Genomic DNA, 108,865 nt, shown 5'->3' on the forward strand with positions numbered 1-108,865 from the left:
TTTTACAAATAGAATCGACTTTCTTAGTGGTTCACTTTCATCCGGCGAAGGTGGTTCACTTTCACCCGGCGAGGGTGGCTCACTTTAATCCGGCCAGGGTGGTATACTATGACCGTTTTTTGCACTTTAGAGACATACCTAGAATACCGACCTCAGTTGCTGGAGCAATTTCCATCTGCTGTTCCTTTGGAGAAAGGTAATTATTCCGTTACCAGCAACTATGGCATTCGCATCCATCCAATTTCGGAAAAAAAAAGAAAACATTATGGAATCGATCTGGCAGCCCCACGTGGAAAATATGTTTATGCATCGGCATCCGGTACAATCCTGGATATCCTCTATTCACAAAAAGGCTATGGCACACATATTATTATTAAACATCGCTTCGGTTTTGAAACATTATATGGACATCTAAACAAGGTGCTTGTCCAAAAAGGGCAACCTGTAAAACAGCACGATATCATTGGCACGGTGGGTAGCACAGGAAGTTCCACTGGGAACCATCTACACTATGAGATACTGAAAAATATGATCCAAATAGACCCAAAACTTTCACTCAACCTAAAGAAAAATATTTATACCCATTTAATTGAATCAAAAACGAACAAAGATCGAGCAGAGTAAGAGAAAGTGGGGGATTAACTATTCTAAATTTAGTTATGGCTACACTAAATAAACATCAAGGTGTCTGCTCCTATAATCTTATTTTTTTGAATTTAAAATTACAGATGTTACAATCACATTTTACTAAGCGCCCAACCGGGCGTTTTATTATGGATTGGGGAAAAACGACTGGATAACTTCTAGGCGGTTTTCAAAGGAGTGGCAAAGGGATTGGTGTATGCCAAAAGTGATTTTATATATCATGGTTATACCACTATTTATAATTTAATATAGGATATCTATGTTGACTGTTGTCAGCATCAGGAGCTCGATCAAAAAATATAAAATCACAAATTTTGGCAAGGACTTAACCTAAGTATTAGAATTCATCTCTATAATATGTATTTTCATAAATGTCATTCGCATGAACAATAGAGCTGCTTAAATGTTCGAGACGGGAATCCAGATATCTGGATAATCTTTAAACATTATAAAGTGCATCAGCCAATTCGGTCTTTTTGTGTCGGCTCAATGGTACCTGTGTTCCAGCTACTTGAACAATTTTACTGTTAAATTTTTCAATTTTTTCCAAATTCACGATATAGGATTTGTGTATCCTTAGGAATTTATCCCCTGGCAACTGTTTTTCAAAAGATTTCATAGTAGAAAGTATAACGATATTACCTTCATTGGTCACCAATTTAACATAATCACCAAGAGCTTCGATCCATTTAATATCGTTTAGTACTACCTTGCGTTTTTTTAGGTTACTTTTCACGAAGATATATTCTTCTTCCTCGTTTGACTTATGAATCTGCTCATATTTGGCCACAGCTCTTTTTACGGAGGCATCAAAACGGGATAATGATATAGGTTTGTATAGGTAATCAGTTATATCGTAATCAAAAGCCTTAAGGGCATAATCAGGATTGCCTGTAATCAAAATTACCTGTGGAGGGTTGTCCAAGGATTCCAAAAGATCGAAACCACTGATGATCGGCATTTCTACATCTAGGAAAATAAGGTCGATGTCATTATTTTTGATACCGCTTTTTGCTTCAATGGCATTGCTGTACTCGGCTACCATTGTCAGGTTTGGATGATTGTTCACTAATCTTGCTACGGCGATTCGCTGCATAGAGGAATCGTCTACAATTATACATCTTAATTTCATGATAGGTATATTTGGGGTTTAAATCACGGCCAATTTACTTAAATAGCCTTTTCAGCCTGTCAAAATGATGTGAACGGCCCCTAAAATGTTGTGTAGATGCAGGTAGTGATTGTTTAGGAGTTTGGTCAATTCCATTTATGATTAATTGATGCCCTTCATAACCTAAATATGTGACTGTTCTTCAATTGAAATCCAAAACCTCTTATCGGAGAGGTCACTTGTTAAGAACATGTTGATTTCTTTGAGTTTGCTTTTTCTCTGTAGACAATTTTTGTTATTAGTTGTAAAAAGCAATAGAAAGGAACTACAATTTTCAAAAACCGTCGGTGCCAGAAATAACCTATTGTCATTTTCCCACCGTGAATTTGTAACTATCTCAATGGAAATATGTGGACGGGTGGGAAAGGAAATTGTCAAGATTGGTAATTCCTAGATAATTAGGTTCGTTTTGTAACTATGATAAATCAAGTAGCAATTACACCGAACTAGGTATTTAAGGGTTGTTAAAAATGGATGACTAAAACACGGGATAAAGAATAAAAAGAACAAGGTTCTGTTAGACGCACCTCATTTATGAAGCTTTCTTGCTACAGCGAGAATATGGACCTTTTGAACGTTTACCAGTTAGAATATATAATTAAGTGATAATTCTTTCTCATATTTACAACTATTAAATTTCTCAAATATGGAATTGAAAGTTTGCATTATAGATGACGACTTAGTGTCGCAATTCGCGTCAAGATATTGCATAGAACAATCAATTTCTAATTGCAGGACTATAGTTTGTGATACTGCGGAAGAAGTTTTGAACATGTTTGCCCATCCTGTAATTAATGAAGAGGATGTGCCGGATTTAATATTTCTAGATTTGGTCATGAACGGCATGGACGGTTGGGAATTTCTCGATACAATAAAGATTGGTAGCAATGTTTTACAAAAAACGGATATTTATATTCTATCTGCTTTTTCAAATTCGAAAGACCGGACTAGGGCTAAGGAGCATCCCATGATCAAAGGGCATTTTGACAAACCACTTTCCAAAAGCATTATGGAAAAGATTCTTCATTCAAAAAAGTAATAAACGAATCGTTTTTCAAAACTGTACATTTGAGAATTGCAATATAGTTATGCTCTTGCATAGCAGTGTTCTTTCAATTCATTTCATCCAAAGTTTATTGTAATTACATAGGCTTCCCTGAAAATGCATAAAATGTAGATAAGAATTCGTTGAAGTGCCATAATTCTTGATGAATATTTATTTTTTGCATTAAACCGTATTTATTGACATCTTGTAGAAAAAGAAAGTACAAGGTAAATTACTGCGATACCTTTGCATCCAAACCCCTAAACAATTTGGTATGGAAACAATTTTACTTTTTAAAGAAATATATTTAAATGGATTTAAGCAGCTGGGAAGTTGGCTGGTAAAAAGCTATTTCAAAGCTTTTTCATGGTTCAGTTTTGCTATGTTCATAGTAGTCCTATATGCATTTGGGTACAGATTAATTACTGGATTCTCTTTTTGAATGATTTAATAGAATTAAGAATTAGAAGATTTGATCCTTCCGTCGCTTTTCGGAAGGATTTTTTTATAAAAACTAAAAATATATTTTAAAGGTAGTACCTATATTCTCTTTACTTTCAATAGTTATAGTTGCATCTAGAGCCTCTAATTGGGATTTAACTAAAAAAAGACCAATACCTTTACCTGAAATATTTCTATGAAATCTTTTATACAGCTTAAATACATTCTCACCATGTCTATCTAGATTAATTCCAATGCCATTGTCCTTTATCACGAGCACTTTTTTATCGTTTTCAAAAAAAGTTTCAAAATGGATATAGGATGATACTCCATCCCGACGATATTCTATGGCGTTGGATATAAGGTTATTTAGTATGCTCTGTAAGTAAAATCTTGAGAAGTGTACCTGCTGCCAAGCTAATAAATTGAGCGATATTTTAAAATCATTTGAATCTAATAGCGTTTTGGAGAAATCCTTTTTAACGTCATTTATCAAAGTTAAAATATCAACTTCCTCGACCTGAACCTTTCTATCATCTATAATGGATACATACTCACCTATATCATTGGTGAGTTCTGTAATACTTTCGGCAATTTGACTTAGTTTTGGAAGAAGTTCATGTATTTTCTTTTGGGGGTCCTGTTCTTTGTTTATCATTGATACAATCAATGACATGCTTGTTACCGGAGCTTTTAGGTTATGCGAAACCAAATAATTAAATTCACTTAATTGCTTGTTTCTGATCATTAATTGACTATTTATATTGGAAATTTGCTTGTTGTTTTTGTCTAATTGATTTCTTTTTTTGTAGAGCAGTGCATTCTTTGTTTCCAATTCATTGACATAATTTTCTCTTTGTTGTCTGCTATTTACAAAAAAGTAAGCTATAGTCAATAGCATGGTAATAGTTATAAAATTGAAAATACCGATACCAAAATAAAGTAACTTTAAATTGGCGTGTAAAAATTTTGGAGGTAATTCTTGAACAACTTTCCAATTGTAAGGAGCAACTATTTCCAATGGTGTGTCAGAACCAAAATCCAACACCTTATTCAAACTTAACGTCTGAACAGACCATATGTGATCATTGCTCAAAAAGGTGGTATCCTTTTTAAATAACTGGTCGGAAAGACCATATTTTTGGTTCAGAGGAACTACTGAATCCGATATTTCAAATGGAATGTGGTTTATATAGGTATTGGAGGTAATTATATTCAGGTTATCATCCAGTAGATAGAAATTATTATCAACTATGTTGGTTCTTAGTTGGTTAAGAATTCGATCCATTTTATAATTGATGACCACAATACCTATCTTTTCTTTATTGCCATCAAAAATGGGTTGCACTGCCCGGATAACAGGTTTGTATGGTTTTTCAATTTTTCCATTTTCCCTGTTCAAATTAATTTGGGATAGGTATAGTTGCCCAAATTTAAGGCCAATCCCTTCTTTAAAATAAGTACGGTTTCTTTTGTCCTGCAACTCTCCAAATTCTAAAGAATCGATTCCTTTCCGCTGCACACGAAAAAATTCCTTACCATTTAAGTCAAGAAATCGAAACTGATCGTAATGGGTAATTCCCTTAATAATCTCAAGGTATGGTTCCATGAAGGCCCTATGGGTATTCAACGGGTCAAAGTCTTTTGGAAACTTCAGTTTTGACCAATAGTTGGCATTTTGTATGGGTGCCTGAAAAAGATCTATAAAAGATTTGCTCTTCATAATTGTTTCACGCTCTTGTAACAACGAGAAATTTTTTATTTGTACGTTTTTTTGATAGATGAGTAGGACCAAGGAAAATATTAAAAGAGGAAAATAAAGTATTGCGAAAATTTTAAATACCTTTTTCCACATAAAATCAACCTATTAAATTTTTTCGTTTATTGTACAAATAACACATGGGATTGTAGGTTTGTAATTACACTAATATAAGAAATATTCAGATTGTCGGACAGTCCTTCGCTAATAAACTTAATCCAAATAATTTACGGACCGGACCAAAAGTTTTGAATCCACTAAGACTGTATAGTTTGAAATATTGCGTTTAAAGATAAATTCTGAGGTTAATCTTTTGTAAGATAAAATTGCATCATTTAGAATTTAATACATTGATAATTATTGTAATTGATATTGGCTGTCAACAGTTAACTTTTTGCAAATATTCAGTTTTTTACTCGACAAAAGCTATTAAACAAGTAGTTCGGCGATTTTTAAAGACCATTGTGCAATAATCTTATATACTTAAACACTAGTCGCTAGATGGAGTTTCATCCAATCTTGATGTTTGGCCAAAAGCAGATTCAGATTAGACATATATTTCAACTCCTAATGAAGAATGGTTAGATCAATCTAACAATAATTTGGTATTCAATGCTAATCTGGTAGAAAGTCCAAATTTGGATTCGCCCCCACATTTTTGGTAAATGTCACCAATTTCAATCCCGGAATCATTTTGGACGGTGTTCATACTGGGTTGGCTACAGAATAAATACTGCCAATTTTAGTTTTTTCTAATAGTCCATATTTTCTGCGCCCCAGACCAACCAGGGTTATTCCCATTTTGTTTGACATTATGGAATTGCCGGTGAAACTACCCTGGCTCTTTTTGTTGAACCCTCGCCCAATGGATTTTAGTCACAGTATCACAATGATGGGACTGCCAAAGTTACTTTTGCAAATCCCGCAATAGATGATAGCTTACCACATATAGTTGGTTTATGTGACCACTCTTCCCTTGTAAAATGTATAGGTGTCATTAGGCAGGGTTACTTTACTTCCAAATGGATGTCCCGATAGGGGAGGGACGAATAAAGACTAAATTTGCAATAGTGAATAGGGTGAATATTCATTCTATCAAACCAAACACTTCCACCAATCTCCCTACTAGGGGATTTATTTAACCAAGTCGTATCAAATTCTTTCCTTAGGTGTCAGAGGTTTATTGTTTAGAGTGGAGCTGCGCTTAAATTTGAAAAACAAATCCGCTAAGTAACCACTTTCTTCTAGGTCATAGGATTCCGATAACCGGCCTCAGCTTATTTTAAAGGCTTTTGGGGACAGTAAAGTGGTTTTGTTGCCCAGCTATGCTAACTTTCATCCGGCGCAAGTTGTTCACATTCACCAACTCACCCAAGTTGCGTCTACAAACAATTAGGAGAAAAAAAATTCAAAAAAACCTCCAACTTATAACAACTTCAGGGGTATCCATAAATTTGATATAGCTATAATTATTTCAACCAAAACATTATTTGTTTGAGATGGAGACAACAGATTGGGATTTTTGGACTATATCATGGATAATTGCATCCAATTCTATTGCGGACAAGTAAACATTGTCCAGTAATTCGATTTTTTCATTATCATCTATTAAGTTTTCATGAAATAAATCGATAATTCCCATCAATCGAGCTAAGGGAGCCCTAACAATATGTGACTGAGTCCACGCTATTTCCCTTAATTTTTCGTTTTGCTTTTCAATCGCGATTTGGCCCTGACGCTTTTCAGTAATGTCCCTTATGTACAGGGAAAGTGTTTTTTCAGAAGGATAGATACTAACTTCCAGCCATTTGTTTAGTACTGAAAAATATTCCTGAAAATATACTGTTTTTCCCGTTTTTATGGATTTGTAATGTTTTAAAAATGTTTTGGAATCAACACTTTTCCGCAGGACATCCCACATGTTCTTGCCGATAATTTGATCCCGTGCGATCATCAACAATTTCTCCGCCATTTTATTCCAATACGTAACCGTCCAATCATTACCAACGGAAATAAAGGCATCCCCTATACTTTCGAGAATTCTATTCTTTTCTAGATTGGTCATTTCCATTTGTACTTGGGAAGCCTTTAAGTCGTTGATGTCCTGAATACTACCAAATATCCGTACACATTTTCCATTGATAAATTCGGGTTTGCCAATCATTCTCAACCATTGTTCATTGCCCTTTGCCGTGTTTATTCGTAGTTCCAAATCCCAAGCTTCCCCCTTAAGTGCAGCATTATTTATTAGGGTAGAAATTTTCTCCTTGGTTTCTTCATTTTGGTAAAAGCCGAGTACACTTTCTACAGTGGGGGTATAATTACTATCTACTTCGTATATTTTTTTTGTCATATCGGACCAATATATTTGAGCTGTTCTGAAATTTAATTCCCATCCACCAATAACGGCTAGGTCCGTAACTTCGTTTAGTAGATTTTTAAGGTCCTTATTTTCGGTAATATCTTTGGCTACGGCATATATCGCCCCTTCTTCCTCACTGGGTCTGGCGGTCCAACTAAGCCAAATGGTTTCGCCACTTTTACTGATGTAACGGTTCTCAAAATATTTGTACGACTTACCACTATACAAATGTGATTGTTGATTACGGGTTTTTTTTCGATCGTCGGGATGCACAAAATCTATAATTTTTCTAGAAAGCAATTCCTCTTCGGAATACCCTAAAAGTCGAGAGGCGGCAGGGTTTATTTTTTTGAAGAATCCATCATTTCCCGCTTTGCACAAAATATCCGGAGCAAAATTAAAAACATGTTCCAGTTCGGTTTCAACAAGCTTCCTTTTAATTTCTACCGCCAAATGGTCGGCGACTGCCTGAAACATTTCACTTTGAAAAATTTGGGTATCGGTTCCATTTTCCGACCCTAAAATAAGGGCCCCTATGAATTTTTCATTGTGGAACAGCGGAATCCCGATAATCTTGTCCAGTCCTAATAATTTAATAAACCTATTTCTATTGGCATGCTTTAAATCTTTGGTATCCCATATTTCAACAATCTGTTTTTCCCATATGGCTTTGACCAATCCGTTACTGCTTTGGAATGGTTTTTCCCCTTCCGCCTTACTCTGGACTATATTTCCCACATTGGTGTTTTTATAATCTGCAAAAAGTTGTATATCGGAATTTTCTGAGTTCGGCAACCATATTTCGCCAAACGCCAATCCTCCGAAATCCGTCAAATAATTCAAAATACTTACTAAACATGGTTTCAAGTCTTTTTCGTGACCGAACAATAGACTAATATCGATCATTAAGTTTTTTTGAATCTCCTGATTCTTCTTATCACTAACATCCCGTTCTATGGATATCCAATGCGTAAACCAGCCTTTTTCATCAGCAACAGGGCTCAACGACAGGTTGACCCAAAATTCTTCACCATGTTTTTTATAATTGATGGTGGTAATTTCGCAAGGTTCCCAACTTCGCATTGCCTGATTTAATCTTTTTAACTCCTTAGGGTCTGATTTTGGCCCCTGTAGAATTTTGGGAGTTTTTCCGATAATCTCTTCGGCCGTATAACCGGTCATTTTAGTAAATGCCCTATTTACATATAAAATTTTAGAACCTTGTTCATCAAAGGGCTCCGCTTCGGTAATCAGCACGGCATCCTTAGTGTTTGTAACCACGGATTCTAGCAAACGCAACTGTTGTTCCTCAACTTTTTGTTGGGTGATGTCTTGTACGGTTCCCTCCATTCTATTAGGGCTGCCATCTTGAAAAATAGTCCGTCCCAACTGATGTATCCATTTTATTGTGTCCCCAGGCAATATAATTCTATAGACAAAATCATATACTTTATTTTGGGCAACAGTATTTTTATTTTTTAGGATAAAATCATCGCGGTCATCCGCATGGATGGTATTTACAAAAGAATCATAATTAAGGTCAACGGATTCCTGCTTTCTTTCCCAAATTTTATAAACTTCCTCGGAACATGACAAATAAAAATTATTCAAATCAAGACTCCAATGTCCCAGTTTTGCGATAGACGTTGCACTTTTTAGCTTATGTTCCGATTGTTTCAGCTCATTTAAATATTTTTCCCTTTCGGTTACATCGCTACATGTAGCCAGAACACACTTTACTTCATCTATAGTTAAATGTTGTCCAACAACATCCATTTTAACCAATTCTCCATTCTTCTTTTTGTGGGTATATATTCCAGACTTAAGGGTCCCGGATTGAAGCTGAAATTCTTCGAGTCCCTTCAATAATTTACTTATCTCTTCTTTCTGCCTTAACTCCAATGCCGTCATGGTCATAAACTCTTCCCTAGAATACCCATAAAATTGTACCATGGCATCATTGACATCAAGGATTCGGAAGCTATCGATCTCAAGTATATATTTGGGATATGGGCTGGTATTAAAAAGTAGACGGTGCTTTTCCTCAGAAGCTTTTATTTCTTTATTTATCAGTACTCTTTCCGTAATGTCCCTTGCATTGATAACAATGCCCTGGATCATTGGGTCATCAATTAAATTGACGAATAACATTTCTATCCATTTCCATGTCCCATTTTTATGTCGATATCTAAAGGGTTTGGAGACAAAGGGTTCATTTTGAATAAATTTTGAAAAATAATTGGTAACCTTCCCTCTTTCAGCATCATGTATAAAGTGGAAAAAGCTTTTGTCTATCAATTCTTCCGAAGAATATTCTAAAGCTGATTCCAAGGTTGTATTTACGTAGCTATAGTTTCCCTTTATATCAACAATTGCCATCCAGTTATATCCGGCTTGAATTACGGAGGAATACTTCGGATTTATGAGTTCAATTTGTTCCCAAACCTTTTTTTGGGTAGTTATGTCCAGTAAATCCCCTTCCAAAAAGATAAGTTTCCCGGTATCATTAGTTTTCGAATTATTAATTATAATGTTAACAATAACAATGTCACCGGACCTATGAATCATTTTACATTCGAATTCATCATCCGTTAAGTTGTTGTTGCTCCAGTTTCGCCATGTATCCTTAAACTTATCTTGATCAAAAAAATAGACAAAATCACTCCAACTGTCAACGGAATCCAACTCAAGTTCGTCAGTGGCATAACCAATCATATTAAAAAACCTGGGACTAAACCATAAATTACCCGTTGTATTGTCAAACTTCCAACTAGCAGTACCATTTGCCTCCGAATAATTTCCTATGGTAATATTTTTATTGTCTACGAAGGTTTTGGCAGAGGCCATTTTTCCTAGTTCCTGATGAAATGAGAGTAATGAAACTACTTGATTAGCCAAAGACCTGATAGCCTTTGATTGGTGGTCTGTAAAAGTAATTGGTCGGAAATCATAAATACAAATTATGCCGAGAATTGTTCCTGTAGAATCTTGCAACGGAGCTGTAATCAAAAATACTGGCAAGCTGGACGATAGGGTTTCAGAACCGTCAACATAATCTGGATTATTTTGAATATCCGTTATTACAAGTAATTCATTTGGGCAAATGTAAAAATGATTGATAATTTGTTTTTCTATTTTATATCCAGAAAGTTCATGGTTTAGATGGGTTTGCAAACCATTCGGAAACTTTAAAAGTGCAGTTTTGGCCGAATGGGAATCGAGTATAAATGAAGCTAATTGACAAATGTCATTATAGTTCCTTAAAGGAACTTCCAAAAATGAAAGGGATGGGAGGAACTCAACGTTATTTCTATACACTACAATTGTAAATTAAATTAAATGGGCCAACTCGATTTTGTAACCTTGGAGTGATGGATTGGAATATTTCGAATTCACGGAGCCATCAATTGTACCATTATATATTAGACTGTACTAAAAACCCAATCAATGGAAATACTTAGCTTGATTATTTGATTTTTAATAAAAATAATCTTTTATTTTCAAATAGTTGGCTAATTGACCAGGCTCAACCAATGATATTTGATTTGCCGAAATATGCCCAAAAACTCCTTTACCACCAAAGGTTTGCTTATATAGCAAAAATTATTTTTATTAAACTGTGGTTGTATATCAGACCCGGAAGAAGTCAATATTAAGACTGGGATAAAAAAATTATTCAAATTACTTATTTTAGATAAAATATTGACTCCGTTAATCATGATGAGATCCTCATTTGCAATAATTAAATCCGGATTTCCAATATTTTTATTCTTCAATATACTTTGAATATGAACAATGGCTTCTGGGCCTTCTTCCAATAAAATAATATTACAAAGCTCTCCATTTTGTTGAAGGGACTCTTTAACTAATATGGCATCAAGGACACAGTTTTCGATCAATATGATATTTTTTGTATTCATAGAAGTTAAGTTTCCATTAGATTTGGGTATGATTCTTTAACTGCTAATTTGGTGATTTATTTTATTTAAAGTAACATTAATTAGACTAATTACGAACTTCGTGACTACGCTATATGTTGACTATAATTTCAAATGAATCACTATGGACTTAAAGCACGGAGGTTTTCTTTACTAGGTACTGAAAGTCCTTAGCCCTATTCCAATATAAAATTTGAATTATCAGAACCGTCTAGACGATGATACTCTAAATCATCATTGACCATCTTTCCGTTACATTTCGCGTACTCTATACACCATAACCGCTCGCCCAAAAATGTTGTCCCCGTAACATTTTTTTAGCATCGGAAACTTATGATGGCGCTTTCCCGATGTTACTACTTCAATAGTTTTACCATCGAACTTACATTCATCTTGGGGGGTATTCAATGGGCATATGGATATGGTCGGAACTCACTACCCCATTCAAAATCTCTATCCCTTCTGTTTCAATTCTATATCAGCAGCTCCAGAAAACGTTTCTGCACATCCCCGCGTCAAACCTTGGTCTGTACTTAGTAGCCCAATCAAGGTGAGGGGTCAATCTGCTTGCCGTATGTGATCCCTTCCTCAATGTATTGACCATTACACGAAAATATAGATTTTTTCGAATTACTAAAGTGCTGCAATAAATTATAGGGTTTAACACCCTAACCTGTGACCAATTAAGGCTCTTTTTTTATTTAAAAAAGTAGAATAATATCCATCCAAAATGAGTTCAACTTCGACCAAAATCGTTTTTATTCTTCAATAAACAGGAAAAATCTGGTTGAAAGCAAAACTGATAAAGCGAAATGATTATGATTTAAGTAAGTTCATTTAGTAGGTTTTGAGCATAATCCTACCGATAGAACTAAGGGTAAAACCAATTAATTATTAAAATGAGTGCCAAACAATTGTTCATTGGCCTTTTGAAGTGAAAGTAATGTTATGAAAGTAAATTTTAAAATGTTGTACATATGTTGTACAGAAGTAAAAAACCCAAGAGCATAAACTCTTGGGTTTCCTATTTTTACTGGTAGCGAGAGGGGGGCACGATCCCCCGACCTCCGGGTTATGAACTTTGAAAAGCCTGTATTGATATGGTTCTATATGACTTATAATCAGTCGTTTATTGATGAGTTGTGAAATTATGAAATGTTGTAAAACCAAGTAAAAACATCAAATGTTGTACCTATGTTGTACCTAGATTTTGTATCTTGAAGTATCGAACTTCAAAATAATGGCAACAATACAGGCAGTTTTAAGGAGGAAACCAAACAAAGCGGGTTTATTCCCTATCGCGATTCGTGTAACTATAGATAGAAAATCATCATTCTTGTTTACTGGACAATATATTGACGAGAAATTCTGGGATAGTAAATTCGACAGAGTAAGAAAATCACATCCGAACTCAAGCCGTTTAAATAAGTTGGTTGCAAAGAAACTATCAGAAGCAAATGACAGACTTATTGATAGTGATGGGGAAGGTAACGACCGATCTGCCAAGAAGATAAAAAATAAAATACTTGGTAAGTCAAAGGTAGATTTTTTTCTAGCCAGTGAATTATTTCTTGGGAACATACTAAGACGTAAAAAATTCGATCAACATTACAATCAAGAAAAGAGATTGAATATATTCAAAGATTTTTTGGGGCGCAAGGAGTTGCCGTTTATCGATTTGGATGTTAGTTTGTTAAGGCGGTTTGAAGCCTATCTACTTTATGAGCGAAAGGTAGCTCCAAGAACAGCTATTAATTATCTTATGCTAATTAGAACAGTCTATAATTTGGCACGAAAAGAATATCATGTGGACGATAGCAGCTATCCATTTGGAAAAGGAAAAATTCAGATAAAATTCCCTGAAAGTGAGAAAATCGGATTGAATAAGGAAGAGATCATATTGCTTGAAACAGCAAGAGACTTGACAGTGGCTCAACAAAATACAGTTAATACGTGGCTAACAAGTTTTTATTTTGCGGGTATAAGGGTCGGTGATATTTTGAAATTGAAATGCTCGGATTTTAAAGATGATAGGCTTTATTATCGGATGGGGAAAAACCAAAAAATAGTTTCCCTAGCAGTGCCTGAGAAGGCAAAAAGATTACTATACCTGTATACGTCGGTTCAACAGCATAAAAATGATTTAGTTTTTCCTTATTTAAAAGGGACTAATTTAAAAGACCATAAGCAAGTGGTAACTCGGGTAAAGACGATAACTAGAAACTTAAATAGGCGATTGGAAATGGTAGCCGAAAAACTTGGTATTGAAAAGAAACTCAGTATGCACATTGCACGGCACAGCTTCGGTAATATTTCAGGGGATAAAATCCCAATTCAAATGCTTCAGAAATTATATCGGCATTCTTCTATTACAACCACCGTCAATTATCAGTCAAATTTCATGCACAAAGAAACGGATGATGCTTTAGAAAAGGTTCTAAACTTTGATTGAGATGTTACCGTTTGACCATTCGATTGACGCTTAATCCTAATTAATTGGCAAAGAATGGACATAATTCGTATATTATAGGATGAAAAATCACGAAGATGACCATACATTTAACTTTTAATAATTAATCCGATGCAGGTGGTATGTCTACAAGAAGAAGCTTTTTATGCTTTATTTGATAAGGTGGTGGAACATTTAGAATCTAAACGCATGGATAAACCGGCTAAATGGATTGATGGTGAAGAAGCAATGTTATTACTTAATATAAAATCTACAACCACCTTGCAGAAATTGAGGGATGAGGGAAAGATTCGATTTTCTCAACCACAAAAAAAAATAATTCTTTACGATCGAGATTCAATTAATGAATATATTGAAAGGTACGCCCGTGAAACTTTTTAATTATGGAAGAAAATCTAAAAGTTGATAAGGATTACATGGAAGCATTCAATCTGGGCTATGAACTGGCTAAAGAATTGAATCTAAAATCGCCCATGTTCAAAGAAGTTAATTCAAAAAATGAGCGTATGAATGCGATTCAATCAGGGATGGAACAATACAATAGGGAAATTACGAAACATAAAAATCTTACTTTAGATAGGAGTGAAATTATTCCAAAAAAACATAAAAATGAGGATAACCAAAAAGGGAATGAACTCTCCATTTAAGTGGTATTGTCCAGTCTAAACCATTTAGATTTTACCGAATGTATAGCAAGAGCCATACGAATCGAGAGGTTCACCTACGATTCTTGAGAGAATTTTTAGGATGAGACTCCCCTTTACCTACTTGAATATAGCAAGTTCTTGCCGAAGTTCTATTGTCTATCTATCTAAAATTATTGCTGCGACTATTTTGGCAATACGGGAACCAAACCATGCCTTTTCATTACCATTTTTAGTTTTTCAATATCAGGAGGTCCGCCTGCGTTTACAATTTGAGCACACTCTTCAAAGAAATTTGGCCCAAGAAGGGCTGGAGTAATTACTGCCAGAGCCTTTGAATTTTCATTCCTGAAATTATTAAACCCTTGCACCGCACCGCGAGGAATAAAATAAGATTCACCTTTAGCAATATCAACAGGTTTACCCTCTACAGTAAATTTAGTTAGTTTATATGATTATTATCATTTTTTTCATCAAATGAATTTCTGAACTTGGTAAATAATGTACTGGTCTGGAAACATTAACCATAAGTGTTAGAAGTTGAATAAATATATTCCAGAAGGATATATCAAAAATAATTATTACAGAATATTATGAAAACGCTACTAATTATTTTTTCACTTTTTGGGTTAGTTGCCTTGAGTGGTTGTGCCCAGAAAACAGACACAAATGTTTTGCTTCAAAATTCCGAAACAAGAAATGAGATTTTCGATGTGATAGTTGAAGATCGTGACATGATGAATTCCTTTATGGAAAAAATGCAGGATAATGAAAATGCTATGCATATGATGCAAGGAAATCAAATGATGATTGGACATATGATGGATCATAACGGCATCCAAATGATGATAAAAAATGGACCCATAATGAACAATATGATGCAATTGATGCATGAAAATGGTATGTTGAGTAATGAATGTATGCAAGACATTTTGAAAACAATGAATGATAAGGGTATGAAGATGAATGGAATGGGAATGATGAACCAAGAGGAAGATAATAATAAGTAACTATCAAATTAAATTAAATAGTAGTTTAATTATGCACCACGTTGACGGACATTTTTGGGGTATGCATTTTTTGTGGTGGATCGTATTGTTAATTGTATTGATTGGAATTTTCCGGTTTCTTTATAAAACATCTTTCCGAGGACCAAAAAAAGTCGATTCATTACAAATTCTTAAAAAACGATTTGCTAATGGTGACATCTCAAAAGAAGTATATGAAGAATCAAAGAAAATTTTGGAGGTGGATCTTTAATTATAAGACACTATCCCTTTAAGTGTATAAGTCCTGAATTAAGGTTATTGTATCTTTTTTACATTGTTAATGTTTCCTCGCCACTATATGAAATATTTGCCAATGTTTTGGTTTCCTAAGCTCTGGCGGATCGTCACGTTCTTCTTCCCTAATCATCTCTATTGAAAAGCCTTCTAACAACTTTAAAACTTCCTTACGAGAGTGGTGAGATCGATTAGGAAGTGATGCCCAGGTATCTCTACTTCCAAAGAACTGACCTGCAAACCTGCCTCCGGGGCGGATTGATGCTACGATTTTATTCCATAGCACTTCAAAATGTTGTGGCTCGCAAAACGGCAAGGCGAAACTGGCGTTCACCATGTCACAATCGGGAAACTTCATATCACAGAAGTTCACCACTGTGGCTGTCAATTGGGGTTTCAATATGTCTGGTACCCTCGCCCATAAATAAGAGAATGCTTCTGGGTGATTATCGGTTGCTAATACTCGCCAGTTTCTACTGAGCAGTTCCAGCGAATCACGGCCTTCACCAGCAGCTAAATCGACCGCAAATCCTTTACTAAATCCCTCCTGCTCAAAAGAATCCAGGGCTGCAATGAGTGTATCTCGAGCTCCTTTTCCAAGAACAGCATTGAAATACCCCGACCAGTCTTCTATCTCCGAGAAGTCTTGTGCACCCATAGGTGGTAAGCCCGGCTTCTTTGATTTGTCTTTTTCGTACATAAGTTTTCTATTTTGTAATACTATAATTCTGCCAATTGTTAAGAAAATTAATACTCTAATTTAAATATTAATTTTTCATATTTCTTGTTTTAAATGAAGCACAATGGTCTTGTATATCGCTCGTACCGGGCAAATTATAAAATTATTTTCGGTTAAGCACGAGCCGAATTTTTAAATTTTTCTTATTACCTTTTTTTATAAATAAGTCTAATTTAAAAATTTAGCGGTCTTTGCAAATAAGCACAAACCACTCAGAAGGCCTTTAGTAGCTATGTTTTATACACGGAGTTGAACGAATCCTACCTATCGGTTGGAAGCTCCCTAAACTCTTCAGATAGGATATTCTTTTCATAAAAGTAATGGATTTATTAGTTTGTATCTTAACTTTAAATCTATTATCATATTTAAAAAAAGTAAGACCCTTGTGGAAGTACAAGGCTTCAGTACAATTCAAAACAAATTGAAGCAAAGCTTTTCCATTAATGGCAAAGCAAAAAGCACCTTAAGCAATTACCTCAGATGCCTGGCACACATTGCCCTGCACTAAAAGCAGGGTCCGGAGAAACTCACGGTAGAAAACTGGACTTGCAACAAAAAAGTGGACAATTAGATAAGAGCCATGTACTTTAGGCCCCAATAAGTTCGGAGTGATATTTTAAATTTCAAAAAAATAACTTTGAGATATAAAATACAGGAAATGGAGTTTAGACGAAAGGCTAGAAATCCTATCATCTTCAGAAGAGCTGGGTATGGTTAAAGACATAGCCGAAAAATGGGAAAATAAACCTTTGAATTATATAATTAATTATAAGAATTATTAAATATTCTTTATGAAAATTAACTTATTTTTGAGGTTCACATTGATGTTCTACCAAAAAAAAATAAATATTATGAAAAATCCATCTTCACCTAAAAAAATTACCTGGATCATCGGATTGGTCAGTGGAGTACTTGGAATTATAGGCCACTTCGCCGATGTTCAGATTTTGAGTGAAAATAATTACATACTATTGCTGATAGGCTTTTTGGTGTTGGCAGCAGGAACCACTTTAAGACAGGTTTAAGGGGGGTATTTGCCGGGTATTATCCGGCAATGACTATTTCGGAGTGATGGCGGTTCTTCGTCACTTTTGGTGAAACAAATCAAATAGAATTCGCCAGTACCATTCTTCTTAGTAGCTGAAAATCAGCTCTGCCGTACATCATCCTTTTAATGTTTTTTAGTTTATTAACCTGCCCTTCGACCTGTCCATTACTGATAGTGCTTATCACGGCCTGATTTACGGCATCAAAATATTATTGACACCATTGCGGGTCATTTTCTGCCCTTGGGCATTGGGGAAGAGAGGTTTCTTTACATTTGCCCTGTTGGAGAGGTCGTTTTTTTGAGTTAGATAATGCCTGAGTAGCTCTACTTCTTTATCGGGTAATGGTACTGATCTGTATTTATCGCCCTTTCCATGAAGAATTACCCTATATGGTTTATTTGTAACAAATAAAGATTCGGGCGTCAGATCAATAATCTCTTGCACCCGCGCTGCACTTTTGCACATTAATGATAGCAAAGCAAGATCTCTGTTCCCTTTCGCTTTTTGGATATCTGGTTGTTCTAGCAGAAATTTAATTGCATCAATAGTCAGATAGCTGATGCCTAGATCCGTGGTTTTTTTAGGGGGATCAATAATATCCGATGATAATCCAATAAATGATCAGGAGACATGTATTGGGTATATTTAATGAAAGAAGATAAGGCTGCGAGTCGTTGATTTCGAGTAGCATTACTACAGTTCCGTTCATTTTCAAGCCAGTCCAAAAAACCAACTATTATATCTTTATTAAGATGACGGAATGATAAACTGTGAGCCGGAACCTTCATCACCTGGTGCATGTATTTAATCAACAGAATGAAAGTGTAGCTATATGATTTGATCGTATTTATGCTTACCCCTTTCTCATTAGGGAGGTAATCATTTAGAAAGCCAGATGTAAGCCGGGCAAAATAGGTCGTCTTTTTCATAGTTGGTTCTTAGGTTGCGAAGGAATATCGGGAAGGATGTCTATAAGCCAAATTTAAAAATTTGGCGACCTTGAAAAAGTGCCTTTGCCATTGGGTTAAGCACTCATTGCCCTATTATTTTTATACATTGTGTGTGCCCAGCATTGGCATCTTTTTAACTACAGAAATGTAGTTAATTAATCTAGAGGGTGCAAGTCCCTTATGGGCTGGGGCAACGCCTAGAACCATTAGTAAGCCGCAAGGGTGGTAACTGCGAGGTTACATCTGAAGGAAGCGGGACTACAAAATTCGGTACTGACCAACAGGAACCGTATAGGAGGCATTTATGCAGGGGTAAGCAAGCACATCATTGTAAAGCCCAAAAGAATACGAAAAGTGCATTTATGTAGATACGGCAGGAATCGAGGGAAAGAAGATGTCATTACCTGGGGAGGTCTCCAAAGTTACGAGTAACTATATGGCGAAGTCAGCAGAGGTCATAGTACTTACGGGAAATGAGTTAGGGCAGTACCCAATACATCGATGTGCTCAAAGAAAATAACATCCAAATATCAATGTATAGTAAGGGAAGGGCCCTGGACTACATTTATATCGAACGTTTCTGGAAGTCCATCAAAAATGAAAAGATATATCTGAATCCTCCAAACGGGGGTCTGGTCCTCTATCAAATGGTAAAGGAGTATATCGAGTTTTACAATACAAAAAGTAGACATACCGAAATAGGAAAAATGCCACCCGATCAAATTTTTAAAACTAAAAAAATGGCATCATGATTCTCTTTATTACTTGACTGAATATCCGAGAAGTAATAGAATAACCAATCCAATCATAACCTTTGATAAATAATACTATGTCGTTGGACAGAAATAGTACTGCTTAATCCAAAAGGACCCGATTTTGTAATCAAAAAGTCCTTACTTTATGTCTCACAAAGTTATTAATCATAAATATTATAGTCATGAAAATGTTAGTTAATGTAACATTCCCCATTGAGCCTTTCAATTCAATGGTCAAAAGTGGTAAGGCAGGAGAAATCATTGGCCGAGTTGTTGATGACATCAAGCCAGAAGCTATTTACTTTACCGAACTAGGCGGGAATCGTGGAGCCGTTATGGTAGTCGATGTTCCTAGTGCCTCTGCCGTTCCTAAAATTGCCGAACCCTGGTTTCTAAATTTTGAAGCCGAGTGCGAATTTAAAATTGCAATGACCCCTGATGATTTAATGCAGGCCGACCTCACCAATTTAGGTAAAAAGTGGAGTTAGCTGTTTCTCGACTGATAAGATGAAAGCACCAAATGAGTCAATAAAAAATGGGCTGAATTGACGGTGGCAGCCCTTAGCATTATATCCTCTAATAGTGATATAAGGAGTGAATTTATTGATAAGTTTATGAATTGTCCTCCGTGCCCGCTTTTGGGGCATTGGACTTCACGGATGCAATTCCGTTCTCCATTGCCGAGGTTCCCGAATACATCTTGCTAGAACCGATTACCTGTCCATTAGATGCTTTTAGATTGAAGTATGGGCTTCCTTTCTTTCAATTATTTACCTGCAGGACCAATAGGATACCTACCATAACAAGCACAATCTCAGTGGCTCTCGTTGGTGGTGGATTATACCCACAACCTGGTGAAATATCTCTAGGTTATATAAAGGGGTCTTAAATTCATAAATTAAAATTACTAATTTAATGAACTCATTAAATAATTATCCTTTTAACTCCAAATAAACCTTACTTATAGTCTTTTCACCATTTTCAATGAAATGGAATTGAGAAGAATCAGTATCACGTATATATTCCAATTTATAAATATTTGACTGAGATATTCCTGTTTTATGAAAGAGGTATTTCCTCATTGACATTCCTTTCATTACTTTCTTTTTTTCCTTATTTTCAAGTTCCAATACCTTAGTTCTTAAATGATTATATTCTTCCAACTTATCAAGAGTTGCACTTGTGGTAGATTCTATGAAATATGGGCTTATGGGTCTTTTTATTACCGGTACTGTTTGCCAACCTAGATTCTTACAACATCTATATCTTCTTTTACCGTTAATTATAATATTGGTTTTTATATCCACTAATATTGGCTCTAACATTCCAAATGAATCAATATCTGAACGGAGTTTTGAATCTTCATATTCCCAGATGGAAGGATAAGTAGTATTTGGTTTGATGGAGTTAATCCTGACCATCTCAATCTTGTCATCTGCTGTTGATTTATACAGATTACCATATTTCTCAAATAGTTTCATACGTTCATTCTCTAATATTCCATGCTTTTAATAGATGGTATAGTATTCTTCGCAGTGGGATATATTTTCATTAAGATCCTTTGCTAACAATTGGATGAAGTGACTATCAACCTGTGTTTTGGGTTTATATCTCTTGAGGCTGGGTGTAGGTATATTTCTTACGTGGTATTTTTTGTATACAAAATGTATAGAAATGGTTAATATCTGTCCTTTTCCATTGTGCTATATTCCTTTTATTAACTCCTTGTAAAACATGAGAATAGTTTAATATCTCTGAAATTTGATTAATGATATCCCAATCATCAATATACTTCATATAATTCGTTATCAACCAGAATTGTTTTTTTATCGCATCCAAATCACTTTCATTTAATGTGGATATCCAATTGGGATCTTGGATTTCTGTAATATTCTTTATAACCTCACTTACTTTCATAAACCGAAAGTTATACTTTTTGTAGTTAAATTACAGAATTGAACTTATGTTTTTGGGCATAAAAAAACCACAGAATAAATCTGTGGTTCTTAGGCCCTTTGCTATTAATTTTGATAATATTACTTATCGGCTAACTCCATGTTTGCTGTTTATTATATGGATACGATGTGCATTGAAATCTATATCCTCCAATCTTAACTTCAACAGTACGATTATCCTAAGACCCGAGGAATAGAGCAGGGACAAAACTTAGATCAAGTGTTTCTCGGAGCCTTCTGTAAAGATTTTCCTTTGGATTCCAGTCCGACAACTGGAAGCTGAGGAAGAGTTTTTCGGTATAATCCTTTCTGCCTTGCATGTCTTTAATTTACGGATTTCCGCACATTTATAAAAGGAAAAATTGATATTTATCGGAGTTCTGCAACAGCCACGTTCGTTTTATAAGACTATCATTTAAGAGAAAATCAAATAAGCGAATTAGGACTGAAAAAACGGGACCTTTAGATTCCGCTTCCTTATGATTGTTGTATTAAATATGGTCTTTAGTTGCCTTATTCCATTGTAACGGCATTAAGTTCAAAATCCTGTACGGTCTTGTTCGCTGCTGAAATTTGAAGATCTTCGACAGTTTGGGCAACGTATCCATCTAGCTCCACAGTCACATCATAGTTTCCTGTCAAAAGCCCCATTACCATATAAGCACCTGTCTCATCTGTAAAGGTGGTTGTATTCAGGGTATCAGCTGCAAAGATCGATACTTGTGCCCCTTCCATTCCAACGGAAACTTCTTCCTGTAAAGTGGTCACAATTCCTGCAAGGCTACCAGCGGTAGTGAGGTTACTGGCTTTTATTACCGGTTTGAAATTAAATCCAGTGATTCCGGCAATATCATTACTGTTCCCTTTTGGAACGAAGGATCTGCTGACATCAAAATCTAACAACAAGTCGGCACTTAAATTACCAGCTACGGTTATACCTGGTTTTATAAAGACTTTTATACCAGTTTGTTCACCACTTGGAACATTTAAGTTATAAGTAGTCCCATCAGTAAGGACCACATTGACGCCTTTAACATAGACCCGTACCAGATCATAAGACCCGACTGGAACTTCAGTATTTACGATAGTTTCTGTAATGCCATTGGTCAGGTCCAAGAGGTTGACCTCTATTTCCTGTTCCATCAGTACGGTAAAGGGAGAACTGGTTTCATCTGCCATTTCCCCTTCCACTTTAGTATCGGTTTCCAAATCTATATTTCGGGCATCAATTTTAAATATGGTAACATTGGCCTCGGCAACCAAATCATGTGGAAAAGGTGCATCTGTCAATTGAATTGACATCTTTCCCATCTCTGCACTCCCGTCGTTACTATCCGTACAACCTGTGAATACGGCAAAACTGGCCAATAAGATAATTGATAAAAATTTGTTTCTCATAATTTTGGATTTTTTGTTAAACATTATTAAGTAGGTTTTAACCCAATAGTTAGGGTCGTTAATTAATACAACAACTCAAAGCTTACGAAACCCTACCATCAAAATCAATTTTATTCGTTTTTTTCGATGAAATGCAGGCTTTAAAAGTTTGCTATATTGTAAGGATATACGGGTCCAACCACTATAATAGTTCATTTCACAACATTAAATTTTAAGAATCACCTAAAAAATCGAACTTGCACGAAGTATGGGTTTCTAACAATTTTGTACTAAGCTTATTAAATACACCTTTAAAACATTTAGTTTAATAAATCCACTGGGTGGTATGGACTATTCTATGAAAAAATATTGGAAGACCATTTCAAAGTTTGTCCTATTTATAGTATTAAGTATATTGGCAATTCCTGCTTTTGCACAATCCGGGGTAGGAGCAAATTTTGGCATCGAAGCTGATACACGATCCGGGGATATTATTTCGGGCGTGCTTACGGACGATTGGTTTTATAATGGAATTTCAGGTGCAGGGGTCGTTGATGAGGCCACTGCTTTGAGCAATGGTTATGCAGCCCAATTATCGGCGGGAAACAATATCGCCTTTGATCTAAGGCAGAGCATTCCAAACTATGCTTCAAATTCGGGGTATATTTGGTACAGTACAAGATATGGCAGGGATTATACCAACCTAAGTTCAAATGACCTGACCACATTCACGGGGGGGAAGAATGGGGATGACCCTTCTACTTCATGGGGCACAGGTGCTGGGTCCGTTCCCTCAAAAACGGACATCGTGGACTCAGGGGTGCATATGCGCAGGAATGGTGTCAACGTCACAGACGATCTATGGGTAGATATGATGATTTCGACCTTGTCCTCATCGGGGAACCATTTTATCGATTTTGAACTTTTTGTATCCGAAATAGCCCTTTCCGGATCGGGCTTTACCAATTCTGGTAGTCAGGAAGGGCACACGGCCTGGACATTTGATGGTAGCGGAAACGTTACCAATATCGGTGACATGGTCATAGGTTTTGCATACGGTGGCGGAGGGGTATCGGGCTTAGAGGTACGGTTATGGGTAGATCGATCAATATTCAACCCCGGAAATACACCTGGTGGCACGTCAACTTTTATTTGGGGTTCCAATATCGACGGGGGAAGCACTTACGGATATGCCCAAATAGTGGTACCGTCCGGAGCCCTATTTAATAATGTAAATCTTTTATCAACGACCGCACCACCATGGGGCACGACCAATACATCTGGTTATACTGCCAATTATAATGGAGGTTACTTTGCAGAAGTAGGCATCAATTTTACACAATTGGGCTTTGACCCGCGCGCCCTATTTGGAAGTGGTGCGGCCTGCGATTCACCCTTTAGTGCGATATTGACAAAATCTAGGACATCTGCTTCCTTTACTTCGGCCCTTAAAGATTTTTCCGGGCCTTATGATTTCTTGGGAAGTGCTTCGGATACTCAAGTGAACACTTCTTTTACAGATCCTGGAAACTTTGATTCCTGTGCTTCAGGTGAAACTTTTACACTACAAGCCGAATTTACTTCGACAAGTGCCGAATATGTTTGGTATTCGCTAACTCCGGGGGTTGTTTTTCCGGCCAATGGACTTTCTGAAATATCGGGAGTGGGTATGGATAATGTGCTAATTGATACTCCCGGCGATTACCAATTGGGCATAGCCCCATTATTAGGTTGTACGCCGTCGACTGATCCAACGGATATAATCAGTGTCAATGCTAGGCCCTGTGCAATTTCGGATTCGTACAATACGGTTGAGAACACCACATTGAACGTTCCTGCCATAGGTGTATTATTGAACGATACCGATATTGAAACCGGAGATATATTAACTGTCAATACTACTCCGATGGTCAATGTGACCAACGGAACCTTGACATTGTCCGCGGATGGAAGTTTTACCTATGTACCAAATCCCGGTTTTACAGGGACCGATTCGTTTATTTATCAGGTATGCGATGACAGCAGTTCGAATTTATGTGATACCGCTGAAGTGACAATTACGGTCTCCAACGATAACGATGGAGACGGCGTAGGTGACATTGATGATCTTGACGATGACAATGATGGTATATTGGACACTGTGGAATCCAACGGCATAGACCCAAGCGGGGATGCAGATAGCGATGGGTTGCCAAATTACCAAGATGCCGATTTTTGCACACTCAATGCTTATTCCATCTGCACAAATTTGGATCCCGATAATGATGGTATTCCCAATCATTTTGATCTGGATAGTGATGGGGACGGTTGTAATGACGTGCTCGAGGCCGGATTTACAGATGATAATTCCGATGGTCTTCTGGCCGATCTGCCTACTAACGTAGATGTTTCAGGACAAGTTACCGGCACCAGCAGAGTCGATGGCTACACGACTCCTGCCGATGCGGATATCAATGGCACAGCGGATTATCTCGAAGCGGGAGCCGGACCGTCCATTACCGCCCAACCTACCAATATTGCGTCTTTTGCCGGATCGGGTGCTGTTTTTACAGTAAGTGCCGTTAATACAAATACCTATCAGTGGCAGTTAAGTACCGATGGGGGAGGAACTTTCACAGACCTGACCGACGGAGCCCTATATTCAGGAACTTCAACGGCCACCTTGACCTTAAATTCTACGGATCTGCCCATGAACAATTATCATTACCGTGTAATCGTTTTCAACTCAACTTATATTTGTGCATCTCCGGTTACCTCCAATGCCGCCACGCTTGCCGTAAGGGTGCGTACGGTCATTTCAAACAGAAGGATTACATACCGCGTCAATAAGAATTAGCGATTTAAGATGATAGGATAGGACTAAGGGACAAAACCGGTCCAATTTGCTTTCAAATAAGTATAGCACTCAACATACAGTGGAATATTGCTTAAAATTTACTATAATGGATTTCATGTAATTTTATCGTTTATATCCAAATAATAACGTTGAATTACTCTCTGGTAATAATTTCACAACATTTTTAACACTTTTCACAACATTTAAAAATTCTAAAAAGTAGAAACCCCTAATTTCAATTTTAGAATTACGGTTTCTCTCAATTTAATTGGCTCAATTGATCGAACCTGTATTCAACTTTGTCCCAAACTTAGTTAAACAATGAACTTACATCTACTCGATTCCAAATGGTCGATGGCACTATGCGTGTTATTGATAGGTTTTATTTTCACAGCCAGCGCACAGGAAGCCGCCCCCTTTACACCTAGGTTGAACGGAGGTAGTATCGATATGCGGGGGGATATTATTTTTGTGGGGAATAATATTCTGAACAGGGCCTCCCAAACTGACCCTTCTCTGGCTAATACCCCTTACAATGGTACCGAAAACAACAACAGCCTTTGGATGGAGTATATCGATATCGATGGAGATTCCTCCACTTTTAGTTCCAGTAGTTCGGAGCTAAATATTCCTGATCCATCCTGTTCCCAAGTTCGCTATGCAGGACTTTATTGGGCGGCAACATATCCAAATGAAAGAAGTACCGATGGCTCTGCACAATTTACCGGCACTCAAAGAATAGAGGATTGGTTCAATATTAAATTTAAGGTTCCTGGAGGCAGCTATATCGACCTAACTGCTGATACCGCCCCTGACCCATTTGGAGAAGAGGATGATATTATTTTCGATGGTTACGATTATAGCAATATCAATAACTCTTTTAAGGACTCTCCCTACATATGTTATAAAAATATAACGGATCTGGTACGGGCCAATCCAAACCCAAATGGTGAATATACCATCGCCAATATCCGCGCAACAAAAGGGGTTAGAAATGGATCCAGTTCAGCAGGATGGGTGATGGTCGTCATTTATGAAAATCCTTCACAAACAGGGAAATTTATTTCTTTGTTTGACGGCTATGCAGGATTGTCCGGAAGTATTGGGTCCGTTGATGTAAACGTAAACGGATTTAAGACCCTACCTTCCGGTTTTCCGGTAAACGCAAGACTGGCCGTAGGGGCTTTGGAAGGAGATAGGAGTATAACCAATGATAGGTTCGCATTGAAGGCCAATATGACAGCAACATTCACCGACCTGTCGACTACCAATCTGAACCCGGCCAATAACTTTTTTAACTCTACCATATCGGACAATGACAATCAAGTTTCGACGCGGACACCTTTTGGGACCAATACCCTGGGATTGGATCTGGATATCTTTGACCTGAACAATCCTAGCAATTCCATACTACCCAACGATGAAACTGGAGCTACTATGCGATTTACATCCACTGGTGACGGATATGGTGCATTCTTGGCCGCTTTTTTGGTAGAGCAGATCGAACCAGAAATTGTTCTGGAAAAAAGGGTAGAGGATATAGGCGGCAATGATATTACGGGCTTGGGTGTAAATCTAGGCCAGACCTTGGATTATGTACTGACCTTTCAGAATATTGGTAACGATGATACGGTGAATTATACGATACGCGATGTATTGCCTATAAACGTTACATTGGACGAGGCTAATTTGGTTCTTCCGATAGGGGTGACCTACTCCTTCGATGAACCTACCAGAACAATTGTATTCACGATACCAGATGGACTTGTTCAAGAAAATGACCCCGAATACAGTATACGTATGCGGGTAAAGGTGGCCGAGAACTGCTATGACTTTGTCGATGCCTGTTCCGATCAAATACTTAATTTGGCATTTTCAACCTATTCTGGTGCGGTCAACACCAATATAATTACCGACGACCCCAGTGTCCATGATTTTAACACTTGTGGATTTGTAGTGCCCGGGGCGACAAACTTCTTATTGGATGACCTTAATGATTGTACCTTCTCCAGTTCCGTTCAACTTTGCGGGGAACAATTAATTTTGAATGTAGGTGATGGATTTGACGAGTATGTATGGTATAGGGATGAAAATGGCAATAATCAAATTGATGCAACGGATTCTGTATTGGACGATGGAGACCCGGATAACGATGCAAGCACTTTGGTAGTAGAAAGGATAGGGACATATTTAGTGGATAAAATAGTCGCAGATCCCTGTAAAGGGTTTGTTGAAATCATAAATGTGGAACTTTATGGAGCTACCCAGACCAATCCAATCGTTGATTATTTCAACAACTTAAATGGCGATACCGATCCCACCAATAATATTTCAGGTGAAATAGTAAGTTGTTCCATTGATGGCAGCCCTTTGCCCAAGATTTTCTTATGTGGGGTAAACGATACGCAGTTGCTCCAAGTTGCCATTAGCGATGCTGCGAGTATTTCTTGGGAGCTTTTGGTAGAAGGGAGTTGTTCGGATTCCGGGGATAATTGCGCTAACAAGAATGCCACATGTACTTGGAATCCAATAGCTTCGGGTTCCAGTTATACGGCCAATACTGCTGGGAAGTTCCGCTTAGTGGTCAATTATCAAAATGGTTGTTTCAGCCGTTTCTATTTTAATGTGTTCCAAAACGATCTTGATATTCAATATAACAAAAAAGATATTATTTGTGCCAACCCAGGGAATATCACGATTACAAATTTAGGAAATGGATATGGCTATCAGTTGGTAAATGCAGTCAGTGGTGCAATTTTAATACCCTTTAGTGCAAACAATGGTCCAAACTTTAGTTTCAACCCGGGCCAAAACGGTGGATACAGGGTAGAAGTCGTACAATTGGATAATTCTAGTGTTCCAATAGGCGGAGCGTGTATTTTTAGCACTCCGAATATAGGAATTCTCGATAGGAACGTAACCTATGCAGTTACTGCAACTCCTGCTAGCTGTACAGGATTTGGTTCGATCAATATTCAAATAAACAACGCCGACCCCAATTATGGATACGAAATAAGGCTTGATGATGGTTCGAACGGAGGGCTGGGTAAGCTTGTGGACAGCGAGACGGCCCAACCGGATAATAATTTTACATTTAGTTCCCTTAATCCCGGAAACTATATCGCTATTGCTAGAACGGCTGATGGCTGTTCCTATTCTGAAAAGGTAACTATAGTCAACAACAATGACTTGTACTTAAAAGCAAGGGTATCTCAGCACATAACATGTAAGGAAGGTAATATCCTGATGGATTCCGGCGGGGGAAAAACTCCCCATACCTATGCTATCTGGTCCTATGTAGATAATGGTGGTGCAACTGTAATCTCATATCCATCGGTCAATGATATTCCAGCATCGGTATATCAAACTAGCCAGATATTTGATATTTATGATCCAGGGGACTACACCTTCGCTGTAGTCGATAGATTTAACTGCGTCTCTATTTCCAATACGGTAACTATTGAATTCAGACCGGCCGCGGAATTCGACCCGACATCGGTAATCGATGTACTGTGCTACGGGGACTCCAGCGGAACAATAAGATTCAACCTTGTCAACAGTAATGGGTATCAACTAACTTATTATCTTTTTGACGCGGCCACATTTGATGAAGAAAATTATGATTATAATAATGCCCTGGCCACCAATTCATCAGGTAATTTTCCAGGCTTATCGGCAGGAGATTATGCCATTGTCATAAATCAACGTAAAGGAAGTGCTTCCTGTGATTATTTTGAGTATCATACCATTTCGGCCCCAGCCAATGCCCTTGACGGTATTGCCGTATTAATTCAGGATTATTCCTGTTTGCAGGACGGAATCATAGAGGCACAAAACGTGACGGGCGGAATCGCACCATATGAATACAGTATAGATGGTGTAAACTTTTTCTCCGGTCCGGGTGCCGAAAGATTTACTGGGCTCACCGAGGGTACCTATTCCATTACGATCAGGGACGCGGTTGGTTGTGTCATGTTGACCGATCCAATAATACTGAATCCATTAAATAGACCTAGTGATCTTATATTCGTTTCCTCACAACCGGTGTGCCCTACTTTGGTCTCAGATGTCACCGTTACCGTTGTAGATGGCAATGTCCCTTTTACCTATGAAATCATAGCACCCGCTTCGGATGTGGCGAATAATGGCAGCAATGCAACCTTCACGGGCCTATCCCCAAAAACATATACTTTTCAGGTTACGGATGATAAGGGGTGTACAATTCAGGAAAGCTATACCATTGCTCCCATAGTGCCAATTGGCGTGAACGGCCAATTGATGAATAATGTCAGCTGTTTTGGCTTATCCGATGGGGCCATAACTTTTAATGTGGGCAATTTTAATTCTTCCTATGACTATGTGGTAACCGGACCTTTAACATTTTCGGATACAGGGGTAACTACCAATACCGTTCCACTGACCGGACTGGCCGAAGGGACCTATAACATAACCATAACCGATACTGATACCAACTGTTTGGCAACTACAAGCGTTACCGTGAATGCTCCACCGTCTTCGCTTCTTATTGCAAGTATGGACGTGACAGAGATCTCATGTACCTCCACTGGAGCGGTCACTATAACTGCCAGTGGTGGATGGGGCGGTTATGAATACGAATTGATGGATCCTTCTTCCGGATCCAGTACGGGTCCACAGGGAAATAATACTTTCTCCGGACTAAATGACACCTCAGGAAACTATACGGTTACAGTTAGGGATGCAGGAGGTTGCGAAGTTGCTCAAAATTTTGTATTTACACCTTCTCCACCTCCAGTTTTGGAATTGATCGCCAATAATTTATGTTATGATAGTACTGTGGGACTGAGTTTAACGGCAAATGTTTTATCGGGTGGTACGGCGCCTTTTCAATATCGATTGAACGGAGGTGCTTATCAATCGGGAAACAATTTTACAGGATTGGGACCAGGCAATTATACCGTTGAAGTCATAGATAGCAAGAGCTGTACAGATGTGGCCAGTTTGGAAATATTTCCGACCTTGACAGCGACTTCAAACCTTATCAAAGGTTTGGACTGTAGTGTTTCCCCCGAAGCGGAAATCGAAATCTCTATAGCAGATGGATCTCCCAATTACGCCTACGAGGTTTATTTGGACGGAACCTTGGAACAAACAAGTACCATGGTCCCCAGCATTCCTTTTTCTTATGCTGCACCCACAGCGGGCACCTATACGTTTAACATTACCGATGCCGGTGGATGTACTGTAAGTACCACAACAACTGTGGATCAATATGTACTTCCCAGTATTTCATTAATTCAGACTACTGAAATTCTATGTAATGGCGAAAATGGGGGTACTATTCAGGTAAATATTGATGGCACCACCGGACTACCGCCCTATACGATATCCGTGGTAAACATAACAACGGGGACTGCCTATGGCCAACAAACTTCTGGTTTGCCTGCCGGTGAATATGAAGTAACCGTTACGGATTCAAAATCATGCTCGGATACGGAAACAATAATCATTGAGGAGCCGGATCCTATAGCTTATGATATAGTGGTAACACCAATTATGTGCGACCCGAGCAATGGTACGGACCCCGGTTCTATTAGCGTCACCAATATCAGTGGAGGGACCAATGAGTATACCTACTATCTCACAGGAAATAATGGCCATTCCGATAGTTATACAACCACATCAGCGGGAGAGGACCATACCTTTACCATTCTGGAGTTCGGTATCTATGAGATAGACGTTGTAGACGCCAATGGTTGCTCTGTAAGGACAACCAATATAATAGCTTCCCCACCAGATGATTTGGATATTAATGTAAGTACTGCCACCGTAGATTGTAATTTGGGCGGAACGGCTATCATTACCGTAAATTCAGTCTTGGGGAGCGGCTATTATGAATTTGCCGTTCTTGAAACTTATATCGCTCCTTATGTGGATGACCCGATAAATGATTATCAATCTGCGGATACTCCGGGAGGGGATACGGCGACGTTTACGGGATTGCTCCCTGGTATAACCTATAGTTTTGTGGTACATGATTTAACCAGTAATTGTTATTATTTTGAAACTGCGGATCTACCTATTGATTCCCCTTCGAATCTAACAACCAGCTTGGATGCCATTAATAATGTTACCTGTACCGGAAATGCAGATGGAAATGTAAGCTTTACTATTGACGATTTTGCACCTGATGCCACAAATGTCAATTATGAAGTATTTAATTTTCAATCCAACAGCACAACTGGTATTATGGGTTCAGTAATTGTAAATCCCCCCAGTGTAGGTAGTGGCGTAAGCGTAACCGATGTGGGTCCTTTGGTCCCGGGTACATATTATGTCTTATTTAATGAAGTAGGAGGTAGTTATGACGGTTGCTCCGTGGGATCTGAAGTTTTTACCATTTCAGAATCTACAAATCCGTTACAGGTTACGGCTTCTCTGATAAAAAATGACAACTGTAATTCAAATGCCGGTCAAGTAGCGGCAATTGGTCAGTTTGGCACCGCTCCTTATGAATATCAGATTGCCTTATCAACGGATACACCTCCGACAGTAGCGACCTGGACAGGTAGTTCTACTAATGTTTTTAATGTGGAAGGAGGCAATTATATCGTTTATATTAAAGATGCCAATAACTGTATCCAACAGGATACTGTTGTAGTCCCAACAGATCCTTCCCCGGAAATAAGCCTTGCCGTAAACAATCAATGTTTGGGATCGGAAGGAAATTACGCGATAGATATAACACTTACGACCGCAGGTATTACACCGTATTCAGTACGGGTAGACGGGGGTGCCCCAAGGGTTGTTACGGGCCTGAACACTGTAGGCAGCATGATTACTATTCCAGGTTTAAATTCAGGGAGCCATACCATTGAAATCTTGGACAGTAATGGCTGTGGTGAAATGCAGGGTATTATTATTGCCCCGGAACTACAGGCAAGTGCTCTGGTAATGGTACAACCAAGTTGTTCAGCTGACGATGGTGTTATAGAATTTACGGTTAACGGAGGCTCGGGCTCCTACTTGATCGAGCTATTAAATACAGATTCATCGCCATCAGGGATAACTCCTATCGGCAATCAGTTTACAGGTGTTCCTTTTGGGGATTATGTGGTACGGGTGACAGACAATTTGTTAGGCACTCCAAATTGTTATATTGAGCTCCCTATTTCATTGGAGGAGCCAACACCTATAACCTTGTTGTCCACAGCATGGACCGATGTTAGTTGTTTTGGTGGTTCGGACGGAAGTATCAATGTAAATCTTGAGCCCTCAAGTATCGGGGTAAATGATAATCCGCCGTACGTTTATGAAATAACCAACGGAGCCTCCAGTTTTTCACAAAGTTCAGGTGTTTTCACTGGATTAGCAGCAGGAGTATGGGACATCACCGTAACCTCCAACCGGAATTGTATTGCCGTGGACCAAGTGACCATTGGGGAACCAACTGCCCTTATGGCAACCATTACCAATGTAACACCTTTTGGTTGCGATGTAAACAATGCGCCACAGATGGCAATTATCGAGGTTACCATTACTTCCGGCACTGGTACTCCAAATTATTTCTACAGTGTAAACGGAGGTAATTTCCGGCCCACCTCAGGGACTGTTTTTACCTATGAGGCATTAAATGCGGGCAATTATGATATCGTAATAAGGGATGCCAATGGCTGTCTTTTTGTTTTGCCTACACAGACCATAGAACCCCTTAATACTTTTACCGCCAGCATTTCCCAAATCAGTGCAATATCGTGTGCCGGTCCCGAAGAAATTGTAATTACGGTGACCGATGACGGTAATCCGACCAATTCCTATTCTTTTGAGCTGTTGCCGCTTGGAAACCCCAATGGGATACTGACTGGGACACCGACCAACACATCTGCCTCTTTTAACCTTAATGCTGTTGGCAATTATTCTTTTCGGATAACGGATTTAACCACTGGATGTTATATTGACACTGTCCCGTACGATATTGCTCCTTATGATCTAATGGATATATCGGCCACGGCCAATTCCCCCGTTACTTGTTTCGGGGATGGTAACGGCATCATGGATTTACAGATTACTGGATATTCCGGAACTTATGATTATGAAGTGTTTACCCAGACTGGGGTTAGTATACGATCAGTATTAGGCAATTCAACTACAAATCCTTTAGCGGTTAATGGATTATCTGGCGGAAATTATTACATAAGGGTAACCCAGACTGAATTTCCATACTGTTCGGATGATTCCAATGTAATTACAATTAGTTCACCCAATATGCCTTTGACTGCCATCGTTGATCCGGTGGCCGAAGCGCGATGTACCGATAATATGGGTGAAATCTTAGTGGCCCCTAGTGGCGGATATGCACCTTATGATATCGTATTGACCAATACCACGACAGGGCAAGTATACAATGTTGGTAATGTGGGGACAATGTTGTTCACAGGGCTATCTGCGGGGAATTTTAATGTTCAGGTTACCGATAATTTTGGTTGTGTATATTTGGATGCCGAAGTGTTGTCTCCAGCAGTCCCTATTGTTGCCAATGCCATTCCTTTAACAACCATGTTAAATTGTTATAACGATAATAATGCTACGGTCACGGCCATAGTTACAAGTGGGGGAAGCGGTAATTACGAATATCGCTTAAATTACTATGATGATGCCGGTTCTTTATTGGATTTTACGTCTGGGGAGCAGACGTCCAATACCTTTACAGGATTGGGAGCCGGCATTTATAGTATAACGGTAACGGATGGATGGAATTGTGATGTGGAAACCAACCAAGTAACCATCACCCAGCCTCCAATGGTTTTTGCCTCACTAGTGAGGACTGATCCCTTGACCTGTGCCACAGGTGCCGAATTTGAACTTACAGCAATTGGTGGAAGCGGAACCTATGAATATAGTTTCGACAATATTACCTTCCTGCCAATGACCAGCAACCCAATGGGTATACCGGCTTCAGGTGTTTTAGGGGCTGGAACCTACCAATATTATGTTCGGGATGCCATAAATGGCTGCGAGGCGATAGTTTCCAATGCAATTACCGAAAATCCGATCGAGCCCTTGATCCTGACCGTTAATAAAACGGCGGCTTATATCAATTGTACAGGTGAAAACACTGCTGTAATACGTGCAGAGGCATCTGGTGGTTTGGGAAATTACCAATTTGAACTTTACCTGAATAGTATTACAGCTCCCAACAGATTGGCCGGGCCTCAGGACGTAGGTGAATTTAAGGATCTTGTGGCCGGCACATACTGGGTCAATGTTATAAGTGAAGATTGTACTACTGCACCGGAACAGGTTATTATTGAAGAGCCTGTACCTTTAACATATGCCGATCAGGTGGTTGATGTAAGTTGCTTTGGTGAAGAAAATGGGTCCATTACGGTGAACCTTGCAGGTGGTGCAGGAGGATATATCTATTCCATTTCGCCCAATCTTGACAAATTTGATTCGATAAATACATTTACCGATTTAGCTCCTGGTGATTATGCCGTAATAGCACAAGATCAAAATGGATGCTTTGAGTATCTCGAATATACTATTTCCGAACCCGCCGTTATAGAGGGAAGCGCAATTACCACCCCGGAAACCTGTATCGGAAACGCAGATGGGTCCATTAATCTTTCCATCAGTGGCGGTACTGCTCCCTATAGGACAGCCATTAATTCCAATACGGATACGGATTATATTTTGGGCAGAACGGACTTTTCCGATCTTTCGGCAGGTGATTACTTGATTTTCATAAAGGATGCACAGGATTGTGAAACCTATATTGTTGCAACGATTGATCCTGGTGTCAACCTCAGGGCAACCGTAGAACCAGTCTATGAGTGTATTGGGAACTCTCCAAATAATTATGTCAATATCATTTTAGAGGACCAATCGCTACTGTCCGAGGTAATGTACGGCCTTGATACTACCGACCCCGAGGACATGCAACTTGATCCAAATTTCAGGAACATTGCCTCAGGGAACCATTACATTACTATCACACACGCAAACGGCTGTATAGAGACCGTAGGATTCCTTATAGAAAACTATGATCCTTTGACCCTTACCTTGGAACAAAGAAACGTGAATGAAATAACAGCAGTCACCCAGGGAGGAAGGTTGGAGTATACCTTTTATCTAAATGGAATTGACATGGGCGGCGATAACACCTTCCGTATTCGCAGAACAGGCACTTATGAAGTAAGGGTCGTTGATGAAAATGGTTGTGAGGCCATCGCCAATATTTTCATGGAATTCGTGGATATCAAAATGCCCAATTTCTATACACCGAACGGTGATGGTATGAATGACCTATGGAGGCCCGGTAATGCGGAATATTTCTCCGATTTAACGGTAAAGATTTACGATCGATACGGTAGGGTAGTAGCCAGATTATCCAATATTGATGGTTGGGACGGAACCTATGATGGTAAGGAATTGCCTACTGGGGATTATTGGTATGTCGTACAATTTAATGAGGAAGATTACCAAAGGGAATTTTTTGGGCATTTTACACTGTACCGATGATGATCCTGACAAAATATAGAAAGGGTAAGGATTTAGTGGTATTCTTTGTGATTTTATGCGCCTTTAATGTAAATGGACAGGAACTCAATTCACCGCAGCTTTCCCAATATTTGGCGGATAACCCTTTTGTTTTATCCCCTACTTATGCAGGTATTGGCGACCATGTAAAAATAAGGCTGAACGGTCTTGCACAATGGGTTGGTATTAAGGATGCCCCTAGGACCCAATCTTTGGCGGCCGATATGAGGCTTGGGGAAAAATCGGGAATAGGCTTGTTTTTATACAACGATTCCAATGGCTATACCAAACAGCAAGGTGCACGTATATCCTTTGCCCACCACTTAACCTTGAACCGCTATGAGGACGAATTCCTATCCTTTGGTATCTCCTATAATTTTAACCAATTTCGATTGAATGTAGAAGAATTTATAGATGCGGGTTTTGATCCTGGGGTAACCGATGATCGATCCACTTCCAACCATAACTTCGATATAGGTCTTTTGTACCGGAAAAATTCCTTTTATTTCAGTGTAAATGCCTCCAACGTTATCAATAAGGACGTTTATATCTTCGATCCCATCTATGAACCCAACAAACTGAGAAATTTCTATGCCTATACCGGATACCGGTATAAGAAATCCAGGAATAGCAATATGGAAATAGAACCCTCCCTATTATACAAAATATTTGAGAGTGATGGCAGATCCGAGGCCGATTTAAACCTAAAATTTAGATGGTACGATTTTGAGGATTACTATTATGCGGGGGTAACCTACCGATTTTTAAATGACCAAATAGGTCGACCACTATACATTGCTCCTTTAGCAGGACTTAAAAAAAGCAATTTCTATTTCGGATATTCCTATCAGATCATTCTTAACGAAATATTGGGCTATAGTACCGGTACCCACGTGGTAACCATTGGCGTGGACCTATTCCAAGGGATCAGTAACTGTCGATGTACCTATTGATCTGACAGAAGGAATTGTTCAATTAAAAATTCATACCGGTTTTTTTTGGCCTTATGAAAAATGGGAATTGACACCCACAAGGGTTATTTATGGGTTGCCCGCGTATCCAATATATCTATTGTCAAAATTTCAATGGCAACAAATCCTTAGAAATCCCTTGAATGGTTCCAGATACTTTCATAAACTAGGTCACTGAATCGTCATATTTGTGAGAAGCACATTATGCGGTCCATGAACGATAACCAATAATATGCAATTATTTCCTATCTTGCTTATTCCCACAAATCATTGCGTGCGTAGGATGCAGCAGCTCAAACCCTAAGGACGCGAACTTTGATTTACAACACAAGTTTAATTTATAGGGTCAAAAAGAATTAGAAGATAAGGATTATATGTATTAGGTGTAATCCCATGCCAAAAACCTAACCGTAATTCAACATACTGGCCTACGGCCATAATAATTAATTTGCTGAATATTCCTGTTGTAGATTGTTATTTTAGTGTTCAACATCTGAAAACTGGCAATATTTATGATATTTTACCGGCGACGCAATAAGCTATTTAAAAAAACCAACTTTTAATATACCAATGACCCAACCAACCACTTATCTTCCCCTTCCAGAATTGCAGGAATACATTGCCAGCTATGGTATCCTGGAAATTCCAGAGGGGGTCAACGAACCCTATTTTTCCCCTCCCTTGGGATTGAGCGGATTTATAATCCAATCGATAAACACGCAGAATAAACTTGTCGCAAAATTAGAGGGAGAAGATTTCTTTACAGAAAGCGCTGTGGTTACCGGGCAGGTAACCTTTCCAGTTTATGGGCAGATCATTGGTCCGCTAAAAACGATCATGGTATTTTTCCAGCCTCTGGGCAAGTATCTACTGTTTGGAACCGATATGTCTTCCTTAAAAAATAAGGCCATGACGTTAAGTGAGTTTCTAGGCAAAGAGAAAGCTGATAAGCTGTTGGCCAAATTGAGGGCAGATCAAAACAGCGAGTATCAAATCGAAGTCTTGAATGATTTTTTTCTAGGTTTGAATACTGTACGGGAAGAAGTGGATAACATTAAAAGGGTCATGGAATATATCCATATCAACAAAGGAGTAGTTACCATAAAGGATATTGAACAAAATTGTCATTGCCATCGGAAAACATTGGAAAGACATTTCAAGAAGATGATAGGATTATCCCCAAAAGTATACACTCAAATTTATCAATTTAAATGCTTGATCAATCTTTTACGGGCGCAGCCCACGATTACCTGGGCCCAGCTGGCCGATCAAGCGGGATATTATGACCAATCTCACATGTCAAGGTATGTAAAGGAATATTTGAAGGTTTCCCCCAACAGCATTGTGGAACTGGATATGAATTACATTAATTATCTATTTAGCCGATAATCCAAAAAGTTATGGAACGCTTTTTTTTTAGAAATAATCAACTTTCCCCTAAATTGGCACGAGGGCATAAAAAAGGGTACGGGATTGGTACAGAAATCTTCAAGTTACGCCAATCTGCTTTTAGTTAAACTGATTATGTCGCATCCGTACAAGACAAAGTACTTCTTTTTTATTATTTTAGTTATTAAATCCAAAACGTAATAAGGTGGCAATAAAATAAAAGTTAGCGGGCAGGTCGACCACTCTGTATACTTCCGAGTGGTACGTGTAAAGTTGATTTTATTTGAATTAGCAGTTCTCATCCTAGAAACAACCAGACCATAAAGAATTAGTCCCTGCCTGCTTTTTTTAGATAATAAAAGATTAATTAAACATCTGAGTGTTAGATGTTTAATTATATCTACTTTTAGCTTTTCTACAATATAAAATCCACTTTTCTTAAACCGAACCCACGTTAAATGGCTTCAAATCCACCGCATTTGCATGCTGTAGCCGAAATCAAATTAAATAATGGTAAAATAAGACACTATAGCTTTCCAGAATTAAAAAAAATTGAAATTCAATAATATATTGTAGGATAAAATTAAATGTTCAAATAAAGGATTAAATCAAAAAGAGCTTTGGCCAATTGGACAGAGCTCTAAAGGATAACGCTATATGAAAATGATAAAATTTGGGGTCGATTATTATTCTGTTATAAAAGTAGGTATCTTGTTGAAGCCGGAAAAAATTATGATGTGAAAACCGCCTTTGTTGTGGTCTATCGCCGTAATTCAGATAATTCGTGAGTTATCCAGAACCTATAAATTGAGAAAGTTCAAATTAACGATTAAAAGATGCCAAAAAAAACGAACAGAACATGTCATTTATGAGGACGAAGTGGAAATAGGGCCATTGCAACTTCAATTGATGTTAGGCCCATCATGGAAAGAGGACATTGATATTGCAATAAATTCAATATTTTGTGACTGTGGTACAGAACGCAAGAAGATGATAAATTATAAAAGTTATATAACTAATCTTAATGATATTATTCTAAAGGGATGGTGCAGTTCGTGTATAACCATTGCTGCACGCTATATCGAAACAGGGGAACGAAAGGGTATTGAGAAAATCGCTGATAAAATTAGAAATATAAACAAATTGTAAAGCTAAAATAAAGGATGAAAAAAGAAAAAAAGAAAAAATCAATCCTATACTTAAGAAAACGTTTCAACCGTTGTTTGAAAAAGGGTTTATTAGCAAAGTAAAATATGATGAAATAATTACTTCTGAGATATCTAGTCCAGATACTTACTTGGTTAACTTATTCGGTCAATCTAGAACAAACGAGATTGAAACAGCAATGAAATTGGATTATTTAAAGTTTAAATAAAGGATGAGTTTTTATAAACGCTACAGTAAAGCCAAAATTATTTTAGCCAGGATGTTTCAATTTAATTTATATAGATTTGGATTGTTGCAAGCACGGAGGTATTTTTCAAGAAATAAAAACTCTCATTTAATTTATAGAAAATCAAGATTTTATGTATTAGTATTATTTACTATATGTACATCCAAAATTTCATCTCAAAATAATATTATAGAGAGCGATGTTGTCTTTAATCGATATAAAGCGATCAGTGATACAATGGCCATTTCGTTTCCTGAAGACCATATCCATACTTTTAGACGATCCTCCTATAGTGAAACACAATTACAGCGATATTTATCCATGCATTTTAAGCGTATGGATTTATTGTCTAAAATCAAAGGTCATTATACCGTTATATTAGACAGTTACCTTCATTCAGGCAATTGGTTTAAGCAAATAGGGTTTCCAAAAGAGTCTATTAAATCATATTTGGATTTCTTCGATTATTATAAACAGCATGAAAAAGAATTATTAGCATCGGAACGGGAAACCTATGTGGAGATGCGTAACTATGCACATAGTATTCTTGCGGAAAATTATGCTCAACTTGGCCTTTTGGACAGTGCTGCCCTACAGCATAAAATCAATATGGATTTTACCAAGGAACTAGGTTATATCTACCATCCTTCAGCAATCAATAACTATGGTTTATTATTGTATTGGCATAAAGGAGAATTGGATTCTGCCTTGTCACAATTTAAGCGAGCCTACCGAATTATGGAAGACAAATTTCCAAACCATACCTTAATTGGAAGTATTCGTGATAATATTGCCGACATATACGTAGAACAAAATCATTACGAAAAAGCACAGCTGTTATATGCTTCTAATTTTGAGTTTTACAAGCATGCCATTAATGAAAAATCCCTAACCAAAGATATTCCTAGGTTAATAAGTAGTGGGGCACAATTAGTTAATGCCAACATTCATTTGAATAAATTGGAGGAGGCACGAAAAGCCTTCGTTGGATTGGATAGTATTATTGCGTCCTATCCTTCCGAAAATACTATAAGTTCTGAATCGCGATTGGAATTTCTAGAAGCCAAACAGGCATTGCTTCAAAAGGAAAATAACATTAATGCAGCCTATACCACTGCCAAATTCATTAAAAAGTACGCGGATAGTATACAAAGGGTTGCTTCCAAGGCGGACAAAAATTGGCAAGAGGAACTCAATAATATCACGATTGACAGGATAGCACTTAATTTCAAGATCGATCAACTCCAAAAAGAAAACAAAATCAAAAACCAAAGAGCGCAGTTGTGGATTATAGGGCTTGTATCGTCTGTATTTATTATCTTATTATTATTCTTTATTTTTAGTCGACGACAGCATCTTATCCATCTAAAGAACCATCAAATGTTGACTGAGAAGCAGCTTGAAAATTCAGCTTTAAAGGTGGAACAGCTTAATTCTGAAATAAAATCCAAAGAACGGGACCTTTCGGATTTTGCCATTAATTTAACCCAAAACCAAGATTGGGCAAAACATCTTGCGAATCGATTGGAGAAAATTAAATCGGCCAGTCCTAAAGATAGAAATGCAATGATTGAAGCCTTAGACCAAGATATTACGAACAAAATCAGTTTTGATATTAATACGCAAGAATTCTTTGAACGTCTAGATAAGTTGAGTAATACGTTTTATAGTAAACTCAGCAACAGGTATCCTAATTTAAGCAAAAATGAAATCAGGATTTGCTCCTTAATTCGATTAAAAATTAAAAGTCAGAGCATTGCAACGCTTCAAAATATAACCATGGCTTCCTTAAATACTAGTCGTTATCGCCTAAGAAAAAAACTCGATCTCCCTGAAAATATCGATTTAGATTTTTTTATACAAGATTTGTAAATGCCAATATAAAAGGCATTTGCTAGCTTCATTTTTTTCCATTGTCTATTTAGTGTCTATCAGCTGTTCATTGATTGTCTATACTGGTTTTAAGGTTTCTCGACCTGTATTCTATAATTTAGTAGCACCTCAAAATCAGAACCTTGCTTCAAGTCCTTTATTGTTTTCATGGCTTTAAATAATTAATTATAACTTTTAAATCCGTATCACAAATGAAAAAATTTATTATTGGTTTATTCATTTTAGGTTTTAACGGCCTAATTTATTCCCAAAACGCTTTGGCGATAGCTACAAACAATACCAATACGCTAACTTCTACCAAAACTACAGGTTTAAATAAGCAGTATTTAGAACATATGGCAGTTAAATCTGTAGCAGTTAGCGTAAAGAAATTACAGAAGTTAGCTGCAAAGTATGACATCAAAACCCAACCTATATATAATAGTAATAAGTCCATTACCTATACCGTAGTTTTTCAAGACAATGAAAATTTTATTAAGGCAGTTTATGATTATATGGGCACTATTATTCGGTGTGAAGAATATTATACCGGTATAAAAATGCCTTACAGTATTAGTGGTCAACTGGCAAAGGATTATCCTGGGTGGGCCTTCAATAATATATCGTATTCTATTGATTATTCCCAAAACAAACCTGTTGTTTCGGCGTACCAGGTGGAGTTGAAAAAGGATAAAAAAATTAAATTGGTTAGGATAGTACCAACCAAGGCATAGACGATAATTTGGCGCTCAATCCCAGTATTCAATGCTATACTTTAACAGTTAATGCTTAAATTTTATCATTGATAAGAATACCCTAATTAGATGGTATAAAATTACATTACCACATGAAACTTATGAGTGATAGCGGTTAAAAGGTAAGTGTCATAACCGCCTCAAATAAGTCGTGGCGAAATTAAAATGTCATACTAGTAATTAATCTAAAAAATGAAGAAAACAAACTTTCTAATACTGATATTATTAGTAATAAGCTTTGCTTTTTTTGGTACATCTTGCTCAAATAGAAAAAAAAATAGTGCTGAAGACTATACTACGGTTGCTGCAAAATCTAAAGATGTTGTTGAACATGGCGAATACCTTGTAACAATTATGGGGTGCAATGACTGCCACTCTCCCAAAAGAATGGGTGCCAACGGGCCTGAAATCATTCCCGAATTAATGTTATCCGGGTATCCAGGAGGTAGACCAATCATTAAGTTCGAAAATCCCTTGATTAAAGAGGGTTTTGGAATGTTTTATCCTGACCTGACAGCTGCAGCAGGGCCTTGGGGTGTTTCTTTTGCAGGTAATTTAACACCGGACGAAACAGGTATTGGCAATTGGACAGAAGAACAATTCAAAAAAGCAATCACCCAAGGAAAATTAAAAGGAATGGATGGTGGGCGAAATCTTTTACCACCGATGCCATGGTTAAACTATGTAAGTTTGACAGATCAGGACATTAATGCAATCTTTTTATACTTAAAGAGCATTAAACCTGTTAGAAACATTCCACCACCTCCAATATCACCAGATAAAATGTAACGGCAATTTATTATGATTTGAACACAAACTATATTAATAAAACCGCCCTATCATCCAGAAGAAAATTACATCCCGAACAAGGAATGTAATGCACCCTCAGAACCACCCAGCGATCGGGTCTCGTGATGTGAAGTTGTTTAATGCTTCTTTACAAGGGGTAAATAATGTTAATTGGCCTGAGTTTACCCAATTTTAACTTGACCAATTTAGTCGTGAAATTGAGACTGTACCATTTTCACTTTAGACCGAGTAAAGGTTTAAATCAAGGATAATTAGGCTTTTGGACTATTAAATTGAGATCGCTTATAATAAAGAGAGGATAGAGAGAATTGAAAATTAATCCAATTTCTAATAAAGAACAGATCTTCTCCAAAGTTCAAACAAGGATGAAAATTTTTCTTCTAAGCTCGATGAATAAATTTTTGGATACCTTTAAACAAGAACAATTTCTTTTGGAACTAATGAAGTCTTTTTGAATGCTTCCAAAAGGCCAAGCTATGTATTATCTTGTAGCAAAGGTAGGAGGGAAGGCAAGAATTGAAAATATGGACCCCCAATATTTTACGGCTTTACTGTGTGGATTAGTTGGCCAACAGGGGTTATGAATTTAGATTGATTCAGGATTATTTCGTCCCCCGCATCCAAAGCACACCAGTCAATATACTAAAGTGGCCGGTTGAAGGTTTAAAAAAACACTAGGATTGACAGATAGAACAATCGAGATGCCAACCCAAGACTATGTAATGAAAAAGGAAATGATCACTTACTTTGAATTTTTGGAAGCCCTGTCTACCATAAGGAAATTCAAGAAACAGGTTCCCCACCTCTATAAGGAAATGGACAATCAGGTAAGCTCGATATCAAAATTTATCGGTGTTGACAAGAATACTAAGATCTGCCAATTGCCATTGTCCACTCGGGCATTGAACGTATTGAAAACTATAGATTGTATAGACTTATTGGAAGGAACGATCAAGGATTTGTCCCGGTTATCGCTGAAGGAACTTTTGCACACCAAGAATGCCGGAAGAAAAACGGTAGACGAGATCAAGGAACTCTGTCTGTTCGCCAATCTCCAAATGAAGCCATAGCACATTAATCTGAAAGCCAAATTTTCAGCAGTTCTTTTATCGTCTTTAATAGTTCTATGGGGTCTGCATTGCTAGATATGTAAATTATTTCCAATCCCAAACTTACTTGCCACCATTTCCGTTTGGGGAGCTTTATCTCAATTTTTCTATTCGAATCATTTTATCTTCATTTAAAGGATAATTCATTTTGACTTTCTATCAAGCAAGGTATTCATTGGGTTTATACAGTAAAAGGACAAGGTTTTGACATTGCCATATTTTAGGAATTTTGCCAAATAACCCTTTCGTTTTGACCTAAGGTGTAACATGAACTTTAACATTCTGTTGTTTCGGAACTTCTTATAAGCGAACCATGAAAAAAATAAAAAATGGAATCCCTAATTGGTTCTGGAAATGGTTTTGGAAGATTTATAAAAACATATAGAGAGTTTTGCCTATGCAGTGAACAAGGAAATTCATTTTGCAAGGGTATCGAACCCTCTCAAAACGATTCGGGTATTTCTTTTTTATAATGGTAGGTGCCAGCCTAAAAATTCATTTTTCATACTTATGCCGCAATTTAATCAAGCCGCATTTGCCCTGTCCATGTAGTATTTGAAAAAATGGGGTATCCCTCCTGTCGGGGGAGCCCACCACAATTTTTTAAAATCTCCACATGGACCTATCCCCACCGCTGCGCTCCCGTTGATTTTTTTCGCCGCATAATCTTAAAAAATACTATTATGAAAGACATTCGAATCGCAACCTTTAAAGATTTCGTTGGAGAGTTAACGGCCATTTACAGGAGAACTGAACTGCCCAGTTTTCAAATAACCTCTTCCAGTTCCGTGAGGGAGTTCATATATCCCTTCTTTGACGATGTAATGGACGATCACGAAGAAGTGAAGGTCATACATTTGAACCGTAAAAATCAGGTGGTGAACATACACCATCTTACATCTGGCACTGATAACGGTTGTCTCATTTCGACAAAGGATGTGCTGCGACATGCCATCCTGATCAAGACAAGCTCCCTGATCCTGGTTCACAACCATCCATCAGGGAATCTAAATCCCTCGGAAGCCGACAAGCAAATCTCCAATAAGTTGAGGGAAGCTTCAAAGTTGGTGGACATATCAACCCTTGACAGCATAATAATCTCTAGGGAGGGATATTACTCCTTTGCAGATGAAGGGCTTTTTTAAGCCCTTTTTTTGATTTAACTATATTATTAGAATTGTACGCTTTTGAGTACATTTGTGATAAGTTCAAAAATCTATACCACTATGGATTATAAGTTTGTACCCCTAAGAAATTGGTTGTTGGAACGGGAAGCTCTCTCTATTAGGAAGTTGGAGGACAACTGTGAAATGCCAAGGGATACCCTACGGCATTTTATAAACGAACGAAGGAATTTTCCGGAAAAGCATTATGAATCTTTGTTGAAAGAGTTGGTGAAATATGGGTTCCATCGGGATTAAACCCTTTATTTTCGAATTTAAAGAAACAAAACCATAAAGCCAGAGCCATGAGGCCTCACAGGGCAACAGGTATTACGCTAAAGGGTTTTTGTCAAATTATGGAAGTGTAATTAAACAATTGCAAAAATTGAATATATTATTGGGAATATAGTATGTGGATTTTTCAGAACAGAGTATTTGCTCTTGGTCTTATCGTCTCTAAACAAAGTCTAATAGACTATCGACCGAATTTATAAACAAGTAATTAAACTTCTAAAAAACTGAAAAGTCTTATTGGAAACCTTACGGTTTCAGAAATAAAATAGAGCTAAGCATGTGAAGCCTACTAGGTTTTTTTAACCATCTAGGAACCGCATAAGAATGCAAAAGGAGTCGAAAAAATGCCCTTCATGCATTTTTTCGACTCCTTACAAGCTATTACTGTTTTTATGATTGCCATACCTATGCCCATAATATTTATCTTTATGCAAAGGTCTAAAACATGTTCTTATGAAATGAGCCATGACAATTCTTGATACCAACCGAAATCGAAGATTCACGAACTCCAAAATTTAAAATAAAAAAATCGTGAGTAAATGATTATTGGCGAATTACATCTGACCTTTCAAAAACAATAAAAATAAACAGATGAAAATTAATACTAATGTTTTTCTCATTTTTTCAATCTTACTATTTTTTGCTTGTAGTAATGACAATGCCAATCTTTCAGAATCGGACAAGGCTCAAGCCCTACTGGGACAATGGGAATATGAATCCATAATGACCGATAGAGCGGTAGATATCAATGGCGACGGCACCTCAAATATAGATTTGTTCAACACACAGGAAATTAAACAATGTATCAAAGATAATTTGACCTTTTTTGCTAAAAGGGGGGAAGGAGAGAAAGGAGCTTATAACATCAACGAGAACGGGCTTGCTTGTGATGGAAATCAAGCGTTTACCACTATTGAAACAGATTCATACGAACTCATAAACAATAATCGTATCGTTTTTGATACACGAAACGAAATGAAGATTATGGAATTTACCAAAAATAAACTTGTGGTAGAGACCGAGGATAATCTTGATGGCACCGATGTTTTGGTAACCATTATCCTCAAAAAAAGTTAAATGCCAAAATGGTTCTTATGTTACTTTTTCCATTATACCCTAATTATTGACCCCCTTACTGTATTACTCCATTGCCCATTGCTGTCCTGTACCCTGACCTCATAATCTTGGTCTAGGTATTTAAGTCTATTCTCCCTCGGTTCTTCCTCTAGTTCAAAATAGCGTTCAACACCCGATCCTCTTGCGTCATTGTAATTGAATAACATTGTATCCCATCTATTATTATTACGGTTATAAATACGAACCTCCACCTGTTGTAAAGTGGCACCATTATAGGCTTCGGAACAATTTGCAGCAAAACAGGTATATATCCGAACCACGTAGTCACAGCCATTAAGACCACCACATCGGATATTATGCTTCTCTCCTTTGACAGCTGCTGTGGGCTTTTTAAGCATTAAAATCGATTCACTGGTGGTCTGTGATATGCCGGTTGAATTTTCGACACGAAAATTAATAGTAAAACTGTCGTCGATTTGTGGATAAAACTGCATAGCAACAGAACCGTACTCCAAGGGAATAACCTCACCTTCCCTATATATTTTTCCCCGATGGTTTATGTACCCACCATTCATATCGGCAAATTCAAATGTCATTTGGTACATGACAGTTGTATCGTGTCCAGAGGTGGCATTTGTGACCACATTCAATAGGAAGGGTTGATTTTCATATTTATCTTGGGACGACTGACCGACGGTAAAATCAAAAAATTCTTCATAATTTTCAAAATTAATATTGACATCTGCTGTTTTTTCAACTTCTGAAGATGATCTGACCGTAAACTCAATATTATGATTGGATTCAGATATTCCTATATACCTTCCTTGGAAAGAGCCAACTGGAACGTTAAAACTTTCTCCAGCAGCATAGGTATTGCCTTGATATTCAAAGTTACCATTACTGCTTCCCGATGAAAAATACATCACATAGCTATCACCTCCAATGCCCAATTCTGTAATATTGAAATTAATAGCTACAATTTCTCCTGTATATACCTGTGATTGTGTCGCGTTAGCATTAAAATTATAATTCTTTGGAGTTACATCAATGGATATAGTAACAGTTTTTTCAAGACCGGTTTCGTTTTGAACATAAAAAGTCAAATTGATATTGCTCTCGTCGGTGCCTTCCAGGCTCCAGTTGAAATTTCCTTTGGGAACATCATAAATATTCCCTGCACTCACTTCTGTGCCATTTTCATTCTTGATGAGGGCATTTCCGTTTAAGCTATATCGGATGGTATATTCGGAAGAACCAATACTTTCTGAAATGTTGAAGTTAAGCGAGGTGATCTCGCCGACTGAAATATCGGTTTTTTGACTCCCTCCAGTGAACAAGAAATCTACTTGGTTGTAGTTGACCGAAGTATTTGCAGTATGCGTAACATTCGCACTTGATTCTACACTCAGTACAATATCATGCTGACCAGCTTGAGTACCTGTATAGACTACATTATTATTGTTTGGGCCAAGTTGAAATTTTTCGCCTGGACCATACTCCGTTCCGTTTACCCGCAATGAGCTATTCTTGCCGGATGAATAAAAGGCTTCATATGTATCATTGGTTCCTTCAGGTATTTCATTGATATCGATAATTACATTTACCGGTAAATTTGCAAATTCCGAAGTCTTCGATGGGGTTATACTTACGGTAAAATCGTTCTGTTTGGTTTCAAGGTCAATATTGACCGGCCCCACTTCTTGCCCGTAATTGTCGGTTACAATAAATGATATCTGGTGCGAACCCAAATTTTCTGGATAATAATAAAGTGAAAAGTTACCAAGTTCAACTGGATAGCCTGTTGAGTTCTGTAGGGTGTTGCCATTGATCCCGGTCAGCCTTCCGTTGCCCTCCACAATTTCATAGGAAATATTGTAATCTATATTCTCTGTGTTGCCATTGGATTTAATATTAAAATTGAGTTGAGTACGCTCATTTAAAAAAACTGAATTGCTTTCCGAATTACCGGAAAAAGTAAATGGGATGTTCGCCACCTCGATTTCAACGCTGTCCTGTTTTATCTGTCCGTTGGAATCCCTCACATCAAAGAATATTGTCCGTTTTCCCAGTTCAGTACTCGTAAAAGTGAAATTGTACGAATTGGGAATTATAGGCCTATATTTACCTGGATCCATTACACCACCGTTCTGGTCGCGCACGGTACCAGCACCTTCGCTAGTAGGTGAAAAGGAATGGGTAATTTCATATGCTACGTCAGATTCTTCGTCTTGGGTCCTCAGATCTATGGCGACGGCCAGATTAGTATTCAATTCCACTTGGGTCGATGCCGCGGTGGCATTAATGGTAAAGCCGAGGTTAAGTACAGTAAGAAGTAGAACCTCGGTCAAGGTAGCACCATCAGGAGCTTTGGCCGTAACGATTAATCTATGTTCGCCCAAGGTATCCGGAAGGTATCCCATCTCCGAAATTCCTTTTGGTAAGTTAAATGGTTTTCCAGCGTCAAAAGCTTCTTCTTTCAAATAGAGTTTCCCGGTTCCATTTTCAATCTGATACGTTATTTCAAATTCCCCTTTATTATCGGGGTTTTCGGTTTCCTTATCCCTAAGAAGTGTTACGTTCACAGGATTCTTGGAATTGATGATAAAATCGTTGACTCCTTTGTTTAGCAAAAAGCTAAAACTGGCGTATTTGGCATAGTGCAATAGTTCCAATTTTTTCTCCCTGGCATTTGAATCCCATGCAATGAAGTTAATTTTATGCATGCCTGTATCGATGGCTACATAATTATATGACCACTGCTTGTCGATAATGTTCAGCGTATCATTATCACGGATAGTATCGCCTGCCATGTTCATGAAGTATCCCTTGCCATTCAAAGTCGTATATCGCGCATAATAATGAACAGTACTTATTTCTTTTTCAGGAACAATCGAAAAGGAAGTTCTGGCACTTTCAAAAACGAAACTGGTTTCCGGCTGTTCAATGGAGAAATCAAAATCAAAATCATCCAAAATAATATCCTCAAAATCCTTGCTACAAGCAATGATAAGCACTGATATTAAGGAGACAAGACCCAGTGCTACTTTAGTTATTCTTTTGTAGTTTTTCATCTTCAAAGTGTTTAGAACAGAAAATAGCGAAGACCAATTCCGACATAAGGATAAAAATTTCCTACATCGCTATTGACGTGATAGTATTCGTTGGCCTTTAGTAGAAAGGAGAAATCATTGCTGAGGGTTATTTCCCCTTCCAGTCCCAAATAGGCTCCATATATAAATTGACTTCTAGCATCTATGATCGCTCCGTTCTCAAGCAAGTTGCTGCCATTGTTAATGACCTCGTATCCGATAATTGCCCCACCGCCAAAATTGAGGGCATACCGTTTAAAATTTTTCTGTTCCCAAATCTTGATAAAGTATCCGGGCTGTACAGTGAAAATGTTATAAGGAATATCAAACGAACCTTTATCCTCTGCAATGGCGGCAAATATGCTCAATTGCACATATCGGTCCCGGTTCACGTGGTAGTTGAACGTGGCCATTATACCATAACCATCCTCTGCGTAACCCCCGCTTATTCCGACCGATGAGGCATAATTGCCACTTTGCGTGTATGCCATTGTCGAAATGAAAAGTGCCAAAACTGTTATGGAGTTCCTCATTTTTAAAAGTTTATGGGATTATTGATAATTTCATGGCCTATTCGCAATGAAAGATTGCGGTTGCCGGACTCCTCGTCCAATTCCACTAGGACCTCTTTTTTCTCATCCAAGGCAAACTTTTTAAATACCACAACAAAATGGTTCTCGCTTTTTCCTGCTATGGTTTTAGGTTGTTTGTAGACAAAAACCGGTTTGAGCTCCATTTTTTGGTTACTACTACTATTTTTATAGTTGGTTGCAATTTGATGCTTTATAAAATTGATATCCATATCAAGGCCTTCCTTGTTTTCTATCCTATATTGAAAATAAAGCTCGTCCTCGTTATAGTAGACACCTTTTAGCCATAGGAAAACATTGTCCAATCTAGAAAAATACCGACTGATTTTAGGCTTGTCGAATTGCATATAATAACATCGAAGGCGATAGTATTCCAAGGGGTCGGATAGGTACAATTCTTTAGTAGCACTATCTTTAGAATTATCAGCAACTATTTTGGAGGGGTTTTTAATATGGGAAGTAGTGTCCATTTTCTGAATTTCATTGCTAAGCTTCTCAGAGGTGTCTATCAGCCGCCCATTTTCATTCCTTTTTTCAATTGGTTTACCCTCTATGTTGGCAACGGCCATTTCTTGAGTGATGTACCATGTCGTTTTTTCCGGAACCGTAACTAGTTCTAGTACAAAATCGTAAACGTTTCCAGTATCCGTAATGACCAAATAGTTGGTTACATTTTCTTTTTCGATGGCGAGTTCATCGTAATAGAGTTTTATTATTCGGCCACTAAATTTACCGCCTTCCGGTTTTGGTAAGTCCACAATAAAACCGAAATCGTTGCCGATACTACTTTCCGAAATGTTTTCGGGAAAAATAAGAATGGTCTTGAAGTCCTTAGATATTTGCAAGGTATCGCTAGAGGCTTGGCCAACCAACGCATACCCTGAAAATAGGACCGATATGAGCAATATTGCCTTCATCATCACTATATTTTTTTTGGTTTTAGAATTACACGGTCTCCATTTACCAGAAGTATCTTGTCTTTCTGTTTGTATTTTTTCTTTTGGAAAAAATTGCCAAAGGAGCGTACCAGGTTTTGTGCCAATGGAATTTCTACTGTTTCGCCGACAGCCTCCGATAATTCGTTTACACTTTGTTGTTGAATATCGGCTGTGAATTCCTGCAATAACTGACCTGCTCGCTCATTGTGCAGTCCGACCATGCCATCTTCCTGATCAATAGCGGTCAATTCCATTTCTAAATTGTCAATATTGGTTATCTCCAATAAAACCCTTGATCCCTTCACGTTGGCTGTTGCGTAAACAAATGTATTCCTAGAGAATCGCCTACCCTTGAAATAGATATCATCCTTTAAGATCAGGGTAACACGGTTACCCGGTAAAATAAACTGGTCACGGTAAATTGCTGCATCGAATGCTATTGCATTTGTCTTTGAGTCGGTGGATGGTTCTGTATATGGAGCGGAATAATCCTGACTACGGGCAAGCCTTTGATCCCTTGCTTGCATCAATAGATTTCTGTATTCCAGTTTTTTTTGTGCATCCGTGGTTTTGGAAGTGTACTCGGGAATAATTGTTTCGGGATATGAAGTGTCCTTGACACTCCTATTGCTAATGTTTTCCTTTTCATCCAAAGAAAAGTTATTGAGTTCCTCTAAAATACGTTCTAACGAATCATTCTCTTTCTTGGTTTCTAAAATGCTCTTGAAGAGTCCTTTTGACCTCAATTGATCTAGTGAATCTTGTTGTAACTTTTTGTAAATATCGTTAGGTTTCGTAGCATCGAGTTGTTTGTTATGGTCTGGCAAAGTATTATTGTACGCATCATCGGTTTTACTATTTTGCTTGCCTTTCGCCATGGAACTGATACTGGTCATTACAAAGAATACGGCCAGAAGGACTATAATTGGTGCAAAAAAAGCGAACAGTCTATGCCGTTTTATCCAAAGGTTGAATTTGTCAATTTTGTGGTTCATGGGTTGGTTATTACAAATCTTGGTTGTTCAAAACGTCAAACTTTATAATCTTTAGTCCGTTCAAATTATTTGGAGTTGAGCTGGTCTCGACCAAGTACCCTTTGGTTATCATATTCCGATATTCCACATTGCCACTCTTTAAAATCCTTTGTTTTCCAACGAATCGAAATGGAAATGGATATTCGGAGTAATCCACGAAAATTGAATCCTTTTCTATTTCTATCGAATAGCCACTTTTGGCGATATCCTCGTAATAGTTTTGATCGATCAAACGATTGTACAGCCTTTGTACCGAATGATCGGCCATATACAGCGCCTTATCTTCGATATTTCTCTTGATATGGCGTAAATCGGGTTCCAACGCAAAAAACAATTCATGGAAATTGGCAATATGGCCTTCACATAAAATATCTATTGCCCGCTTATAGTCCTTTATCCTGACGGCAGCCAGCTTCTGGCCGTTATCGAGCAGATAGAAATTGTTTTTGGCGCTCTCGTTCGTCTTGTAGGTATAAAAGATATTGAGGATAGTGGTTACGAACGTGAGAATTAAAGATACATATAGCACTTTGTTACTCCTACTACCAATCTTGCTTAAATCGTTGAAAATCTTATAATTACCGTCCATCTGTTTTTTTGATATCGTTTAAAGTCAATTTTTATCGTTAAACTGCTTATTGTATTAGGGTTCTTACTCCCTTTGTAGCTCCTCCCGTGTTGGCATCAACTGTCGTTTGTGCTACTTTTTTCACATAGTGTTTTGTCTGATCTTTCAAATGGCTGGCACTGACGTTCATTCCCTGCACGATGAAGTTGGATAATATAGGGGCCTTTAGATAAACAAAAACGTTCATCAACATCAACAAACCGCAGGTGAGCACTAAACCTAAATTCGCATCTCCTTCGGACAGTAATGAGTCTATCAGCTTATCCAATACGTGCAGCATAAAGTTATCGATAAGGTGAAGCATGGGTATCCAGAGGCAGACACTCATGAATTTTTGTAGCCATGCCTTCCACATACCGGAAAATACTGGTATGAAGGACAACCCTATATTTAATGGCCCAAATATTATTAACACGAACAAGTACATTACGGACATCGCTTTTATCCCCACAAATACGACTGCGGAAATGACCGATGCAATGGCAGTAACCCCGGAAGTGATAGCCCCGAGAATAAGTACTTGTATAGCCTCCGGATCCCCTTGTAGAAGCACCCAGGATACACCAAAATCCACCATAGCTGTTGTCTGAGCTACTAGAATTTTAATGTGGAGAATGTCCCATGAAATATCATTTGCCTTTAAGGACATTCCAATACCTTGGTAGAATTCAAGAATGGTCCTTGTCAGGGCGCGATAATTAAAAAGGACAAAGGCCAATGGAACCCATTTGAGATGTTCGAAAATATCAGCTCGCTTATCCTTATTGAGAAACACTAGAATGGCAACTATTGAAATACCTATACATGCGAAAACCTGACCGATTTCTATCATCGGGTCAACCACTTCGTAGGCATCTAAAATATATTGATCAAAAAGTTCATTGACCGATTCCCGTATTCCTTTGTCAGTGATGTTCATACCATGATTAGTTTTTATTCATATTGATCAGTGTGCGGCGAGATTCTCGGAGGGAATTGATTTGTGATAGTTTATGATTGTAAACAATTAGGTTGTCCAAAATGGTTTCCAGTTTAACGTTAATGGCATCGACCTTCTTTAGCCGTTCTTCAGGCAAAATGATGGCTTTGGTATTTATAATTTCATTGCATTGTTGAAATAGATTTTTAGTCTCCAAAAGAGCATTGGTGGCATAACCAATAAATTCATCGATTTCCTTTCGCTCTAAATATTCCAATTCTTGGACGGTCTGTTTGGAAGTTCTATATGCTTCGAGAATCTTAGTTTTTAGTTCTATGGCCAAGCTCACATCTGTCGATCCGGTCACATATTTGGGTGCCTGTTTCTTAGCTTCTAGCTCTTCTTTCAGAATTTCTCTGGATTTGGAAGTTTCATTATTGTTTTTCTCCATTAGATTAATCAACTGAGACAAGTTTTTATTTACAGCTTTTAGCTCTATGTTGATATTCATTAGCTGGCTGTTGACCACCCCAACGCTAGCGTTTGTAGCAACATCTGTAACTGGAATCTGGGAAAAAAGCGCCAGGTGCAGCAATAGGCTCAGAATTACCGGAGTTAGTTTCATTTTTTTTAGTTTTATGGAGTATTGTCAAAGGCATATGCCTTAGCCGTCAACTCCCAATTTTTATGATTTTTATTGTATAGTTGTTTGATCTTGGCACTTTCGGTGGGGTTGGTTTCATAAATACACTTTTCTTCCAAAGACGTTTCCACGCCATACACCTTTACCTTGTCCATCCAACAAAATGCAACCTCACGGAATTTCTTGTCTTTTGGTAGGTCTTTGTTGAGAGAAAGAATGAGTTGTTTCTGTTTTTCACCCAATCCCATTAGGGACTGTATTTTATCGAAGGATTGGGCAAAGTCGCGCATATCTAAAAACACTTTTATATGCGAATTGACCACAATAGCATTTTTGATGATTTCAGAGGATATAAAATCATCTACTTTTTGGGAAATGAAGATTGGCTGGCCGCCCAACTTTCTGGCCATTCTAGACTGGCTGTTAAAGTAGTGTACAAGTTCCGGTCTTACTAGAGCCTTCCAGGCTTCGTCGACGGCCAGTATTTTATTAATGGATAATCTTGAAGGGTCGTGCATCTTCTTGTTGAATATTTCCATAATCATCAAGGCGGTAATAGGAAATAGCAGTTCGTTATCAATCAATTTGCCCAATTTGAAATAAATAATCTTTTCATCACTTAGGCTGGAAATCCGATCGTCCAATTTGTTCAGTAAGCTTCCCCTAGTACCATTGGCATAGTATTTCTCCAAAAGGAACATGAATACATCGGAATCGAACTTTTCCTTTGGGACTTTTTTAGTTTTAATATAGGTTACAATGTGAATTTTACAGTATTCAAAAAATGTATCGAACTTAAAATTTTTGTCTCCATTTTTCCACATCCATTCGTAATAGTCGGTAATCAAAAATTCCAAAACGGTATTTGTGATTTCTGATCCGCCTATATTTCCATCCTGACCAATAATCAATTTTAGAAGGGTTACAAGGTAAATCAGCTTTCCTTCAACTAAAGTTTTGCCCTTGACGTCGCTTTGAAGAGAATCATATTTGTCCAATAAAAAGGGGTTGAAGGTAAACGGCTTTTCATCATCGTGCTGCAACGTTACCCCGCCAAATACCTTAGTAAGTCTATCGTATGAGTTGCCATCTTCCATAATTATGGCCTCAGCGCCCTGTCTTAGCTCGGAGGCAAAATAATGATTGGCCAAATAAGACTTGCCACCACCCGATCCTGAGGCGACCAACATGCCCCGATTGAAGATCCAATCTTTTTTTTCTGGTTCCCTGTACACAGATACTGAAAGCGGTTGGCCAGAAACACGGTCAACCAACCGCAATCCATCAACAGCCCTGGTTGCATCTTTATAACCGCCTTCAAAATAGAGTAGGGCAGTGGCCATATCACTGGGCATGGGCAGGTACATGTCTGAAGATATTCCGATTGCGTTACCAGCTACTCCTGCAAAGAATAGGTTCTTTCGGTCAATGGTGTTGTGTTTGGCATTTATCTTTAGTTTTTTGAAAGCGCCTGTAATAGAGTTTTCCATTTGCCTGTGCTGATTCCCTATTTCTTCAAACCCAAAAACATTGAGATGGTAAAAAACAGATTCCTTATGATTTTCCAAAATTTCTTTGGTATAATCATAAATTTGGTCCGCATAGATGGCGTTGCTGTCATCTTTATTACCATTACCGAACCGTTGAAAGCTCTTGGCTTTTTTTCTTAAGCCTGAGAGGACTTTTTCTTGATTTGGAATATAAATGTATTGGTTAATGATGTGTTCATGAGGAACTTTGAAGCCTAAAGAAAAAAGATTGCCTATAGGAAATCGGTTTTGTCGGGTAGTGAATTTTCCATACAATTCGTAGGTGCCGATATGGTCTTTATTAAACTGGTCCAAGTTTTCCAGGGTAAAAAATTGTCCCTGTTTGTTTCCCACATGTATGGTGTTGCTGTCAAAATCTACATCCACCAAATTTGTGCTATTTTCCTTAAGACCAAAGTATTTGGCATAAAGTCCATTTTGGGAAAACAGGTCGTCGTATTCAAGAATCTGCGATTTTATGAGTCCGGAGGAATTGATCAGATTGTTCACGTTCTGTACCTGAGATTCAAAATCTGCTAGAACACTACTATTGATAAATTCATCGGGAACGGTTTGGGTCAAATAAAAATCCCTGTTTTTCTCTAAAAAGGAGTTCGCCCGTTTGGAACTGTATTTGATATAGTTTTCAGGGACAATACTTATATATAAATAGTGCGTTCCAACTAAATAGGGGCGACCTTGAAAATGTTTTTCGTTCGCCCTTTCCATCATATCGCCCTGCAGTCTTTCTGAGATGGGTGTATAGTTTTCTTGGAGGAAGAAATCTTGCCTATGTAAGAGTCTATTTGGCCCTAAAATATTTATGATGTTTAAGAAAAGTTCTTGAAGGGTCTCATATTCTTTGGCATCCAATGTGAATACCTCTGGAAGAATAAGTTGTAATGGAATCGTTAAACACCCCCTTTCTTTTGATATTAAGGCCTGCCGTTCGTATCCGTATATAGGGAATGCATCCCAAAGAGCTACCTGTTTTCCCATAACAATAGATTTTTATAGTCATTGGCTACTTTGATGGAATCAGGTTTGGAAGCATCGGCAAGTTTTTTAACAAAGCCATTGGCGCCATAGGTCCTAGAGTAAAACAACAGGATCATGAATACGACGACAATTGCTATACCAGTTATTAGCAAGGCCAACAACATAGAAATAAAAGCGGATAGGACAAGACCTGTTATAATGGCAGCCGTACCAAGGTAAACGCAGTAAAAAATGTATTTCGCATTGAGACCTTTGTAATAGACATCTTTTTGCAGCCCTTTCTTTATAGGAATGTGGCAATTTTCCATATTACGGGAAATTTAGATGTTAGCTATTTCCTCACCTATGGCGATCAAGGCAAAAAATATGGCGATACCAATAATAATCTTGCCCAATTTATTGGCCAGGTCCGTCTGCTGATCCCGAATATAGAGATAGGTCAAACCTGTTATGGCAATGGCCACACCTGCAATAACCTTAATAATATCTACAATTTCCCTGGAAAGGTTTTTCGAATCGTTCTTGAAATCTTGTGCTTCCTGAAGCAGTTGATCGAATTGACCATAGGAGCACACGGTTATGGATATCAGAATTAAAAATAGAAGAAATGTTTCAATTTTCGGATTCCGGCGGTATTTCATCGGCTGTATCCTTGTTGCGGATGACTTTGAGTTTTTCATGCTTTTTGCGAGTTATGGAATTTGAATCATCTTCAAATGAACCCTCTCTAAAAGCTTCCAAAAGTTTAGAAGTGTCTTCCACTTCGGTTATCTGGTCGAGTACAGCGTTTAAATCGGTCTTATCATTATCTGATTTATATACAAATTTATCATTTAAACGCAAATAATCTAATTTTTTCGAATGTTTTTTTGTTTTTATACTTTTTTTGGATAATAGCACCCACATGATATACCCGTACCAAACAAGGGCAAGACCAAACAATATGTACCAGTAACTGCTCAAATTTCAGTTTTATTTTTGCTCAATGAGCGCAATTAATTTTTCATAATTTCTATTCGTAAAATCCAGCAAAACCTTTCGAATCAAATCGTTCCTTGAGGTCTTGACGCCCATTTTATAGGAGATACCCATTGCCAGTTTTTCATATTTCATAGCACAATCGCTGTTGATGGTCATAAAAAAAGTTTCTTTTTTATTTTTCAATTTATCGGTTTGCAATAACACATCCAGCTTTTTTCCTATACTAGGATTGTTTTCAGAAGGACTCTCTTGCTCTGGTTTCCCATTTTTCTCCAACTTGTTGATGGCATCTTCCTTTCTAACGTTTAGGGAAGGCGTTTGTTGTTTTACACCCAAACGATCCAGTTTTAGCTGTTCTAGCGCGCTTGTTGTCTCTTGGTTTTTATTTGCCATTTGCTCGAGCAGATCAAGTGTGGTGATTTTTTTCTGTTTTGCCATTGAAATCTAGTTTATAAATTTGATAACTGTTCTAATTCTTCGAAGAATTTTTTGATATCCATATCGCCTTCTTCCTTGTTTTCGGGAATGGGGTAGAGGGTATTCCTATACTGTTCCTTGTAAATGGTTCTGTCTTTGACCACACTTTGCATTATAGGGATGCCGGCTTTTTCGAACTGTTGGCGGAGCAGTGAAAACTTGTTTTTTCTTACCAATTTATATTTGTTGAAAAATAAGTTAACACTTTTGAGTACACGCTCCTCATTGTCCAGAAAGTTGTTCTTTAAGGTAAAATAGAAATTAGAGGTGCTGTCTATCTCCAATTCGTCGTGGCTAAATGGGATGAAAATATGTTCCACATATAAAAGGCCTTTGACCATTTCTACATTAAGACTCCCTGGAAGGTCCAGAATAATATAATCTATAAGACCGTAATATTTCATAATTGTGTCTTGGATGGATCCTACTGTTACCCGTTCTATAGTGTAAGGCTCCAATTCCTCAATTTCCGAAGCATCCAAAAAACTAAGTTCACGCTGTCTTTTTTTATAGATGGAATACTGTGGATTGTCCCCATCCAAGAGCACTACCTTTTTTCCTTTTGCATAATGAAGATTGGAGGCAAGGATAAGGTTTAAGGTTGTTTTTCCGATACCACCTTTTTCACCCACGATACTTATAATTTTTGTTTCCATGATATAGATATTAATTTTGATATATACATATATTATTTAGCAGTTATAATCATATTTTGGAATATGAATATATATTTATAGGGACATATGTACATATAAATATATTTGAATATGTACCTATATTTAAGTTTAAATATATGTATATAATTATTTAATAATCAGATTTTTACAGTAAATATTTTAATGTAAGAACATATAAAACCATATAAAAACAGATGGGTACAGCGGGAGGTTCCATGTGGTTTTATGCATTGGTTTTTTGTTGAGTAAGTTTTGTATTTTTTACCAACCATGTAGAGAATATTATTACCATTTTGTACGCCTGGATAGGATTGTAGTTTTCCATTGATTATGTTAATCTGGTTTATTCCAATATTATATTTTTGAATGGCCAGGTTTGAATAAAATAGTGGTTTTTGTATAAACCAAATACCTACGGAAGTCGAGCAACCCTTTCACTACAATCCTCCCCATGCGGACACGCTTCGCCGGTCCACTTGTGAAGTCTTTCCGTTCCCGTTTTCCTCGACACCCTCGGTACCGCGCAAAAGTACAAGCACCAAAAAAAGTCGCTTGACCTTTCTTCCCCCAACCCACAAAAAATAGTAGAATTTCGATGATTCCCATCATTTCCAATGTACCAAATAAGACCATATAATTCTAATGCCTGTACCCATTTATAGTCATATGTCCTGATATGTATTTAATGTGTAAAATACTGATTATTAGATTGTTATAATCAATTTTATTCTACTATATTTATCCGTGTAGACGGATAGCAAGTTATGTTTTAAGCATCTTAAAACGGCTACTTCTGACGAAGTGAAAACAGATAATATAGAAGGATAAAATGGCAATCAACAAGGGCGGGAGAAAACGTTTGGGGGATAGGAAGCGGGAGCATGCCATAACGCTTAGGTTCAATGGCACGGAACTTGAAAAAGTAAAGACCATCCTGCAGTCCTATAATCTTGACTTTGCTAAAAGGGGATCGGTGGGACCATTTTTGAGAAAGCTTATCCTAAGCAGGGAAACGATAAAAGAGAAACGGGTTCCAGATGAAATATCGAACCTCAATTACCAATTGAACAAAATAGGATCCAATATCAACCAACTGGTAAAGGTGGCCAACTACAAGAATATGCGAAGCACCAACGCAAGCCTAGAACGCGAGATGGAAAAAGCCAGCGAACTGATGCTCGAACTTATAGAAACGATCAACAACGGAAGTTAAAATGATAGCAAGGATACTATATCGGAATAATGTGCAGGGGATAATGAATTATGTATTGGGCAAGGCGGATAGCACCATACTCGGCTTCCAGAACACCTATTCGGATACCGATACCAACACAGCATTTTTAGGTAGGGTCCTTTACTATCTCGGCAATCGGCACGATTCTGAAAGACGATATGTACATGCAACTATCAATCTTCCCCGAGGCGAACAATTGGAAGACAAGGACTTTTTTGAACTGTCCAAAGCGTACATGGAACATATGGGATATGGAGAACAGCCCTATATGGTGGTACGCCACCACGATACCAAGCACGAGCATGTCCATATTGTCTCGACCACCATAAGGGAAGATTGTCTGCAAATAAACCTTTCCAATGATTTCAAAAGGAACGTAGCAACACAGAAATACCTTGAAAAACAGTTTGGGCTCTCCCCGTCGCCTGAAACACGAAAGGACAGGGAGCTACCGGTATATCGGATCCCGCAATTCAAGAACGAGGACATTAACGGGGTCAGGTTCTATATACAGGATATCACAAACAACATGCTCCAGAAGTACAAGGTGCGAAGCTTCAAAGAACTGTCCAAAATACTAAGACCGCACCACATCCAAGTAAGGACGGTGGACCACAATGGTAGGAATGGCGTATCGTTTGGCATCGAAGTAGAAGACGGCTACAGTTCAAGATTTATCAACGGCTCTACCGTACATCCTCAATTAAGCGGACCAAAACTGCAAAAGGTTTTTGAACGGAACATGCGCTCCAAGCTATTACCTATAGTTAAAAAGCGTTTGGAAAAGCAAATAATGACCACATTTAAACTGTTCAAGAGTATTCACTTTGAAGACCTGCCGGATGTATTAAAATCCTATCAGAATCTGGATTGTGAATTGCTTTATGGAAAGAAAATGCAACTAAGGGACATTATCATCTATGATAAATCAGGATTTATATGTAGTACTTCGGAAATAGGTTCAGAAATAGATGTCGTAAAGCATCCACAGTTAAACAATTCCGAGTATGGGGAAACCAGCATAGATGTGGATAGCAACCAATTTGTTCTTGAAATACAAAAACTTATAAAGAACGCTTTTTACAAAGCCTATTTCGATGCCAATAAACGTGATATATTGTTATCGGAATTTGTATCGCTCAAAAGTTTTAAGGAGGTGCTGCCCTTTTTAGCGAGTTCGGAACGATATTCATTTCTAAACCATTATATGCCCGAAAATAATGGTAGTACCTTATTGATTTCGGTACAAAAGGAATTTGAGAGCATGCGAATGATGTTGGGTATAAAGGAATCGAAAAAAGAACTCAAAACACTGGAAAACAGGGTTTCGATTTTAAAAAAGGCATTGGAAGCCAATGTATTCGATATTGCTGGGAGCAAAAGTACCTTATTTCATTTGCTACAGAGTTTGGGCCTTAAATATAGTAATGGCACCATATCCTATAGCAACTCCAATGTCCATTCCGTTAAGATGTTCCTGGACAATTATCATGTTCCAAATGAGAATGAAGCCTACATATCCTTTGGTTGTATCAATCAAAATGAAAAGGTATTGGAAGTGTTAATGGAAGAAAAAGGGTGTAAGGCTCTTGATTTAAGCGCCACCGCTTTTTTCCTTCCCATTTTACTGCCCCAATTATACAGTTCAATGACTCTGGATTATGGAAAGTGGTTTGAGGAACATTGCTTGAAGGCATATCTCCATAAAACGGAACGGCTCCATTTGTCATACGAAAAATCCGCAATCGATTATATAAAACTGTTCAACGCCAAGGGATTTTCTTTTGAGCAAATAGAGGATGATATTTGCATCAGCTCCATATACTCAAAACAAAGGGTCAGTATTCCGTTAGCATCAAAAACCCAGGCATATCTTAAATCGATCAAGAATTTGGATCAAGTGTTGAACGAGCAATCCAAAACATTATCCAATATAATGGATGAGGGTAGGGGACAGCTCAAAAATTTATGGCTTTCTTATTTGATAGAAAAAGAATTGTATGCTAAAGCTGCTTTTATAATGATCTACGATAAATTACGTCCAAATTTGGATAAGGACGTTATGGAGTACCATTTAGAAAAGGGGTTGCGGGAAGGGTTACTTCAAGTATCCAAACAAAAGTTGAATTCACAACAGGCAACCATTTTGCGAAGGAGTGCCTTTGCCTTCAGTACCCTTTTGGGATTTGGAGGTTATAAGGACGAAGAAGTATTTAATGGGTTTAAGGACGAGATGACAGATTATTCGAAACGTAAAGGAATTTACCTCTCGTGATTAGTCGATTCTGTTCCGGAAAACATTGAAATCATAGCATAGGAAATTAAATATATTAGAATAGATTAATTATGGTAGTGAACAAGAGTAGGTTTTACCCCTATGATCCAAACAAAGGTAATTTTTTATTATATTTACCCTCGTTAATAAAACGCAAGTAATTATTACCCTCATTCAAAATGGCAGAATTTAATAGAAATATACCCTATAATAGTTTACCACTATTACCACCAAGGACGGCATTGGAAACTACTAAAGTCTTGCGAAAGACCATAGATGCCAGTAGGGCACTGGCACAACTAAACGGTATGTTAACCAATTTACCTAACCCAACGCTGTTTTTAGACACCATACATCTACAAGAAGCAAAGGCGAGTTCCGAAATAGAGAACATTATTACTACAAATGATGATCTGTACAAATCTATAGTGGCGGACAAAAAGTTTGATAACCCTGCAACAAAAGAGGTGATAAGCTATAAAGAGGCTCTTTGGAATGGCCTGCGCGATATAGAAAAACGCCCTTTCATAAGTACAAATTTGTGCATTGAAATTGTTCAAAGTATTAAAAAGAATACTGCTGGCATTAGAACAACACCAGGAACTGCTTTAAAGAATGCGAAAGGTGAAACTATATATACACCACCTACAGGTGAAAATGTGATAAGAGAGAAATTGGCAAATCTAGAAACCTTTATTAATGGTGAAGATGCAATAGATCCATTAATCAAAATGGCTTTAATGCATTATCAATTTGAAGCAATTCACCCCTTTAATGATGGTAATGGGAGAACAGGACGTATTTTATTGTTACTCTACTTAAAACTTGAAAAATTGCTGGATACACCTGCCATTTATTTAAGTGAGTATATTATAAAAAATAAAGCAGACTATTATAACAAACTACGTGAGGTTACCGAAAATAATGCATGGGAATCGTGGATATTATATATGCTCGATATGGTGGAATATACCGCTAAAAAGGGATTACAGCGTTTAAAGGACGTAACCGACTTAATGCAAATAATGACCACTGAAATTAAAGAAACCTTGCCAAAAGTATATACTAAAGAGCTTGTTGAAATATTATTTAGATTGCCATATACTAAAAGACAATTTTTGATCGAGGCCAAATTAGGAACACCCAAAACTGTTGGTAATTATCTAATAGCATTGGAAGAAGCTGGGTTTTTAATATCTGAAAAAGTAGGTAAAGAAAAATTATATCTCAACCATAGGTTAATGGCTGTTTTAGAAGCATTATAAGTGACCATTATCGATTATAGAAAAGAAAAGTATAGGTAAAATTTAATTGCTTTAATGAAACATTATTTTTTGAAGATTTGTAGACTACAAGGAAACATCCACACTCGGCATTGGGAGATCTGACACCGAATGGGTTCATAGACACAAAGGAAAATAGCCCGGATTCTCTACTTTCGACAGCTAGTTAAATTGGGAGGAGGTCATTAGCTATGTTTTCATAAATGCTTGCTAAGTAACTTGATTAAATTTATGCCTTTTTGTTTTTCAAGTTACATGGAGATAATTGGACTTCTAAAAAAAGCAATTCAACGGATATTACTGAACTTTACCGATTAAGCAAATACCAAAACTAATATTTACTATCTTAGAAAGTTAATAGCACATCCTTGGTTGTAGTACTCCCCCCTCTTTACGCCAGCAAAAAAAGTTACATAATTAATAGGATTTATTATACCTAAAATGACTAAATCAGAATTAATCGATGCCATGGCAGCTGATGCCGGCATATCAAAGGCTGAAGCAAAAAAAGCACTGGAATCCTTCTTGGGAAATATTGAGGCTGCACTCAAAAAAGGCGACCGGGTTTCGTTGATAGGTTTCGGCTCGTGGTCAGTTTCCAAAACAAATGCAAGGGAAGGCAGGAATCCATCAACCGGAAAGAAAATCCAAATTGCAGCAAAAAATGTTGTGAAATTTAAGGCGGGGGCAGATTTGAGAGATACTGACGATACAGGACCAATGAAATCAAAATAATGAAATTAGAAGGATATAAAACAAAATCTCATGATTATACCGCAAAAGCCAGTGAAATAGCTCGACAGCTAAATTTTGCGGGAATTGGAATAATATGGATTGTAAAAACTACATTTCCGGAATTGAAATTATCCGATTCCCAGTTATTACTGCCTTTAGTATTTATAACTGTCTCAATGATACTGGATTTTCTCCAATACTTGATTGGAGGTATAATTTGGATTAAGTTTTATAAAAGAATGGAAAAAGCAGGAACTTCACAGACCGAAGATGTACAATCCCCGGAATGGAGAAGCGCTGTTTTATATCGTTTTTATTACGTAAAATTCACATTTATGTTCTTAGCATATATGTCTATTATTAAAACTCTTTTTGCATATTTTTAGATTATTTTACCATAGGTACTAAGAGCCAAATAGACTTTATTGCACGACGCCAAGCATCAAATACCATTACAACTTCAAATTGGCTAACATGTTTATATCCTAACGCATTTTAAACTATCAAGCAAGTATCAGAAGAACAATGTTAAATTATACAATTATTATTTCTTATATCTTTAAATTTTTAATCCATAACCAAGAATATTTAATTTTTACATGGCAAAAAATACAGTAAAGGCAGATATAGATTTTGAAAAGGAACTTTGGGATGCCGCAAACGAATTAAGAGGGGCCGTATCCGAGAATAATTACAAAAACTATATTCTTCCCCTAGTCTTCCTAAAACACCTAAGTGAGCGTTACGAGATGGTTCATGAGGAGCTTAACCAGGAGTTAATGGATCCTAAATCCGATTACTACACCACCGACAAGGAAGAAATCAATTACGTATTGGAGGATCAGGACGAATACCGTTCACGTAATACGTTTAAAATTCCAAAAACGGCGTCTTGGCATCACCTAAAAGACAATGCAGAACAAGATGATATAAAAGTGATCGTAGACGATTCTTTTGACGTCATACAGGAGCTTTTAACGGCATATAATCCACAATTAAATAACTTGTTGCCACGAATCTTTGTCCGCAGCGAATTGTCCCCTAAACAAATAGGAGGGATTATCAATCTATTATCCCATCCCAAATTTTCGGAAAAAGAGAACCCTGAAAGTGATATACTGGGGCGTATCTATGAATATTATATTGGGCGTTTTGCTATGGCAGAAGGATCTGGTGCAGGGCAATTCTTTACACCCGGTAGTATCGTTAGGCTTCTAGTTGAGTTATTGGAACCGTATAAGGGAAGAATTTTTGATCCGGCATGTGGTAGTGGGGGTATGTTTGTACAGAGTTTAAAGTTCATTAAAGAGCATGGTGGCGATAAAACAGATATTTCTATCTATGGCCAAGAAATGACGGCACAAACGCTGCGATTGTGTTTAATGAATTTGTTGCTACGTGATTTATCTTTTGACATAAAATTGGGCAACTCCTTATTGGATGATAAATTTCCAGAGTTAAAGGCCGACTTTATTATTGCCAATCCTCCGTTTAATGTGAGTAACTGGCACCCAGAAGATTTACCCGATGGAGATCCACGCCTTTTTGGCCCTAAAGAAGAATTTACCACCGATGGCTCCGCTAATTATATGTGGATGCAAACCTTTTGGCATCATTTATCCGATACAGGTACTGCCGGTATTGTTATGGCCAATGGAGCTATGACCTCCAATAGCAAAGGTGAGAAAAATGTACGCCAACACATGGTGGAAAATAGTATGATAGACTGCATTGTGCGTATGCCAGATAAGTTGTTCTTAACCACAGGAATCCCAGCATGCCTATTTATACTAAGCAAAAACCGTGATGGTAAAGATGGTGAGCATAGGGAGCGTACTAATGAAATACTGTTTTTGGATGCTGCCAAAATGGGCACTATGGCCAGCCGAAAGTTGCGTGTGTTTTCTGATGAAGATGTAAGCCAAATTGCGGACACCTACCATAATTGGAGAACAACAGGAAAATCCTATGAAGATGTAGACGGATTTTGTAAAGCGGCCACATTGGAAGAAGTGCAAAAACAAGATTACAAGCTTACTCCTGGGATATATGTGGGCACTGAGGCTGAAGAAGATGACGGCATCCCTTTTGAAGAAAAAATGGAGGATTTAAAAATGCAACTTTTAGAGCAGTTTAAAACCGGGGAGGAATTAAAAAAACAGATTCAGGCAAATTTTGATAAACTTTAAACATGATTATAGGATTGTTCTTAAGGCATTATAAATGTTATAAAAATTTGCATTTTATTCCATTTATCACTAAACATAATTATTCTAATTTAAATTTAATAATAGGGAAAAATGGATCAGGAAAAACATCCATTTTGGAGATGTTAGATGTGTATTTTAATAAAAAATATTTTCATTTATCTCAAGATTCAAATCGTGGAGATGCTTATATAGCCCCAGTTATCTGTGTGAAAAAGACTTTTTTAGATGAGTTATTCATTAATTTCAATGGTACTAAATTAGAATTAGAGGATATTATATCCTTTATGAGTGATTTTCTTTGGGATTTAAGTGCTCCTAGTAATAGTTTACAACAGAGAAGTTTTCAAGATATTAGGGACAATTTTGATACTAGAATAAGTAGAGATAATTCTTATTTATTAGTTGATGGTATAAACATAGATGGAAATTTAAAATTTGGGCCATTTGAAGATCTTCAGAAGCAACTAACCGAAAAATATGAGAATAAAAGAATAAATAGTTTTTCAAATGCACTAAAAACTACATTTAATTATATTTTCATACCAGTTGAAACTGATATCAATGATTATCTCAGGTTAGAAAATAACAGTTTACAATTTCTAATTGGTCAAGACATAAAAAAAAAGATTGACGATGTATTTGATAAGCAGGTCACCGTAGATGGAACAGCGAAAAAAATTATCCAGGTCATTAATGAAAATTTAAAAGGATTTGTATCCTCGGTAGAAAATACAATTCAAAAAATTGACAAAGAATATTCCTTTAAAACAGATCCAAATGTTAAGAAAAGTGTTACATCCAAAGATTTAAGAGGTAAAGTAATTGAGGAATATTTTAGGAACAGATCGCTTAAACGAAATGACACTAAAATTACAGCAATGAGCTCTGGTCAAAGAAAAAAAGCCCTTGTTGACATAATATATTCTTTGATAATAGAAAATTCCAGTGGGGAAAATGAATCTAATATAATATTAGCGATTGATGAGCCTGAAGCCTCCTTGGATGTAACAAATAGTTTTGAGCAATTTGAAAAACTAGAAAAAATTTCAGAAAAAAACATTCAAACTTTAATAACAACACATTGGTATGGAGCATTACCAGTAACAAATAATGCAACAATCACGCATACATTGGAGGATGAAAAAAATATACCACAGGTTAGTACTTTTTCATCACATAACCTTTATGATAATCATGATGCACATAAGGTAGATGATATTTTTTTTAAAAGCATCTACGATTTAGCTTCTTCCATTTTAGCGTCCTTAAGAAACGGTTCCAAAGATTGGATAATTGTTGAAGGACATTCAGATAAAAATTATTTAAAATCATATTTTGATTTAGAGAAAGTAACCTTCTTATCAATAGGTGGTATTGACAGGCTAATTAGTCTTGTAGATTTTCTATCAGTACCACTTAGAAATAAAGATGAGAAAAATTACACTAAAAATAAGATAATATTTTTATCTGATAATGACACTGAATATAAGTCTTCACTTTCAGGTAGCTCATCTATTTTGCATTTCAAAAGATACATCTTCCAAGAAGGTCAAGTGAAATTGATTGATTACACACAAAACAAGCATGGTGAAGGAATAGCTATTGAGGATGTAATGGATTCTGATATAATGTGGAAAGCCTTAAATGAATTAGCAATTGAAGAAGAAGAACTAAACCAAACATTGTCAAATTTCAGCTATGAAAAGGATTTTAAAATAAGTAAATTCGGAGGTGACTTTTCATTTTTAATTACGTCAAAAAATGGAAAGGAAAAAATAAAAATTGTACAAGAATTACAAGAAGTTTTAAGACCATTAAAGACTAGGTTATCAGTTAAATATAATAACTTAAGTACAAATGAAGTTATTCCTTGGTTATCAGAATTAAAACTATTGCTAAAACCGAATTTGGAAAATAAGCCAAAAAGAAAGTTAAGAATTAAAAAGGTCAAAAATTAATATTTATAATGACACACAATTGGAAATCATATAAGCTTTCGGAATTAACAAGCGTCATAACAAAGGGAACCACTCCATCGACCTATGGATTTGAATTTTTAGTTTCCGGTATTAATTATATACGAGCCCAAAGTTTAAATTATAGTGGTTCAATAGATGATGGATCTTTTTCTTATATTTCTCAAGAAGCTCATGATAGACTCAAGCGATCACAATTGAAGGAAAATGACATATTATTTTCTATGGCTGGTGCATATTTAGGGATGGTTGGAATGATTAAGAAATCACACTGTCCCGCAAACACAAATCAAGCAGTAGGGATAATTAGAATTTCCGTTGATTTTGTAGATGTCAAATTTGTTGAATATACTCTTAGAAATCCAAGAACGGTAGAATTTGTCAATTCTCAAGGCGGACAATCTGCTCAACCGAACATAAACTTGGCAGAAATAGGTAATTTATCATTCAAATTCCCACCCCTTCCAGAACAAAAAGCCATCGCCTCTATCCTCTCTGCTTTAGACGATAAAATAGAGAACAACCTGGCCATGAACAAAACCCTAGCGGACATGGCAATGGCACTATATAAGCATTGGTTTGTAGATTTTGGTCCATTTGCCAATGGCGAGTTTGTGGACTCAGAATTAGGGATGATTCCAAAGGGATGGGAGGTGAAAAGGTTAGATGTAATTCTGGAAATAAAGTACGGCAAAGACCATAAAAAGTTGGAAGAAGGCACAATCCCTGTCTATGGCACTGGAGGTATAATGCGCTATGTAAATCAATTATTATACGATCAAGAATCTATTCTAATCCCTAGAAAAGGCACATTGAATAATCTATATTATTTAAACAAGCCCTTTTGGACAGTTGACACACTTTTTTATTCAAAAATTAAATTGAAGGGGTTTGGAAAATATGCATTTCATTTTTTAAAAACTCTGGATCTTGCCTCTATGGATGTAGGGTCCGCTATTCCCAGTTTAACCACTCAATTACTAAATAAAATCAATGTTATAATACCTCCAAATAATGTAGTATTAGAATATGATCAAACCGCAACTCTTTGGTTTAATATGATGCAATCAAACATTGAAGAAAACCAAACTCTTACCCAACTCCGGGATACCTTACTACCCAAACTTATTAGCGGAGAAGTGCGTTTAAAAGAATTTCAAGAAACCCTAGCCAACGTATTATGACGAACTTTTCCGAAGCTGCCGTGCAAAATGCTGCCATCACGTGGCTCCAAGAGCTAGGTTACACCCATAAAATTGGTAATAGCCTAAATCGGAACCTTAAAAAGGTGGTTTTGGAAGACGAGCTTCGTAATTTCTTGGATCGTATATATAACGACGTGCCTGCTACTGCCATTAACGAAGCTTTGGCAAGCTTTACCCAACACCAAGGGATGGATACGGATAATCGTAATCAGGATTTTCACCGTAAATGTACCCAAGGTATTTCTGTAAGTTGGAAGGATGCCCACGGCAAAGAAAATGCCAAACACATTTACCCTATAGATTTTAAAAATGCAGCCAACAACAGTTTTACATGTGCGGATGAAGTCACCATTATAGGAAAAAATACACGCCGTACAGATGTCCTTATTTTTATTAATGGCTTGCCCTTGGTGGTGTTTGAGTTCAAAAATTTGTTTGATCACAATGTAGGTGTAGCTAATGCATTTGGCCAAATACAGCATTACAAAAAAGACATCCCGCAATTATTCGACTATAACGCCATTACTGTAGTTTCGGACGGTTTAGAAGCTTTGCATGGCATGTATAGTTCGTCTATAAAATGGTTTGCTCCATGGAAAAGCCTGGATGGGGAGGAAACAAAGCAAAATGATGATCTACAGTTAGAAACCTTAATAAAAGGATTGTTTCCAAAAGAAACACTGTTGAACTATATCCAAAACTTTATTTTCCATGAAGACCATAATGGTAAGATTATAAAAAAAGGAGCAAAATACCACCAGTATTGGGGCATTACCAAAGCAGTATCCTCCACCTTGGAAAATATAAAACCCAAAGGTGATGGTAGGCTGGGCATAATTTGGCATACCCAAGGTTCGGGTAAGAGTATTTCTATGGCTATTCTAACAGGGATATTACGTCAATTACCAGAATTAAAGAATCCTACCATTGTCATACAAGTAGACCGTAATGATCTGGACCAACAGCTTTATGAGAATTTTGTACTATGCAAAGATTTGGTTGGTGATGTACAACATGCGAATACTACAGACGAATTAAGAAGTTTACTAAGTACAGATGGTGGGGGTGTTATTTTTACCACCATAGAAAAGTTCCGGTTAAAAGAACTAGTAGACGGTAAAGAAAAAACACACCCTGTACTTTCAGAGCGTTATAACCTGATTGTTATGGCCGATGAAGCCCATCGCACCCAATACGGATTTAAGGATGGCGGTTTCGCTCAAAACATCCGAAAAGCAGTCCCCAATGCATCATTTATAGGTTTTACCGGAACCCCGGTCAATGGTAAAGATGCTGATACCGAGCAAGTTTTTGGAAAAACTATACATACTTATGATATCAAACAGGCTGTAGAGGATGGTGCTACAGTACCCATTTATTACGAACCCAAAATGGTACCGCTCAATATTAAGGCGAAATACACCCAGGAATTGGAAGAAGTAGCCGAAGGTGAGGAAGACGCTTCCAATTCGGTATGGGCAGCTGTTGAAGATGCCGCTGGCGCAGAAGATAGGGTGCAACGTGTAGCCAAGGATATTTTAACGCACTTTAATGCCCGTATAGAGACATTGGACGGCAAAGCTATGATAGTCTGTATGAGCCGCCGTAATTGCGTAAAAATGTACGATGCTCTTATTAAACTGGACAATTGTCCGGAAATAGCCGTTATCATGACCACGAACATCGGAAAGGATCCCGAATCCTGGAATCCCCATGTACGTACCAAAGACAATATGGAAGCTATTAAAAAGCGTTTCCGTACTCCAGAAGACCCGTTAAAAATGGTTATCGTTAGGGATATGTGGCTTACGGGTTTTGATGCCCCCTGTGCGCATACCATGTACGTAGATAAAATAATGAAAGGCCATAACCTAATGCAGGCCATAGCAAGGGTAAACCGTGTCTTTCAAGACAAGCCTAATGGCTTAGTGGTAGATTTTATTGGTATTTCCGGCTATTTGGCAGAAGCCACCAAAAAATATACCGGTAGCGGGGGAGCAGGCAAGCCTACAATAGATTTAGATGCAGCGGTAGCAGTCTGTTTGGAACAATTTGTTGTTACAAAAGGCTTAGTAGGAGAGTTTGACCAGGCACAAATAGAAGCAATGCCTGAAACTGAATTGATGCAATGGACAAATAAGACATTGAATAGCCTATTACAGTCGGATGCCATCACCGATGCTTTTCTTAAAGAGGAACGCAAACTAACCGAATTAATAGCAATGACCAATTCCGATCCCAAAGTATGGGAGATCCAGGAAGAAGTGGCCATTATCCAAAAGTTTAGGGTATTGATCCGAAAGATAAAATCCCCACCTGGTGCCCAACGAGAAAAGAACGACCGAATAAAAGATTTAATTAGCAAGAGCCTAGCCTCCCAAGAAATTGTTGACTTGGCCAAAATGTACAATCTGGATAAAATTGATATTTCCATAATCGATGATCGTTTTCAGGCGATTGTTAAGGAAAAGGGAGGAGAGAACATAAAAATAGAATTGCTACGGAGGATTATCAATGATGAATTAAAAGTACGGATGGTAAAAAACATTCGCAAAATGACAAATCTTAGGGATGAGTTGGAAAAGGTATTGGGCAAGTACCATAAGAACAGTATGGATTCCATAGCAGCAATTAAGCACTTGTTGGACATTGCCCAGGAATTTCAGCAAGATGATGTAAGAACAAAACAATTAGGGCTTACAGAGGACGAATTGGCGTTTTATGACCTATTATCTGCCAATGAAAAATTATTGAACGTAAAGGGCCCTATTCAAGATTTAGTGCATTCCGTCGTTACATCAGTTAAAAAGAACCTTCAATTGGATTGGACAAAGAAAGAAGATGCCCGGGCAGCGATACGCCTGGCAGTAAAAAAGGAATTGCGTGGCAAGATCCCTTTCTCCGAATTGGATAATCTTTTAAAAGAGGTAGTGGAACAGGCAGAGGGTCAGTATAAGGATTGGCCAATGATGGGAGGGTAAGAGCAAGAAAACAATTTGCATATTTATTCATACGAAGAAGGTAGACCAAGTTGTGGCAATGATCTTTTTAGAGAACCAACTAAGTGACATTCAACGAGAATCAGACCAATGGGGGCAGAAACGATTAAGGACTTTTACAGCCTTATATTGGGTGGATAATTAGTTTATCCTAATAGCACTATGTTTGAAAACATAGAAAGATCATTTTTATAATTAGCAATATCTTTAAGTTAAATAATTTTATAGACCATTTGGAGGCAATTAAACAAATCACGGCAATACAAATAATAAAACAGACTGACACAAATAGCGTTCCATTTCTGGTATTATGTGATGATGGAGAATTATATTATGCCAAAACGATGTTTAAAGCACACCCGCCATTTGAAGATGTTATTAATGAGATATTAAGTGTTTATTTTTTAGATTTAATGGGAGTAAAGACAATCCCTCCTGCTCTAATAAAAGTTCCTCAAGTAGTATTTGAATCTTATAAATTAGAACATAAAAATTATGATGCAAGATATGATAATCTGAAATTTGATAATAAACAATTCTTCGGATCATTGTTTCAGCCATCAACAACTGAAGTGGAGGTTTATAATACAACACTTCAAAACAAACATGACTTTAATAAATACACTAATCCTACAGACTTTTTAAAAATAGGTCTCTTTGATTATTGGATTGGTAATATGGATCGACGAGGAAGCAATCCTAATATTCTAATTAATGAAACAATTGATGGTAAGTTCGAGTTTTTACCAATAGATCACACCCAAGCATTTGGATATCAAAATAATTATAAAGCATTGAAAATAAGCTTAATGAATAAACCGAATCCTAAGTCAATTTTAAAAACGCCAATATCAAAAAGTATTCTTAGCTTTGCAGATTCAATATATATTGCTAACTTCCATAATGAGATATTAGCAGATTTCTCAAATGTAATTACTAATATTGGCTTTGTTTTTGATCAGATACCTAGTACATTTGGATTGAGTTCAAAAGGTAAAGACAAAATCATTGAAATATTAAGTAACCAAAAAAGAAATTTAATAGTGTCAAGAATACATTTGAATATTTAAAATGAAATCCTACTACAGCATAATACGTTTTGTTAATAATCCTCTAAGTAAGGAGAATTTGGCTATTGGTATGATTGTATTATCTGAGGGTAAGGTTTTTTATAAATTTTCAAAGGATAAAATTAATCTTGCTCATAAAATCAATAGTTTCAATTCAAATTTACTTGAATATACTATTGATAAGGTTTCGAATTTTATTGATATTGAGCTAAAGCAAGATATATCCTTATTTTCAAAGGAGGTTAAAGTAAATCTAGAATATTTAAATAGACTCTCAATTTATAATAATGGTTTTCTTCAATTTGACAAACCTTCAATAATTAATTTAGTGTTTGATAATTCCAAGTTTGATAATTTTTTTGACAAATACATTGAGCTTAACCTTAGAGAACCAAAAAAGGAATCAGTAGATAAAACTTTTAAAAGAACTATAGAAGAGGTCTTCTATAAGCCATTAGCAAATGTAATAGATATAGAGTATAGAGTTAAAAAGGAACAAATACCCGGTTTGTTTTTTGATTATACTCTGGATGGTATAGGTGTTAATGGTAGTGTTTATACTGTGAAATCAATCGATTTAAATTCAGAAAAACCTCTTGATAATTTTAGAAGAGATATTTCTGAACTAGAAAGTCTTAATTATCGTTTAGAATTATTCAGTAAAGAAAATGATTTAATTAGTAAAAAAAACAATCACTATTTAGTTGTTGATGAATATAAGGGCTCAAAATCATCTTATCATAAGCTTTATGAGATTCTTCTTGAGCAAAATGATAATGATTATCCCTACTCCATCATTGGTACTGAGTCTTTACCATTGGTGACTAAGGATATTATTGACTCTAAATCTATAATAAAGTTTTCTGAGTATCTAGAAACTATTAATTAGTTCATTCGGCACATTTTGAAATCTAGTTTCTTTTTGATTAAGTGACCTTATATCTTACCATTTTTTATCACTGTACAAAATACACTGATGCAGATCAGTAGCGTATTTGCTGAATTCTTTCTCAAAGAAGGCTTCCATTCAAATTCCTGTTACATTTCTATTTAATCTTTTTGTACCATTAATTTTAACTGAATTGTTGCATACAAAGTAAAAGGCACCGTTAACTTAATTTCCATTGTGTATTTAAAAACACATCCCTTTATATTCAACCTATTTTTATATCTTTTTCTTAAACTCCGTTAGGGCGCTGACAATGGCAGATTCTAGCTCCTTGTATTCCTCTTGCACATCGGTCTGGTACACCACATTCTCCCCAATATTGTCCTTAGGAATAAACTCGTTGTCCTCTGTAAGAATCCATGCCGGATTATACCCAAGCGAGTAATAATATAAAACCAATTTTATGGTGGTCAAGGATATGGCCCCCCGTTCTACATTGACCAAGGTATTATAGTCCATATCAAAACGTTCAGTGATCGATTTTATGGAAAACTCGCTTGAACGTTTATTGCCAGTATCCTTTTCTATCAGCTCTTCGCGAATCATCCTTAAACGTTCGCTTATGTATGCGAAATCCTCGGTAGAGGCTCTCATCATCTCGTCAATATCTTTCATATTTTTAATTTTAAATATAAATTATTCCTTATACATTTCTATAGGATAGCTTGACAATAAACTTTCCAAAGAATCTGTAAAAACCTCTGTTTGGTTAACCGCCGAAACGTTCTCAAAAGTAGGTGTTTCATATTGCCTACGAAAGGCATCTGCCAACTCCCTACTGGATTTACTGCGGTATTTCTTCATAAAATCTTTTGCAATGACCTCATCCTTTTCCAGGGATGCCGCCACTTTATCGCCAATTTTGAGTTCGTCAAAAATAGCCAACTTTGGTTTATTTCCAGTACAATGAACGTATTCCCGTTCAACAAGCTCATTGATATCTTTGATCACCTTTAAAAAATTAGCGTCCAGAATCCTATCTATTTCCTTGTCTATATACATGCGATTTACCAATGCAGTAATATAGTGCTCTATACGTGCTGTAGAATCGGAATCATCCTTTGTCAATTCCTCCAAATTTTGTAGATGGTCGAACAATTTTAGCTCATGGGCTAAAGGAACGAACTGCATTTGTTTTATATGACTATCGTATTGATCTGCTGCAAACTCCTTAATGTAAGCCGTATAAAAGTGCAAATAATTCGTTTGACCAAAATCGAGGTTCCGTACAACATCAAAAAAGTCAAGGCTGTGTATCAGTTTCATCTTCGAATCCACCAATTCCTGATGATTTTCACATTTAAATTTGGTATGCACAGGCATATCGTATTTTCCTTGGATTTTTTTGGATTCCATATTGGGCTTTAGCAACCCAAAACACAGTTTTTGTTCAATGGGGTTTTCAAAGGTATCTGCGACAATGCCCCCAAAATGGCCTGTAGACATACTAGTAATCTTGCTTTTTGGTAGTAATTCCGAAAGAATGGTACTGAAATTTACAGTGGTGTCGTTGTTGGAAATTGCCTTGCTTTTTTTTCCTTGATGGATACGTCCAAATATCTCACTGATTCTTCGGGCCGTTTCCCCTTTTGCAGCTCCGCTGAACACATTGGAGCAGTTGTCAAAGATGACCTCTGCCAGTTCCCTGCCATAATCGGCTATCAATTGCGTAATGCTCTGTATGCCCAATACTGTGGCCACATAATGAGACCTTCCGGTATCTATTATCTTGCGCAGTCCCATGATGAAAACGGTTGGGAGTTCATCCAGAATCAGACCCAACGGCCTGCAGCCAGGTTTATTTACCACTTGCAAAATTTTATTAATGTAGAGTCCTATGGGAGCGGCATAGATTTCGGAACGGTCCGGATTATTTTGAATACAGACTATTTTAGGTTTTTGTGGATTATTTATGTCCAACCTAAAATCGTTACCGGTCATGATGTAATAAATTTCCTTGCTGGCCAGCATTGAAAGGGATATCTGGGCGCTTGCGGTCTGACCGGCCAATTGCTGGCCCGCTTGCCGCTCCATGGCATCCTTGAAAGGGATCATCAGACTGCGGACTTCTACTTCCCTCATCATTATTTCCAGCAAGTATTCGATGTTTATGGTAGATAAGGTAATGACATGGGGCAAAGTGCAGATATTCTCTCCTGTCTCTTCGGATTTTTTCTTTAAATACCAGATCAACCCAGAAACAAAACTAATGGCACTCTTGGAAAAGAAATCACTGCGCTTTATCCAATCTTTGTTCAGATTTTTCATGATAATTGTGGCAGCATCAGCGGCATCGGTCTGGTTTCGCATTAAATAGGGGTCAATTGGGTTACAGCGATGTGATTTTTCTATATTGTCGAAACTCAAAGTATAAAATTCGGGTAGTTTGGATTTTTCTTGGGCATCGTTTGTGCGCTCCTTTTTTCTTCGCCAATAGTTATAGGCAACCTTACTAAGCGTATCGAACTTAAAATCATATATCAATAGCGTAAAGTTTTTTTCAATCATTTGCTCTATAATCTCTTCGATCAATGCAAAAGATTTTCCACTACCTGGGGTACCTATGACCAACAAGGCACGGAAGAGATTGACAAAATTTATCCACCCTTTTCGCAGTTGCCCTTGATACTGGTATTCATAGGGAATGTTTACGGAATACTCTGTATCTATACGTTCTTCCATTTGTTGGAACGTTTCGTTCCGGTCGTTAAAAGGATCATCCTCGGCATCATTGACAAAGTCCATCACTTGGAAAAGATGTACCGAACCAGAAACAGAAAACAGAAATCCGACACTATATAAAATCATGGAGATCCAAAGCAAACTGACTTGGGTGGGTTTAAAATACCCGGTTATAAATAACAGTACACAACCAATTCCAAAATACGTTAGGCCGGTCAACAATGATTTGCCCTCTTTTTTTCTGGGATTATAGAGCATGGCCGAACCTAAAATGAACATCAATAACATTGCTCTTCCAGTTAACGGTTCTTGCAAAGCCTTAAAACGAATAATGAAATCATGTATGATTTGTGAAAGTTGTGAATCCCATTCCAGATATTGCACGATCGGGTAATAGGCAATAAAGCCTATAATAGCAAAAAAGGTTACCGAAAGTAGCATGGCCGAGAATGCCAGATTCTTGTCGTTCATAATGTAATCAGAGTGTTAGAGAAACCTACCTAGTACAGATTGTCCTTTAATTCTTCTGATAAGGGGTCCATGAGTATCATTCTATCAAGTTTTGTAAGTTATTGTTCTTCTTTATTTCCCCTTTCTTTTTTTCAGGAGTAAGGGGAGCATTTTTCTTTAAATGCGCCCTGATTTCCGAAAAGGGAATGGTATAGTTAAATTTCAATCCAAAATCGCATTCCACGCTGTTGCTATTTATTGCCTTTATGATACCAAGGTTAGGTGCGCCTTCAGGCCCTTTGGTTGTTTTCAATTCAATTTGATCCCCGATTTCCATAACATCTCTGCAAACAGTCTCCATTTTGACATATTTGGTCTTTTTGGAATCCATAAGGTCATCGTTCCAATCCTTTCCTTTAGATTTATGGATAGTGGACGGGAAGGTTAGGTAAAGACCATTAATGGTTTCTATCAAGGATTTGAACAGGTTTTTTTCTCCGTCAAGCTGATTGGCATTTATGATTTCTAGTAATGAAAAATCCAATACAATCTTGTGCGTAGATCTTACCCATTTGATAGAATTCGACATATGCTTATCCCATTCTAAAAGGGACATTAATTTTTCCTCCAGCAAGGTGATATGATTTGATAGTTGAACCTCCACTTTTGAGTTGTAGGTAATGGTAAGGCTCACATTTCCGTGGCTATATGAACTATCCATATATACATTTGAATTAAAACGGTTGATAAGGTTGGTAAATAACTTTAGGTCAAACTCGAAACCTTTGATATCATTGTCCATTATGGATACCAAAGACACAACATTTTTTTTTAGATAAGGTTCCGTTAGCTGACCGAAGAAATCTAACTTTTTTTGATACACGTTGCCACTAAAGGATACATAAAAATTATCTGGACTACCATGGAGTTCGTGGTAGGAGAGGAGGTCTATGCCACTTTCCCCGACTACAATTTTGGAAGGATTCTTGATGGGATTTGAATGAAATAGAAAATGATCCTTTTGGTTCAGTACCAAGCGAAACTTCCTAGTTTTATTATCCCTACTGCTTATATATGTTTTGTTGTAGAGGATATAATTTTGGGGATGGCCTTCCAAATCGTACTTTGGAAAAGCAATATTGGCAATTTTATTGCCCGTATGCCGTGTAGAATAGGCATTGAACAAACGGCCCTTAAATAATGGATCGTTTATGGTGTTCTTTGATATACAACGCTGCTGCCTTAGGTAATTGGAGTTCCGCAATGGAACGATTTTAAAATTTTCCTCCAAGGATTTCCTTACGGCCTTGAAACTTCGAACTTCCATAGGTGTATTTTCCATATAACCAAGCCCATTCACGATTTCGAGACCGGCCTGAACGGCCTTGTAAAAATTAACGTTCCGGTTCATCAAGTACATAAAGAAAAGCCCTTTGTCCTGGGAATCATTTCGGTTAAAATAGGTTACTGGTTTCCGGGCCATTTGCAGTACAATACGATCTTTGTCGTTCTTGAACTCCATAGAACCTGCACTTTTCTTTATCAATTTGTACCCATTTTGATGTAGGTACATCGGAAAATTGGCCTCAGCATTGATTTTTGAAATCAATCTTTTATAATGGTCAGGGTCATCTATGTAGTTAGGACTTTGCATAGGAAGGATGTAAAATGGCCGACATGCTTGGCGTGTCGGCCATTTGCTTGAGTTAGTATAAATTGAGTTACATGCTTATGGCATTTTTAGGCTGTTTCTTTTTTTTTTCGCCGTCAATGGTTTTGTTCTCCTTGGCCTCTTTTTCCTTACTATTGGTTTTCTCCAAATTTTTGTAAAGAAAACGTTGGTTTTTAGCACTCCATCTTACCATATAGGTCAAAGGTCCTTTTTGTGTTTTTCGAATGGTGATCTTCACTTCTTCCCCTTTGTTCAGATTGTCTGCCTGATCTTTAGTCAATATTTGGCCTAGAACATACATATTTGCAGTTACAGCAGATTTTGTACGGATATCGTTCAGTTTGAGCTCATAATAAGCCAATTTTTGGAACGTATCGCCACTCAAGGAACTGCCAGTAAACTGAATGGTCTTGCCTTCTTGTACCATGGCATGGTATTCATCCTTGGTAAATTGATATTGAAAGGCATTGGCATCTTCAAGTTTAACCTGTTCCTTACGTTTTATCTGTACATCCAATCTGGAACCGTAAGTGGAGTTATATAGCATTTGGACCATCTTGACCGTTTCCTTTAATTTGCCATCATTGATGTAGGTTGTTTCGATCAACTGCTCCTTACCTTCTAGAATCGACTCTTGAATGTTGGGTTCCAACTTCTCAAAACTTATGTAAGCGCCTTCCAAACGTCTTTTTACATCGGCCTCGGCAAATTGTTGGTCCTTGTTTTTTTGGACTTCCACATTTCTGCTGTCCTTCAACATTTCAAAGGATGGATTATTACCGGCTTTTATTTTGAAGGTTTTATCGTCTATAGATATCGCTTCAGCCTTTTGCCAAACTTGATTGACATTAACGAATACTTTTTGAATCGTGTTTTCTACTTGATTTTCCATTTTTGAGTGATTTTTAATTGTTACGGAATTTGAATTTGTTACTTTTGAATAACTTTCGAATCAGGAGTGATTTGTGAGTTACGGAATTTGAAGGAAAGAGGGCGGGAGCGCCCTTTTTCCATTTTATAAAGCGATTCTATATTCTTTCAATTGTACCTCCTTCCTTTCATTAACTTGATTTTGAGTATTTTCCCATTCAGTATACCAATTGTCAGACTTTGGCTTTAGAATATCTATCGTCTTGTTCAGATAGTTTTTGTAATACGACCAGACCAATAATTTAATGGCGTTGGATTCAATGGGTAAACGGACTTTAATGTCTTCATTATCCTTGGAAACCAGAATACTGTATTTGTTTAGCCTGTTTTGGTCGATGATTTTGTTGAAATTCAAAAAGCTTTTGGTCAAGTCTTGGTTAAAGCGTCTTGTATGGTCGTAAAAGCGGGAGAAGGATTTTTCATTTCCCATGGGGAAGCGCAATAACATATCCCTATCGGTCAAGGTCAAATTAAAATCGGAATCCTTTGTATATGATATAAAATGGAGGTCCCGCAAATAGCCCTCTATTTTTTTATTTCCCGTGAAGCTTAAAAAGAGTTTGTCCACTTTCGTTAGCCTTTGTATCTGGAAAAGTATATCGGTCGTCTGGCAATTTATCGCCCCCAATGCCATGTATACTACATTTTTTAATTGGAATTTTCTATGGAATGCCAAAGCTTCCTTAGGATCTTTAAATAGAAAAAGCCCCTCTATTCTCTTCGGAATATTGGAGTACCAAAGGGAGTGTTTTATAGCCGATTCTTTGTAAGGAACTACTTCTTTGTCCGTATCTAGGAAATATCCACAGACCTCGTTTTGCAGATTGAACAAAGGAAATAGCGCACCACCTTCTTGATTTTGGAAAACACGCCCCGAAAAGGGAATAGAGCTTTCTACACCATGATATAGGTCTTTGGAAGTATCTTCGAGCGGTGACCTGTAAGATAAAAAGTGATTAAAATCCTTTGGTACTATTTTAAGCGTGTCATCCGGGCTATTGGCAATTAGAAGGGTTTTAGTTTCCAATACTTGGTTATATAGGCCATCTACCTTATCCCATATCAGTTCCTTGCCGATCCCTTCAACTTTTGATACATACTCCGTAATCAGGTCGGATGCGGAGAGTTTTTCCTGTGGCCGTTGCACCTTATAATAAAAATATCCTTTTTCGGTATTTATGATCACATAGTGCTCACCACCGTTCTTAAGTATAAGGTGGGTATTTTCGGATTGCACAACTCGGTACCCCAAATGTTCAAAGAGATTTGGTAGGTGTATTAGGTGGTCTTCTATAAGCCAGTTGTTCATCTTATTCTAAAAATTTGTTTATTTGTATATAAATAGTAATTTTGTTTATAAATACAAATATATGATTTTTTTTGAATCCACAACTTTTTGGAACAAAAAATTCGGTATCCACGAACCTAAGCCCACTAAAACCTCTGGGAAAAAGGAGCGCTTCTATTTCCTTTTTTTAATAATTATAAGCCTGTTCTATATAATTTGGAACGGCTTTGGTATTTCAACACAACGACTTGAGGATACTACGGTTACAATGGACCTTTATGAAGAACGCCTTAAAATGAACTTAGAAACTCCGTTAAAGGATTCGGTCCTTGTAGAAAGGGAACGAAATCAGTTGCTAATGGCCATAGAAGAGCGAATAGTTGAATTTTTATATCAAATCCCTGACTATTCCTATATGGGTTCATTAGAGACCTACCTAAAATACAGGCCTCAGTTGCTAGAGCAATTTCCATCCGCTGTTCCGTTGGAGAAAGGCAATTATTCCGTTACGAGCAATTATGGTATTCGTATCCATCCAATTTCTAATAAAAAAAGAAAACATTTTGGAATCGATTTGGCAGCCCCTCCTGGAAAACATGTTTACGCCTCGGCATCAGGTACCATCCAGGATATCCTCTATTCAAAAAATGGATATGGCACACATATTGTCATTAAACATCGCTTCGGTTTTGAAACATTATATGGTCATCTAAACAAGGTGCTTGTCCGAAAAGGGCAAATTGTAAAACAACATGAAATCATTGGTACGGTGGGTAGCACTGGAAGTTCCACTGGAAACCATCTGCACTATGAGATACTGAAGAACATGATCCAAATAGACCCAAAACTTTCACTCAACCTAAAGAAAAATATTTATACCCATTTAATTGAATCAAAAACGAACAAAGATGGAGCCGAGTAAAAGAAAGTGGGGGATTAACTATTCTAAATTTAGGTATGGCTACACTAAAAAAACATCAAGGTGTCTGCTCCTATAATCTTATTTTTTTGAATATAAAATAACAGATGTTAGAATCAGATATTACCTAGTGCCCAACTGGGTTTTTTTTGTAGATAGGGAAAAAACCACTGGATAGCTTCTAGGCAATTTTCAATGGAGTAGCAAAGGAATTAGTGTATGCCCAAAGTGATTTTATATATCATGATTACACTATTTTTTCTAATTTAAAAAAGGCTATCAATGTTGTCAGTTGCCAACATCAGGAGCTCGATCAAAAAATATAAAATCACAAATTTTGGCTAGGACTTACCCTAAGTATTAGACTTCATCTCTATAATAAGTATTTTCATAAATGTCATTAACATGAACACGAGAGCTTCTTAAAGCTATCGTGTCCGGAATCTAAATACACTGGATAATCTTTAAACATTATAAAGTGCATCAGCCAATTCGTTTTTTTTGTGTCGGCTCAATGGTACCTGTGTTCCAGCTACTTGAACAATTTTACTGTTAAATTTTTCAATTTTTTCCAAATTCACGATATAGGATTTGTGTATCCTTAGGAATTTATCCTCCGGTAACTGTTTTTCAAATGATTTCATAGTAGAAAGTGTAACGATATTGCCTTCATTGGTCACCAATTTAATATAATCACCAAGAGCTTCGATCCATTTTATGTCGTTTAGAACAACTTTGCGATTTTTTTAGGTTGCTTTTCACAAAAATATACTCTTCATCCTCGTTCACCTTATTAATGTGCTCATATTTTTCCACGGCTCTTTTTACGGAGGCATCAAAACGGGCCAAGGAAATGGGTTTGTAGAGGTAATCGGTTATGTCGTAATCAAAGGCCTTAAGGGCATAATCAGGATTGCCTGTAATCAAAATTACCTGGGGTGCGTTGTCCAAGGATTCCAGGTGTTGCAAACCACACCAACATTACAGGGCCAAAAAGAATCCCTGTTTTTTTTAGTGCGAAACTGTTCGATCAGGAAGAGTGCTATTTGAATACCGCAGACAATAGGTAATGTGGGAATGCCTTCGTACAGAATATAAAGACCTTCCACTGCCGATGAAATTGAAATAGCAGGTGTTATATAGCCATCACTGATCAAGGTGGCACAACCGATCAATGCCGGATAGTAATACTTTGGCTATTGTAAATTTGAAAGTACTTCCTTTTCCTTCAATCGAAGAAACATTAATATCTCCTCCAAGATTTTGGATCAACTTTTTTACAGTTGCTAAACCAATTCCGGTACCAATATTTCCATATTTATCAACAACACCGGTCATTGAAAGAAGATCAAAAATTTTATTTATATGCTCCTGTGGAATACCATCTGAATTATCTTCAACGGAGAATTCATAAAAATCATCAGAATCCGATAAACTTATCTCTATCCTGGTCTTGGACTTTGAACTGTACTTGATCGAATTTGTAACAAGGTTAATGAGGATCCGCATTAAAATCGCTTTATTGGTCATAAGTTGTACCGAGTGGTTTTGATGGGCCAGGACCACGCAATCATCAGTATCCGTAATAGTACTGATTTCAAGAATCAAGGATTCAAAATCTATTTTCTCCTGCTTTAAATAAAGCAGGTCATCACTCAAATAAAATTCCAGAATACCGTCAATATAATTTTTCAAGGTATAGGAGGAGGTTTTTAAGTATGCTAGGTACTGTAATGAATCCTTATCAAGTTTATCCTTGTTTTCAAATTCCAATAAATCGGTCAAAGAAATAATGTTGGCCAATGGGGATTTAAGGTCATGGGATACGATACAGGCAAATTTCTTCAAATCGTCATTTCTGTTTTTTAACTTAGCCTGAAATTGTGTTAATTTATAATTTTTATAACGTAGTTCAAAGAGTTGGACCACTTGTTTTGACATCGAAGTAAGTGACTCGAGTTGTTTTACGGTTAACATTCTTGGTTTATGATCAAACACGCATAATGTCCCCAGTTTAAATCCATCCGAATCCACTAAAGGTGCTCCCGCATAGAACACTACATTATGATCAGTAACCAAAGGATTGTCAAAAAATCGATCATCGACCCTGGCATCTTCTATAATCGTTACCAGGTCTTCAGAATTTATGGCATGACCGCAAAACGAAATTTCTCTGGGCGATTCATTAAAGGGTACACCGTGGTGGGACTTCAAGAAATTCCTTTCCTTATCCAGTAGTGTTATTAATGAAATAGGAGTGTCACAGATATAGGACAACATCGAAGTAATATTGTCATAATGATCTTCCGGCAATGAATCGAGTAGCTGGTATTTTTCGACCGCAGCTTGTCTTTGCTTTTCGTTATCGGGAAATGCTGGTGATTTCATTAAGATGTATATTAATTGTTTAACGTTCCAGATAGCGAAAGATATTGAATTTAACGGCAGCGTCCTTCTAAAGTGCCAATTTTAAAATAAGCTTGATCACAATTTTAGCACATATTATTTGATATAACCACTATTTCTTCTTGGTTACTATACCTTATAATTTAAATTGACAATATGTAGCAGTTATTATCGTCCCTATTCGATTGAATAGTGTTAATTTCTCCATTTGTCCCTACTCTTTAAATTCAACCAATATAGACTAGAACCATTCTTATTATAGACGACGACAGAGTTTCCCAATTCGCATTAAGATATACATTACACAACAATGTGATATTAACTGAAAGGTATTGGTCTGCGACGGAGCCCAAAAGGGTTTAGATATGTTTTCCATCATGCTTAAGACAGGGAAAGATTTCCTCGACCTTATATTCCTCGATTTGGACATGCCAGGCATAGACGGTTGGGAATTTCTCAATGAGCTAAAGATTGGTAACCCATCTATTGCAAAAACGGAAATTTATATGCTACCCGCCTTTTCAAGTTCGTAGGACAGGGATAGGGCCAAGGAGCATTCAATGATAAAAGGGTATTTTGGCAAACCATTTTCCATAAGTATTGTAGCTAAAATTTTTCATTCAAAAAAGTAGTAGCGAATCACTATTTGGACCTGTACTTTTGAAAATTAAATTATAGTATAAACTGTCATTAGATATACGAATATATAATCTGTTTCAATATTTAGTTACTCAATATAGTTTGGTGATTAACACTTTTACCCAGACTTAACTATGTTCATAATTATACTTTTTAAAAAATGAAATTCCGAAGGCTTTATAAAAAACTCTTGAATAGATTTTGAGTAAGCGTCAACTTGAGCTTCTTGTTCAGCACTTGCCCTAATTATTATATTTCATCTTTAAAAATAGCATTTTCGTAGATGTCATTCGCATGAACACAGGAGCTGCCTCAAGCTATAGTGTCGGATGGAAGTCTAAATACCCTGGATAATCTTTAAACATTATAAAGAGCGTCCGCCAATTCGGTTTTTTTGTGTCGGCTCAATGGTACCTGTGTTCCAGCAACCTGAACAATTTTACTGTTGAATTTTTCAATTTTTTCCAAATTCACGATATAGGATTTGTGTATCCTTAGGAATTTATCCTCCGGCAACTGTTTTTCAAACGATTTCATGGTAGAAAGAATAACGATATTGCCTTCATTCGTAACCAATTTAATATAATCGCCAAGAGCCTCGATCCATTTTATGTCGTTTAGAACAACTTTGCGCTTTTTTAAGTTGCTTTTTACGAAGATATACTCCTCATCCTCGTTCACCTTATGAATCTGCTCATATTTGGCCACGGCTCTTTTCACGGAGGCATCAAAACGGGCCAAGGATATGGGTTTGTAGAGGTAATCGGTTATGTCGTAATCAAAAGCCTTAAGGGCATAATCGGGATTGCCTGTAATCAAAATCACCTGTGGTGGGTTGTCCAAGGATTCCAAAAGATCGAAACCATTGATGATCGGCATTTCTACATCTAGGAAAATAAGGTCGATGTCATTATTTTTGATACCGCTTTTTGCTTCAATGGCATTGCTGTACTCGGCTACCATTGCCAGGTTTGGATGATGGTTCACTAATCTTGCAACGGCGATTCGTTGCATAGAGGAATCGTCTACAATTATACATCTTAATTTCATGATAGGTATATTCGGGGTTTAAATCACGGACAATTTACTTAAATAGCAATATCGGCCTCCAAAAATGATGTGAACGGTACCTTACATGTTGCGTAGAAGCAGATAATGACAGTTTAAGAATTTGGTCAAGTTCTTTTTATTTTAAATGACACTGTCCATAACATAAATCTGTGACTATTCTTCAATTGCAATCCAAAACTCTCATTGGAGAGGTCACTTGTTAAGTACATATTGATTTCTTTGAATATGCTTTTTCCATGTTGACCATTTTTATTATTAGATTTTAAAAATCTTGAACATTTATGCTATTCTATTTGAAAAATAGTAGAATGGAACTCCAATTTTCAAAACCGTCGGTATCTAGAAATAAACTATTATCAAGTTCTTACCATGAATTTGGTATCTGTCTCAATGGAAAGTGTGGAAGAGCGGGGAAGGAAATTGTCGAGACTGGTACTTCCTGGATAATTCGGTTCGTTTTGTGCCACATTTCAATACCAAGTCTCTGGGCACTTTGAAAAATCAAGTAACAATTTCACCGAACTAAGTATTTAAGGGTTGCTGAAAATGTATGATTAAAGGACGGGATAAAGAATAAAAAGAACAAAGTTCCGTTAGATGCACCTCATTTATGAAGCTTTCTTGTTACAGCGAGAATATCGACCTTTTGAACGTTTACCAGTTAGAATCTAAAATTAAGTGACAAATCTTTCTCATATTTACAACTATTAAATTTCTCAAAAATGGAATTGAAAGTTTGCATTATAGATGACGACTTAGTGTCGCAATTCGCGTCAAGATATTGCATAGAACAATCAATTTCTAATTGCAGGACTATAGTTTGTGATACTGCGGAAGAAGTTTTGAACATGTTTGCCCATCCTGTTAATAATGAAGAGGATGTGCCGGATTTAATATTCCTCGATTTAGTCATGAACGGCATGGACGGTTGGGAATTTCTAGATAAGATAAAGATTGGTAGCAATGTTTTACAAAAAACGGAAATCTATATTCTATCCGCCTTTTCAAATTCGAAAGACCGGACCAGGGCTAAGGAGCATCCCATGATAAAAGGACATTTTGACAAACCACTTTCTAGAAGCATTGTTGACAAGATTCTTCAGTCAAAAAAGTAATAAACGAATCGTTTTTTGGAACTTTACATTTGAGAATTGCAGGAGAGTTATGCTTTTGCATTGCATTGTTTTTTCAAATCAATTCATTCAAAGTTTATTATAATTACATAGGCTTCCATAAAATTCACAAAGTGTAGATAGACATTCGTTTAAGTGCCATAATACTAGATGAATTTTTTTTTTTTTGGCTTTAAAGCGTATTTATTAACATCTTGTAGAAAAAGAAAGTATAAGGTAAATTACTGCGATATCTTTGCATCCAAACCCCTAAACAATTGGTATGGAAACAATTTTACTTTTTAAAGAAATATATCTTAATGGATTTAAGCAGCTGGGAAGTTGGCTGGTAAAAAGCTATTTCAAAGCTTTTGCATGGTTCAGTTTTGCCATGTTCCTAGTAGTCCTATATGCCTTTGGGTTCAGATTATTTACTGGATTCACTTTTTAAAGGATTTAAAAGAATTAAGAATCAGAAGATTTGATCCTTCCGTCGTTTTTCGGAAGGATTTTTCATAAAAACTAAAAACATATTTTAAAGGTAGAACCTATATTCTCTTTACTTTCAATAGTTATAGTTGCATCTAGAGCCTCTAATTGGGACTTAACTAAAAAAAGACCAATACCTTTACCTGAAATATTTCTATGAAATCTTTTATAAAGCCTAAATACATTCTCACCATGTCTATTTAGATTGATTCCTATGCCATTGTCCTTTATCACGAGCACTTTTTTATCATTTTCAAAAAAAGTTTCAAAATGGATATAGGATGATACCCCATCCCGCCGATATTCTATGGCGTTGGATATAAGGTTATGTAGTATGCTCTTTAAGTAAAATCTTGAGAAGAGTACCTGCTGCCAAGCTAATAAATTGAGCGATATTTTAAAATCATTTGAATCTAATAGCGTTTTGGAGAAATCCTTTTTAACCTCATTTATCAAAGTTAAAATATCAACTTCCTCGACCTGAACCTTTCTATCATCTATAATGGATACATACTCACCTATATCATTGGTGAGTTCTGTAATACTTTCGGCAATTTGACTTAGTTTTGGAAGAAGTTCATGTATTTTCTTTTGGGGGTCCTGTTCTTTGTTTATCATTGATACAATCAATGACATGCTTGTTACCGGAGCTTTAAGGTTATGCGAAACCAAATAATTAAATTCACTTAATTGCTTGTTTCTGATCATTAATCGACTATTTATATTGGAAATTTGCTCGTTGTTTTTGTCTAATTGATTTCTTTTTATGTAAAGCAGCTCATTCTTTGTTTCCAATTCATTGACATACTTTTCTCTTTGTCGTCTGCTATTTACAAAAAAGTAAGCTATGGTCAATAGCATGGTAATAGTTATAAAATTGAAAATACCGATACCAAAATAAAGTAACTTTAAATTGGCGTGTAAAAATTTTGGAGGTAATTCTTGAACAACTTTCCAATTGTAAGGAGCAACTACTTCCAATGGTGTGTCAGAACCAAAATCCAACACCTTATTCAAACTTAACGTCTGAACAGACCATATATGATCATTGCTCAAAAAGGTGGTATCCTTTTTAAATAACTGGCCGGAAAGACCATATTTTTGGTTCAGAGGAACTACTGTATCCGATATTTCAAATGGAATTTGGTTAATATAGGTATTGGAGGTAATTATATTCAGGTTATCATCCAGTAGATAGAAATTATTATCAACTATGTTGGTTCTTAGTTGGTTAAGAATTCGATCCATTTTATAATTGATGACCACAACACCTATCTTTTTTTTATTGCCATCAAAGATGGGTTGCACTGCCCGAATAACAGGTTTATATGGCTTTTCAATTTTACCATTTTCCCTGTTCAAATTAATTTGAGATAGGTAAAGTTGCCCGTATTTAAGGCCAATCCCCTCTTTAAAATAAGTGCGGCTACTTTTGTCCTGCAAGTCACCAAATTCTAAAGAATCGATTCCTTTCCGCTGCACACGAAAAAATTCTTTACCATTTAAGTCAAGAAATCGAAACTGATCGTATTGGGTAATTCCCTTAATAATTTCAAGGTATGGTTCCATGAAGGCCCTATGGGTATTCAACGGGTCAAAGTCTTTAGGAAACTTCAGTTTTGACCAATAGTTGGCATTTTGTATGGGTGCCTGAAAAAGATCTATAAAAGATTCTCTCTTCATAATTGTTTCACGCTCTTGTAACAACGATAAATTTTTTATTTGTACGTTTTTTTGATAGATGAATAGGCCCAAGGATAATATAAAAAGTGGAAAATAAAGTATTGCGAAAATTTTAAATACCTTTTTCCACATAAAATCAACCTATTAATTTTTTTCGCTTATTGTACAAATAACACATTGGATTGTAGGATTGTAAGTACACCAATATAGGAAATATTCAGATTGCCAGATAGATTTTCACTAATAAACTTAATCCAAATAAATTATGGATTGAACCGAAAGTTTAGAATCCAATACGGCTATATAGTTTGAAATCCTGCCTTTAAAGATCAATTCCGCGCTCAATCTTTTATAAGATAAAACTCCTTCCATTTAGAATGTTGCACATTTCTAATTATTGTAATTGATATTGGCTGTCAACGGTCAACTTTTTTCACACATATTCAGTTTTTCACTTCGTAAAAGGTATCAAATAAGTAGTTCGACGATTTTTAAACACCTTTAATCGATAATCTTACCTACTTAAACACTAGTCGCTAGATGGAGTTTCATGCAATCTTGAACTTTGGTTAATAGCAGATTCAGATTACACCTATAATTCAACTACTAATGAAGAATGGTTAGATCAATCTACCAATAATTTGGTATTCAATGCCAATCTGGTAGAAGGTCCAAATTTGGATTTGCCCCCACATTTTTGGTAAATTATTATGCCCAGTTTTTTATCAATTTCATTTTCGGCAAAGGCGATACCACTGTTCATTTGCTTTCAGAATTTTATAAATTTTTTCAGGTTCAGTAGCAGCAGGTTCAACATGAGTTATCGTCCAATCCGGAAAGCAGGCCTCAATTTCTTTCCGGCTTGCACCTCCTGGAAGAGGTCCTCTCCATTTCGGATCCCATACAAGAAGCAGAATTGTTGCATCCTGACCAGCAATATTATTAACTGCATTACCCATAGCTTTTTTTTGTTCACTAGTCAAACCATGGAAAGTGCCAGTGTCTAGAATTAACTTAAAGTCTTTTCCAATGTTGTGAAGCTCGGTTACATCATCCTTAACAAGTTTGACCGCTACATTTTCTTTTTCTATCCGTTCTTGAGCTCGTTGCAATGCTTTGTCAACAATGTCAACACCTGTAACATCCCATCCTCGTTTAGCCAAATTAATTCCCCACACACCGTTACCACAACCAATATCAAGGGCTTTACCAAAAGGTGTAGTTTTGCCACTTTCTTCCCGCTCAAACATTTCTGTAATTTTCTTCACGAATGGACCGTGTCGTTCAGCATCCTCCCATGGGTGAAAGCCTATTGAATACGCAAATTTGTAATTCATGACTTTTTTGTTTTAGTTATTATTATATTCTTGTCTTTACTATAGATACTTAAATTTTTTTAATGTACCATAATGCCCGGGCTATGTGCTGTGCGGGGTCTCGCGCAGCTGACTTTCGGCCTTGAAATGAGCGAAATTTTTTTGTTTCGGTTTTATCTTGTCCCGCGAAAGAGCAAAATCCAAAAGATTTTTCGGTGCCGCTCGCCACGCCCGGACCTTCGGCCCTCAAACCTTAGCCCGCATCGCCCATAGGTCATGCGTGTGACCAGCATGGGCATCTTTATCATATCTAAGATATGGTATTAATCTAGAGGGTGCAAGTCGCTTATGGGCAGGGGTAACCCTTCGACTTTGCTAGGACAGGCCCTTTGAACGATTAGTAAGCTGCAAGCTCGTCTAACGTGAGATGAAAAGACAAAAATAGTGTACTGTAAGAAGGATGAAAGAAACCTTAAAGGCTACCTTGTTCAGTTTGATTTTATAGGTTTCAGTTTTCAGCTACTAAGGTTCAAGTTGAAAGGACGCGATAGTTTTCTTCAGTTGGATTGTAAGATGAGCCGAAAATCAAAGGTTCTTACTACGGGGGAACTCCGTAAACTTGCTTTCCATAACAAGACCCAACGCGGGATACAGGATTTGGCAAATCTGCTGAACCCCAAGATTCGTGGTTGGATTCGGTATTATGGAAAGATAAGCCGCAGGAGCCTGCAACCAGTGTTCTATTACCTGCATAACCGTATGATCAGATGGATATTGAACAAGTACAAAAGCTTCAAAGGAAGCAAGCTAAAAGCCGTAAAATGGCTTAGATTCATTACAAGGTCATATCCAAATCTGTTCTATCATTGGGAATTGGGATACAAACTGGTCTAAATTAATTTAGACTTTAACCGACTGTATAACAGGAGCCCTATGAATCGAGAGGTTCACGTACGGTTCTTTGCGTGGTTTAGGGGTGAAACTCCCCATTACCTAATCGACTGTGACCAGTAATTAATATTATTTTATTCTAGCTGTAGATAATTTAATATCAGCTGTTGCCCAAACAGTGGTTAAACGCTCTTCGATTTCATTTACTTTTTCATTATCATTTAATCTTGTATATGCTGATTTTAATCCGTGTAAAGCCCAACCATTTTTTGGTAAACTTTTTAAATCTTCTTTAAATGTTTGAATTGCATCTTCATATTTTTTAGCTTCTATCTGAACAGCACCTAAATTGTGTCTTACCGAAAAAAACCAATCGGGCGGTTCTTGATAGGTTAATCCATCCTCTATAATTATGGCCTCTTTCAATAGTTTTATACTTTCACTATAATTAGATTTACTGGATAAAATTTCGGCTTTCAACACTTTTGAAGCAATCTGTAGAAGTTCGTATACTGAATTTACTTCCCATATTCTAACTTCTTTAAGACTTTGGTCATTAGCATGCTTTTCTAAATAGTTTAGTTCTTTTTCTGCATTTATAATGTCATTTTTTCCGAGAAAAGCCATTCCACGAGCATAGTTTCTCACTGCTTCGGGATATTTCAATGATGTATCTTCATTCTTCATTTTAAGAATATCATCCCATTTCCCAAATTTTATATTCACGTAGTAAGGAATTGTATAGAAATGCTGAATCGTTCCCCAGCCCGGTTCTTTCATTAGTTGCTTGTTAGCACCTGCTGAAACTTTATTAGCCGCCTTTATTGCCCATTTACTGTTGCCTTCCAATGTAGCTGTAGCAGCCAGAAAATGATAATTATGAGGAACCAATGTTAATGGATAGGCACCCTGTGCGTAACAGCCAGTTATGTAAGAGCTATCCACTTTAATAGCTCTTATGTTTGATAAGCTTCCTTTATGATAGTCTCCTGTTCGGATATAAATATGAGAAGGCATATGCACCAAATGGCCAGCACCAGGTACTAATCCTTCATCAAATAATTGTGCACTATATAGTCCTTTTTCAGGTTCAAATGAAGCTTCAACTACGTGTATATTCAAATGGTGTGCTCCTAAATGTTTAGGGTTAATATTTAATGCATTGTTAAGTATAGAAATGATCTCTGGTGTCCACTCTTTTGCATTACCTTCTTTGTCCCATAAATCCCAAGGATGTAAATCCATTAATGATTCGGCATATAAAACGGTTATATCTGCATTTTCCGGAAAATTTCGTACAACAGTTTTCATGGCATTTGCATATGCTATATCCAACAGACTTCTATCTCCAGTTACTTCTTTTTCATAGCGTTTTGAAAGAGCGTTGATAAGTGCTTTTTCTATTGGTGTGACATTTGTAGATAAATCTATTGCTTTTTGTACTGCTTTAAATGCCCGTTCATAGTTATCCTCCTCCATACCAGCATTATAATTGGGGCCTAAAACATAGGCGAAGCCCCAATATGCCATAGCACAATTTGGGTCCAATTTAGTGGCATAATAGAAAGAACGAGCCGCCTCAGCATGATTAAACCCATATGCTAAGACAAGTCCTTGATTAAAGTATTGTTGTACCAACTTGTTTTCTGTAGTAATCGGAAAATTGAGAACATCGAGACCTTCAATTATAGGTGCTTTATTGTCAGAATTATACCATGAGGCATCAGTTATAATTGGTGCACATCCTATAAATGGACGTTGAGAGATATCATTCGACTTTGATTCTTTGTTTTTACAACCAATTATTAGAATTAAGATAATAATTAGATAGAGATTTTTTATTTTCATATCGATTGGTTTTTATTGGTCACAACGGTTTGCAGCTACCCGAAGGGCGGGACTTTTACCACAAAACTGCCTTTGAAACACGAAACCCCGCCTTTTGGGTAGGTGCTGTGTGTGCCCAGTTAATTTGCTCACTAATTAAGCGTTCCCTTCCGTTAAATTGCTCTTGAATATTTTTAGACCCATTACCACACACCAAATAAATATTGTTGACAACAGCATTCGTTGCCAAATTCCTATTAGATAATTGGATTCAATTGCGTTTATTAATCCTGCCATAAATCCGAAGCATAACAAACTTGTTATTATTGAATAGACCCACAATCTTTTCAATACTGAATGTTTTCGAAACGAGATTCCAAGAAGTAATATTCCTGTAATGACTGATAAAAATATTGGTCCGGATATTTGATCATGTATCGTGTTTTCTAATGAACCCTCCCGGGGACATCCAATGTCACACGAAAAGAACCCGACCACTACCATACCAATACCGAATATGGTTACCAAAACTGATCCTATTCTTGAAGTTAGACTGTTTGAAAGGAGCATTATGAGTGATATACCAAAAGACGCAATCATCAATCCAGAAGGTATGAATCCCATATAATTCATAAAATCAGCATTTGGAGATCCTGTTGCGCCCAGATCACTCATGAATTGAGAAACATGGCTATAGTTCGGACGAAGACCAGCACTGATTAATACAACAGTCGTATATAATAAAGGTCCTAGCACTCCACCTAAACTCAAAATTTTCAGATTGTTATTTTTCATTTTTCACAATTTTATATGGCATTAGTATATTTCATTAATCAGGCAGCTAGCTCCTTTGTCCAGTTATTTGTCAACTTTCATTTCATTTGCGACTAAGGCAATACCATTGTTCATTTGCTTTTAGAATTTTATAAATTGCTTCAGGTTTATCAGCAGCGGCTTCCACATGAGTTATCGTCCAATCCGGAAAGCAGGCCTCAATTTCTTTCCGGCTTGCACCTCCTGGAAGAGGTCCTCTCCATTTCGGATCCCATACAAGAAGCAGAATTGTTGCATCCTGACCAGCAATATTATTAACTGCATTACCCATAGCTTTTTTTTGTTCACTAGTCAAACCATGGAAAGTGCCAGTGTCTAGAATTAACTTAAAGTCTTTTCCAATGTTGTGAAGCTCGGTTACATCATCCTTAACAAGTTTGACCGCTACATTTTCTTTTTCTATCCGTTCTTGAGCTCGTTGCAATGCTTTGTCAACAATGTCAACACCTGTAACATCCCATCCTCGTTTAGCCAAATTAATTCCCCACACACCGTTACCACAACCAATATCAAGGGCTTTACCAAAAGGTGTAGTTTTGCCACTTTCTTCCCGCTCAAACATTTCTGTAATTTTCTTCACGAATGGACCGTGTCGTTCAGCATCCTCCCATGGGTGAAAGCCTATTGAATAAGCAAATTTGTAATTCATGATTTCTCTGTTTTAATTACTATTATTTTCTGGTCACTGTCAAATATACTTAAGGTGTTTTAATTGGGCATAACGTTTGGTATAAGATTAGTTGCGTGTTTTAAGCAATTAATTTTATACGGTGTGTGTGCCCAGCATGGGCATCTTTTTAACTACAGAAATGTAGTTAATTAATTTCGAGGGTGCAAGTCCCTTATGGGCAGGGGTAACGCCCTGAACCATTAGTAAGCTGCAAGGTTGCTGACCGTGAGGTGCCTGGTATAGGGAACAAAACAGCTGCGATGTTAGTTGTTTTGACAGACGGATTTGAACGTTTTACAAGCGCAAGTGAGCTTTGTAGTTATGCAGGCTGTTTGCACGGTTACAAATAACAGTCGTTGACGCTTGGCGTGCGCGCAAGATAAATGCCACTAGCCCGTAAACTGCCAAGAGACCCATAAGGGCATTAGCCAGTCGCCAAACTGTTTCATATGAATCGAAGAGCAGCTAAAGAGTCAAAGGCACTAAATCTGCAAACACAACAATACAACTTATTTCGACCATTGACCGAAGCTGAAGAGTCTCTTCCGGCTACCATTCTCCTTTAGCTCTACGCCCAAGTACCGCGACAACACCGCTGAAACCGACAAGTGCCACTGCCAATTGGGCAATTCCTATCAACGTTGAATCAGATAAAGTGCTTTTTTCCATTATGATTACTCTGGCAGAACAGGCACCAAACCATGCTGGGACATAATTATTTTTAGCTTTTCCACATCAGGAGGTCCTCCTGCGTTTACAATTTCTGCACACTCTTTAAAGAAGTTTGGACCAAGAAGTGCTGGAGTAATTATGGCCAAAGCCCTAGAATTCTCTTGCGTTAGATTATTAAACCCGTGCACAGTACTGCGAGGAATAAAGCAGGATTCACCACGGGCAATGTCGATAGGTTTGCCCTCAACAGTAAAAGTGATAATCCCCTCCAATCCGTAAATAGTTTCATCATAATGTTCATGATAATGAGGAAGGGGAACTTTGGCTCCTGCCGGAACGCCAAATTCAAACATGGATACGGAACCGTTTGTATCAGCGCTTTCCAGTAAAAAGTCAATGGTTACTTGTCCTACTGTGATTGTGTCATTTTTCATGATATTTTTCTTTAGTTGTTTAGAGTGAAATGTACCGGCACTAACCATTTAACGGTAAAGGTGATGACGCCTTCTAATGAGTAAATAGTTTCTTTATAGTGTTTACGATAATGAGTAAGAGGTAAATGAGTTTTGGGATCACTGGCACCAAACCATGCCGAGTCATTACCATTTTGAGCTGTTTGATATCAGGAGGTCCGCCAGCGTTTACGATTTCTGCACACTCTTTGAAGAAATTGGGTCCTATAAGAGCGGGTGAAATTACAGCCAAAGCCTTAGCATTTTCTTGAGTACGATTTTTAAACCCATGCACTGCACCCCGAGGAATAAAGCAAGATTCTCCTGGGGCAATGTCGATGGGTTTGCCCTCAACAGTAAATGTGATTACTCCTTCCAACCCGTAAATCGTTTCATCATAGTGTTCATGATAATGAGGAGGAGGCACTCTGGCTCCAGTAGGTACGCTAAATTCAAACATGGCTACTGATCCATTTGTGTCAGATGCTTCCAACAAGAAATCAATTGTGGTTTGTCCAATTCTAATTGTATTGTTTTCCATGATTGCTGGTTTCTTTAGTTGATTAGGTTGCAAGATACCGGCAAGAAATGGTCAGACCCTTGATTTGAATCAAGAAATTACTTTGAACCTATTTTTTTTCGAATGCGGCTCAATGTTTCTGGTGTCATCCCGAGGTATGATGCAATTTGAAACAAAGGTAAACGCTGGAGCAGGTGTGATTCTTCGTTAAGAAAGCGCGTATATTTTTCTTCAGGAGTTTCAACTGTAGCTTCTCCTAATCGCTTTTTTAGCATGTAATTTGTTTCCTGCTGTGCCTTTATAAAATACATGGTAAAAGGGGGAATATGAGTCACCGCATATATCCAGTTCTTTTGATTTATGGCTAATAGTTGACTGTCCTCAAGGGCTTGGATGTTTAACTCTGTTGGCGAATTATTTAAAAAGCTTACCAACTCACTACACCAGCCACATTCTACTTTGAAATAGATATTCCTCTCTTCGCCATTACTGTTAATAAGGTATTGTCGCAAACATCCTTCCTCTATGAAATACACTTTCCTCGAGATGTCTCCTGCTTTTAACAGGTGTTCTCCCTTCTTTACCTGAATCCTCTCAAGCAAAGGAATTGCCTTCAAAAAATCTTTGTCAGGGAATGTAACTATGCGTCTTAATTCGTTTAAGAGTAAAGAGTAGGTCATGATTTAATGGCTGCTAACGGTCTCGTATAACCGTCAATTACGGGATTTAAGTTAGTGTTTTTCGGTTAACAACTGGCCTTAGTAATTCCGAGTGGATTCGGACGTAATCGAATCCACCGTAATTGCGGTTAAACATTGTTGCAAGTAGTTGCTTTTTTTATTGTACGGATTTTACAAACTACCTTAATCTTTTTTTATAGTAGGCACTGCATCAAAAGGGTCCACCATAGCGACAAATAAAACACAAGAGCCATTATCTAGGCATTTTGCTTTATGTGGCTTTCCTGCAGGGCCATAAGCATAAGAGCCAGCTTTTAATACCACAGGATTTTCCCCTTCGTATTCAACCTCCAAATCTCCTGAAATTAAAATCATTCGTTCTGGTGAATTATGTGTATGATTTACAACTTCGGTATTAGCTTCAATTTTAAAGAAAAAATCCAAATTAGGTTTAGATATATCGCCATGAAGTATTGTAAAGGAACAACCCGGAAAGAAATCTGGGGCAGGTAACCAGTTCAAATCTTTATTATCAATGGTTGTAGCAAAAGAAGTTTCTGTGTCAGAAAGGTCATTACTCTGCGCATTCAAGCCGATTGTTAAAAAAACAAAGGCGAACGTAATCATGTTTTTTTTGTACTGTTTAATTTTAGTGGTTTTCATAGTGTTGATTTATAAGGATATAAATTAAGTTAATCATTTAAAATATTAATCTGTTTATTGTGGGTCACAATTACTAGCAACGGTTGGTGTATGGTTTAGTTGCGAGTCTCGCGCAACTAATTTAGTAAAAGGAAACCATACTTTAGGGAAATCCGCAGGATTTTCCGAGTACAAACAGACCCAAGCAATTAATTATACACGTCTTAAGGAAAATAGGCGTACTGGGCAAAGCCGGTGCACATAAGGTCATGCTCATGGCGGCAATCGCTTTCAATCTAAAAAAGTACCTTAAGAAAGGGGGAAGGAAACCCTCCCTTGTCACTTTCAAGACGATCAAGGATGCCTTCCAAAGCTATCTGACCATTTTTTACCAGCAGATCCAATCAAAACCAGTTCTCCTAAAGGCTCCATAAACAGCCTGCTTAAGTCGATCCCCTGCACGTAAACCACTTCTGCAACTATGATCGTGTTAAGAAAGTGGTACATCTAAATGAGAAATATTACCCGGCAAAAATCCTAAGTTATTTACACCAACCCAAACTCTTCCACCAACCTCCATACCATAGTATTTATTTCGCCAAGTCTTTTTAAATCCTTTTCCTTTGGGGTTAAGGGGTTATTGTTGTGTTGGTATTGCCCTAAATTTAAAGAACATGTCCGCCAAATTACCTCCTACTTCCAGGTCATAGGATTCCAGTAACCGGCTGCAACTTATTTTAAAGCCTTTTGCGGTAAGTAAAGTGGTTTTGTCGCCCTATCTACAATATTCCGATTTATCTGGAAATAAAACCAAGGTATGGCGCTTTAGAGAGTGTCATATCTTTTCTATAAGTCCGGCTTTGGATCCAGTAGCCATCAGGAAAAAATAAAAAATAAATTTAATAACAATGGAAGCGATTTTAAGTATCTAGTTTGCTATGCGCACTTTTATCCGGTGCAAATGCTTCTCTTCGATTGACTCATCCAAACAGGTTTTACGCATAATCCCACCGATAAACTAAGGTTAAAAACCAATCTATCAGAAAAATGAGAGCCAAACAATTAGTGATAGGTCTTTTTGAAGTGAAGGCAATATTTTAAAAGTAAACTTTAAAATGTTGTACCTATGTTGTACCTAACAAAAAATCCAGGAGCTTAAACTCCTGGATTACTTGATTTTACTGGTAGCGAGAGGGGGGCACGATCCCCCGACCTCCGGGTTATGAATCCGACGCTCTAACCAACTGAGCTACCTCGCCGTGCCGTTTTAAACGGGTGCAAATATAAAGTTAATTTTTGGTCCTTTCCAAATTAGATCGCTAAAAATATTATCTCGGTTTTATTTTTTAATCATTTATAAATATATATATTGCCCGCCATAAACACTATTCAGAATGAGCGATAAAATAAAATATGAAGTTGAATTTGTAATTCAGTCTTCACCGCAACTACTATATCAATATATATCAACCCCCTCTGGACTTTCGGAATGGTTCGCCGATAACGTAAACTCCAGAGGTGAAATGTTCAATTTTATTTGGGACGGCTCCGAAGAGCAAGCAAAATTACTAAAACGCAAAAGCGATGAATTTGTAAAATTTACCTGGGTAGCGGAAGAGGATGATAGTTTTTTTGAGTTGCGCATCATTGTAGACGAGATAACCAAGGATGTATCCCTGTTTATTACAGATTTTGCAGATGAGGATGAAGTGGACGAATCTAAAATGCTATGGGAGAACCAAGTTTCCAGCTTGAAACAAGTTTTGGGTTCCGCCTAAGGCATTAAGGGAATAAAATGTATCTTTGGCCTTGATTTTTCAAGGCTTTTTTTATGGTTAATTTTAACGGAAACTTACTTTCTAACAATACTTTTTACCTTAATCACGAGAATAGGGCACTGCGCTATGGCGATGCCCTTTTTGAGTCGATCAGGGTAGTGAATGGTAAGATTTTCTTTTGGGAAGATCATTACCTTCGGCTTATGGCTTCCATGCGGATTTTAAGAATGGAAATCCCCATGAATTTTACCATGGAATTTCTTGAAGAACAAATATTGGCAGCCGTAAATGCCAATGAGCTCTTGGATCAACCGGCCCGAGTGCGATTTACTGTATTTAGAAATAATGGCGGGTTATATCTCCCCCAAACCAATGACGTATCCTACATCATAGAAACCAGTGTATTGGACGCTGCATTCTATACCCTAAGTAATGAGGCGTACGAAGTAGAGCTGTTTAAGGATTTTTATGTTAACCCGGATATGCTCTCTACATTAAAGACCAACAATAAGGCGATCAATGTGGTAGGTAGCATATATGCAGCCGAAAATGGTTACCAGAACTGTCTGTTGCTCAACAATGAAAAAAAGGTGGTAGAAGCGCTAAATGGCAATCTCTTTTTGGTAAAGGACCAGTTGATAAAAACCCCCTCCTTAAAAGACGGATGTTTAAACGGTATTGTCCGCAAGAAGTTGATCGGAATTTTAGGCTCGTTGGACAATTATAATTTTGAGGAAGCATTTATTTCACCCTTTGAGTTGCAAAAGGCGGACGAATTGTTCATTACCAACGCTATTAAAGGTATACAACCCGTTACGAAATATAGGAAAAAAGAGTACGGTACTAAAGTGGCTACCGATCTTTTGGGCAAGCTGAATGCCGCTGCAAGGCTCAACTAATTGTACTTAATTTAAATTAGGATTTTCCGGGGCATTGGACCAAATAAGGTAATTGCCCCCCAATTCCATCATCTTTTCCTTCCAAAAAGCATTGGAAGACTTTTGTATGATAGCACTTTCATAGACATTATTGACCACTACCCAAGATTTGGAGGTTAATTCTTTATCCAATTGCAGCGAGGACCAGCCGGAATATCCCAAAAAGAAGCGGATGTCATTTTCAGAGATAACCTTATTATTGATCAAATCTACAATAGATCCAAAATCTCCACCCCAATAAATACCATCAGAAATTTCAATACTATTGACTATTAAATCCGGAACCTTATGGATAAAATAAAGATTGTCCTGTTCTACTGGACCACCATTGTACACTTGAAAAGGGATATCTATTTCAGTGACCAGGTCATTAATATTGTAGTCCAAAGGTTTGTTGAGGATAAAACCAACAGATCCCTCCTCGTTATGTTCCGCCAACAAGACTATAGACCTGTTAAAGGAAACATCACCAGATAGGGTAGGCTCGGCAATAAGCAGTTTGCCTTTTTTTGGCTTTTCAGCAACCATATTATTTATTCTTGTTTCTCTAAAATAGAACAAATCCGTTAATCTGAAAAGTGTTTTGTACAAAAAAAGCACTTCCCGTTAGAGAAGTGCTTTCAATGTATAATAAAATTATGATTAGTTTACTGCACCGCTCAAATCAGCTCCTGCCTTAAACTTCACTACATTTTTAGCTGCAATTTGGATAGTCTTCCCAGTAGATGGGTTTCTACCTTCTCTTGCATTTCTTTTAGATACAGACCAAGATCCGAAACCTACTAGAGATACTCTACCACCTTTTTTTAGAGAACCTTCAACGTTACCTAGAAAAGATTCCAATGCCTTTTTAGCTGCTGCTTTAGTAATGCCAGCATCAGCTGCCATTGCATCGATTAATTCTGTTTTGTTCATAATTTCGATAAATTAAGTGTTATTAATTATAATTAAATACTTCAACAAATTTATACGGATTTGCCATTAACGCAAGTAAAATAAGGGGAAATCCGCATTTTTGTTGATAACTTGAAACGTTTGTTGATAAAGTAGGAGGTTTTTTACGTTTCTCCATAGTCCCAATGAACATGGGGGTTTAACCAACATAGGCGTTTTCCGGTAATTTTAATCCATTTAAGACCTCTTTGGTGGCCATTTTTCTTTTACCAGGCAATTGAATTTCCAATAAATTGATGAAGCCCCCCACTACGGCTACCTTTAGTTCTTTTTTGGTGGCAACAACAGTCCCAATTATTAATTGATGTGGTTCCAAATCCACTTTGGCCAAATAAATTTTCAGGAACATTTCTTCTTCCCCATAGTACAAGGTAGTCCAAGCAGTAGGATAGGGGCTAAGTCCTCTAATAAAATTGTAAACTGTAGCGATATCTTGTTTCCAGTCTATTTCACAGGTCTCTTTATGAAGTTTATGTGCTTCCTTTAGAGCTTTGTCTTCTTGCTGCTTGGAAGGCACTATTTCCTTACTTTCAATTTTATTTATGGTTTCCAATACCAGGTCGGCCCCAAGGTACATTAACTTATCATGTAAGGTTCCTGCCGTTTCGGTATCAGAAATGGTGGTTTTCTTTTGAAGTAAAATTTCGCCGGTATCAATTTTATCATCAATAAAGAAGGTGGTTACCCCTGTTTCATGTTCTCCATTTATTATGGCCCAATTGATGGGTGCCGCTCCACGATATTGGGGAAGGAGGGAAGCATGAAGGTTAAAGGTCCCAAGATTGGGCATATCCCATACGGCCTTAGGCAACATTCTAAAAGCCACCACAATCTGCAGATCGGCATTTAAGCCTTCCAATTCCTTAATAAAATCGGGGTCCTTTAAGTTGGTAGGTTGTAAGATATTTAAGTGGTGTTCCTTGGCAAAAGCCTTAACCGCGGATTCGTTCAGTTTTCTTCCCCGGCCAGCAGGTTTGTCGGGGGCAGTAAGGACACCAACAATATTACAGTCACTTTTTATTAGCTTATCCAAAATGGCCACGGCGAAATCCGGGGTGCCCATAAACACTATTCGAGGTTTGTTCATCTTTCGATTATTTCATACTGGTTTATCGTATTCACTTTTATTCTTCTATCTTCCAACAGCCGCTGTATTGCCAAAATAACAGAACTTTCCTTATAGGTCAATAATTTTATCAAGCCTCTGGAATTTTCCTTTTTCACCATTAGAATTTGCAATATGTCCTGTTCTATGATTCTTAATACATCATTACCAATAGGATTTTTCTGAATACAGACATCACATTTTCCACAGTCATCCTGGTTCGTTTCGCCAAAATAATTCAACAATTGCCTATTTCTACACAGGGTATTGTTCTTTATATAACCCAATATACTATCTACATTGTCTTTTTTAACTTGCTGAATTTGCTTTATTTTTTTAGCGAAGATATTGATGGTTCGTTCATCTTCCCTTGGCACCAGAAAGGTAATTTCCAGATCGTTGTGTTGTGCGTGATACTCAATAATTTCATCTTTTTCCAATTTTTTCAACACTGAGATAACTTCCTTTTCGGTGTTATTGGCTTTGCGCGCAATGAGAAGGGGATTTATTTTGGTGTCAAAATCGAAAATTCCGCCATAGGTTCTCAGTATAGTTTGAATGATCGGTGCCGATTTGTGATTTTTATCCAAGTAATCAAATATATGGTGCTTGGACGCTAGCATACGAATAGTTGTCTTCTGGGAGAATGCTTCTGTCAGGGATATAACCGAGTTTTGGTCTAACAACCTTAAACCGTTATAGGTTAATGTGTAATTAAGCTTATAGATGTCGCAAAAAGAATTAAAGGGCAATTGATAGGTTTCACCACTACCTTCCCCAAAGGGTATCTGAAAATAGTTGGCTAGTTTTCGGTATAAAAGTTTTAGAAAATCAACATCGGGTAACACCCCTAAAAATTGCTTGCGTACCTGTGTTTCATCGGTTTGGTTGGTAATAAGAACAGCGTTTGCAGCATTACCGTCCCTGCCGGCCCTGCCCGCCTCTTGAAAATAGTTTTCTATACTATCGGGGATTTGGTAATGTACCACTAGGCCCACATCTGGCTTATCTATTCCCATTCCAAAGGCATTGGTAGCCACCATGATCTTAGCTTTGTTTTCCAGCCACTGATTTAATCTGCTATCCTTATCCTTTTTGGAAATACCACCATGAAAAAAGGTGGATGTATGTCCCTGTTGAGAGAGGAAATAGGCCAATTCCATTGTCATTTTTCTACTCTGAACATACACTATAGCGCTACCATTATTCTGAGCGAATAATTCTTTGAGGCGGTATTTTTTGTCTTCTTCCCAAAGGACGCTAAAAGTAATATTGTTCCGAGAAAAGGAATCTTTGACGACCAAAGGTTGTTCCAAGTTTAAATTTTGGCAAATGTCCTTGACAACTGTTCCAGTTGCCGTGGCCGTTAAGGCAATCATAGGTGCGTTGGGTGCCAATTCCTTTAGAATATGGCATTCTAAATAGGCAGGTCTAAAATCGTTGCCCCATTGTGAAATGCAATGGGCCTCATCTATGGCAATTAGATTTACGTTCATTTGCCTAATGCGCTCTTGGATCAATTCTTGTTGTAGCCTTTCTGGAGATAGGTAAAGGAATTTGTAATTTCCATAGAGGCAATTGTCCAACAGGTTGTTCACTTCGTCAAAGGAAATACCTCCAGTAAGGGCAATCGCCTTTATTCCCAATTTCTTTAGGGTCTCTACTTGGTTCCTGATCAAAGCTATTAAAGGGGATACCACAATACAAAGACCATCACGGGCCAATGCCGGTATTTGATAGCATAAAGATTTACCACCTCCTGTGGGAAGCAAGGCCATAACGTCCTGCCCATCCAAAACGGCGTTTATAATCTTTTCCTGTGAATTTTTAAAATCCGGAAAGCCCCAAAATTGCTGTAATATATCCTTAGGGTGCTGCTGCACTATAGATTTTTTATTTTATTAAGTATAAAGGTAACCCTTCCTTCTACGGTTTCTTTGGGAACATTTATAATTTTGTAGCCATATGTGGTGTATGCTTTTTCCAAATAAGTATGGATACGAACGGCTTCATCATAATTTTCATAACGTTCATTATCGGACTGGTGTATTTCCTTCCAAGGGGGAAGTAAAAATACATGGTCGTACCTATAGTTTTTACAGCTATCTACAAAATGGTTGCCGTAAGCTTGTCCAAAACAATCCATATAGGCTACAACGTCAGGAATGCCACGATCAAAGAATACCATTGGATGATTAACATCTTCGGCGGCTTTGAACTGATTTATTCTACCGGCAATTATTCGTTCACTAAACAACAATGGGTCCGAAATAAATAACTGGGGAATTCCTTCTTTCCTTGCTTGCAGTGTAATTTCCCGCGATATCTCATTGAAACAAAAAAAGCCTTCCTTTTCAATCATTTCTATGATGGAAGTCTTTCCAGTACTGGGCCCACCCGTGATAACTATTTTTTCGATATTCAAATAATGTCCTTTTAGGTTGTGCAAAAACTTGCATAAAATGGTTTTGCAAAGTAATGAAATACCCCTAAGATTAAAAAATTGCCAATGATACTTTATATATTTGCAAAAACATTGGCATGAATCAAGATAAATCAGATGATTTTTATAACAGATTGAAGGAACAATTGGCGGAAACCAGTAAATGGCCGTCCAATTATTTGTACAAGTTTATTGTGCCTACCGATACGGAAAAAATAAAACAGATTCAAGATATTTTTGATAATACCGGAGCGGTTATCGAATCGAAACAATCTAAAAACGCTAAATACACTAGCTTATCCATTACTGTGAACCTTAAAAATCCAGATGCAGTAATTGGCAAATACAAGGAAGTAGGGGAGATAAAAGGGGTTATATCACTCTAAAATAGTATTTCTTGCATAATTTTGTTAATTTGCAGACGTTATAAGAATACTTCCTTATCATAAATCAATAGCAATAAATATTTCAAATTGAATTTAGTAGAAAACTTAGAATACAATACTGAGCGATCAAAGCTCATTATACCCGAGTATGGCCGTCATTTCCAGAAAATGGTGGATCATGCCATTTCCATAGAGGACGATGCGGAACGAAACCGTGTGGCACAAGCCATAATAAGTGTTATGGGTAATATTCAGCCACATTTAAGGGACGTTCCCGACTTTCAACATAAATTATGGGACCAATTGTTTATCATGTCCGATTTTAAATTGAACGTGGAATCTCCATTTCCAATTACCTCTCAGGAAACTTTGCAAAAGCGTCCTGAACCTTTGGAATATCCCCAAAATTTTCCAAAATATAGGTTTTACGGTAACAACATTAAACGTATGATCGATGTGGCCGTAAAATGGGAAAAGGGCGATATGCGCGATGGATTGGAATATGCCATTGCCAATCATATGAAAAAGTGTTACCTAAATTGGAACAAGGATACGGTGGATGACAAGGCTATATTTAAACACCTTTTCGAGTTGAGCGATGGTCAAATAGACCTAGCCAAGGAGGGTGAAAACTTGACTGAAAGTGGACAATTCCTTAAGAACCGTGTTGCTAAAACACCAAGGACCAATACTGGTAAAAAAACGCAAAGAAATCAAAACCGCGGTAAAAAACGGTACTAATCTTCTCACACTTTAATGGGAACATTTAAAATAGAAGGTGGTCATCAATTACATGGTGAAATTACACCGCAAGGGGCAAAGAATGAAGCATTACAAATACTCTGTGCCGTACTACTTACTTCAGAAAAAGTGTCTATTAGCAATATCCCTGATATTGTAGACGTAAACAAACTAATATCCTTGTTGGAGGATTTGGGTGTAAAAATTCAAAAGAAAGGTCAGGGGTCATATACTTTTATGGCCGATGATATTAATTTGGATTACCTACAATCGGCCCAATTTAAGGAGGATGGTAGAGGCTTGCGAGGTTCTATTATGCTTGTGGGGCCTTTATTGGCACGTTTTGGCAAAGGGTATATACCCAAGCCGGGTGGCGATAAAATTGGGCGTAGACGTTTGGATACCCACTTTGAAGGTTTTATAAAATTGGGGGCCAAGTTTAGATACAATAAAGAAGAACACTTTTATGGTGTGGAAGCCAAAAAGCTCAAGGGCACCTATATGCTTTTGGATGAAGCTTCTGTTACCGGAACGGCCAACATTGTTATGGCGGCGGTCTTGGCGGAAGGTAAGACTACCATTTACAATGCTGCTTGTGAACCCTATTTACAGCAATTATGTAAGATGCTGAATAGAATGGGGGCCAAAATCACAGGTATAGGTTCCAATTTATTGGAGATTAATGGTGTTGATAGTCTTGGTGGCACGGATCACAGAATGTTACCGGACATGATAGAGATTGGCAGCTGGATCGGATTGGCCGCTATGACCAGAAGTCATTTAACAATTAAAGATGTTAGTTGGGACGATTTGGGTCAGATTCCTACAGTGTTCCGAAAGCTGGGAATTCAATTGGAGCGCAAGGGAGACGATATCGTTATTCCAGAACATAAGGATGGATATGAGATCCAAAATTATATAGATGGTTCCATTTTAACGGTGGCAGATGCACCGTGGCCTGGTCTTACGCCAGATTTATTAAGTATTATCCTAGTGATGGCTACTCAAGCTAAAGGTGAAGTTCTAATTCATCAAAAGATGTTTGAGAGCCGATTGTTCTTTGTAGATAAATTGATCGATATGGGCGCTAAGATAATCCTTTGTGACCCACATAGAGCAACCGTTATTGGACACAACTTTCAATCCAGTTTAAAGGCCACCACAATGGTGTCCCCAGACATTAGAGCGGGTGTTTCTTTGTTGATAGCAGCTTTGTCTGCCAAAGGCACTTCTACCATCCACAATATAGAACAGATCGATCGGGGTTACGAAAATATTGATACGCGCTTGCGTGCCATCGGAGCCAAGATTACAAGAATTTAACCAAGGTTAAAACCTAATGTCCCGTCCTGAAATAGTGATACACTAAAAACTTAGTGTAATGAAAACATCAGAAAATGTGGGGTATACCAGGCGTACCCAAAAAGATTACTCCATTTCTTTTAAGCTTCAATTAGTTGAAGAA

Annotated in this window: 90 protein-coding genes, 1 tRNA gene and 5 pseudogenes; 45 read left to right on the forward strand and 51 right to left on the reverse strand. The window is 37.3% G+C overall.

Translation table 11 applies throughout. From position 1 onward, the window contains the following. Window positions 1–200: hypothetical protein (locus CWD90_RS23295; protein WP_205161260.1), on the forward strand; the 200-nt coding region annotated here is incomplete at its 5' end. Then, window positions 157–624 (forward strand): M23 family metallopeptidase, encoded by a 468-nt coding sequence (locus CWD90_RS15975; protein WP_205161261.1) that lies wholly within the window; start codon window positions 157–159, stop codon window positions 622–624. The genes CWD90_RS23295 and CWD90_RS15975, both read left to right, overlap by 44 nt. Before the next feature lie 460 nt (window positions 625–1,084). On the opposite strand, the gene CWD90_RS15980 is transcribed toward CWD90_RS15975, so the two are convergent. After that, on the reverse strand, window positions 1,085–1,777 hold the full coding sequence (locus CWD90_RS15980; RefSeq protein ID WP_103477087.1) for a LytR/AlgR family response regulator transcription factor: 693 nt from the start codon (window positions 1,775–1,777) through the stop codon (window positions 1,085–1,087). A gap of 685 nt (window positions 1,778–2,462) precedes the next feature. Between CWD90_RS15980 and CWD90_RS15990 the strand changes: the two genes are divergently transcribed. Both CWD90_RS15990 and CWD90_RS23650 read left to right on the forward strand, forming a co-directional pair. Beyond that, a complete protein-coding gene (locus CWD90_RS15990) occupies window positions 2,463–2,855 on the forward strand; it encodes a response regulator (protein ID WP_103477089.1) in 393 nt (130 codons plus the stop codon). A 280-nt stretch (window positions 2,856–3,135) separates the two neighbouring features. After that, window positions 3,136–3,303 carry a DUF6747 family protein gene (locus CWD90_RS23650; RefSeq protein ID WP_181422910.1) on the forward strand — a complete coding sequence of 56 codons (168 nt, stop codon included), beginning with the start codon at window positions 3,136–3,138 and terminating at the stop codon, window positions 3,301–3,303. 72 nt (window positions 3,304–3,375) lie between these two features. Here the strand turns inward: CWD90_RS23650 and CWD90_RS15995 are convergent, their stop codons facing one another. The 4 genes and pseudogenes from CWD90_RS15995 to tnpA all read right to left on the reverse strand — a co-directional run bounded on the left by CWD90_RS15995 (window position 3,376) and on the right by tnpA (window position 11,965). Continuing rightward, window positions 3,376–5,025, reverse strand: coding sequence for a sensor histidine kinase (locus CWD90_RS15995; RefSeq protein WP_157941252.1), 1,650 nt, complete (start codon window positions 5,023–5,025; stop codon window positions 3,376–3,378). Between the two features lie 1,522 nt (window positions 5,026–6,547). Further along, entirely contained in the window at window positions 6,548–10,741 is a 4,194-nt protein-coding gene (locus CWD90_RS16000; protein ID WP_103477091.1) for a PAS domain S-box protein, read from the reverse strand. 194 nt (window positions 10,742–10,935) lie between these two features. Then, entirely contained in the window at window positions 10,936–11,343 is a 408-nt protein-coding gene (locus CWD90_RS16005; protein ID WP_103477092.1) for a response regulator, read from the reverse strand. A gap of 194 nt (window positions 11,344–11,537) precedes the next feature. After that, a pseudogene (gene tnpA, locus CWD90_RS23230) lies at window positions 11,538–11,965 on the reverse strand (IS200/IS605 family transposase). 606 nt (window positions 11,966–12,571) lie between these two features. Here tnpA and CWD90_RS16015 point away from each other — a divergent pair. The 4 genes from CWD90_RS16015 to CWD90_RS16035 all read left to right on the forward strand — a co-directional run bounded on the left by CWD90_RS16015 (window position 12,572) and on the right by CWD90_RS16035 (window position 15,485). Next, on the forward strand, window positions 12,572–13,813 hold the full coding sequence (locus CWD90_RS16015) for a site-specific integrase (protein ID WP_239986542.1): 1,242 nt from the start codon (window positions 12,572–12,574) through the stop codon (window positions 13,811–13,813). 129 nt (window positions 13,814–13,942) lie between these two features. Beyond that, window positions 13,943–14,212 (forward strand): helix-turn-helix domain-containing protein, encoded by a 270-nt coding sequence (locus CWD90_RS16020; protein WP_103477094.1) that lies wholly within the window; start codon window positions 13,943–13,945, stop codon window positions 14,210–14,212. Window positions 14,213–14,214: 2 nt separating this feature from the next. Continuing rightward, window positions 14,215–14,478, forward strand: coding sequence for a hypothetical protein (locus tag CWD90_RS16025; protein WP_103477095.1), 264 nt, complete (start codon window positions 14,215–14,217; stop codon window positions 14,476–14,478). A gap of 590 nt (window positions 14,479–15,068) precedes the next feature. Further along, on the forward strand, window positions 15,069–15,485 hold the full coding sequence (locus tag CWD90_RS16035) for a hypothetical protein (RefSeq protein ID WP_103477097.1): 417 nt from the start codon (window positions 15,069–15,071) through the stop codon (window positions 15,483–15,485). Between the two features lie 316 nt (window positions 15,486–15,801). Here CWD90_RS16035 and CWD90_RS16045 read toward each other — a convergent pair whose 3' ends face one another. Beyond that, window positions 15,802–16,458, reverse strand: coding sequence for a class I SAM-dependent methyltransferase (locus tag CWD90_RS16045; RefSeq protein WP_205161262.1), 657 nt, complete (start codon window positions 16,456–16,458; stop codon window positions 15,802–15,804). Between the two features lie 890 nt (window positions 16,459–17,348). On the opposite strand from CWD90_RS16045, the gene CWD90_RS23235 reads away from it, so the two are divergent. Then, window positions 17,349–17,522 (forward strand): hypothetical protein, encoded by a 174-nt coding sequence (locus tag CWD90_RS23235; RefSeq protein ID WP_192878036.1) that lies wholly within the window; start codon window positions 17,349–17,351, stop codon window positions 17,520–17,522. Between the two features lie 79 nt (window positions 17,523–17,601). On the opposite strand, the pseudogene CWD90_RS23725 reads toward CWD90_RS23235, so the two are convergent. The 3 genes and pseudogenes from CWD90_RS23725 to CWD90_RS23730 form a co-directional block, all read right to left on the reverse strand. Further along, window positions 17,602–17,724, reverse strand: a pseudogene (locus CWD90_RS23725) (hypothetical protein); the annotation flags it as partial. Window positions 17,725–17,738: 14 nt separating this feature from the next. Next, window positions 17,739–18,161: a tyrosine-type recombinase/integrase gene (locus CWD90_RS16065; protein WP_103477100.1), complete on the reverse strand. Its 423-nt coding sequence runs from the start codon at window positions 18,159–18,161 to the stop codon at window positions 17,739–17,741. Further along, on the reverse strand, window positions 18,110–18,475 hold the full coding sequence (locus CWD90_RS23730) for a site-specific integrase (RefSeq protein WP_103477101.1): 366 nt from the start codon (window positions 18,473–18,475) through the stop codon (window positions 18,110–18,112). The genes CWD90_RS16065 and CWD90_RS23730 overlap by 52 nt, the downstream gene beginning before the upstream one ends. Before the next feature lie 524 nt (window positions 18,476–18,999). On the opposite strand from CWD90_RS23730, the gene CWD90_RS23735 reads away from it, so the two are divergent. Next, complete coding sequence (locus tag CWD90_RS23735) at window positions 19,000–19,248, forward strand: integrase core domain-containing protein (RefSeq protein WP_353057377.1); 249 nt, start codon at window positions 19,000–19,002, stop codon at window positions 19,246–19,248. A 185-nt stretch (window positions 19,249–19,433) separates the two neighbouring features. Then, a complete protein-coding gene (locus CWD90_RS16080) occupies window positions 19,434–19,739 on the forward strand; it encodes a panthothenate synthetase (RefSeq protein ID WP_103477103.1) in 306 nt (101 codons plus the stop codon). A 124-nt stretch (window positions 19,740–19,863) separates the two neighbouring features. Here the strand turns inward: CWD90_RS16080 and CWD90_RS16085 are convergent. The 5 genes and pseudogenes from CWD90_RS16085 to CWD90_RS16100 form a co-directional block, all read right to left on the reverse strand. Further along, window positions 19,864–20,013: pseudogene (locus tag CWD90_RS16085) on the reverse strand (YegP family protein); the annotation flags it as partial. Window positions 20,014–20,183: 170 nt separating this feature from the next. Next, window positions 20,184–20,732 (reverse strand): ParB N-terminal domain-containing protein, encoded by a 549-nt coding sequence (locus tag CWD90_RS16090; RefSeq protein WP_103477104.1) that lies wholly within the window; start codon window positions 20,730–20,732, stop codon window positions 20,184–20,186. Between the two features lie 124 nt (window positions 20,733–20,856). Then, window positions 20,857–21,168 carry a hypothetical protein gene (locus CWD90_RS16095; protein WP_103477105.1) on the reverse strand — a complete coding sequence of 104 codons (312 nt, stop codon included), beginning with the start codon at window positions 21,166–21,168 and terminating at the stop codon, window positions 20,857–20,859. A 123-nt stretch (window positions 21,169–21,291) separates the two neighbouring features. Beyond that, the gene (locus tag CWD90_RS23740; protein ID WP_353057378.1) at window positions 21,292–21,414 is read right to left on the reverse strand and encodes a tyrosine-type recombinase/integrase; all 123 of its coding nucleotides are present in this window, start codon (window positions 21,412–21,414) and stop codon (window positions 21,292–21,294) included. Between the two features lie 305 nt (window positions 21,415–21,719). Further along, complete coding sequence (locus tag CWD90_RS16100) at window positions 21,720–22,604, reverse strand: DUF4382 domain-containing protein (RefSeq protein ID WP_103477168.1); 885 nt, start codon at window positions 22,602–22,604, stop codon at window positions 21,720–21,722. Between the two features lie 325 nt (window positions 22,605–22,929). Between CWD90_RS16100 and CWD90_RS16105 the strand changes: the two genes are divergently transcribed. The 12 genes from CWD90_RS16105 (at window position 22,930) to CWD90_RS16160 (ending at window position 46,770) form a co-directional block, all read left to right on the forward strand. Next, complete coding sequence (locus CWD90_RS16105) at window positions 22,930–25,419, forward strand: Ig-like domain-containing protein (RefSeq protein WP_103477106.1); 2,490 nt, start codon at window positions 22,930–22,932, stop codon at window positions 25,417–25,419. Between the two features lie 321 nt (window positions 25,420–25,740). Continuing rightward, entirely contained in the window at window positions 25,741–35,919 is a 10,179-nt protein-coding gene (locus tag CWD90_RS16110; protein ID WP_239986543.1) for a T9SS type B sorting domain-containing protein, read from the forward strand. After that, the gene (locus tag CWD90_RS16115) at window positions 35,916–36,890 is read left to right on the forward strand and encodes a PorP/SprF family type IX secretion system membrane protein (RefSeq protein ID WP_239986544.1); all 975 of its coding nucleotides are present in this window, start codon (window positions 35,916–35,918) and stop codon (window positions 36,888–36,890) included. The genes CWD90_RS16110 and CWD90_RS16115 overlap by 4 nt, the downstream gene beginning before the upstream one ends. A 588-nt stretch (window positions 36,891–37,478) precedes the next feature. Then, window positions 37,479–38,297, forward strand: coding sequence for a helix-turn-helix domain-containing protein (locus CWD90_RS16120; RefSeq protein WP_103477108.1), 819 nt, complete (start codon window positions 37,479–37,481; stop codon window positions 38,295–38,297). An 807-nt stretch (window positions 38,298–39,104) separates the two neighbouring features. Then, the gene (locus CWD90_RS16125; protein ID WP_157941254.1) at window positions 39,105–39,446 is read left to right on the forward strand and encodes a hypothetical protein; all 342 of its coding nucleotides are present in this window, start codon (window positions 39,105–39,107) and stop codon (window positions 39,444–39,446) included. A 481-nt stretch (window positions 39,447–39,927) separates the two neighbouring features. Next, a complete protein-coding gene (locus tag CWD90_RS16130; RefSeq protein WP_157941255.1) occupies window positions 39,928–41,562 on the forward strand; it encodes a tetratricopeptide repeat protein in 1,635 nt (544 codons plus the stop codon). 212 nt (window positions 41,563–41,774) lie between these two features. Then, entirely contained in the window at window positions 41,775–42,296 is a 522-nt protein-coding gene (locus tag CWD90_RS16135; protein ID WP_103477111.1) for a hypothetical protein, read from the forward strand. 213 nt (window positions 42,297–42,509) lie between these two features. Further along, on the forward strand, window positions 42,510–43,106 hold the full coding sequence (locus CWD90_RS16140) for a c-type cytochrome (RefSeq protein ID WP_103477112.1): 597 nt from the start codon (window positions 42,510–42,512) through the stop codon (window positions 43,104–43,106). 701 nt (window positions 43,107–43,807) lie between these two features. Further along, on the forward strand, window positions 43,808–44,197 hold the full coding sequence (locus CWD90_RS16145; RefSeq protein WP_157941256.1) for a DNA-directed RNA polymerase subunit alpha C-terminal domain-containing protein: 390 nt from the start codon (window positions 43,808–43,810) through the stop codon (window positions 44,195–44,197). Between the two features lie 602 nt (window positions 44,198–44,799). Beyond that, window positions 44,800–45,381 carry a JAB domain-containing protein gene (locus CWD90_RS16150; protein WP_103477114.1) on the forward strand — a complete coding sequence of 194 codons (582 nt, stop codon included), beginning with the start codon at window positions 44,800–44,802 and terminating at the stop codon, window positions 45,379–45,381. An 81-nt stretch (window positions 45,382–45,462) separates the two neighbouring features. Next, window positions 45,463–45,657, forward strand: a complete 195-nt coding sequence (locus CWD90_RS16155; protein WP_103477115.1) for a hypothetical protein — start codon at window positions 45,463–45,465, stop codon at window positions 45,655–45,657. A 627-nt stretch (window positions 45,658–46,284) separates the two neighbouring features. After that, window positions 46,285–46,770 (forward strand): hypothetical protein, encoded by a 486-nt coding sequence (locus CWD90_RS16160; protein WP_103477116.1) that lies wholly within the window; start codon window positions 46,285–46,287, stop codon window positions 46,768–46,770. Window positions 46,771–46,802: 32 nt separating this feature from the next. Here CWD90_RS16160 and CWD90_RS16165 read toward each other — a convergent pair whose 3' ends face one another. From CWD90_RS16165 to CWD90_RS16225, 13 genes are read right to left on the reverse strand one after another with little or no spacing between them, the layout of a single operon-like run. Beyond that, entirely contained in the window at window positions 46,803–49,841 is a 3,039-nt protein-coding gene (locus tag CWD90_RS16165; protein WP_103477117.1) for a TraQ conjugal transfer family protein, read from the reverse strand. An 11-nt stretch (window positions 49,842–49,852) separates the two neighbouring features. Beyond that, a complete protein-coding gene (locus tag CWD90_RS16170; protein WP_103477118.1) occupies window positions 49,853–50,392 on the reverse strand; it encodes a conjugal transfer protein TraO in 540 nt (179 codons plus the stop codon). Window positions 50,393–50,394: 2 nt separating this feature from the next. Further along, complete coding sequence (locus CWD90_RS16175) at window positions 50,395–51,369, reverse strand: DUF4138 domain-containing protein (protein WP_103477119.1); 975 nt, start codon at window positions 51,367–51,369, stop codon at window positions 50,395–50,397. A gap of 2 nt (window positions 51,370–51,371) precedes the next feature. Further along, window positions 51,372–52,382 carry a conjugative transposon protein TraM gene (gene traM / locus CWD90_RS16180; protein ID WP_103477120.1) on the reverse strand — a complete coding sequence of 337 codons (1,011 nt, stop codon included), beginning with the start codon at window positions 52,380–52,382 and terminating at the stop codon, window positions 51,372–51,374. Between the two features lie 10 nt (window positions 52,383–52,392). After that, window positions 52,393–53,010 (reverse strand): hypothetical protein, encoded by a 618-nt coding sequence (locus tag CWD90_RS16185; protein ID WP_103477121.1) that lies wholly within the window; start codon window positions 53,008–53,010, stop codon window positions 52,393–52,395. Between the two features lie 46 nt (window positions 53,011–53,056). Then, a complete protein-coding gene (locus tag CWD90_RS16190; protein WP_103477122.1) occupies window positions 53,057–53,968 on the reverse strand; it encodes a hypothetical protein in 912 nt (303 codons plus the stop codon). Window positions 53,969–53,975: 7 nt separating this feature from the next. Continuing rightward, window positions 53,976–54,593, reverse strand: a complete 618-nt coding sequence (locus CWD90_RS16195; RefSeq protein ID WP_103477123.1) for a hypothetical protein — start codon at window positions 54,591–54,593, stop codon at window positions 53,976–53,978. A gap of 11 nt (window positions 54,594–54,604) precedes the next feature. Continuing rightward, window positions 54,605–57,139 carry a TraG family conjugative transposon ATPase gene (locus tag CWD90_RS16200; protein WP_103477124.1) on the reverse strand — a complete coding sequence of 845 codons (2,535 nt, stop codon included), beginning with the start codon at window positions 57,137–57,139 and terminating at the stop codon, window positions 54,605–54,607. Next, on the reverse strand, window positions 57,124–57,447 hold the full coding sequence (locus tag CWD90_RS16205; protein WP_103477125.1) for a DUF4133 domain-containing protein: 324 nt from the start codon (window positions 57,445–57,447) through the stop codon (window positions 57,124–57,126). Before CWD90_RS16205 ends, CWD90_RS16200 begins: the two co-directional genes overlap by 16 nt. 12 nt (window positions 57,448–57,459) lie before the next feature. Beyond that, window positions 57,460–57,819, reverse strand: a complete 360-nt coding sequence (locus CWD90_RS16210) for a TrbC/VirB2 family protein (protein WP_192878037.1) — start codon at window positions 57,817–57,819, stop codon at window positions 57,460–57,462. Beyond that, window positions 57,752–58,102 (reverse strand): hypothetical protein, encoded by a 351-nt coding sequence (locus tag CWD90_RS16215; protein WP_157941258.1) that lies wholly within the window; start codon window positions 58,100–58,102, stop codon window positions 57,752–57,754. Before CWD90_RS16215 ends, CWD90_RS16210 begins: the two co-directional genes overlap by 68 nt. Before the next feature lie 9 nt (window positions 58,103–58,111). After that, complete coding sequence (locus CWD90_RS16220; RefSeq protein WP_103477127.1) at window positions 58,112–58,558, reverse strand: hypothetical protein; 447 nt, start codon at window positions 58,556–58,558, stop codon at window positions 58,112–58,114. Window positions 58,559–58,569: 11 nt separating this feature from the next. Next, the gene (locus CWD90_RS16225; RefSeq protein WP_103477128.1) at window positions 58,570–59,253 is read right to left on the reverse strand and encodes a ParA family protein; all 684 of its coding nucleotides are present in this window, start codon (window positions 59,251–59,253) and stop codon (window positions 58,570–58,572) included. An 850-nt stretch (window positions 59,254–60,103) separates the two neighbouring features. Between CWD90_RS16225 and mobC the strand changes: the two genes are divergently transcribed. From mobC to CWD90_RS16285, 11 genes are all read left to right on the forward strand, one after another. After that, window positions 60,104–60,487, forward strand: a complete 384-nt coding sequence (mobC, locus tag CWD90_RS16235) for a plasmid mobilization relaxosome protein MobC (RefSeq protein ID WP_103477130.1) — start codon at window positions 60,104–60,106, stop codon at window positions 60,485–60,487. A gap of 1 nt (window position 60,488) precedes the next feature. Next, window positions 60,489–62,783 carry a relaxase/mobilization nuclease domain-containing protein gene (locus CWD90_RS16240; RefSeq protein WP_103477131.1) on the forward strand — a complete coding sequence of 765 codons (2,295 nt, stop codon included), beginning with the start codon at window positions 60,489–60,491 and terminating at the stop codon, window positions 62,781–62,783. Between the two features lie 179 nt (window positions 62,784–62,962). Beyond that, window positions 62,963–64,048, forward strand: coding sequence for a Fic family protein (locus CWD90_RS16245; RefSeq protein WP_103477132.1), 1,086 nt, complete (start codon window positions 62,963–62,965; stop codon window positions 64,046–64,048). 459 nt (window positions 64,049–64,507) lie between these two features. Beyond that, window positions 64,508–64,801, forward strand: coding sequence for an HU family DNA-binding protein (locus CWD90_RS16250; protein WP_103477133.1), 294 nt, complete (start codon window positions 64,508–64,510; stop codon window positions 64,799–64,801). After that, a complete protein-coding gene (locus CWD90_RS16255) occupies window positions 64,801–65,187 on the forward strand; it encodes a hypothetical protein (RefSeq protein ID WP_103477134.1) in 387 nt (128 codons plus the stop codon). Before CWD90_RS16250 ends, CWD90_RS16255 begins: the two co-directional genes overlap by 1 nt. Before the next feature lie 213 nt (window positions 65,188–65,400). Continuing rightward, the gene (locus CWD90_RS16260) at window positions 65,401–66,990 is read left to right on the forward strand and encodes a type I restriction-modification system subunit M (protein ID WP_103477135.1); all 1,590 of its coding nucleotides are present in this window, start codon (window positions 65,401–65,403) and stop codon (window positions 66,988–66,990) included. A 2-nt stretch (window positions 66,991–66,992) separates the two neighbouring features. Further along, window positions 66,993–68,969, forward strand: coding sequence for an AAA family ATPase (locus tag CWD90_RS16265; protein ID WP_103477136.1), 1,977 nt, complete (start codon window positions 66,993–66,995; stop codon window positions 68,967–68,969). An 8-nt stretch (window positions 68,970–68,977) separates the two neighbouring features. After that, window positions 68,978–70,171 carry a restriction endonuclease subunit S gene (locus CWD90_RS16270; protein WP_103477137.1) on the forward strand — a complete coding sequence of 398 codons (1,194 nt, stop codon included), beginning with the start codon at window positions 68,978–68,980 and terminating at the stop codon, window positions 70,169–70,171. After that, window positions 70,168–73,173, forward strand: a complete 3,006-nt coding sequence (locus CWD90_RS16275) for a type I restriction endonuclease subunit R (RefSeq protein WP_103477138.1) — start codon at window positions 70,168–70,170, stop codon at window positions 73,171–73,173. Before CWD90_RS16270 ends, CWD90_RS16275 begins: the two co-directional genes overlap by 4 nt. Before the next feature lie 251 nt (window positions 73,174–73,424). Then, window positions 73,425–74,261 carry a HipA family kinase gene (locus CWD90_RS16280; protein ID WP_103477139.1) on the forward strand — a complete coding sequence of 279 codons (837 nt, stop codon included), beginning with the start codon at window positions 73,425–73,427 and terminating at the stop codon, window positions 74,259–74,261. A gap of 1 nt (window position 74,262) precedes the next feature. After that, window positions 74,263–75,150, forward strand: coding sequence for a hypothetical protein (locus CWD90_RS16285; RefSeq protein WP_103477140.1), 888 nt, complete (start codon window positions 74,263–74,265; stop codon window positions 75,148–75,150). Window positions 75,151–75,426: 276 nt separating this feature from the next. Here CWD90_RS16285 and CWD90_RS16290 read toward each other — a convergent pair whose 3' ends face one another. The 5 genes from CWD90_RS16290 to CWD90_RS16310 all read right to left on the reverse strand — a co-directional run bounded on the left by CWD90_RS16290 (window position 75,427) and on the right by CWD90_RS16310 (window position 82,253). Further along, window positions 75,427–75,825 carry a hypothetical protein gene (locus tag CWD90_RS16290; RefSeq protein ID WP_103477141.1) on the reverse strand — a complete coding sequence of 133 codons (399 nt, stop codon included), beginning with the start codon at window positions 75,823–75,825 and terminating at the stop codon, window positions 75,427–75,429. Window positions 75,826–75,846: 21 nt separating this feature from the next. Beyond that, window positions 75,847–78,363: a type IV secretory system conjugative DNA transfer family protein gene (locus CWD90_RS16295; RefSeq protein ID WP_103477142.1), complete on the reverse strand. Its 2,517-nt coding sequence runs from the start codon at window positions 78,361–78,363 to the stop codon at window positions 75,847–75,849. 76 nt (window positions 78,364–78,439) lie between these two features. Next, window positions 78,440–79,996 (reverse strand): toprim domain-containing protein, encoded by a 1,557-nt coding sequence (locus tag CWD90_RS16300; RefSeq protein ID WP_103477143.1) that lies wholly within the window; start codon window positions 79,994–79,996, stop codon window positions 78,440–78,442. A 67-nt stretch (window positions 79,997–80,063) separates the two neighbouring features. After that, on the reverse strand, window positions 80,064–80,906 hold the full coding sequence (locus CWD90_RS16305; protein WP_103477144.1) for a hypothetical protein: 843 nt from the start codon (window positions 80,904–80,906) through the stop codon (window positions 80,064–80,066). 123 nt (window positions 80,907–81,029) lie between these two features. Then, complete coding sequence (locus CWD90_RS16310) at window positions 81,030–82,253, reverse strand: hypothetical protein (protein ID WP_103477145.1); 1,224 nt, start codon at window positions 82,251–82,253, stop codon at window positions 81,030–81,032. A 61-nt stretch (window positions 82,254–82,314) separates the two neighbouring features. Here CWD90_RS16310 and CWD90_RS16315 point away from each other — a divergent pair, with 61 nt between their 5' ends. Next, window positions 82,315–83,154, forward strand: a complete 840-nt coding sequence (locus CWD90_RS16315) for a M23 family metallopeptidase (RefSeq protein ID WP_103477146.1) — start codon at window positions 82,315–82,317, stop codon at window positions 83,152–83,154. 461 nt (window positions 83,155–83,615) lie between these two features. On the opposite strand, the pseudogene CWD90_RS16320 reads toward CWD90_RS16315, so the two are convergent. The 3 genes and pseudogenes from CWD90_RS16320 to CWD90_RS16330 form a co-directional block, all read right to left on the reverse strand. Then, window positions 83,616–84,123 (reverse strand): annotated as a pseudogene (locus tag CWD90_RS16320) (LytR/AlgR family response regulator transcription factor); the annotation flags it as partial. Next, a complete protein-coding gene (locus CWD90_RS23745; RefSeq protein WP_205161263.1) occupies window positions 84,081–84,326 on the reverse strand; it encodes a KUP/HAK/KT family potassium transporter in 246 nt (81 codons plus the stop codon). The gene CWD90_RS23745 and the pseudogene CWD90_RS16320, both read right to left, overlap by 43 nt. Further along, complete coding sequence (locus CWD90_RS16330) at window positions 84,298–85,539, reverse strand: GAF domain-containing sensor histidine kinase (RefSeq protein ID WP_103477147.1); 1,242 nt, start codon at window positions 85,537–85,539, stop codon at window positions 84,298–84,300. The genes CWD90_RS23745 and CWD90_RS16330 overlap by 29 nt, the downstream gene beginning before the upstream one ends. A gap of 383 nt (window positions 85,540–85,922) precedes the next feature. On the opposite strand from CWD90_RS16330, the gene CWD90_RS16335 reads away from it, so the two are divergent. Next, window positions 85,923–86,090, forward strand: a complete 168-nt coding sequence (locus tag CWD90_RS16335) for a response regulator (RefSeq protein ID WP_103477148.1) — start codon at window positions 85,923–85,925, stop codon at window positions 86,088–86,090. A gap of 463 nt (window positions 86,091–86,553) precedes the next feature. On the opposite strand, the gene CWD90_RS16340 is transcribed toward CWD90_RS16335, so the two are convergent. Next, window positions 86,554–87,246, reverse strand: a complete 693-nt coding sequence (locus tag CWD90_RS16340; protein WP_103477149.1) for a LytR/AlgR family response regulator transcription factor — start codon at window positions 87,244–87,246, stop codon at window positions 86,554–86,556. Window positions 87,247–87,989: 743 nt separating this feature from the next. Here CWD90_RS16340 and CWD90_RS16345 point away from each other — a divergent pair. Both CWD90_RS16345 and CWD90_RS23240 read left to right on the forward strand, forming a co-directional pair. Continuing rightward, the gene (locus CWD90_RS16345) at window positions 87,990–88,382 is read left to right on the forward strand and encodes a response regulator (RefSeq protein ID WP_103477150.1); all 393 of its coding nucleotides are present in this window, start codon (window positions 87,990–87,992) and stop codon (window positions 88,380–88,382) included. Between the two features lie 280 nt (window positions 88,383–88,662). Continuing rightward, entirely contained in the window at window positions 88,663–88,830 is a 168-nt protein-coding gene (locus tag CWD90_RS23240) for a DUF6747 family protein (RefSeq protein ID WP_192878038.1), read from the forward strand. A 71-nt stretch (window positions 88,831–88,901) separates the two neighbouring features. Here CWD90_RS23240 and CWD90_RS16350 read toward each other — a convergent pair whose 3' ends face one another. Together CWD90_RS16350 and CWD90_RS16355 are read right to left on the reverse strand one after the other, a co-directional pair. Further along, on the reverse strand, window positions 88,902–90,551 hold the full coding sequence (locus tag CWD90_RS16350) for a sensor histidine kinase (RefSeq protein ID WP_157941259.1): 1,650 nt from the start codon (window positions 90,549–90,551) through the stop codon (window positions 88,902–88,904). A gap of 731 nt (window positions 90,552–91,282) precedes the next feature. Beyond that, a complete protein-coding gene (locus tag CWD90_RS16355) occupies window positions 91,283–91,888 on the reverse strand; it encodes a class I SAM-dependent methyltransferase (RefSeq protein WP_103477152.1) in 606 nt (201 codons plus the stop codon). Between the two features lie 423 nt (window positions 91,889–92,311). Here CWD90_RS16355 and CWD90_RS16360 point away from each other — a divergent pair, with 423 nt between their 5' ends. Continuing rightward, window positions 92,312–92,761, forward strand: coding sequence for a group II intron maturase-specific domain-containing protein (locus CWD90_RS16360; RefSeq protein ID WP_239986545.1), 450 nt, complete (start codon window positions 92,312–92,314; stop codon window positions 92,759–92,761). Between the two features lie 126 nt (window positions 92,762–92,887). Here the strand turns inward: CWD90_RS16360 and CWD90_RS16365 are convergent, their stop codons facing one another. From CWD90_RS16365 to CWD90_RS16375, 3 genes are all read right to left on the reverse strand, one after another. Next, window positions 92,888–94,606, reverse strand: coding sequence for a hypothetical protein (locus CWD90_RS16365; RefSeq protein WP_103477153.1), 1,719 nt, complete (start codon window positions 94,604–94,606; stop codon window positions 92,888–92,890). A gap of 135 nt (window positions 94,607–94,741) precedes the next feature. Beyond that, entirely contained in the window at window positions 94,742–95,380 is a 639-nt protein-coding gene (locus tag CWD90_RS16370) for a DUF998 domain-containing protein (RefSeq protein WP_103477154.1), read from the reverse strand. Window positions 95,381–95,462: 82 nt separating this feature from the next. Next, window positions 95,463–96,068, reverse strand: coding sequence for a class I SAM-dependent methyltransferase (locus CWD90_RS16375; protein WP_103477155.1), 606 nt, complete (start codon window positions 96,066–96,068; stop codon window positions 95,463–95,465). A 245-nt stretch (window positions 96,069–96,313) separates the two neighbouring features. Between CWD90_RS16375 and CWD90_RS16380 the strand changes: the two are divergent. Continuing rightward, window positions 96,314–96,418: pseudogene (locus CWD90_RS16380) on the forward strand (transposase); the annotation flags it as partial. Window positions 96,419–96,763: 345 nt separating this feature from the next. Here CWD90_RS16380 and CWD90_RS16385 read toward each other — a convergent pair. From CWD90_RS16385 to CWD90_RS16410, 5 genes are all read right to left on the reverse strand, one after another. Continuing rightward, window positions 96,764–97,195 carry a cupin domain-containing protein gene (locus tag CWD90_RS16385; protein ID WP_103477170.1) on the reverse strand — a complete coding sequence of 144 codons (432 nt, stop codon included), beginning with the start codon at window positions 97,193–97,195 and terminating at the stop codon, window positions 96,764–96,766. Between the two features lie 73 nt (window positions 97,196–97,268). After that, complete coding sequence (locus CWD90_RS16390) at window positions 97,269–97,754, reverse strand: cupin domain-containing protein (protein ID WP_103477156.1); 486 nt, start codon at window positions 97,752–97,754, stop codon at window positions 97,269–97,271. A gap of 77 nt (window positions 97,755–97,831) precedes the next feature. Next, the gene (locus CWD90_RS16395) at window positions 97,832–98,413 is read right to left on the reverse strand and encodes a Crp/Fnr family transcriptional regulator (RefSeq protein WP_103477157.1); all 582 of its coding nucleotides are present in this window, start codon (window positions 98,411–98,413) and stop codon (window positions 97,832–97,834) included. Window positions 98,414–98,596: 183 nt separating this feature from the next. Continuing rightward, a complete protein-coding gene (locus tag CWD90_RS16400) occupies window positions 98,597–99,076 on the reverse strand; it encodes a cupin domain-containing protein (protein ID WP_103477158.1) in 480 nt (159 codons plus the stop codon). 1,161 nt (window positions 99,077–100,237) lie between these two features. Beyond that, window positions 100,238–100,314: transfer RNA gene (locus tag CWD90_RS16410), tRNA-Met, on the reverse strand. 135 nt (window positions 100,315–100,449) lie between these two features. Between CWD90_RS16410 and CWD90_RS16415 the strand changes: the two genes are divergently transcribed. Together CWD90_RS16415 and CWD90_RS16420 are read left to right on the forward strand one after the other, a co-directional pair. Next, window positions 100,450–100,833: an START-like domain-containing protein gene (locus CWD90_RS16415; RefSeq protein WP_103477159.1), complete on the forward strand. Its 384-nt coding sequence runs from the start codon at window positions 100,450–100,452 to the stop codon at window positions 100,831–100,833. Window positions 100,834–100,886: 53 nt separating this feature from the next. After that, window positions 100,887–101,732 (forward strand): aminotransferase class IV, encoded by an 846-nt coding sequence (locus tag CWD90_RS16420; protein WP_103477160.1) that lies wholly within the window; start codon window positions 100,887–100,889, stop codon window positions 101,730–101,732. Window positions 101,733–101,738: 6 nt separating this feature from the next. Here the strand turns inward: CWD90_RS16420 and CWD90_RS16425 are convergent, their stop codons facing one another. The 5 genes from CWD90_RS16425 to CWD90_RS16445 form a co-directional block, all read right to left on the reverse strand. Then, window positions 101,739–102,299 (reverse strand): YqgE/AlgH family protein, encoded by a 561-nt coding sequence (locus tag CWD90_RS16425; protein ID WP_103477161.1) that lies wholly within the window; start codon window positions 102,297–102,299, stop codon window positions 101,739–101,741. Window positions 102,300–102,413: 114 nt separating this feature from the next. Further along, window positions 102,414–102,686: an HU family DNA-binding protein gene (locus tag CWD90_RS16430; protein ID WP_031443811.1), complete on the reverse strand. Its 273-nt coding sequence runs from the start codon at window positions 102,684–102,686 to the stop codon at window positions 102,414–102,416. Window positions 102,687–102,864: 178 nt separating this feature from the next. Continuing rightward, on the reverse strand, window positions 102,865–103,812 hold the full coding sequence (fmt, locus tag CWD90_RS16435) for a methionyl-tRNA formyltransferase (protein WP_103477162.1): 948 nt from the start codon (window positions 103,810–103,812) through the stop codon (window positions 102,865–102,867). Further along, on the reverse strand, window positions 103,809–105,713 hold the full coding sequence (locus CWD90_RS16440; protein ID WP_103477163.1) for a RecQ family ATP-dependent DNA helicase: 1,905 nt from the start codon (window positions 105,711–105,713) through the stop codon (window positions 103,809–103,811). Before CWD90_RS16440 ends, fmt begins: the two co-directional genes overlap by 4 nt. Then, a complete protein-coding gene (locus CWD90_RS16445) occupies window positions 105,713–106,255 on the reverse strand; it encodes an AAA family ATPase (protein ID WP_103477171.1) in 543 nt (180 codons plus the stop codon). The genes CWD90_RS16440 and CWD90_RS16445 overlap by 1 nt, the downstream gene beginning before the upstream one ends. A gap of 116 nt (window positions 106,256–106,371) precedes the next feature. Here CWD90_RS16445 and CWD90_RS16450 point away from each other — a divergent pair, with 116 nt between their 5' ends. The 3 genes from CWD90_RS16450 (at window position 106,372) to murA (ending at window position 108,723) form a co-directional block, all read left to right on the forward strand. Then, window positions 106,372–106,659 carry a DUF493 family protein gene (locus CWD90_RS16450; RefSeq protein WP_103477164.1) on the forward strand — a complete coding sequence of 96 codons (288 nt, stop codon included), beginning with the start codon at window positions 106,372–106,374 and terminating at the stop codon, window positions 106,657–106,659. Between the two features lie 87 nt (window positions 106,660–106,746). Beyond that, window positions 106,747–107,400 carry a DUF4290 domain-containing protein gene (locus CWD90_RS16455; RefSeq protein WP_103477165.1) on the forward strand — a complete coding sequence of 218 codons (654 nt, stop codon included), beginning with the start codon at window positions 106,747–106,749 and terminating at the stop codon, window positions 107,398–107,400. Between the two features lie 15 nt (window positions 107,401–107,415). After that, entirely contained in the window at window positions 107,416–108,723 is a 1,308-nt protein-coding gene (murA, locus tag CWD90_RS16460) for a UDP-N-acetylglucosamine 1-carboxyvinyltransferase (protein WP_103477166.1), read from the forward strand. The last annotated feature ends 142 nt before the right edge of the window (window positions 108,724–108,865 follow it).

It is taken from the genome of Arenibacter catalasegens (genome assembly GCF_002909235.1).
Lineage (GTDB): Bacteria > Bacteroidota > Bacteroidia > Flavobacteriales > Flavobacteriaceae > Arenibacter > Arenibacter catalasegens.

Bases quoted from the DNA above. Each gene is read 5' to 3' on its own strand.
- CWD90_RS15980 (WP_103477087.1), bottom strand. From the start codon at position 1,777: ATGAAATTAAGATGTATAATTGTAGACGATTCCTCTATGCAGCGAATC.
- CWD90_RS15990 (WP_103477089.1), top strand. From the start codon at position 2,463: ATGGAATTGAAAGTTTGCATTATAGATGACGACTTAGTGTCGCAATTC.
- CWD90_RS23650 (WP_181422910.1), top strand. From the start codon at position 3,136: ATGGAAACAATTTTACTTTTTAAAGAAATATATTTAAATGGATTTAAG.
- CWD90_RS15995 (WP_157941252.1), bottom strand. From the start codon at position 5,025: ATGAAGAGCAAATCTTTTATAGATCTTTTTCAGGCACCCATACAAAAT.
- CWD90_RS16005 (WP_103477092.1), bottom strand. From the start codon at position 11,343: ATGAATACAAAAAATATCATATTGATCGAAAACTGTGTCCTTGATGCC.
- CWD90_RS16020 (WP_103477094.1), top strand. From the start codon at position 13,943: ATGCAGGTGGTATGTCTACAAGAAGAAGCTTTTTATGCTTTATTTGAT.
- CWD90_RS16025 (WP_103477095.1), top strand. From the start codon at position 14,215: ATGGAAGAAAATCTAAAAGTTGATAAGGATTACATGGAAGCATTCAAT.
- CWD90_RS16035 (WP_103477097.1), top strand. From the start codon at position 15,069: ATGAAAACGCTACTAATTATTTTTTCACTTTTTGGGTTAGTTGCCTTG.
- CWD90_RS16045 (WP_205161262.1), bottom strand. From the start codon at position 16,458: ATGTACGAAAAAGACAAATCAAAGAAGCCGGGCTTACCACCTATGGGT.
- CWD90_RS23235 (WP_192878036.1), top strand. From the start codon at position 17,349: ATGAAAAATCCATCTTCACCTAAAAAAATTACCTGGATCATCGGATTG.
- CWD90_RS23730 (WP_103477101.1), bottom strand. From the start codon at position 18,475: ATGAAAAAGACGACCTATTTTGCCCGGCTTACATCTGGCTTTCTAAAT.
- CWD90_RS16080 (WP_103477103.1), top strand. From the start codon at position 19,434: ATGAAAATGTTAGTTAATGTAACATTCCCCATTGAGCCTTTCAATTCA.
- CWD90_RS16090 (WP_103477104.1), bottom strand. From the start codon at position 20,732: ATGAAACTATTTGAGAAATATGGTAATCTGTATAAATCAACAGCAGAT.
- CWD90_RS16095 (WP_103477105.1), bottom strand. From the start codon at position 21,168: ATGAAAGTAAGTGAGGTTATAAAGAATATTACAGAAATCCAAGATCCC.
- CWD90_RS16100 (WP_103477168.1), bottom strand. From the start codon at position 22,604: ATGAGAAACAAATTTTTATCAATTATCTTATTGGCCAGTTTTGCCGTA.
- CWD90_RS16105 (WP_103477106.1), top strand. From the start codon at position 22,930: ATGGACTATTCTATGAAAAAATATTGGAAGACCATTTCAAAGTTTGTC.
- CWD90_RS16110 (WP_239986543.1), top strand. From the start codon at position 25,741: ATGAACTTACATCTACTCGATTCCAAATGGTCGATGGCACTATGCGTG.
- CWD90_RS16115 (WP_239986544.1), top strand. From the start codon at position 35,916: ATGATGATCCTGACAAAATATAGAAAGGGTAAGGATTTAGTGGTATTC.
- CWD90_RS16120 (WP_103477108.1), top strand. From the start codon at position 37,479: ATGACCCAACCAACCACTTATCTTCCCCTTCCAGAATTGCAGGAATAC.
- CWD90_RS16130 (WP_157941255.1), top strand. From the start codon at position 39,928: ATGGCCATTTCGTTTCCTGAAGACCATATCCATACTTTTAGACGATCC.
- CWD90_RS16135 (WP_103477111.1), top strand. From the start codon at position 41,775: ATGAAAAAATTTATTATTGGTTTATTCATTTTAGGTTTTAACGGCCTA.
- CWD90_RS16140 (WP_103477112.1), top strand. From the start codon at position 42,510: ATGAAGAAAACAAACTTTCTAATACTGATATTATTAGTAATAAGCTTT.
- CWD90_RS16150 (WP_103477114.1), top strand. From the start codon at position 44,800: ATGGGGTATCCCTCCTGTCGGGGGAGCCCACCACAATTTTTTAAAATC.
- CWD90_RS16155 (WP_103477115.1), top strand. From the start codon at position 45,463: ATGGATTATAAGTTTGTACCCCTAAGAAATTGGTTGTTGGAACGGGAA.
- CWD90_RS16160 (WP_103477116.1), top strand. From the start codon at position 46,285: ATGAAAATTAATACTAATGTTTTTCTCATTTTTTCAATCTTACTATTT.
- CWD90_RS16165 (WP_103477117.1), bottom strand. From the start codon at position 49,841: ATGAAAAACTACAAAAGAATAACTAAAGTAGCACTGGGTCTTGTCTCC.
- CWD90_RS16170 (WP_103477118.1), bottom strand. From the start codon at position 50,392: ATGAGGAACTCCATAACAGTTTTGGCACTTTTCATTTCGACAATGGCA.
- CWD90_RS16175 (WP_103477119.1), bottom strand. From the start codon at position 51,369: ATGATGAAGGCAATATTGCTCATATCGGTCCTATTTTCAGGGTATGCG.
- traM (WP_103477120.1), bottom strand. From the start codon at position 52,382: ATGAACCACAAAATTGACAAATTCAACCTTTGGATAAAACGGCATAGA.
- CWD90_RS16185 (WP_103477121.1), bottom strand. From the start codon at position 53,010: ATGGACGGTAATTATAAGATTTTCAACGATTTAAGCAAGATTGGTAGT.
- CWD90_RS16190 (WP_103477122.1), bottom strand. From the start codon at position 53,968: ATGAACATCACTGACAAAGGAATACGGGAATCGGTCAATGAACTTTTT.
- CWD90_RS16195 (WP_103477123.1), bottom strand. From the start codon at position 54,593: ATGAAACTAACTCCGGTAATTCTGAGCCTATTGCTGCACCTGGCGCTT.
- CWD90_RS16200 (WP_103477124.1), bottom strand. From the start codon at position 57,139: ATGGGAAAACAGGTAGCTCTTTGGGATGCATTCCCTATATACGGATAC.
- CWD90_RS16205 (WP_103477125.1), bottom strand. From the start codon at position 57,447: ATGGAAAATTGCCACATTCCTATAAAGAAAGGGCTGCAAAAAGATGTC.
- CWD90_RS16210 (WP_192878037.1), bottom strand. From the start codon at position 57,819: ATGAAAAACTCAAAGTCATCCGCAACAAGGATACAGCCGATGAAATAC.
- CWD90_RS16220 (WP_103477127.1), bottom strand. From the start codon at position 58,558: ATGGCAAAACAGAAAAAAATCACCACACTTGATCTGCTCGAGCAAATG.
- CWD90_RS16225 (WP_103477128.1), bottom strand. From the start codon at position 59,253: ATGGAAACAAAAATTATAAGTATCGTGGGTGAAAAAGGTGGTATCGGA.
- mobC (WP_103477130.1), top strand. From the start codon at position 60,104: ATGGCAATCAACAAGGGCGGGAGAAAACGTTTGGGGGATAGGAAGCGG.
- CWD90_RS16240 (WP_103477131.1), top strand. From the start codon at position 60,489: ATGATAGCAAGGATACTATATCGGAATAATGTGCAGGGGATAATGAAT.
- CWD90_RS16245 (WP_103477132.1), top strand. From the start codon at position 62,963: ATGGCAGAATTTAATAGAAATATACCCTATAATAGTTTACCACTATTA.
- CWD90_RS16250 (WP_103477133.1), top strand. From the start codon at position 64,508: ATGACTAAATCAGAATTAATCGATGCCATGGCAGCTGATGCCGGCATA.
- CWD90_RS16255 (WP_103477134.1), top strand. From the start codon at position 64,801: ATGAAATTAGAAGGATATAAAACAAAATCTCATGATTATACCGCAAAA.
- CWD90_RS16260 (WP_103477135.1), top strand. From the start codon at position 65,401: ATGGCAAAAAATACAGTAAAGGCAGATATAGATTTTGAAAAGGAACTT.
- CWD90_RS16265 (WP_103477136.1), top strand. From the start codon at position 66,993: ATGATTATAGGATTGTTCTTAAGGCATTATAAATGTTATAAAAATTTG.
- CWD90_RS16270 (WP_103477137.1), top strand. From the start codon at position 68,978: ATGACACACAATTGGAAATCATATAAGCTTTCGGAATTAACAAGCGTC.
- CWD90_RS16275 (WP_103477138.1), top strand. From the start codon at position 70,168: ATGACGAACTTTTCCGAAGCTGCCGTGCAAAATGCTGCCATCACGTGG.
- CWD90_RS16285 (WP_103477140.1), top strand. From the start codon at position 74,263: ATGAAATCCTACTACAGCATAATACGTTTTGTTAATAATCCTCTAAGT.
- CWD90_RS16290 (WP_103477141.1), bottom strand. From the start codon at position 75,825: ATGAAAGATATTGACGAGATGATGAGAGCCTCTACCGAGGATTTCGCA.
- CWD90_RS16295 (WP_103477142.1), bottom strand. From the start codon at position 78,363: ATGAACGACAAGAATCTGGCATTCTCGGCCATGCTACTTTCGGTAACC.
- CWD90_RS16300 (WP_103477143.1), bottom strand. From the start codon at position 79,996: ATGCAAAGTCCTAACTACATAGATGACCCTGACCATTATAAAAGATTG.
- CWD90_RS16305 (WP_103477144.1), bottom strand. From the start codon at position 80,906: ATGGAAAATCAAGTAGAAAACACGATTCAAAAAGTATTCGTTAATGTC.
- CWD90_RS16310 (WP_103477145.1), bottom strand. From the start codon at position 82,253: ATGAACAACTGGCTTATAGAAGACCACCTAATACACCTACCAAATCTC.
- CWD90_RS16315 (WP_103477146.1), top strand. From the start codon at position 82,315: ATGATTTTTTTTGAATCCACAACTTTTTGGAACAAAAAATTCGGTATC.
- CWD90_RS16330 (WP_103477147.1), bottom strand. From the start codon at position 85,539: ATGAAATCACCAGCATTTCCCGATAACGAAAAGCAAAGACAAGCTGCG.
- CWD90_RS16335 (WP_103477148.1), top strand. From the start codon at position 85,923: ATGTTTTCCATCATGCTTAAGACAGGGAAAGATTTCCTCGACCTTATA.
- CWD90_RS16340 (WP_103477149.1), bottom strand. From the start codon at position 87,246: ATGAAATTAAGATGTATAATTGTAGACGATTCCTCTATGCAACGAATC.
- CWD90_RS16345 (WP_103477150.1), top strand. From the start codon at position 87,990: ATGGAATTGAAAGTTTGCATTATAGATGACGACTTAGTGTCGCAATTC.
- CWD90_RS23240 (WP_192878038.1), top strand. From the start codon at position 88,663: ATGGAAACAATTTTACTTTTTAAAGAAATATATCTTAATGGATTTAAG.
- CWD90_RS16350 (WP_157941259.1), bottom strand. From the start codon at position 90,551: ATGAAGAGAGAATCTTTTATAGATCTTTTTCAGGCACCCATACAAAAT.
- CWD90_RS16355 (WP_103477152.1), bottom strand. From the start codon at position 91,888: ATGAATTACAAATTTGCGTATTCAATAGGCTTTCACCCATGGGAGGAT.
- CWD90_RS16365 (WP_103477153.1), bottom strand. From the start codon at position 94,606: ATGAAAATAAAAAATCTCTATCTAATTATTATCTTAATTCTAATAATT.
- CWD90_RS16370 (WP_103477154.1), bottom strand. From the start codon at position 95,380: ATGAAAAATAACAATCTGAAAATTTTGAGTTTAGGTGGAGTGCTAGGA.
- CWD90_RS16375 (WP_103477155.1), bottom strand. From the start codon at position 96,068: ATGAATTACAAATTTGCTTATTCAATAGGCTTTCACCCATGGGAGGAT.
- CWD90_RS16385 (WP_103477170.1), bottom strand. From the start codon at position 97,195: ATGAAAAATGACACAATCACAGTAGGACAAGTAACCATTGACTTTTTA.
- CWD90_RS16390 (WP_103477156.1), bottom strand. From the start codon at position 97,754: ATGGAAAACAATACAATTAGAATTGGACAAACCACAATTGATTTCTTG.
- CWD90_RS16395 (WP_103477157.1), bottom strand. From the start codon at position 98,413: ATGACCTACTCTTTACTCTTAAACGAATTAAGACGCATAGTTACATTC.
- CWD90_RS16400 (WP_103477158.1), bottom strand. From the start codon at position 99,076: ATGAAAACCACTAAAATTAAACAGTACAAAAAAAACATGATTACGTTC.
- CWD90_RS16415 (WP_103477159.1), top strand. From the start codon at position 100,450: ATGAGCGATAAAATAAAATATGAAGTTGAATTTGTAATTCAGTCTTCA.
- CWD90_RS16420 (WP_103477160.1), top strand. From the start codon at position 100,887: ATGGTTAATTTTAACGGAAACTTACTTTCTAACAATACTTTTTACCTT.
- CWD90_RS16425 (WP_103477161.1), bottom strand. From the start codon at position 102,299: ATGGTTGCTGAAAAGCCAAAAAAAGGCAAACTGCTTATTGCCGAGCCT.
- CWD90_RS16430 (WP_031443811.1), bottom strand. From the start codon at position 102,686: ATGAACAAAACAGAATTAATCGATGCAATGGCAGCTGATGCTGGCATT.
- fmt (WP_103477162.1), bottom strand. From the start codon at position 103,812: ATGAACAAACCTCGAATAGTGTTTATGGGCACCCCGGATTTCGCCGTG.
- CWD90_RS16450 (WP_103477164.1), top strand. From the start codon at position 106,372: ATGAATCAAGATAAATCAGATGATTTTTATAACAGATTGAAGGAACAA.
- murA (WP_103477166.1), top strand. From the start codon at position 107,416: ATGGGAACATTTAAAATAGAAGGTGGTCATCAATTACATGGTGAAATT.